A 115,343-nucleotide genomic window follows, 5' to 3' on the forward strand; every position below is an offset into this window, starting at 1 on the left:
AGGTGGTGCGGCGTCGCCTCGCAGGACGCAACATCCTTGTGGTCGCGCAGATACAGAATCTCTTCCTTGGTCGAGATGTGAAGCACATGGATGCGCTTGCCGGTCTCACGCGCGAGATTGACCAGGCGCTCGGTCGCCATCAGCGCCGCGGTCTCGTCGCGCCACACCGGATGCGAGCGCGGATCGCCCTCGATCCGCAGCGGCTTGCGGTCGTTCAGGCGATACTCGTCCTCGGCGTGGAATGCGGCGCGGCGCCGGATCACCTGGAAGATCCGCCGCAGGCTCTCGTCGTCCTCGACCAAGAGCGCACCGGTGGAGGAGCCGATGAACACCTTGACGCCGGCGCAGCCCGGGGCGCGCTCGAGCTCCGGCAGGTCCTGCACGTTCTCGCGGGTGCCGCCGATGAAGAACGCGAAATCGCAATGCATGCGATGGTGGCCGCGCTTGATCTTGTCGGTGAACGCCTCTTCGGTCACCGTCAGCGGGTTGGTGTTCGGCATCTCGAACACGGCGGTGACCCCGCCCATCACGGCGCTGCGCGAGCCGGTCTCGAGGTCTTCCTTCTGCGTCAGTCCGGGCTCGCGGAAATGCACCTGGGTGTCCATCACGCCGGGCAGGATGTGCAGCCCCTTGCAGTCGATCACCTCGCCGGCCGCGGCCTGGGCGAGCGAGCCGATCGCGGCGATGCGGCCATTCGTGACGCCGATATCGCGCACGCCCTCGCCGTCCTGATTGACCACGGTGCCGGATTTTAGAATGGTGTCGAAATGCTGATTCATCGGTCCTCGGCGCCCGCTTTCGGGTGTCGCGCGGGCCTTGTTCGGTGCACTGTAGCGCCTTAGCTTGGCTGGGGATATCCGCGCGCCGCGCGTTTCCCAAGGAACTTGGAAAAAGAGCCAATTTTGCGAATGAAAGCAGCGTTTCTTCCAGATCGGGGCGTGATCAAAGTCTCTGGCGAGGACGCCCGCAACTTCCTCAACGGCCTCATCACGACCGATGTCGAGCAGTTGGCCCCGGGACAGGCCCGGTTCGGCGCGTTGCTGACGCCGCAGGGCAAGATCATCGTCGACTTCCTGATCACCGAGATACCCACAGGCCATGGCGGCGGCTTCCTGATCGACGCGCCGCGCGCGCTCGCCAAGGGGCTTGCCGACAAGCTCGGCTTCTACAAGCTGCGCGCCAAGGTCGTGGTCGAGAACCTCTCCGACAGCCTCGGCGTGCTGGCAGCCTGGGATGGCGAGCCGGCGGCGATCCCCGATCTCGCTTTCGCCGATCCGCGCAACCCGGCGCTCGGCTGGCGTATCCTGATCCCGGAAGATCTGAAGCAGAAGCTCTCCGAGTTGATCGGCGCCGATCTCGTCGACAGCAGCGTCTATGAGGCACATCGCATCGCGACCGGCGTGCCGCGCGGCGGGCTCGACTTCATGTACGGCGACGCCTTCCCGCACGAGACCAACATGGACCGCCTCAACGGCGTCGATTTCGACAAGGGCTGCTATGTCGGCCAGGAGGTGGTGTCGCGCATGCAGCATCGCGGCACGGCGCGCACCCGCACAGTGAAGATCATTCTCGACGGCCCCTCCCCCGAGACTGGCGCGACGATCCAGGCTGGCGACAAGCAGGTCGGCACCATTGGCTCGACCGCCGGCGACAAAGGCCTCGCGCTGGTGCGCATCGACCGCGTCGCCGACGCGATCGACGCCGGCCTGCCGCTGACCGCAGGCGGACTTCAGCTTCACCTCGCCGAACCGGACGCTGTCCGCATCACACCCAAACAGACCGTTGCATGAGCCGTACCGCACAACTGCATCCCGACGGCAAGACGCGCTGCCCCTGGCCGGGCGAGGACGCGTTCTACGTCGCCTATCACGACAATGAATGGGGCGTGCCGGAATATGACGACCGCGCGCTCTATGAAAAGCTGATCCTCGACGGCTTCCAGGCCGGACTGTCCTGGATCACGATCCTGCGCAAGCGCGACAACTTCCGCAAAGCCTTCGACGATTTCCAGCCCGAAAAGATCGTGCGCTACACCGACAAGAAGGTGCATGCGCTGATGAACGACGCCGGCATCGTCCGCAACCGCGCCAAGATCGAGGGCACGATCGCGAGCGCGAAGGGCTATCTGGAGATCATGGAGAAGGGCCCCGGCTTCGCGAAATTCCTTTGGGACTTCGTCGACGGCAAGCCGAAGGTCAATCAGTTCAAGACCACCGCGAGCGTGCCGGCCTCGACGCCGGTCTCGATCAAGGTCTCCAAGGAGCTCGGCGCGCGCGGCTTCAAATTCGTCGGCCCCACCATCGTCTATGCCTTCATGCAGGCGACCGGCATGGTCAACGATCATCTCGTGACCTGCTTCTGCCACGAGGCCTGCAGCGGCAAGCTCCGCACACCGCGGCTCAAGAAGAAATGACTGCGCGTCGATCGACCGAGACCACCCGCGCCTGGCAGCGGATGTTGTCCGGACGCCGGCTGGATCTGCTCGACCCGTCGCCGCTCGATATCGAGATCGTCGACATCGCGCATGGACTGGCGCGGGTCGCGCGCTGGAATGGGCAGACCTCTGGTGCGCACATCTTCTCGGTGGCCCAGCACACGCTGCTGGTCGAGGCCGTGATGCGCCAGCAGACGCCGCGCGTCGATATCAGCCATCGTCTCGCCGCCCTGCTGCATGACGCACCCGAGTATGTCATCGGCGACATGATCTCGCCGTTCAAGGCGGTGCTGGCCGGTGAATACAAGGTGGTGGAGAAGCGGCTGCTGTCGGCGATCCATATCCGCTTCGGCCTTCCCCCGGTACTGGCGGACGAGATCACCCAGCAGATCAAGGCCGCCGACCGCGGCGCCGCCTATCTCGAGGCGACGCATCTGGCGGGATTTTCGCAAGCCGAGGCCAGGCGGCTGTTCGGCCGCGATCCGGAATTGCCGGAAGCCACCGAGCGCGACTATCTGACGCCATGGACCGCCGCGAGGGCTGAAAAGCAGTTCCTCGAACGCTTCAATGCATTGCACGTGCAGTAGCTTCGCGATGCGTGATACGGCTGGTTTTCTAGTTTGACGTTTCGCAACCAGACCAAGGCTTCGGCTCTGGCAGGGCGACGAGAAGGTGAACCATCTGCCGCCGATATTCGGAATCTTGGCTAGCGCGAACAAAAACCGCCCAGCCGGGGCATTCCATACACGTAACTTGCTCGCCGCTTTCGAGAGTCGCGTAGCTCTGCACTGTTTGCAGACAGAATTCGCAACGCCTTGGTTCTCTCTGACTCATCGCACCCGCCCATGTTCGGCCAAGATCGCCGCCCCAACTATAAGCGCAGAAAAGGCCAGCTCACCGACGCACCAATTCGGATACTAAGCGCGTCATCGGTTGCGCTGCAATACGAATCGCGCGCGCGACGCCACGTGCCTTTGCCGACCCGCAACCAGCCGTTATAATCGGGCGCACCGATAACCAAGGACCATCATGCTTCACGTTTGCTCGCTTGCCGCGCTCTCCGACACGGTTCGTGCCACCGGCGCCAGCCATGTGCTGACCGTGATGGCCAATGTCGACCAGGTGCAGCGGCCGCCCTCCGTGCTTCCGGCTAACCATCTGAAGGTGTCGATGGACGACATCGTCGAACAGATGGACGGGTTCGTTGCCCCCAACGAGACTCATATCGAGCGCGTGCTGACCTTCGTGCGCGGCTGGGATCGCCGCGCGCCGATGGTGGTGCATTGCTACGCCGGCATCAGCCGTTCGACCGCGAGCGCATTCGCCACCGTCTGCGCGCTCAATCCGCACCGCGACGAAATGTCCATTGCCCGGCAGATCCGCGAGGCCTCGCCGATCGCGGCGCCCAACCGGCTGATCGTCAGCCTCGCCGACAAGGCGCTGGGGCGCGAGGGCCGGATGCTGCGCGCGCTCGATGCGATGGGCCCCGGCAGCATGAGCGTCGAGGGCCGGCCCTTCCACATCGATCTGGACTAACGCGGCCTGCCACGCCCGAGCGCTTGAACTTCCAGTCCGCTCAACTGCACTACTAGGTTGCGACGGGCGGCCCGCTGGCCGATGGTCCGGCGCGTCCTGCCGGAGGCCCGATGTTCGATTCGCCGTTCGATTTCCTCACGCTCGTCATCGCCATTGTCGCGATCATTTTCGCGCGCAAGGCGCTGAGCCAGATTGCGGTGCTGCAGCGCCGGCTGGATGCGGTCGAGGCCGCGGGCGTGTCCGCCGCGCGGACGGCCGTGCCGCCACCGCTGGCGCCGCTCGAGGCGTTCGAACAGACGCTACCGGCGGCGCCTCCCATCGCGCCGCCGCCGCTGCCCGAAGCGGCCGCGAGCGAGCCGGATGCGCATGCAGAGACAGCCGCGGCAGGCGCCGCGCCACCGCCGCTGCCAGAACCACCCGCCCCGCCGCCCCCGGCGCCCGGCTTCGAGGAGACGCTCGGCACGCGCTGGGTGGTGTGGATCGGCGGCCTGACGCTTGCGCTCGGCGGCTTCTTCATGGTGCGCTATTCGATCGAGGCCGGGCTGCTCGGCCCCGGCGTGCGCACGCTGCTCGGCGGACTGTTTGCGCTGGCGCTGCTCGGCGCCGGCGAGTGGACGCGGCGCAAGGAAAGCATCTCCAGCATCGCGGCACTGCCGATCGCCAACATTCCGGCGATCCTCACCGCCGCCGGCACCGCGGTGGCGTTCGCCACCGTCTACGCCGCCTATGCGCTGTATGATTTCCTGGCGCCGGCAACCGCCTTCATCCTGCTTGGCATGGTCGCGCTCGGCACGCTCGCGGCCGCGCTGCTGCACGGACCTGCGCTGGCCGGGCTCGGCATCGTCGGCGCCTTCGTCACGCCGATCCTGGTTTCGTCCGACAAGCCGGACTTCTGGTCGCTCTACATTTATCTCGCCGTCGTCACGGCGGCCGCGTTCGGCCTCGCGCGCATCCGGCTGTGGCGCTGGCTCGCCGTCACGACGATCGCCTTCGCGCTGCTATGGACCTTCCCGTGCCTGCAATGCGGGCCGGAGATGATCGCGCCGCACGTCTTCCACGTCATCGCGGGCTTCGTGCTGGCGGCGCTGCTCGTGGTCTGCGGCTTCATGTTCGGCCCCGACGGCGACGGCGAGGAGATCGAGCCGATTTCATCCGGCTCGCTCGCGGCCTATCTGTTTGGCGCGATGCTGATCGTGCTCAACAGCGCCCACGCCGACAGCGCGATGATCGGCTTTGCGCTGCTGACGGCAGGCAGTCTTTTCGTGGCCTGGCGCGCGCCCGCCGCTGCCGGCGCGATCGCCGCCGCGTCGGTCTTCGTCTTCATCGTGTTCGGCGAGTGGGCCGTGCGCCGCAACGTCGACATGCTGGTGCTGCCGGGCGGCGCGATCCCGGGCATCGGCCCGTCCGCGACCGACGGCTCGGTCTCGCTGCATCTCGTCACCGCCGCGCTGTTCGCGGCCGCCTTTGGCATCGCCGGCTTCTTCGCACAACTGCGTTTTGCCACCACGAAGATCACGGTGACCTGGGCCGCGGCAGCCGTGTTCACGCCGGTCGCGCTGCTGGTCGCACTCTATGCACGTATCGCGCATCTCGATCGCTCGATCCCGTTTGCGATCCTCGCCGTGCCGCTCGCAGCCGCCTACGCCGCCGCGACCGAAGCGCTGAGCCGGCGCGGCGAGCGGCCGGAGCTGTCGCCCTCGATCGCATTGTCGGCGACCGGCGCCCTCGCCTCGCTGGCGCTGGCGCTGACCTTCGCACTCGACAAGGGCTGGCTCACCATCGCGCTGGCGCTGGTGTCGATGGGCACGGCATGGCTTTCGGTGCAGCGGCCGATCCCGTTCCTGCGCTGGCTCGCCGCGATCCTGGCCGGCATCGTTGTGCTGCGGATCGGCTATGAGCCGCGGATCGCGGGCGACGCCGTCGGCACCACGCCGATCTTCAACTGGCTGCTGTGGGGCTATGGCGTTCCCGCGCTGTCGTTCTGGGCGGGAAGTCATTTCCTGCGCCGCAACGGCGACGACGTCCCGCTGCGCATGGTCGAATCCGCTGCGATCCTGTTCACGGTGCTGCTCGCCTTCATGGAGATCCGACACGCGGTCAATAGCGGCGACGTCTATCGCGACAGCGCCGGACTGACCGAAGTCGCGTTGCAGGTCGGCGTGACGCTTGCGATGGCGATCGGGCTGGAGCGGCTGCGGCTGCGCAGCGGCAGCATCGTCCACAATGTCGGCGCGGTGCTGCTGACCGCGTTCGCCGGGCTTGCCAGCCTGTTCGGGCTGCTGGGACTGGACAACCCGATGCTGTGGTGGCAGGACGTCGGCGGCAGCTTCATCAATCTGCTGCTGCTCGGCTACGCATTGCCGGCCGTGCTGGCGCTACTGTTGTCCTATGCGGTGGCGGGGCATCGTCCCGCAAGCTACGCCAACACGATCGCCGCCGGCGCGCTGGTGCTTGCGCTCGCTTACGTCACGTTCGAAATCCGCAGGCTCTATCACGGACCGGTGCTGACGCGCGGCGAGACCACGGGTGCGGAGCAATACACCTATTCGATCGCCTGGCTGATGTTCGGCGTCGTGCTGCTCGGCATCGGCATCGTCGTCAACTCGCAGCGGGCGCGGCTTGCCTCCGCTGCGGTGATCGGGCTGACGATCCTGAAGGCGTTCCTGGTCGACATGTCGACGCTCACGGGTGTCTACCGGGCGCTGTCGTTCATGTGCCTTGGCATTGTGCTGGTCGCGATCGGCTGGCTGTATCAGCGGATCCTGTTCCGCAGGCGGGCCGCTCCGCCGGTCCCGCAGGCTGGGGCTTGAAGCTTGTTGTCCTGAACGGCGAAAAGCCTCAGTCGACGGATTCGGCAACCAGCCGAATCCTGAACACGGGCTTGCGGCTCTCGTCGAGCAGCTCCATGTGCCATTCGCTGTCTTGCTTCATGTTGCGCGAAATGCTGCCAAGGAAATTGCCGCAGACCTTGGTCATCTCGGCCCAGGCCACGTCACGGCTCTCAAACTCCGTCGCGTGGTCGGACGCACCAGCGTAATCGCCATCACTGATACGGAAAAAATACTGCGCCATATGACTACTCAAATCGGTGTCCTCGTCATCCCGCCTGTCGGCGAACGCTAAGGTATTGAGTAGCTATCAACGCGTGGCGACCGCCATCCGTATGACTACGGCTCGGCAGCTATTCCCGCTAGCGCGCAGATGAAACGTTAGTCAGTGGAGCGACGCAGTTCCGGCGCGCTCTCGACCTTGGCGGGCTCGGCCTTGACCGGCTCGAGCTTGGTCCTTTCGACCTGCGGCGTCTCAACGCGCGACACCTCGGTCGGCGAGGCATCCGCGGATCGGGTGCGCGGGTGCAGCGAACGCGGACGCGCCACCGCGCGTGCCATCAGCATCTGCTGGCCGCCCTGGTGACGGAAATCGCAATAGGCGAAGCCCATGCCGGAGACCGAGCCGCGGAAGGTGCGATCGTCCTGCTTGTCGAGATTGAAGCACGGTTCGAACGGAATGCCCTTCAGCGAGGCGCAAACGCTCTGACCACGGATTTGCAGCGTATTGCCGGGCAGGCGCACGTGGCGGATCGGTCCGGAGCCGGAGAACTGGATCGAGCCTGTCGCGCCCAGGTCGTCGAGGATGCGGCCGGCACCCCTTGTGCCGTCGAAACAGGTGAAGGCGAACACCTTGCCCGCGACGAATTTGCGGGCCTCATCGGCGTTCATGCTGCCTGCGAATGCCGGCACGACCATCGCTCCGGCCGTGACGGCCCCCAACACCAAACGCGCAAGCATGAGCTACTCCACTTACGAGCGCGGGCACCCGCTCCTTGTTGAGCATGATCCCCGCACCGACGCTTCTCGACGTCTGCGCGAGGACACCCGGCCCCCCGGGATCATGCTGCAAGTCTCTTTACCCGCTGCTTACCATACCAACCGTGGCAACATTGGAGCAGCTTGGTTGGTAAAGTCTGAACGTCCTCAGACTATTTTTACCACGATGCGGCCGCGGACCTGGCCATCGAGGATTTTCGCGCCATACCCCATGACTTCGTCCAAGGCGATTTCATGAGTGATATCAGCCAGTTTTGCCTTATCCAGATCGCTGGCAAGACGGCGCCAGGCGGTCCTGCGGAGCTCGATCGGGCACATCACGGAATCGATGCCGAGAAGGCACACACCCCGCAAAATGAAGGGCGCGACCGACGACGGAAGGTCCATGCCGGCCGCCAGGCCGCAGGCTGCGATGGCACCGCCATACCTGGTCATCGAAAGCAGATTGGCGAGCGTGGTCGACCCGACGCTGTCGACGCCGCCGGCCCAGCGCTCCTTCGCAAGCGCCTTGGGGGCACCCGACAGTTCGGCGCGGTCGATCACCTCTGTGGCACCGAGACCTTTGAGATAGTCGGCCTCCGACATCCGCCCGGTCGAGGCGATGACGTGATAGCCGAGCTTCGAGAGCACGGCGATCGCGACCGAGCCGACGCCGCCGGCGGCACCCGTCACCACCACCGGGCCGCTCTTCGGCGTGAGACCGTGCTTCTCGAGCGCCAGCACCGAGAGCATCGCGGTATAGCCGGCGGTGCCGACCGCCATCGCGTCACGGGCCGAAATCCCGTCCGGCAACCGCACCAGCCAGTCGCCCTTGACGCGGGCCTTTTCCGCATAGGCGCCGAGATGGGTCTCGCCCATGCCCCAGCCGTTGCAGACGACCTTGTCGCCCGCCTTCCAGTCGGGATGGCTGGATTGCTCGACCGTGCCCGCGAAATCGATGCCGGCGATCATTGGGAAACGGCGCACCACCGGCGCCTTGCCGGTCAGCGCCAGGCCGTCCTTGTAGTTCAGCGTCGACCATTCGACGCGGACGGTGACGTCGCCGTCCATCAATTCCGCGTCGTCGAATTGGGTCAGTGCGGCGGTGGTACCCTTGTCCGCCTTGTCGATCCTGATTGCCTTGAACGTTGCCACGATGAGCACTCCCCGTAATTCTGGTTTCGGGGAGTGTTTAACCCATCAGGCGGGCTGCGCAACCGGGCGTGCGACGGGCGCCTCGACGATCGGCAGGTTGATCAGCGCCGACAGCACGCCGAACAGCACCGACAGCCACCAGATCGGCGTGTAGGAACCATACTGCTCGAACACGACGCCGCCGAGCCAGACCCCGAGGAAGCCGCCCACCTGATGGCTGACGAAGGCGAAGCCGTAGAGGGTGGAGAACCAGCGGGTGCCGAACATCAGCGCGACCAGCGCCGAGGTCGGCGGCACGCTCGACAGCCACAGCAGCCCCGAGACCGCGCCGAAGGCAATGGCCGAGAACGGCGTCACGGGGAACGAAATGAAGGCGACGGTCGCCAGCGCGCGCGAGAAGTAGATCACCGAGAGCAAATAGCGCTTCGGAAAGAAGTTCTGCAGCCAGCCGACGCTGAGCGAGCCCACGATGTTGAACAGGCCGATCGCCGCAACCACCCAGCCGCCGGTGGTCGCCGGAATGCCGCGGTCGGCCAGATAGGCCGGCAGATGGATGGTGATGAAGGCGAGCTGGAAGCCGCAGGTGAAGAAACCGAGCACCAGCAGCACATAGGAGCGATGGCCGAAGGCTTCGGCGAGCGCGGTCTTGAACGACTGCTGGTCGGCGGCCGGCACCTTGCCGGCCTCGGCGGGCGGCGTCACAAGCGCGAGCGAGAGCGGCACGATCAACAGCATCAGCGCGCTGAACACGACGAGCGCGGTCTGCCAGCCGAAATTGTCGATCATCGCAACGCCGAACGGCGCGAACAGGAACTGGCCGAACGAACCGGCGGCGGTGCCGGCGCCGAGCGCGATGCCGCGCTTCTCCGGCGGCAACAGCTTGCTGAACGCCGCCAGCACCAGATTGAACGACGAGCCCGACAGGCCGAAGCCGATCAGCACGCCGGCGCTGATGTCGAGCGACAATGAGGTGGTCGAGTAACGCATCAGCAGCAGGCCGGCGGCGTACAGCAAGGCGCCGACGACCATGACGCGCAGCAGGCCGAAGCGATCGGCAATCGCGCCTGCGATCGGCTGGCCGAGACCCCACAACAGGTTCTGCAGCGCGATGGCAAGGCCGAACACGTCGCGGCCCCAGGCGAATTCACGGCCCATCGGCTGCACGAAAAAGCCGAGGCTGGAGCGCGGGCCGAAACTCAGCAGCGCGATCGCGCAGCCGCAGACGATGATGACGAGCGGCGTGCGCCAGGTGCCGGACGTCGGTCGAAGATCCCCGGTGGTAACCGCCATGTTGTCTTCCCCCGCAACTGCTGCGGGGGAACCGCCCCGCGAACATTACCGGGAGTTAATGCATCTGCATGAAAACCCCAAGAGGCGGCGGAGAAAAATATTCGCTCGCAAGGCAGCTCTGCAGAATCCGAGAGGATGACGAGCGTCATTCCGGGGCATGGCGACCCTGGAGTGGAAGGCTGGAGGCGCTACCGCTTGGCGCTGGCCTGCTCGGCCGAGCTCTGGGCGGCTTCGGCGAGTTGCGCCGATATCTTGGCGGTCTCGGCCGGGTTGCCCCAGCTCGGCGCATCGCTGCCATCGCCCCAGGCGCGCGGCCGATAGAAGGTGTGGACGCCGAACTTGTACGTCTTCTTCATTTCACTGACCCAGGACGGCCGCACCCAATAGGCGTGGTAGTGGGTCGAGCGATCGACTTCCGGCAGCCACAATTTGCCGTCGAGGATCGCCTTCGATATCTTCTTGGCGCGGTCCCACATGTCGGGCTCGCGGACGACGTCCGGGATGTTGTCGCAGGCGAAGGTGAACTGGCAGGCATAGTGGCGGTTCTTGTTCTGGTAGACCACGCCGCACACCGTCTCCGGATATTTGCCGGAGAAGGCGCGGTTCAGCACCACCTGGGCGACCGCGATCTGGCCCCGCACCGCTTCGCCGCGCGCTTCGAAATAGACCGCCTCGGCAAGGCACTTCTCCGACTTGGCGCGCGATTTCTCGTCGAACAGGCCGAGCCGTTCCGCCGGCGTCTTGGTGTGCTGGTCGTCGGCGTTGACCTCGCCTTTCGGCGCGATGCTCTCGCCCATCTCGCCGGCCTTGACCGGGCCGTCGGCATCGACCGGCAGTGACGCCATCACCTTCAGGTCGGGATCGGGCTGCGCTGCCGGCACAACGACCACCGGCGCCTCGCCGGGCTGCCAGCGCTCGAGATTCTCGGGCGTGCCGAGCGACGAGCCGAAGAACAGGCTGGCGGTCTTGAATGCAAACGGATCGCGCGCATGCGTTGCATCGACAGGCGGCGCAGCAGCAGGCTTCGCGGGCACAGGCTTCAGATCGTCGAGCGGACTGGCCTCGAGCGACATCGACACGTCGTATTGCTGCGGCGACGGCTTCACATATTGCGGCAGTGGCGGCGCACGCAGCGCCTCCTGCAATTCGGGATCGAGCGGCGCGTTGTCGACCGGCGCAGTCGCAGTCTTCATGCCCTTGACCGACGAATTCGATGTCGCGGGATCCTCGTTCGCCGGAGCCGTGTTGGCGGGCTGTGCAGGATCGACCTGGTCAGGCCGCCCGACGACGAGACGATCGCCCTTCAGGGTGCGATCGACCTTGGGAAAATCGGATGCCTGGTAGCGCGGCGGCGTTGCTGTGATCGGATTGCGTGTCACCGTGCCGGTGATGTCGGCGCTCGGACTGTCCAGCCGTGCGAGCAGGATTTGCGGATCCTGTGGCGCCGATGTTCCGATCGGACGGCCGAAACTGTAGGTCGCGACCTGGATGGAACCGACCGCGGAGGCGAAGACGCGCTTCTGCCAGCGCTCGGCAACGCCGGGCTGCCGGGCCAGAAGCGACGCAATATCCTGATATCCGAGCTCGGTCGGCATCAGTGCGAAGATGCCAAGACCGAGACCGAAGAGCGCAAGACGTGCGCCCTTCGGCTGGTTACGCGACACAAACATCGTACGCTCACGCAACGCTTACTGAGTGCAATCGAACGCGGTACATCCGCGCAATTCGACCTTTCTCGTTGCTAACTTGTTTAGGTTGCCGCGGAGTTAACCAGCGTTGCACGCGCGCTACACTCAAGCGATCGCACGTGCGACGCGCGTCGCATCACGCGTCTTGGTAAATGCGCGGCGCATGAAAGTCGTAAACATCCGGTCAACGAAGATGGTGAACAAAGTGTTGCAGGCGGTGATCGGCAACGCACCGTCATTGCGAGCGAAGCGAAGCAATCCATCTCACCGCACATGCGGGTCGATGGATTGCTTCGTCGCTATCGCTCCTTGCAATGACGGTGCTTACCAAGTGCCTCAACAAACAAAATTGGCCGGGACTTGGTCCCGGCCATTGCACTCTCTGGACTGTTTGATCGCTCACGCCTGGCTGGCGATCTCCTTGCCGAGCGCGGCCTGCGCTGCGGCGAGACGCGCGATCGGCACGCGATAGGGCGAGCACGAGACGTAATCGAGTCCGACCTCGTGGCAGAACGCGACCGAGGCGGGATCGCCGCCATGCTCGCCGCAGATGCCGACCTTGAGGTTCGGCCGTGTCTTGCGGCCCCGCGTCACGCCGATCCTGACCAGCTCGCCGACGCCGTCGCGATCGACCGAGATGAACGGATCGATCTCGAGAATGCCCTTGGCGACATAGGTGCCAAGGAAGCTCGCGGCGTCGTCGCGGCTGATGCCGTAGGTGGTCTGCGTCAGGTCGTTGGTGCCGAAGGAGAAGAACTCCGCGGTCTCCGCCACCTGGCCCGCCATCAGGCAGGCGCGCGGCAGCTCGATCATGGTGCCGACCTGGTAGGTCAGCTTGACGCCGGTTTCCTTCATCACCGCGTTGGCCATCGCGTCGATCCGCGCCTTGACCAGATCGAACTCGGCCTTGGTCGCGATCAACGGCACCATCACCTCGAGTCCAACAGGCTTGCCGGTGCGCTTGCCGGCTTCGACCGCCGCCTCGAAGATCGCGCGGGCCTGCATCTCGGCGATCTCGGGATAGGCGATCGCGAGACGGCAGCCGCGGAAGCCGAGCATCGGGTTGAACTCGGACAGTTCGCGGGCGCGGTCGGCGAGCTTGCGCGGATCGGTGTTCATGGCGCGCGCCACTTCCTCGATCTCGGCCTGGGTGTGCGGCAGGAACTCGTGCAGCGGCGGATCGAGCAAGCGGATCGTGACGGGCAGGCCCTTCATGATCTCGAACAGCTCGACGAAGTCGGCGCGCTGCATCGGCAGCAGCTTCGACAGCGCGGCGCGGCGCGACTGCTCGTCCTCGGAGAGGATCATCTCGCGCACGGTGCGGATGCGGGTCTCCTCGAAGAACATGTGCTCGGTGCGGCAGAGGCCGATGCCTTCGGCGCCGAACTTCACCGCGGTGCGCGCATCGTCGGGCGTGTCGCCGTTGACGCGGACGCCGAGCTTGCGGACCTCGTCGGCCCAGCCCATCAGCGTGCCGAACTCGCCGGACAGTTCCGGCTCGATCATCGGCATGCGGCCGGCCAGCACCTGCCCGACCGAGCCGTCGATGGTGATGACGTCGCCGGTTTTGAAGGTGCGCGAGCCGATGCTCATGGTGCCGCGGCCGTAGTCGACACGAATGGTGCCGCAGCCGGAGACGCAGGGCTTGCCCATGCCGCGCGCGACCACCGCAGCATGCGACGTCATGCCGCCGCGGGTGGTCAGGATGCCTTCCGCGGCGTGCATGCCGTGGATGTCTTCCGGACTGGTCTCGATGCGGACCAAAATCACCTTACGGCCGTCGGCCTGCAGCTTGGCCGCTTCGTCCGACGAGAACACGATCTCGCCCGAGGCAGCGCCAGGCGACGCCGGCAGGCCGGTCGCGATCACGTCGCGCTTGGCGGCGGGATCGATGGTCGGGTGCAGCAGCTGGTCCAGCGAGGCCGGATCGATCCGCGTCACCGCGTCCTTGCGCGAGATCAGGCCTTCATTGGCGAGTTCGACCGCGATGCGCAGCGCCGCCTTCGCGGTGCGCTTGCCGCCGCGGGTCTGCAGCATCCACAGTTTGCCCTGCTCGACCGTGAACTCCATGTCCTGCATGTCGCGGTAGTGCTTCTCGAGCAGCGTGTAGATCCGCGTCAGCTCCTTGAACGCGTGCGGCATCGCGGCTTCCATCGACAGCTTGTCGGAGCCGGATTCCTGGCGCGCCTCTTCGGTGATGTCCTGCGGGGTGCGGATGCCGGCGACGACGTCCTCGCCCTGCGCGTTGATCAGGAACTCGCCGTACAGCTTGCTCTCGCCGGTCGAGGGGTTGCGGGTGAAGGCGACGCCGGTCGCCGACGTCTCGCCCATATTGCCGAACACCATCGCCTGCACGTTGACCGCGGTACCCCAGGATTCCGGGATGTCGTGCAGCTTGCGGTAGGTCACCGCGCGCGCGTTCATCCAGGATGAGAACACGGCACCAATCGCGCCCCACAGCTGGTCGTGCGGATCCTGCGGGAAGTCGTGGCCGGTCTCCTTGGCGACCGCCTCCTTGTACTTGCCGACCAGCTCGACCCAGTCGTCGCCGGTGAGGTCGGTGTCGAGCGTGTAGCCCTGGCCGTCCTTGAAGGTGTCGAGGATGTCCTCGAAATGATGATGCTCGAAGCCGAGCACCACGTCCGAATACATCGTGATGAAGCGGCGATAGCTGTCATAGGCGAAGCGGCGGTCGCCAGAGAGCTCGGCAAGCGCTTCGACCGTGCGGTCGTTGAGGCCGAGATTGAGCACGGTGTCCATCATGCCCGGCATCGAGGCGCGTGCGCCCGAGCGGACCGAGACCAGCAGCGGGTTCTTGGCGTCACCGAAGGTCTTGCCGGTCAGCTTGCCGACATAGTCGAGCGCCTTCTCGACCTGTGCTTTCAACTCCTTCGGATAGGTCTTGTCGTGATCGTAGAAATAGGTGCAGACCGAGGTCGGGAGGGTGAAGCCGGGAGGCACCGGAAGGCCGAGATTGGCCATTTCCGCGAGGTTGGCGCCCTTGCCGCCGAGCAGATTGCGCAAGGTCGCCTGGCCCTCGGCCTTGCCGTCGCCGAACGTATAGACCCACTTGCCGGCCTTGATCGCTGGCGGAGCCGCCTTTTTCGCAGCGGTGACAGCCTTCGCGGGCGCCTTGCTGGCGGGCTTTGCAGCCGGCTTCGCAGTCGATTTGGCGGCGGGCTTCGGCGCCGGCTTCGGGGCGCTCTTCTTCAGCGCCTTGCGCGCCGGCGCGGCCTTCCGGGCCGGTGCCGAAGACTTTGATTTCGCTGCGGTTTTCTCGGCAGTTTTCTTGGACTTCGCGACGGCTTTGGCCATGTCAGACAACAATCCGAAAAGAGGGGTCGAAGATGCGCGCCTTACACCATTTTGGGGGGTTCCGCGCAAGCCGCGAAACCCCGCTTTCCCGCTACAGGTGCAGCCAGCGCAGCAGGCCCATCCCGACCAGCCCGACGAAGATCAGGTAGATCGCGACGATGTAGTTGAGCAGCCGCGGCATGATCAGGATCAGGATGCCTGCAATCAGAGCGACAATGTGCGGCAAATGCCCAGCGGTGATGACCATTGAAGTGTTTCTCCGGCGGTTTTTGGAGGAGCGAATCGAGCGGCAGTTTATCCGCTGCGGGGGTTTCCACATCAAGACGTCCGTCACGGCCTGAGAGTTCCCGCAACTCACGAAAATTGCTCCAAAATGCCGCGTATGTGGCAGCGGTTTTTCCGGAACATCACCACACCAGATGCATTGGCTCGCCGTGCGCATCGGCGAAGGTCGGCGCGCGCGTCAAAAGAATGGAGCGAGCCATGCGAAACAGAATACTTGCCGTTGCAGCGGTTGCTGCTGCGATCACGGTGCCGGCTGTTGCCGCACAGGCCCAGACCGTCGGCGTTGTCCGCGGTGGCCCGCCGGTTGCAGTCGAGGATGACGAAGGCATTGCGGTCGAGCAGCGCCCGGCATTCCGCGAATACATCGTGCGCGAGCGCGTGCCGAACTACGCCGTTCCGGATCGCGTCGTGGTCGGCACCGTGCTGCCGGATGCCGGCGTAACCTATTACGACGTGCCGCAACGGTTCGGCGCGACGCCCTATCGCTACACCGTCGTGAATGGCGAGACCGTTCTGGTCGAGCCGCGTTCGCGGCGGATCGTTCAGGTCGTCGAATAGCTCAACTCAGCACGATCGCCTGAACGAACAGTCCGGGCGCCGCGCAAGCGGATGTGCGCGCAGTTCGACCGGACCAGAAAGCCCCGCCCGGCCTCCCCTCCGGGCGGGGCTCTTCTGTTGTCACGTGATCAATTCTGATGTCGTCCCGATCTACGATTTCAGGATCGAGAGCAGCGTCGAGGTCGACTTGTAGCTCTTGATCGCGGCGTCCTGGAAATCCTGCGTCCAGTTGGCCGCCTGGCGTTCCTCCGCGCTCATCGAGGAATATTGCTTGAGGATGCCGAGGCTGAACTGACGGGGATCGCCGGCGGACTGGCTCTGCTTCAGCGCGTCGAGCACGGCAAGGCGGGTCCGCGTGTTGAGTTCCTGCTTGGCCGCGAAGATCTCCTCGCCCGAAAACTTCTTGTCCTGGTTCAGCGAGATCGCCGACAGCGAGCGATTGTCGAGCGAGGACAGGTCGGCGAGCTGCCCGGTCTTGCGGCGGGAATCGTACACCAGTTCCTTGCCGCTCTTCGCCGCCTCGCTCTTCTGCCGATCTAGGAAGGCGCGCGCATCGCTCGCCACGCTGCCGAAGTCACGTGGCTTGCCCGTCGTGGGCGACGTGGTCCCCGCCAGCGCCGCCGCGATCGGGTCGCCCGAAATTCCCGCCGGCGCCTTGTTCGGATCCTGTTGCGTCGCCTGATAGCCCTTCAGCACCGCGGCGCGCTGGTTGGCCCAGGTGGCGGTTGCCTTTTCCTCATCGCTGGCACCGTCGAGATAGTCGAGCGCCGACTTGTAGCTGACGCTGTAGTCGCCGGTCAGGCGGGTGGTCGCAAGCGACGGCGCCAAGGCCTTGTCGAAGCGCTGCTTCAGTTCGGTGGCGGCGACCGCCTGCTCGTCCGGCGTGAACTTGCCGCCATTGTTGGTCGAGATCGCAAACAGCGAGCGGCGATCAAGTGTCGAGAGATCGATCGTGGTCTTGCCGTCGACGATCGGCTTCTTCACCCCCGCCACCGTGTAGAGCCGGTCGAGCGTGACGCGCGCATCATTGGTGACGGTCGCAAAATCCGGCGGCGGCGCCTTGGCGAGCTGCGCGCGGGCGGCGTCCGACAGCGTGAGGTTGGTTGCAGCGCCAGATGTCGCGGGCGCCGACAGGTCGCCGGCGGTGCCGTCGCCCGACAATGTCGCCGCCAGCGAGGGCGTCGCGGCGGCCCGCGCATAGGCCGAGCCATATTGGGCGTAGGGATTGGGCGTGGTGCCGATCGAGGTCATCAGGGAGGTCCCTGCATTGGCGCGAGGGGCGATCTCTTAAGAAATCGTTGACTCGCCAGGACCCTCGCAGGGCGTGGTTAATAAATTGCAAATTGTTTCGAAATATTTCTGAGGACCCGATTAGGCGCGCTTCCGCGCCACAATACGGTGAATGACCTTGCCGGACGAGGCGCTGACGACTTCCGCATCAAGCAGCAATTCGGCTGCCGCAAGTTCAGCCCGCACCAGCGCGGTATCGAACGCTGCATAGAGCCGGCCATGCGCATCGCGCGCATCGTCGCCGGCGGTGACGCGCCAGCTCAGATAGAAGATGCCGCCGGGCTTCACGAGTTCGAACATGCGGCGCACCGACGGCACGATCAGCGCGTGATCGAGATGCATGATCACGGTCTCGCACAGCACATTGTCGAAGCTGTCGGCGGCGATGCCGGATAGCTCGGGCAATTCGGCGCGCACAAAGCGCAGCGCCGAATAGCGGGCACGGGCTTCCGTGAGCAGGCCCTCGGAAGCATCAAAGCCCTCGGCCGGGAAGCCATTGGCATTGAGCCACGCCACCTCGCGGCCGCTGCCGCAGCCGATATCGGCTGTTACACCGCCCTTGATGAAGAATTGCCCGACGATCTCTTGCAGATCAACCGGCGCCGGCTGGTCGTGCCAGTCCTGCGCAAACGCCGCCGCATCCTTGTCGTAAGCGGCGAGCGTTGCGCGGTCCATCGATCAGCCCTCGATTTTGGAGAAATCCGCCACCGCGCGCGTCGCGGCGCGGATCTCGTTGAGCAGCTTCAGGCGGTTTTCGCGCACCTTGGGGTCATCGTCGTTGACCTTGACCTTGTCGAAGAACGCATCGACCGCCGGACGCAGCTTCGCCATCGCGCTCATCGCACCGGCGAAGTCCTCCTTGGCGACGGCGGCGGAGGCCTCGGCCTTCACCTGATCGATCGCCGCAGCCAGCGTCTTCTCTTCGTCGAGCTTGTAGAGCGCAGCATCGGGCGCACCATCAAACGTACGCTTGTCCTTCTTCTCCTCGATGGCGAGGATGTTGCTGGCGCGCTTGGTTCCCGCGAGCAGGTTCTTGCCGTCGTCGCTGTCGAGGAATTTGCCGAGCGCCTCGACGCGGCGCACGACGAGCAAGAGATCGTCCTGGCCGCCGAGCGAGAACACGGCGTCGACGAGATCGTGACGCGCGCCCTGGTCACGGAGCTGGACCTTCAGACGATCGGCGAAGAAGGCGAGCAAGTCATTGACGATGGCAACGACCCTTCCTTCTACCTCTTTCAGAATGTCCGCGACTGGGCGCCCGTCGCCCCGCATGAAGTGTAGCGCAAGCGACGCTTCCAGATCCGACGTCAACGGAGCACGGATATTGTGCTCCAGCAGAATCCTGATCGCGCCCAATGCAGCACGGCGCAGCGCATAAGGATCCTTCGACCCAGTCGGCTTCTCGTCGATGACCCAAAAACCCACCAGCGTGTCAAGCTTGTCCGCCAGTGCGACCGCGATACTCACTGGATCAGCCGGCACGCGATCGGTCGGTCCCTGGGGCTTCCAGTGCTCTTCGCTTGCAGCCGCAACTGCCGCATCCTCGCCCTGCGCCAGCGCGTAGTACTTGCCCATCAGGCCCTGCAGTTCGGGGAATTCGCCGACGACCTCCGTCAACAAATCCGCCTTCGCCAGTCGCGCGGCGCGTTTCGTCTTCTCGACATCGGCGCCGACCAGCGGCGCGATCTCGGCGGCGAGCCGTTCGATCCGCTTGATCCGTTCAGCCTGGGTGCCGAGCTTCTCATGGAACACGATCTGCTCGAACTTCGGCAGCCGGTCTTCCAGCCTGGTCTTGAGATCGGTCTCGTAGAAGAACTTTGCGTCACTCAGCCGCGGGCGGATCACGCGCTCATTGCCGGCGACGATGGTCTTGCCGCCGTCGGGCGCCTCGATGTTGGCGGTCAGCACGAATTTGTTGGTCAGCTTCCCCGTCTTGGGGTCCTTGACCACAAAGCACTTCTGGTTGTTGCGGATGGTGGCGCGGATCACTTCATCCGGGATCGACAAGAATTCCTTCTCGAACGATCCCATCATCACGACCGGCCATTCGACGAGGCCGGAGACCTCGTCGAGCAGCACCTGGTCCTCGACCAGTTCGAGGCCCTGCGCGAAAGCCAGTTCCTTGGCGTCCTCGAGGATGATGTCCTTGCGTGCCTGCGGATCGAGGATCACCTTGGCGGCCTTCAGCTTGGCCTCGTAGTCCTCGAAGCGGCGCACGCTGATCGCACCCGGCGCCATGAAGCGGTGGCCATAGGTGGTCTGCCCGGCCTCGATGCCGTCGACCGAGAACTTGACGATATCGGGCTCCTCGGTCTCCAGACCGAAGGTCGCGGTGATGGCGTGCAGCGGGCGCACCCAGGTCAGCGAGCCTGACTTGGCCGAGCGCGCGCCCCAGCGCATCGATTTCGGCCAGGGGAAGGTGCGGATGATCACCGGGATCATTTCCGCGATCACGTCGATCGCAGCCCGACCGGGCTTTTCGATCAGCGCGATGTAAAAATCGCCCTTCGCATCTTTTTGGATCTTCGCTTCATCCAGCGACTTGAGACCAGTCGCTTTCAGAAAGCCCTGCACCGCCGCATCCGGGGCGCCCATCTTCGGGCCGCGACGTTCGGTCTTCAAATCGGGCTGGCGCGCGGGAATGCCGTGCACGGTCAGCGCCAGGCGGCGCGGGGTCGCGAACGCCTTGGCGCCTTCATAGACGAGGCCTTCGGCGACGAGCTTGTCGGTCACCATGCGGCGCAGATCGTCCGCCGCCTTGGCCTGCATGCGCGCGGGGATTTCTTCGGAGAACAGTTCGAGGAGGAGATCGGGCATCAGACCGCCCTGCCCGTTTCAGTGTGGATCCATGCCTCGCCGCAGGCCTTGGCCAGATCGCGCACCCGCCCGATATAGCTCTGCCGCTCCGTCACCGAGATGACGCCGCGGGCGTCGAGCAAATTGAACACGTGGCTCGCCTTGATGCACTGGTCGTAGGCCGGCAAGGCCATCAGATGTTCCTTGATGTTGCTGTTCTCGCGCCAGCCGGCGGCGAGGTATTTGCGGCAGGCGTCCTCGGCCATCCTGAACTGCTCGAACAGCATCGCGGTGTCGGCATATTCGAAATTGTGCCGCGAATATTCCTGCTCGGCCTGCAGGAAGACGTCGCCATAGGTGACCTTCTCGGCGCCCTCGCGGCCGTTGAAGTTGAGGTCGTAGACCCGGTCGACGCCCTGCACATACATCGCGAGCCGCTCGAGCCCGTAGGTGAGCTCGCCCGCGACCGGCGCGCATTCGACGCCGGCGACCTGCTGGAAGTAGGTGAACTGGCTGACTTCCATGCCGTCGCACCAGCATTCCCAGCCCAAGCCCCAGGCGCCGAGCGTCGGGCTCTCCCAGTCGTCCTCGACAAAGCGGATGTCATGGACGGCGGCGTCGATGCCGATCGCGGCCAGCGACTTCAGGTACAGGTCCTGAAGGTTCGGCGGCGACGGCTTCATGATCACCTGGAACTGGTAGTAGTGCTGCATCCGGTTGGGATTTTCGCCGTAGCGGCCGTCCTTCGGCCGCCGCGAGGGCTGCACATAGGCTGCGTTCCAGGGCTTTGGCCCCAGCGCGCGCAGCGTGGTCGCGGGATGGAAGGTGCCGGCGCCCATTTCCATGTCGTAGGGCTGCAGGATGACGCAACCCTGCTCGGCCCAGAATCGCTGGAGAGCCAGGATGAAGCCCTGGAACGAACGTTCCGGGCGCATGTGGTCAGGCAGGGCGTCCATCGTCAGTACAGGTCTCGCGAGGGGGTTTGAAGCGCGCGGGACCGTATCGGCGGCGGCCAATGGAATCAAGGCGATGGGGGATGTTTCTGCCACCTCGCCGCGCTTGCGGGGAGAGGTCGAAATCCGCGCAACGCGCGGATTTCGGGTGAGGGGGACTCTCCGCACACTCTCGTCGTTCGAGTTCGGGGAAACAGCCCCTCACCCCAGCCCTCTCCCCGCAAGCGCGGGGCGAGGGAGATCCAAGCCCTAGCCCGGACGATAGGCCCCGGTCACGGGGTCGCGGCGCAGGGTCTTGATTTCGCTCGCACGCGTGGTCTCGGCCACGCGGGACAATCGCGCCTCTTCCAGTTCCTGGTTGATCCGAACGGCCGTCTTGTATGCCCAGCGGACCACGGCCAGGCCACCCAGGACGCCTGCGAATGCAATCAGCGGCGGCATCGGTCGATCCTTGTCGTTCACGTCAGTCAGGCCCCCAATGGAAGGTATTCTCGCGCAAGGCGGCCTGCGCCGCAATCGCGCTTTTGGGGCAAAATGGCGCGCTCAAATCCCCGTGTTCAGAGCCCGAATCTGGCCCAAATCGCCCTGGTTTCGACCGCCGAGATCAGGTCGTCCGGCAAGCTTGCCAGCCCATCCAGCGCCGCCATCGAGCCCGCTCCGGGCGCCCGCCGGCCGAGCAGGCCGGACAGCATGCCGCTTGCGGGCGCGATCACCGGCGTCAGCACCTTCTCGCCATAGCGGGCCCGCAGCGTCGCGCGCAGGTCGCCGATGCCATCGGCAAGCCCGAGCCCGATCGCGGTCTCGCCGGCCCAGTATTCGCCGGTGAACAACTCGTCGTCAGGCCCCTTCAGGCGGCTGCCGCGGCTCTGCTTCACCAGCGCGATGAAGATCGCATGGATCTCGCGCTGGATCGACTTCAGCCGGGCGACGTCGTCGGGGTTTTCAGGAAGGAACGGATCGAGCATCGCCTTGTGGCTGCCGGCCGTATAGAGCCGCCGCTCGACCCCGATCTTCTTGATCAATCCCTCGAGGCCGAAGCTGCCGCCGACCACGCCGATCGAACCCAGGATCGAGGACGGATCGCAATAGATCTCGTCGCCGGCGCAGGCGATCATGTAGCCGCCGGAGGCCGCGACGTCCTCGACGAACACCAGCACCGGCAGCTTCTTCTCGGCGGCCAGTTGCCGGATGCGCAGATAGATCTGCCGCGACTGCACCGGCGAGCCGCCCGGCGAATTGATCACCAGCGCCACCGCCTTGGCATTCCGAGTGCCAAAGGCGCGCTCCAGCATCTTGGCGACGCCGGCGAGCGTCATGCCGGGCCGCAGCGGCGTCACCGCGCCGATCACGCCCGACAGCCGCACCACCGGCACGACAGCCATGCCGCGCCTGAATCGCGCCGGGAGCATTCCCTGCGCGCGATCGAGCCATCCCGAACGTCCTCCAGAATGCCCTTGGCGATCACTAATTTGTTCACTCATGCCGTTACCTCGAATTAACCACTTTTTATCACGCCAGTGTCATTGGATTTCGTGGAACGCGTTTTGCATTTTGTCATTGGGGTTGCAACGCGCGGGCGGAGAGGGAGCCATGAAGATCTACCTGCTGATTTTGCTGATCGGTACACTTCTGACCGCGATCCACTTCACATCCAGGCCTGAACGCCAGTCGGAAACGGCCCCGCAGTGATTTAGTGCCAGTACGACGCGGGCAGCATCCCTGCCCGTTAGCGCCGCGCCAGCGGCAATTCCCCTTTCCCAGCCAAGATCTCCTGCACCCATTTATTGGGCACACCTGACTCTTCATTGAGCAACAGCGCGGCATGCAGCCGCGTCGGCGCCCGGCCGCCCTTGGTGGCCCGCACCAGGATTCGGATCGCCGGCGAGGTCACCTCGCCATGAACCGGCAGGATCTCGAGGCTGCCAAAGCCGCGGTCGAGCGCAGCCAGCACCTCGGCAATCCCGTCGGCCCGCCAGATCAGCGCAAGCTGCCCGTTCGACCTGAGGATCCGCCGCGCCACGTGAACCCAGCTGGCGAGCGTGGTCGCGGTCGCGACATGGGCGCGCTGCCGCACACCGTCCGGCGAGGCGCGGTGCCTTGAGGGATCGTTGAACGGCGGGTTCATCAGCACGACGTCGGCGCTGTCGGACGTGAGTCCCAAATCATCGAAGGCGGAGGCGCCGGCCTCGACATCGAGCACGATCACCTCGGCCGTGATCGCGTTGGCGCTGGCGTTATTCCGGGCAAGCTCGGCCAATGCAGGGTCGATTTCGAGCAGAACCAGGTCGATCCCCCTCACCCGCCGCGCCACCGCGAGCCCAGCGGCGCCGACGCCGGAGCCGAGATCGACGACGCGATCGCCTGATCGCGCCGGCGTTGCCGCGGCCAGCAGGATCGCGTCGTGGCCGGCGCGATGGCCGCTGCGGAACTGCCGCAGCCGCAATTGCCCGCCGAGGAATCCGTCTTCGGTGATCTCGGCGGCCGGAGACTCGTTTTTTGACGCGTTTTCTTCACGCGAACCGGGGCCCACTTCGCTTGAAAACGCTCTACTCATCGGCCCGCAATTCGTGGCCCAGGCCGGCATCGGTCAGGAGCTGGCGGGCCTCGTGGTTGTCGTCCTCGTGCACCAGGATCCGCCGCGGCAGCACGCCGAGCGAGCCCTCGATGATGCTCATGTTCTGGTCCAGCACCAGATGATGGATGTTAGCGCTGTCGAGCAGCGCGCCGACGGCGGAGACCAGCACCACGTCATTGGTCCGTACCAATTCCCGCAAAATCCACTCTCCTCTCCGCCCGGCTGTGCGGCCAAAGCGTCACATGTCAACAACTTCGTGGCCTTGCCGCTGCACCGCGCAGTTTCTATTGTTATAGCTGAGGATAGTGCGAATTCGGCAAAATTGGAGACCAGCGTGGCGGTTATTGTACCCTTCGAAAGCCCGTCCAATGCTTCGATCGACGAGCTGGTGGGACTTGTCGCCGCTGACATGGAGCGCGTCAACGCGACCATCCTCTCGCGGACCGGCTCCGAGGTCACCATGATCCCCGAGGTCGCCAATCATTTGATCTCCTCCGGCGGCAAGCGGTTGCGCCCGATGCTGACCCTGGCGATGGCCCAGCTCGCCGACTACACAGGCGACGGCCATATCAAGCTCGCCGCCGCGGTCGAGTTCATGCACACCGCCACCCTGCTGCACGACGACGTGGTCGACGAGAGCGAGCTGCGCCGCGGCAAATTGTCCGCGCGGATGCTGTGGGGCAACGAGGCCAGCGTGCTGGTCGGCGACTTCCTGCTCGGCCAGGCGTTCCGGATGATGGTCGAGGTCGGCTCGCTGCGCGCGCTCGACATTCTCTCCGCGGCCGCCGCCACCATCGCCGAGGGCGAGGTGATGCAGCTCGCCGCCGCCAAGAACACCGCGACCACCGAGGACGAGTATCTCGCCGTGATCCGCGGCAAGACCGCGGAGCTGTTCGCCGCGGCCTGCGAGGTCGGTCCCGTGATCGCCAACCGCCCGAAGGCTGAGCAGACCGCCTGCCGCTCGGTCGGCATGAATCTCGGCATCGCGTTCCAGCTCGTCGACGACGTGCTCGACTATGGCGGCAAATCCGCAAAACTCGGCAAGAATGTCGGCGACGATTTCCGCGAGGGCAAGATCACGCTCCCGGTGGTGCTCGCCTTCCGCCGCGGCAACGACACCGAGCGCCAGTTCTGGATCCGCGCACTGGAGCGCGGCGAGATCGGAGCGGCCGATCTCGATCACGCGATCGGGCTGATGACCAAGCACCGCGCGCTGGAAGATACCATCAGCCGCGCCCAGCACTACGGCGCGATGGCGGTCGACGCGCTAGCGCTGTTCCCGCCCTCGCCGATGAAGACGGCGCTGGAACAGGTCGTGGCGTTCTGCCTCGCAAGATCGCATTGAGTAGCGCCTCACCCACAACCGTCGTCCCTGCGAAAGCAGGGACCCATAACCACTGGGCTGCGTTGTTGAAGCGCGCCGTGGCCCCAGCTTTGCAAACTAATTGGCATTCGTGGTTATGGGTCCCGGGTCGCGCTTCGCTTGCCCGGGACGACATCGCGTGTGTGGCGCGCTGCCCGCCGCAAACGTCGTCGTCCTGGCGAAGGCCAGGACCCATAGCCACCGAATTTGATTGTGAAGAAGATCGTAGCCCCAGCGTCGCGCAACAATTGCCATTTGGTGTAATGGGTCCTGGCTTTCGCCAGGACGACGCTGAGGATGGTTCTCGATTCAACCTGTCAAACAGCATGCTCGGTGTCATCACCCGCGCATGCGGGTGATCCAATATTCCAGAGACGCCAATGCTTGAGCCGAGGGGCCGCGGCGTACTGGATCGCCCGGTCGAGCCGGGCGATGACAGCTGAGGATGAGGACGCAGCTTCGCATTCTCGCGACATGATTTGCCCGGCTCGAAGCCCAGCGCCTCCGCGACCTTCAGCTACAACTCCTGCACGCAGTCGAGCACGGCGTTGAACACCGCTCCGGGAATACGCACCCGCTCATCGCGATCAAGCGCCTTGAGCTCATCGACGTGAGCATCGGGCTCACGACTGACGATTGCCAGCCGGTCGAAGAAGGCGAGATCGAGTTCGCTGTCCTGCATGCGCATGGCGCCCCAAACGTCCCACGGCAACATCTCGCGATTGTTCAGCGCGCAGATGTCACGGACAAGATTGCCCGCAATGAACCAAAGTCCGTGCATGTCGAGGATGCCGAAGGCGCAGGGACCACGGCTGCCACCGCGGCAGAGCGACCAGGCATCGCCGGCGACCAGGAACTGGTCTCGCGGCACATCCGCCGCATCGAACCTGATCCCGAACAGCTCACGCTGGCGATCGTCGATCTGGGAATCGAACAATACCCAGCATTTCCGTTCTTCGTTCCAGTACTCGGTCACCCAATGGTCGAGGTATTTTCCTGCTTCGAAATAGGCGCCGAACCCGCAACGGGCACGCGCCGGAATGCCCTGCGTGCGCAACATCGCCACATGAAGCAGCGTGAAGTGCCTGCAAACGCCGACCTGCCGCTCGTTGACCGCACGCGCCACCGCAAGCGGCCGCGCGTCGCGCGTTACGATTTCATCCAGCATCGTCTCGACGGCGCGGACCTGCGCTTGCGCTTGCCGGTCGCCGCCGAGCGCAACTCCATAGGCCGGGGCGATGTGCTGATGGATCAGCAGACCCTGCACGGTCGCCGCAAGCGCGCCGGCGCCCCGCGGCAAGCCCTCGAACAGAGCGGCGTGACGCCCCGGATCGCTCATGGCAACCGGTGTTTCGTATCTGTCGACGTTCATCTGAAAGGTCTCCCGCACGTCTCGCCTCCCGCGCAACCACCACACCGGCCGCTACTCCTCCACCGGCACCCAGATCTCGAGCCCGCCGTTGCCGCTGTTCTTGTCGAACTTCTCGTCGTAGCGCTCGAAGTTCGGCGCATCCGCGACCTTCATGCCGGATTGCGGCAGCCAGCGATTCCAGATCGTGTTGACGGTGCGGCGAATGGTCGAGATGTGGTCGGCGTGGGTGAACACCACGTATTTCTGCGCCGGGATCCGGACGCGCGCGAACTCGCGCGGCAAGTCGGAGAAATCGGCGACCTCGACGCCTGCGATGTAGTCGAAATTGCCGGCATCGTCGCCGTTGCAGCAGACACCATAGGCAACGTCACCGACCTGGCGGGGAATGTGCGCGCATTGCTGGTGGAAGCCATGCCACTGGTTCGGAATGCCGGCCGTGCTGTCATTGGCGTGGTTGTAGCGCTCGCCGACGCCGGCAACGAGAAAGGCCTTGCCGGTCGCGATACGCGGCGGATCGATGTGATCGAGAGCGGTCGAGATCATGGTGATCGGCTCCTGAAGCTTGAGCTTGGTCAGGCACGTCGTCGCGCGCACCGTCTCCGGCGTAACGCCGAAATGGTCGCGAAACGCGCGGGTGAATGCCTCGTGGGAGCCGTAATCCGCATCCAGCGCGAGCGTGAGAATGTCGGGTGCACCGGCCGCGAGCTCGCGCGCGGCCTCGCTCAACCGCCGCGCCCGCACATAGCGCATCACCGAAAACCCGGTCGCCTCCGCGAACGCCCGCACCAGATGGAAGCGCGAGACCCCGGCGACAACAGCGATATCATCGAGCGTCAGCGACGTGCGCAGGTGGCTTTCGATGTACCAGAGCGCCTTCTGGGCTGGATTCATGGACGACGGCCTTCCTGCAAAGCTCGGGCATCATGCGCGGCTGCCGCGCGCGGCATTTGACAGTCCTTGCTGCGCGGCGGCGAAACCGTGGTTCCGCTCTGCGAAATTTAACCGCAAAGCCGTCGCTGGCAACACCGCTGCAATCGTGCATACTCGCAGTTGCATCGATCCGACGGCTCACCAAGCTGCCCGAAAATCAAGACTGCACGAGCCGCGGCCAGCATGTCAGGGAGGACAATGATGCACCACCACCGCCTGAGCTATGTCAACTGCGTCAAGTCTGCGGCGCTTGCGGGGCTTTTGACGATCGCCGTCGCCAGCTCAGCCAACGCCCAGAAGAAATACGATCCGGGTGCGACCGACGCCGAGATCAAGGTCGGCAACATCATGCCCTATTCGGGCCCGGCATCCGCCTACGCCACGATCGGCAAAACGGAAGCGGCCTATTTCAACAAGGTCAACAGCGAGGGCGGCATCAATGGCCGCAAAGTCAACTTCGTCTCCTACGACGACGGTTACAGCCCGCCGAAGATGGTCGAGCAGGCCCGCAAGCTGGTCGAGAGCGACGAGGTGCTCCTGATCTTCAATCCGCTGGGCACGCCGGGCAACACCGCGATCCAGAAATACATGAACGCCAAGAAGGTGCCGCAGCTGTTCGTCTCCACCGGCGCCGCCAAGTGGAACGATCCGAAGAATTTTCCGTGGACCATGGGCTGGCAGCCGAGCTACCAGGTCGAGGCGCGCATCTATGCCAAATACATCCTGCAGAAATATCCCGGCAAGACCATCGGCGTGCTCTACCAGAACGACGATTTCGGCAAGGATTATCTGATCGGCCTGCATGACGGGCTCGGCGATGCGGCCAAGAAACTGATCGTCGTCGAATCCTCCTACGAGACCACGTCGCCGACGGTGGATTCGCAGATCGTGCAGATCAAGGGCGCCAACCCCGACATCTTCGTCAACATCGCGACGCCGAAATTCGCGGCGCAGGCGATCAAGAAGGCCGCCGAGCTCGATTGGCATCCGGTCCAGTTCCTGACCAACGTCTCCGTCTCGATCGGCGGCGTGATGAAGCCGGCCGGCTATGAGGCGAGCCAGGACATCCTGTCGACCCAGTATCTGAAGGATCCCGCGGATCACGAGTGGAAGAACGATCCGGCCATGAACGAGTGGCGCGCTTTCATGACCAAGTGGTATCCCGAGGGCGACCAGAACGACGCCTCGACCGTGTTCGGCTACGGCGTCGCCAAGGGGCTCGAGCAGGTGCTGCGGCAATGCGGCGACAACCTCACCCGCGAGAACCTGATGAAGCAGGCGGCGAGCCTCAACTTCGAGATCGGCATCTATCTGCCCGGCACCAAGATCAAGACCGGACCGGACGACTATGCACCGATCGAGCAGTTGCAGATGATGCGCTTCAAGGGCGAGAGCTGGGAGCGGTTCGGCCCCGTCATGAGCGGCGAGAAGAGTTCGTAGCAGCCTTCTCCACAGTTTCGGAGTTCGTGATGCCCGGCGCCACGCCGGGCATCCACGTCTTCGACACGATTCACGAGCAAGACTTGTCACGAGCAACACTTGCCACAAACAAGACTTGCCACAAGCAAGAGCTGCGATGGCTGGAACCGAGGCGAGCCGAAGCAACACCGTTCAGGCTGCCGCGTCCGGCCCTCACGAGCTCCAGGGACATCCAGCGACATCCTGCGATCGGAAGGACAACAACAATGAAAATCACCGACGTCCGCGCCCACCATATCCGCATTCCCTATGACGCTGGCCCTGCGAGCTTCCGCCAGGGCGCGTCCGCGATCTCGGCGCTCGACATGGTGCTGGTCGAGGTTTCGACCGATGCCGGCCTGACCGGCTGGGGCGATGCTTTCGCCTATGTCTGCCCAAAGACGAGTTGCATGGCGGTGGCCGAGATGATCGCGCCGCAGGCCCGCGGCCTCGAGGTGCCCGACGCGGCCAGCATTCCGGCCGCGATGGAGCAGATCCAGCGCAATTTGCATCTGTTCGGCCGCTACGGCATCACGATGTTTGCGATCTCGGCGCTCGACATCGCGCTGTGGGATCTCGCCGGCAAGGTGAAGGGCGTGCCGCTGCATCAATTGATCGGCGGTGCCAAGCGCAGCACGATTCCGGCCTATGCGAGCCTGATGCGGATCGGCAATCCGACGCACATCGCCGCCGAATGCAAGAAGGCGATCAAGCTCGGTTACGCCGCGATCAAGTTGCACGAAACCACTGTCCCTGCGGTTGCTGCGGCGCGCGAAGCGATCGGCCCCGGCGTACCGCTGATGGTCGACATGAATTGCCCACTGGATGGACCGGCGGCGGTCCAGTTCGCCCGCGACTGCAAGCAGGCGGCGCCGATGTTCCTGGAGGAGCCGGTCTGGCCGCCGGAGGATTTTGCGACGCTGGCGGAGGTGCGGAGAGAAGGCCGGCTCGATATCGCCGCCGGCGAGAATGCCTGCACCGTGCATCAGTTCCGCCAGATGATGACCGCGGGCGCGGTCAGCCACGCGCAGCCGTCGGTGATCAAGGTCGGCGGCGTCACCGAATTTTTGCGCGTGGCCGTGCTCGCCGACGAGTTCGGCGTCCAGGTGATTCCGCATTCGCCCTATTTCGGACCGGGCTTCCTCGCCACGCTGCATCTGATGGCGATCCGCGACGAAGGCCTGATCGAAGTGTTCTTCATGAAGCGCCCCGCCTGCTTGTGGGGCGACCGCATCGACGTCGACGCCAGCGGCCATGTCGCCGTGCCGCAGGGCCCCGGGCTCGGCTACGAGCCGGATCGCGATGTGATGGAGACGTATCGGGTGGCGTGAGGGCGCGGCGCGCTTCCCGTCATTGCGAGCGAAGCGAAGCAATCCATCGATCCACACACGAGGAGATGGATTGCTTCGTCGCTTCGCTCCTCGCAATGACGATTTGCTACTTCGTCCCGTCCTTCGCCACAGGCGGCGCATCCTTCGCCGGCGGCGCGTCGGCTTTCTTCTTCAGGTCTTCGGTCAGCTTGACCTGCGCCGCCTGCAAATCAGTGACGAGCTTCTGCAAGCCCGCAATTGTGCTCTTCAGGCTTTCGACCTGCCGGTTGGCGGCGTCGAGCTTCTGCTGGTGATCCGATGTGAGCTTGCCGATCGTCTTCTGCAGGAAATCGACATTGCTCTGCAGGCAGCTGGTCCGCCGCTCCATCGTTTTCTCGACGGTGCATATCTCAATGCCGGGAACGTCCTGCGCATGCGCGGTTCCGACGAAGCCGAGTGCAAGCGGCACGAGCAAGGCAAGAACGAAGCGCGCGATCATCGGCATCCCCAATCACATGCGTCATTCACAGTTTTGTGCTCGCGACGCAGAAAGCCAGGCAGACATACCACACTGAAACCGCATTCGAGCGGTGTGCTTGACCCATTACCGGGACTACTCGTGGGGACGGGGGCCTTCGGAACTAGTTTGGTTCGACCCCTTTTGGCTCGACCTTGGGCAGTGGAGACAGATCGTATGGCTACGCGCGAAAAACGGCTGGCGCAATTCGACGGCAATGGCGAACCTTCGCCGGAACAACGCGTGGAAGTGCTTTGTGAGGATCACAGCGGGACGTATCAGCTGCCGTTCGCCTGCCGATTCATCGACGGCCAGTGGCGTAATGACACAACCGGCGGCGCGCTGGAGGTCAACGTCATCGCCTGGCGCATGCCGCGCGTGAAGCAGGCGGGCATGGCCTGAGCGGCGCATTGACGCGCGCTGTTTCAAAACGCGACGCGCACGCGAGGCGTTTTAAGATTTGGAACGCGGATGGAACGAACCGCGTCCGAATCACTGATCGAGCGACGTACTCCGTTGTTCACGGCTAGATGTGGTCATCAGCCCGAGGCGGCGCACCACATACAGAAGCATGACGATCGGCCGCAGCCAGCGGCCGACGACAAAGGTTAATTCCTCCGCGGACGACATTTGCGGTCCCTCCTCGCGATCATTTCCACGGCGTCACCGGCGGCACCGTCTCGGTTGCCGGCGGCACATCCACGGTCTTGAAATCGGCGGGGCTGACGATCTCGAGGTATTCCATGTCCTTCGAGTAATCGAACAGATAGTGGGTGATGCCGGGCCGCTGATGGATCACGTCGCCGGCCTCGACCAGCGTCTCCTTGTCCTCGTACATGAAGCGCGCCCAGCCCTTGGTCATGATGACGATCTGAAAATCGCACAGATGCTTGTGCCAGCCGGTGCCCTCTTCCGGCGGCAGGTCGGGATTGGCCTTGACCAGATGGCAGATCACCTGCCCGCCGGTGGCATCGGCGATGCCGAGATCGCGATACAGGAAGAAGTCGCGCAGACCTCCGCCCTTGAACTCGGTGTCACCGGGTTTGACGTGGGAGAATTTGCTGACGGCGGCGTGCTGGTTCATTTCAAGCCTCCACGGTTCTCGTGTTCGCGAGATCGCGGCGCCGGCTCAGCGTCCAAATTTTCGGCAGCGTCGCATCGTCGCGGTCACAGCTCGCTTGTTGCTATGCGAAATCCTTGCCAGCCCGGTTGTGCTGCGGCGATCCGTCTCGCCACGCACCGCCGTCGCAGCGGAAGCACTTGGAGCAAAGCCTGAATTTGCGTTCGGTGCGGGCTGCGCCCGATCGCCGCGCGGCGCCGATGCCCGATGCCGACGGCACGTCCATTGAGCAAGGCCTGCCCGGAGCTTGAGCCGCCGGCGCCGGCAGGCCCGGCGCGCGCTGCCTAATATTCGACCTCGAGCTCCTCGACGTCGGCCGGCTCGGCCTTCGCCGCCTCGATCCATTCCTGCATCTCGGGCATCGCCATGATGGTGCCGGCATACGCCGCGAGAACGGGGTCGAGCTTGACGTCATAGGTCATGAAGCGGGTCACGACGGGGGCATACATCGCGTCCGCCATGGTGCGGCGTTCGCCGAACAGGAAAGGTCCGCCTGATAGGCCGAGGCAATCGCGCCAGATGGTGCAGACACGGTCGATGTCGGCCTGCGCGCGCGACCAGATCTTGAAGCCGGGAAAATGCCCCTTGAGATTGACCGGCAGGGACGACCGCAGCGTGGTGAAGCCGGAATGGATTTCGCCCGAGATCGAGCGGCAATGCGCGCGCTGGACCCGGTCATCCGGCAGCAGCCCGGCATGCGGCATGACCTCGTTGAGATACTCGCCGATCGCCAGCGTATCCCAGACGGTCGCGCCCTCGTGGCGCAGGCAGGGCACCAGGATCGATGACGACAGCAGCAGCAGTTCGGCGCGCGCCGAGGCGTCATCGGGCGCAGTGACCACCTCCTCGAATTCCAGCCCGGCGAATTTCACCAGCAGCCAGCCGCGCAGCGACCAGGACGAATAGTTCTTGCTGCTGATGGTGAGTGTCGCTTTCGCCATATCGGATCCTCACGCCTGAACGCGTCCTTAGCCCCCCGGTGACCGCGCGCCGGTCCAACCGCCGCGCCCCGAAGCCGTTCATTTTTGCAGCAAGCCACGTGCCAATTTGCCGGGCAGCCCGCCCCCTCTCTGGCGTCGATATTGCATATCCAGCCGGGCCAGGGGCGGATGCGTATGATGTCAATGATGTACCAAGCCTATCAGAACCACATGGACCTCACGGCGCCATGGCGGACCGGGGCTGCAGCGGCGCTGAAATACCTCAATCTGGTGCCGCAGGGCGCCGCCGACCGGGTGTACGGCCGGCTCGCGGCGGCGCTGGAGCTGATCTCGCGCTCCACCCTGACCTACGCCCGTCCCGACTACGCCATCGGCAGCGTGTCCGCCGGCAACCGGGAATACCAGGTGACCGAGGAGGTCGCCTACGCGACGCCGTTCGGCTCGCTGCTGCATTTCCGGAAGGTGGACGGCCCGGAGCAGCCGCGGCTCTTGCTGGTGGCGCCGATGTCCGGCCATTTTGCCACGCTGCTGCGCGGCACCGTGAAGACGTTGCTGCAGGACCACGACGTCTACATCACCGATTGGCACAATCCGCGCGACATCCCGCGCCAGGAGGGCCGCTTCGGGCTCGAGGACTACACCGACCATCTGATCGACTTCCTCGGCCAGCTCGGCCCGCGCGCGCATATGGTGGCGATCTGCCAGCCTTCGGTGTCGGCGCTGGCGGCTGCCGCGGTGATGTCCGAAGACAATCATCCGGCGCGGCCGGCATCGCTGACCCTGATGGCCGGACCGATCGACACAAGGATCCTGCCGACCAAGGTGAACGAATTCGCCAAGAGCAAGCCGATCAAATGGTTCGAGGACAATCTGATCAACTACGTGCCGATGCAGTGCAAGGGCGCGCTGCGTCAGGTCTATCCCGGCTTCGTGCAGCTGACGGCGTTCGTCTCGATGAACCTCGAGCGCCACATCAAGCAGCACATCGATCTCGCCGACCATCTCGCCAAAGGCGAGACCGCCAAGGCCGAGGTGATCAAGACCTTCTACGACGAGTATTTCGCGGTGATGGATCTGCCGGCGGAATTCTATATCGAGACGGTGCGCGACGTGTTCCAGGAACATCTGCTGCCGCAGGGCATGCTGATGCATCGCGGCCGCCCGGTGAACCCGGCGGCGATCCGGCGCATGGGTCTGATGACGGTGGAAGGCGAGAAGGACGACATCTGCTCGATCGGGCAGACGCTTGCCGCCCAGGACCTCTGCACCGGCGTGCGCACCTATCGCAAGGTGCACCACATGCAGGCCGGCGTCGGCCACTACGGCGTGTTCTCCGGCAAGCGCTGGAACAACGAGATCTACCCGCTGCTGCGCGATTTCGTGCATGTGAATTCGTGACGGCGCGACGACACTCTCCCCGTCATTGCGAGGAGCAACGCGACGAAGCAATCCATGCCTCCGCACAAGCGGCACGATGGATTGCTTCGCTTCGCTCGCAATGACGAGCGGCGGCTAGTCACGCATCCCCTCCAGCAGTAATCTCCCCCGCCACGACGACCTGTTTCCCAAGAATCGTCCAGGGAGAAACTCCATGCGCGCCACCTTCCGCACCCTCACGCTCGCCGTCATCGGCGCCCTCGCCCTCACGTCAGCTGCATCCGCCGCCGAAGTCCACGTCATGATCTCGGGCGGGCTGACCGCGGCCTACAAGGCGCTGGTGCCGGAGTTCGAGCGCAAGACCGGGCACAAGGTGGTGACCGCCTTCGGGCCGTCGATGGGCACCACGACCAACGCCATTCCGGTGCGGCTGGAGCGCGGCGAGCCGGCCGACGTGCTGATCATGGTCGGCTATGCGCTGGGGGACCTGGTCAAGCAGGGCAAGGTGGTGGCCGACAGCCGCGTCGACCTCGTGAAGTCGCCGATCGGCATTGCGGTCAAGGCAGGCGCACCGAGGCCGGACATCAGCTCGGCCGATTCAGTCAAGCAGGCACTGCTGGCGGCGAAATCGGTCGCCTATTCCGACAGCGCCAGCGGCGTCTATGTCTCGACCGAGATGTTCCAGAAACTCGGCATCGCCGATCAGATGAAGGACAAGGCGCGGATGATCCCGGCAACCCCGGTCGGCGAGATCGTCGCCAAGGGCGAGGCCGAGATCGGCTTGCAGCAGATCTCCGAGCTGAAGCCGGTCGCCGGCATCGACATCATAGGTCCCTTGCCGGAGCCGTTGCAGAAGATCACGGTGTTCTCCGCCGGCATCGCGACCGCTTCGAAGGAGCCCGACGAAGGCAAGGCGCTGATCAGCTTCCTCGCCTCACCGGATGCGCGCGACGCGCTGGTCAAGAGCGGGCTGGACCCGATTGCCGCTGGCGCGACGCATTAGCGAGGCGTTGAACCGCAGGTGCTGGCCTATCCCCGTCATCCCGCGCCCTCCCCGTCATCCTGAGGTGCGAGCCTTGCGGCGCACTTGCGCCGCTGGGCGAGCCTCGAAGGATGCACGGCCACCAGCGGGGCCGATTCATCCTTCGAGGCTCGCTCCGCGAGCGCCTCAGGATGACGGGGTTGGTGGCGAAGTTGAATCCCTACCGCAAATGATGCGCGCCGTAGGCGAGCAGCACCACCACGACAAGCGCCAGCGCCAGCGTGGTCGACTTCCAGAACAGCACCGGGTTGCGCTCGATCAGCGGCGTCGATGACGTCGTCAGATATCTTGCGTTGGGATTGCGCAAGTCGAACAGGAACTCCGAGAAGGTGTCGTAGCGTTTGAGCGGATTGGCGTGCAAGGCGCGTTCCAGCGCGCCGTCGACCCAGGCCGGAATCTCGCGGCCGCCATGCGCGGCCGGACGATAGACCAGCCGGTTGAAGTCAGACCGCGAGCGGGCGCGCGCGATCTGCGCGCCGTAGGGCAAGCGGCCCGTCAGCATCTGATAGGTCACGACGCCGAGCGAGAACAGGTCGGAACGCGCGGTGCCGCCCTCGCCCAGGAAATACTCCGGCGCGGTGTATTGCTGGGTGCCCAGAATGTCCTCGACATCAGCCGGCGCCGCATCGGCAACTCCCGAGATCCGCGTCGAGCCGAAATCGATGATCTTCACCGTTCCGGTCCTGTCGATCATGATGTTGTCGGGCCTGACGTCCTGATGCAGCATCTCCTTGCGGTGGAACGCGCGCAGCCCTTTTGCGATTTGCTCGGTGATGTCGCGCACCGTCTCCAGTGCGGGAACCGGATTGTCGATCATCCACTGCGTCAGGGTCTGGCCGTCGATGTACTCCATCGCAACATAGAGGAAGTTGCGCTTGCGCTGCGGCAGAAACGGCTTCAGCACGTGCGGGCTATCGATCCGCCGGGCGACCCACTCCTCCAGCATGAAGCGTTTCAGATAGGCGCCATCGTCGCGCAGGTCGATCGAGGGGATCTTGATCGTGACCGTTGTGCCGCTCTCCTCGTCGACCGCGAGATAGATGTGGCTTCGGTGCGAAGCATGCAGCTCGCGGACGATGCGGTAGCCGTCGAACAGCATCCTTGCATCGAGCAGCGGCGGCAGCGGCAGCTCGGTCGGCTGGCCGAATACCTCGCTGGCGTCGCCGTCCGGCAATTCGTCGATCCGGATGATCTGCGCGGTGAGATTGTCCGGGCTGCCGTTCTCATAAGCCTGCTCGACGATCGATTTCGCGGCAGCATCGAGATCGGCCGCGCCCTCCCTGATCGTCTTCGCCAGCTGCCGCGCGGGAACGTGCTCGTAGATACCGTCGGTCACCAGCAGGAAGGTGTCGCCCCGCTCCAGCCGGAGATTCTGGTAGTCGATCTCGAGCTGCGGGTTCACGCCGAGCGCGCGGCCGAGATAGCTCTGCTGCGACGACAGCACGACGCGGTGGTCGTTGGTCAGTTGCTCGAGGCTGTTGCCCGCGACGCGGTAGATCCTGGAGTCACCGACATGGAACAGATGCGCCGTGGTCGATCGGATGACCAGGGCGCTGAGTGTGCAGACGTAACCCTTGTCCTTGTCGTAGGGGTTCTGGCTGCGCCTGGTCTGGGCGTGGAGCCAGGAATTGGTCGCCTCCAGCACCCGCTGCGCCGAGGTCTTCACCGACCAGGATTCCGAGGTGCAATAATAATCAGTCAGGAAGCTCTTGACCGCGGACTCCGCGGCGATGCGGCTGACGCTGCTCGAGGAGATGCCGTCGGCAAGCACCACGGCGATGCCCTTCAAGCCGAGCAGCGGCTCGTCGGGGATCAGCACGCCGTGGAAATCCTGATTGGTGTCCTTGCGGCCCTGATCAGAGAATTGCCCGACCGATATTGTCAGCGCGCGCAGCATCGACCGTCCCAATGCGAATGGGGCCCTCCGTGACAGGAGAGCCCCATAAGCCGGCCAGGATCAAGCCGCGAGGCGCTGGCGCTTTGGCGCCGTCTTCACATGCGTCGTGTAGAGCGTGAGCCCGGTGAAGGCGAGACCACCGGCGAGGTTGCCCAGCACGGTCGGGATTTCGTTCCAGATCAGGTAGTCCATGATCGAGAACTTGGCATGGAGCATCAGTCCCGACGGGAACAGGAACATGTTCACGACCGAATGCTCGAACACCATGTAGAAGAACACCAGGATCGGCATCCACATCGCGATGACCTTACCGGGCACGGTCGTGGAGATCATGGCGCCGACGACGCCGGTGGAAACCATCCAGTTGCAGAGCATGCCGCGGATGAAGAGAGTGGCCATGCCCGCCGCGCCATGCGCTGCATAACCCAGCGTTCGTGCCTCGCCGACGTTTCCGATGGTCATGCCGACCTTGTCGGGCTCCTGCGTGAAGCCGAACGTCGTCACGAACGCCATCATGAACGCCACCGTGAGCGCGCCGGCAAAATTGCCGACGAAGACGAGGCCCCAGTTGCGCAGCACGCCGCCGAGCGTGACGCCGGGGCGCTTGTCGAGCAGCGCGAGCGGCGAGAGAACGAACACGCCCGTCAGCAGGTCGAAGCCCAGCAGATAGAGCATCACGAAGCCGACCGGAAACAGCAATGCGCCGACGAGCGGCTGACCCGTGTTGACGTTGATCGTCACGGCAAACCAGGCTGCGAGCGCGAGGATGGCGCCGGCCATGTAGGCGCGGATCACGGTGTCGCGTGTCGACATGAAGATCTTGGATTCGCCGGCGTCCACCATCTTGGTGACGAATTCGGACGGTGCGAGATAAGCCATTTCGTAAAGTCCCCTTGCGCAATTCGGCCGCGCCGGCTGCCTGCCGGAAGCGACGCGGGTTGATTGAATTGCTCGTCCGTCCGGGGAGTGAGTTTGGGGGGTGCAACGATTGCTCGCGGCGCCCCGGCGGGGCGCCTTGATCCCCTCACCTCGGCCTGCATTGGCTTCGGCAATCCGGAGGACGGCAGTCGTCATTGACTGGTGCTACTAAAAGCAATGGATGTGCCAACCGGGGGCCATGGCCGCGACCCAAAAATTACTGTTGGTACAATGAGTTAGATGATCCGCGGAACGGCAGACCGGCGCGATGGCGCCGAATTGTGCAGCGTGCACAGATGTCACCCAGAGGATGTGCGCCTCTCCATCCCCGTCATCCTGAGGTGCGAGCGGAGCGAGCCTCGAAGGATCGACGGCCACCAGCCGGGCCGTGCATCCTTCGAGACGCGCTACGCGCTCCTCAGGGTGACGGGGAGAAGTCAGGGTGACGGGGATAGAGTCGGTACGCGCCGCTACTTCACCTCGGTGCGGACCGGGGAGCCCTTCAGCCCGTTATTGTCATAGGCCTTGCGCAGCGTGCCGTTGGCGATCGCATCGGTCATGAACCTGGTGGCGAACGCCGCGGCCAGCGGATGGTTGAGCGGCACCGCAACCGCGGTGACGGTCTGCTTGAAGGTCTCGTCCAGCACGCGGGTGCCCGGAATCTTTTTGGTCATCGCATTGAGCTGATCGCGCGACAACGCGAACGCGTCGATCTCGCCGCTCTTCAGCAGATTGAATATCTCGTCATAGGTCTGATAGCCCGTGACCTTGGCGTGCTTGAGATGCGCGATCGCGCCGCGCATCGTGGTGGTGGCGTTGACGGCAGCGACCTTGACGCCGTCCTGGTCCAGCGCCGCAAAATTTGCGATCGCCGAACCCGGCTTGACGATATAGGTGGCGTCGGCAACCTCGTAGATCGGCCCGAACGTCATCCTGGTCTCACGCTCGGGATCCTTGGGCAGGAACGTGATGTCCCAGCTGTTGCTCGACGCCGCATCAGTGATCTGGCCGGAATTCTGATGCACGACATACTCGACGGGAACGCCGAGCTGCACCGCCATCTCCTTGCCGAGATCGACGGGAACGCCGGCATAGCCGTTCTCGGTCCGGGTCGACCAGAACGCGCCGCCCGCCGAGCTGATCGCAATCGCGACCCGGAGCTTTCCGGTCGGCGCGATCTGGTCCTTCAAGGCGTCGGCATTGGCGGATGTGGCCATGACAATCACTCCCAGAACGAGGCCAGCCAAACGCAGCAGTCGCGACAGCATCGGACGCCCTCCACGCCGGGTCCAGCGCTCGGCGGCGCGCAACAAACCGCACGAGGCCGCCTTGCGCAAGCGGCGGTCGCGCAAGGGAGCTATCCGTATCGGCCTATTTGACCCGGATGGTGATTTTTTCGGAGACGACCGGCGGGTTGAATGGATAGTGCTTGGCGTCGCCCAGCACCAGCTGCAAGGTATGCTTGCCGGGCGCTAGATCGAGCTGGGTCTCGGTCTGGCCCGCACCGAAGTGCTGGTGAGACTTGTCCGACGGGATCGGCTCGTTCGGATTCAACGGCTCATCCACATCGATCAGAAGATGGTGATGGCCACTGTTCGGATATTCGTCGCCGGCATGGGTGACGCCCATGTTGCGCAGCCCGAAGCGGCACCAGAACGGGCTTTTGAGCCTGGTTCCGTCGTGCGGCCAGATGAAATACAGCTTGGTGTCTTTCCCCGCCGGTTTGTTTTGCGCGGTGGCCGGACTGGCGAGCAATGTCAGTGCCGCAGCGAGCACGATCAAGCCTGCACTTTTCATAACCCCTCCAAATCCGGCGATTGCAGACGATCTCTCAGGGAGACAGTGCGACCCGGAAACCGTGGGTCGGGTAGCGAACGTTGGTGTCGTAATTGTCGCGATTGGCTGGACGAACATAGCGTGCGTCATTCTTCCAGGAGCCGGAACGAATGACATGGGACCCGCAGTCGCCGCCGGACCACACCGCACCGTCGGCCGGAGCGCCCTGGTAGTTCCTGTGCCAGCAATCCTCGACCCACTGATCGACACTGCCGCCCATGTCGTAAAGACCGAACGGATTCGGCTTGAGGCTGCCGACCCTGACCGGCTGTTCGGCGGCAGCGTCGCCGCCGCAATCCTTGCAACCGGCGTTGCCCGATTGCATCTGGTCGCCCCACCAGTATCTCGATTGCGTCCCGCCCCGCGCCGCATATTCCCATTCGGCCTCGCTCGGAAGCCGGTAAGCCTTCTTCGTCCCCTCGGCGAGCCACGCCACATACTGTTTCGCGTCGCTCCAGCTCACGTTGGTGACGGGAACGTCGTCTTTGCCACTGGCTGTGAAGCCACACGCCTTGGCCGCCGCGCAGGCATTCCATTCCCGCACGGTGACCGGATATTTGCCCATCGCGAACGGCTTGACCGTCACCTTTCGGATCGGACGCTCTGAAGGGTCGTCATTGCTTCCCATCGAGAAGCTGCCGCCTTGCAGCGAGACCATTTCGGGCTCCGGCACGGTCACCGCAGGACTCGGCGAGGGTGCGGCTTGCGGTGTCGCTTGCTGTGCCGGCGCGGCACCTGGGATCGGACTTGAAGCCTGGCCTGGAGGCTGAGCGGGAGACGCGGTTGCTGCCGGCGGCTGAACGGCAGGCGATGCCGTCGGCGCGGAAGGCGATGCCGTCGGCGCGGAAGGCGCCCGCGCCACGTCGGTCAACTTGCCGCGCGGCTGCGCGAGCATGTACCAGAGCGCACCCCCGGCGATGATTGCGATCGCCAGTCCGAGCAGCGTGAGCAGGATGGACTCACGGCGCCGGCGCGTTCTTTGGTATGCGGCGGCGTCCGGCAGCACGCGATAGACCCGGACCGGATCAGTGATGTTCTTGACCTTCTTGTCGCCGAGCGATTCGTATCCGCAGACCATCTTGTGCTTGATCTGCTCGTAGATGCCGCCGGAGATGAAGACTTCACCGGGCGCTGCAATCCCTTCAAGGCGCGAGGCCACATTGACGCCGTCGCCAAAAATATCGTCAGCCTCGATGATGACGTCGCCGAGATTGACGCCGATCCGGTACTCGATCCAGCGATCTCGCGCGATCGCCGCGTTGCGGCCGATCATGTTTTGCTGAATCACGATGCTGCAACGGACGGCCTCGACCGGACTGTCGAACATCGCGATGAAGCCGTCGCCGGTGGTCTTGACCAGCTTGCCGTGGTGCTCGGCAATGGTGGGCTCGACCAGATCGCGCTCGATCCGCTTGACGCGGTTGTGGGTGCCCTCTTCGTCGAGCTGCATCAGGCGGCTGTAGCCGGCGATATCGCCCGCGACGATCGCGGCAAGGCGGCGCGGCATCGCGTCGCCGGGCGGTGGCTTGCCCGGCTTGCCGGATTTGAAGTCGCGAATTTCGCCCATGGCCTCGGCTGCTCCACGAACCACAAATGGCAGTGATCGGCGCAACCGGCGCCTTGGGCCCGAAGGCCCGTGTGGAGCGTACCACACCGCCGGGTCTGGACAAAGTTTATGGATACAATTGTGCGATGCGCGAAAAAGCGCCATCCGCTGGGGGCGGATGGGCGCGGTGGCCTATTTCAAGCCGAAATGGCGCGGCAAACCGTCAGGACGTCACCCCGCCTGCGTGGCGGGCGTCCGGATCTCGCGCGGCAGAATGATCGCAGCCGCAATCGCCAGCAGGCACAGTGCCGCGAAAGCGCGCAGCATCATCGAGAAGCCGCCCTGGTCGTACAGCCAGGCCACCAGGCCGACGGAGGCGCCCGCGGCGGTGAAGCCGACGAAGTAGCGCACCGCATAGGCGCGCGAGCGCCATTCCTCGGTCGTGTACTTGCCGACCATGGCATCGTTCACCGTGACCTGGCCGAACGCCCCCATCACGATCCCGATCGAGACCACGATCAGCGGCAGGTTGGACAGGCTCGCCGCCAGATAGAGGAACGGCGCCAGCATGAACGACAGCGGCAGCGCCACCGTCTTCAGCGAATGCCTATCGAGCAGCTTGCCGATCGTGTACTGCGTCATCGCGCCGAACACATAGACCCCGGCCGCGATCACGCCGAGCAGCGCCGGGCTTCTGGTCAGATCGGCGAGCCGCTCGGCGAACAGCTTCGGCAGCGCCACCGTGACCGCGTTGAAGGTGGTCGAGATCGCGATCACCACGATCAGCAGCGACAGCACCACGCGCCACATGTCCTCCTTGGCGACCCGCACCTGGGCTGCGGCCTGCCGGGAGCCCTTGCGGTCCTCATGCACCACCGTCATCGCGAAGGCGATGCCGACCAGTACGGTGACCGTGCCGGGCACGATGAAGGCCCAGCGCCAGCCGAGATACTGGCCGATCACGCCGGTGACCAGCGCCGAGGAGGCGACGCCGAGATTGCCCCAGACGCCGTTGATCCCCATCTGGGCGCCGAGCTTCTCGGCATAGGACACGATCATCGCGGTACCGACCGGATGGTAGATCGAGGCGAAGATGCCGATCGCAAGCAGCGCGGCGCCGAGCTGCAGCGGCGTCTGCACGAAGCCGACCGAGATCATCGACAGGCCGATGCCGACGAAGAAGATCACCATCATGTGGCGCCGGCTCCAGCGATCGCCGAGCCAGCCCGTGATCAGCGAACCGGCACCGAAGGCGATGAAGCCCGGCGTCGCATAGGGCAGCAGTTCCGAATAGGCCATGCCGAGCGCCGGGCCCATGATGATGACGGCGGCCGCGAAAATCAGCATCGCGTAGTGATCGATGAAATGGCCGGCGTTGACGAAGCTGATCACCCGGCTTGGACTGTTGGTGGGGCTGCTCATGGGCAGATCTTTCACTGGCACGTCTCTCACGCGATTCTTCAATTGCTCGAAAATAGGTTATAGGTCCTTGTTCTGACGGGATGTCGCCAATGACTATCGCTGAGCCGCCAATAAGAGCCCTCCACAAGGACCGGCGCGTCACCGGCGACGGGGTGCACATGGTCGCGCGCAGCTACCAAAAGGGCGTCCGCCTCGACCCGCACATGCACCGCGAGGCGCAACTGGTCTATGCCGCCAGCGGCACCATGCAGGTGACGACGCCGAAGGGCCGCTGGCTGGTGCCGCCGGACCGCGCGGTGTGGGTCCCTGCTCTGCTCCCGCACGCGATCGACGTGCTCGCCGATATCGAGATGCGCACGCTGTATTTCGACCGGGCCTGGCTCGCCCGCGAAGCGCGCAGCGACAGCCTCGGCCATGAATTCGTGGTGCGGGTGTCGCCGCTGGTGCACCAGGCGATCCTTGCGCTGTTCGACGCCGCATGCGGACGCGAGCGCACCGACCTCCTGATCAGGCTCGTGATGCTGGAACTGCACCAGGCCGAGGATTCCGCAACCTTCATCCCGCTGCCGCAGGAGCCGCGCTGCCGCCGCGCCGCCGACATCGTGCTGGCCGATCCGACCAAGGACCATGAGATCGATGCGCTGGCGCGCACGGTCGGCACCTCGGCGCGGACGCTGTCGCGATTGTTCTCGGCGGAGACGCAACTGTCCTTCAAGAGCTGGTGCCAGCGCGCCCGCATCGCCGCCGCGATCGAACGCCTGTCGACCAGCGCGAATATTTCGGTCAAGCAGGTCGCCTCCGACCTCGGCTATGCCAGCGTGCCGGCATTTTCCCATGCGTTCCGTCAGGTCACCGGCAAGACACCGACCGCGTTCGCCGAGAAAACGTGAACGGGGTTTGTCACCACCCGTAGCGATGACGAATTATACCGTTGTCGCGTTGCGACATATTTCCGTACGATCCTAGCGCTTGATTGCAGTCCTCCCGACCTTAAATCCCGTGTAAGGTCTGGCTTCACTGAATACGACCCGCTGGATACGACCCGCACATGGCCAACGCCTTCTTCTCCGACCTGCTCTCGACGATTTCCGAACGCGGCCGCGTCCTGCTCGGCCGCGCCAGCCCGGCCGACGACAAGCAGGATGCGTCCGAACTTCTGGAATTGTGCGAGGCGCTGCTGTCCGGCCGGGGCGAGGCCTCCGGCACCGCGATGGCGCGCGAAGTGCTCGACCGCTACCACCACCTCGATGCCGCCGGCCGCCTGTCGTTCTTCCAGACGCTGGCCCGCGATTTCGGCCCCGATCACGCCAGACTGGCGCAGGCGATCGAGAGCTGGCGCGCCAAGGCGGATGACAAGGCCAATGGCGGCGACGCCAGCGACCTGCATTTCGCCTCCGAGCCGCGCCGCCAGGAATTGATTCGCCGGCTCAACCGCGCGCCGGGCGGCACCGGCGAGCTGGTGTCGATCCGCTCGGATCTGCTTTCATTGATGAAGGGCAACAAGGACCTCGCAGCGCTCGACCGCGACGTGGTGCATCTGCTCTCGTCCTGGTTCAACAGGGGATTCCTCGTGCTGCGCAGGATAGACTGGTCGTCGCCGGCCAATATTCTGGAGAAGATCATCCGCTATGAGGCCGTGCACGAGATCCGCGACTGGGACGATCTGCGCCGCCGCATCGATCCCATTGATCGCCGCTGCTACGCCTTCTTCCACCCGGCGCTGGCCGACGAGCCGTTGATCTTCGTCGAGGTCGCGCTGACCGAAGCCATTCCGGGCGCGATCGCGCCGCTGCTTGCGGAAGAGCGCGAGCCGGTGCCGGTCGAGCGCGCCCGCACCGCGGTGTTCTATTCGATCTCGAACACCCAGCGCGGTTTGGGCGGCATCTCCTTCGGCAGCTTCCTGATCAAGCAGGTGGTCGAGGAATTGCGCCGCGAATTGCCCAGGCTCGACAATTTCGTGACGCTGTCGCCGGTGCCGGGCTTCATGCAATGGGTGAAGCAGGCCGATGACGTGCCGCTCACCGATGAGGACCGTCAGCTGCTGGAAAGCCTCGGCAAGCCCGACTGGTTCGAGAACGCCGAGCTCGCCACGCAGTTGCGCGCCGTGCTGGAGCCGCTCGCCGCCTATTACTTCCTGAAGGCACGGACGCCGAAGGGACGGCAGATCGATTCGGTCGCGCGCTTCCATCTCGGCAACGGCGCACGGCTGGAGCGGATCAACTGGCTCGGCGACCTCTCGCCCAAGGGCCTGCGCGAATCCGCCGGCGTCATGGTCAACTACCTCTACCGCCTCGACGACATCGAGAAGAACCACGAGGCCTACGCCAACAATGGCGAGGTGATCGCCTCGAGCGCGGTGAAGAAGCTCTTGAAGGGCGAAGGCCGGCGGCTGCTCGACATGCGGCTGTCGTAGTTATCCGTCATTGCGAGCGAAGCGAAGCAATCCACCCATCGACGTACGCGATGGATGGATTGCTTCGTCGCGGAGCCTGTCATCGGGCGCGCGTTCGCGCGACCCGTTGGCTCCTCGCAATGACGGCGTCTTGGAACTTCGCCATCGGCGAAGCGGTGAGGACGCCGTCACGCGGTTGCGGACCGCGGACGCAGCCCCGCCGGCAGATGCGCCTCGAGCCAGGCGGCGATCGCACGCTCGTTGCGATGGTAGAGCAGGCCTGCGGCGATCACGGCAATTCCGATCAGCGACAGCGAGAACGGAAACCACAGCGAGTCCTTGAAGACGACGTCGGCGAGATGTCCGAGATAAATGCAGATGCCGAACGCGCCGAACACCGCATAGGCGCGCCGCATCAGGATCACGGCAACCGCGACGAGACCGACGTTGAGCAGGCAATAAACCGCCTTCGAGAGTTCGGTTGACCCTTCGGACGCGGTAATGCCGCCCCAGAACGCCATCAGGCCGAACAGATGCAGCCAGAACGCAAAGTCACCATTGCGGCTGCGATAGTCGACGATCCAGGCCACCGCGAGGACGGCCAATCCGAACCACACCGACACGCGGCGCCGCGTCTCGAAGTCGGCATAATTCGTGCCGCTGAACCATGGCGCCAGATCCATCGACATGAACCACAGCGCGAACGCGATGATCGCGACGATGAAGGCGAAGCGGAAGTAGCGCAGCGCGACGATTCCGGCGGCAACGGTTGCGACCTCCATGAAGATCCAGCTGCCCTTCACCCAGACGTAGAAATCCTGCACGGTTCCGGGCTTGCCGAACTTGCCCCACCAGCCGAGCTCGTCCTGGATGCCGTAGACCGCAAGCGGCGCCATCGAGACCGCGATCGCAATCAGCAGGCCGCCGGGAACCCGCAGATCCCTGCCGTACCAGAGGTGGTGACCAGCCACCGCGAAAGCGGTGGCGTAGGCGATCGCGCAGGCCGTCAGCGCCCGGCCGCCCATCTGGGTGAACGCCAGGGTCGAGAACAGGCCCATGGCGCCGATCACGATCAGCGCGCCGGCGTACCAGAGCACATGGGCGGCATCGAACCTGGCCGCCGGGCTTGCGTCATCAGCCGCGCCCTGCCCGTCATGGCTCGCCAGGAAGGCGAGTAACCGGTCCAGATCAGCGGCGCTGATCACCCCGGCATCGGCGGCGTCCCGGAGATTTTTCGCTGAATATGGCATGCGGCTGTCCTCACGATTCCGCGCCTCCCCCCAGTGACCCGGAAAGGGGCGTCTCTCCAGCATGAGTATACCGGAACGTGAGCAACGTTCAATATTTTATTGAGCGACGCTCATTTTTGTTTGCAAGCGGACTCGCGCCGACCAGCCTGGCCGGATGGGCACCGGCTACGCCGCCAGCGCCTTCATTTCCGCATAGAGGTCGGACTTGCCCTCGAAGCCGATGCCGGGAAGGTCGGGCATGACGATGTGGCCGCCCTCGACGCGCACGCCGTCCGGGAACCCGCCATAGGGCTGGAACAGGTCGGGATAGCTTTCATTGCCGCCAAGGCCGAGGCCGGCCGCGATGTTGAGCGACATCTGGTGGCCACCATGCGGGATGCAGCGGCTCGGCGACCAGCCGTAGGTCTTCAGCACCGCGAGCGTCCGCTGATACTCGCAGAGCCCGTAGGACAGCGCGCAGTCGAATTGCAGCCAGTCGCGGTCCGGCCGCATGCCGCCGTAGCGGATCAGGTTCCGCGCATCCTGGTGGCTGAACAGGTTCTCGCCGGTCGCCATCGGGCCCGGATAGAACTCGGCGAGCGCGGCCTGCAAAGCATAATCGAGTGGATCGCCGGCCTCCTCGTACCAGAACAGCGGATACTCCCGCAGCATCTTGGCATAGGCGATCGCGGTCTCCAGATCGAAGCGGCCGTTGGCGTCGACCGCGAGCTGCGCGTCGCGGCCGATTTCCTTCAGCACCGCCTCGATGCGCTCGCGATCCTCAGCGAGCGGCGCGCCGCCGATCTTCATCTTCACGACGTTGTAGCCGCGGTCGAGATAGCCGCGCATCTCCTTGCGCAACGCGCCGAGGTCCTTGCCCGGATAGTAATAGCCGCCGGCAGCATAGACGAACACGCGCGGATTGGCTGATAGCCCGTGACGCTCGGCAAGCAGCCGGAACAGCGGCTTGCCGGCGATCTTCGCCACCGCGTCCCACACCGCCATGTCGATGGTGCCGACCGCGACCGAACGCTCGCCATGGCCGCCCGGCTTCTCGTTCGACATCAGCGTCGACCAGACCTTGTCCGGATCAAGGTTGTCGCCGGAGCTATCGAGCAGCGATTTCGGATCGGCCTCGAGCAGCCGCGGCGCAAAGCGCTCGCGGATCAGCCCGCCCTGCCCGTAACGGCCGTTGGAATTGAAGCCGTAGCCGACCACCTGCCTGCCGTCGCGCACCACATCGGTGACCACGGCGACCAGGCTCGTGGTCATCTTGGTGAAGTCGATATAGGCGTTGCGGATCGGCGAGGAGATCGGTTTTGTCACCTCGCGGACGTCGACGATGCGGACGGACATGGGAATCGCTTTCGCAGTTTGTTAGGCACGTCATTCCGGGGCGATGCAAAGCATCGAACCTCAGATGCGCAATTGCGCATCGGGGAATCTCGAGATTCCGGGTTCACGCTTCGCGTGCCCCGCAATGACAAGCTCTACTTCTTATCCCGGAAATACGGCTCGACCGGCCCGTGCACCTTGATGGTCAGCGGATTGCCGTAGCGGTCCTTGGCATTGCCGGCGGTGACCCGCACCCAGCCTTCGCTGATGCAGTACTCCTCGACATTGGTCTTCTCGGTACCCTTGAACCGGATGCCGACATCACGCGAAAGAATCTCCGCGTTGTAGTAAGGGCTGTTCGGATCGACCGAGAGGCGGTCGGGAAATTGGTCGTTGGTGTCGTCGCTCATAGCAGCGCCTCGATTTCCTTCTTCAATCCTTCGGGCCGGGCGGTCGGCGCATGGCGCGCCACGACCTTGCCGGAGCGATCGACCAGGAACTTGGTGAAGTTCCATTTGATCGCCGGCCCGAGCAGGCCCGACTTCTCACGTTTCAGATGCTCGTACAATGGATGCGCAGCTGAGCCATTGACGTCGATCTTGGCGAACATCGGAAACGTCACGGCGTAGTTGGTCTCGCAGAACGCGGCGATCTGTTTGGCATCGCCCGGCTCCTGCGCGCCGAACTGGTTGCAGGGAAAGCCGAGCACGGCAAAGCCGCGTGCTGACAGGCCGGCGTGCAGCTCCTGCAGGCCCTTGTATTGCGGCGTGAACCCGCAGGCGCTCGCCGTGTTCACGATCAGCAGCACCTGCCCCTCGAACCGCTGCAGCGGCACCTCGTCGCCTGTGAGCGACGTGGCGGTGAAATCGTAGACGGTTGCCATTTTAAATCACCGGATCGATTGGCGACGACGGCGCGCCGCCGGCTTCCACCGCTTCACCCGCGGCAAGACAGAGATCCTCGCGGTAGCGGCCAGCGACCAGTTGCACACCAACCGGAATCCGCCCGACGAGGCCGGTGGAGACGACGAGCCCGGGAAGCCCCATGAAGGGGATCGCAATCTGCGGCAGCTGCGCGTGCCACACCCGCGCGAACGACGCCTCGTCCTTGCGGTCGAGATGATCGGGGAACGGCAGCTCGCCGGAGACCGGCATCAGCAGCACCGGATATTTGTCGAGGAAGGCAAACCATTCGCGGGTCAAGGTCGCGCGGCGGGTCAGCGCCTGCGACAGGTCGAACGGATGCACTTTTGAGCGGACGCCGCGCAGGCAGGCCAGCGCGCCGGGATCGCCCTCGCGTTCTGCGAACGCGAGCTGCGCCTCGTAACCGTCGCCGAGCCAGAGCCGGGTCTGGATCTCGGCTGCCTCGCGCAACGACGGTGTGTCGGCGATCTCCTCGACAATCCAGCCGGCGTCGCGCAAGCGCTTGCCGGCGTCCGCCACCGCGGCGACCACTTCCGGCACCGGGTTGAGGCCATCGGGATTGAGGCACATCGCAACGCGCTTCTCGCGCGGCGGTCCATCGAGCGGCACCGGCGCGTACCAGGGATCGCGATAGTCCGGCGCCGACATCGCGGCGAGCGAGATGCGCAGATCGTTGACGGTGCGCGCCAGCGGGCCCGACACCGCGCTGATCTGCGGGCCGATCGGACGTTCCGGCACTGCCGCATTGAAGGCGGGGATGCGGCCCATGCTCGGCCGCAGGCCGTGCACGCCGCAGGCATAGGCCGGATAGCGGACCGAGCCCGCGATATCGGTGCCATGCGCAATGTGGCCGATGCCGGCGGCGACCGCGGAGCCCGCGCCGCCCGACGAGCCGCCCGGCGTGATGCCGGGATCGCGCGGGTTCTTGGTGTCGCCGTGAATGAGATTGGTGGTGAACCAGCGATAGGAGACCGCCGGACAATTGGTGCGCCCGAGCAGCACCGCGCCAGCCTTGCGCAGATTGGCGACCACGGGATTATCGACCTTGGCGATCAGGTCGCGCTGCGCCTTCAGCCCGTTGGTGGTGGCGTAGCCCTCCTGGTCGACATTGACCTTGATGGTAACAGGCACGCCGGCAAGCGGCCCGACCGCCTCACCGCGCGCAATTGCCGCATCGATCTTGGCGGCCTGCGCCAGCACGTCGTCCGGCCGGTGATCGACCACCGCGTTGATCTTGGGGTTGACCGCGTCGAGCCGGGCGAGCCCGGCCTCGGCCGCTTCTTTCGCTGACACCTTCTTGGATTTGATGAGGGAGGCGAGTTCAGCCGCCGACAGACGCCAAATATCCTGCATGAGACACTCCGTATGACGCAGGCGTTTTAGCGCCGCACGCAAGCCAAGGCCAGCGGCCCGCCGCCTGATGTTTCAGCGGACATGCGCGATGTAATAGGCAAGGTCGCCGATCTGCTCCTTGGTGACCGTCTGCATCACGTCCGCCATGGTGGCGTCGTAGCCGTGGCGGCTGTTGTCCTTGTATTCGGCCAGCGTCTTGGCGAGGTAGTCCTCGCGCTGGTTGGCGATCCGGGGGACATTGTCCTTGCCCGAAAAATCGGTGTTGTGGCAGCTGTTGCAGCGGTTCTGCTGCGCCAGCGCCTGCCCGCGCGCCATCCGCGCCGGATCGCCGGCATCAGCGGGCGGCACAGGCTTCGGCAAGGTGGCGATGAAATCCGAGAAGATGCGCAGATCGTCGTCGGTCATCGACTTCGCCATCTCGTTCATCGGGTCGAATATCCTGAGCTTCTCGCGGAACATGAAGAGCTGGATCAGCGCATAGGGCGCCTGCTGGCCGCCGAGCGAAGGCGTGTTCTCGGTTTCCGACGTGCCATGCTCGCCATGGCAGGCAAAGCACGCGACGGTGCGCTCCTGGATGGTCTCGGCGTTTGCGGAGAAGCTGAGAGCGGCCAGCGCCAGGACTGCGATGATTGTTTTGTGCATTGGCCTCTCCTGGCATGTAGCGTCATTGCGAGGAGCGAAGGGACGAAGCAATCCATATCGCCGCAAGGGGCAGACTGGATTGCTTCGCTTCGCTCGCAATGACGGTGACTGAGCTACATCAGCTTACTGGTTGGCGACCTTCGGCTTGCCGTAGCTGATGCGATAGACCGCGCCGTTCCAGTCGTCGGAGACGAGCAGCGAGCCGTCCTTCAGCAGCATCACGTCGACCGGACGGCCGACATACTTGTTGTCCTCGAGGAAGCCGGTCATGAACGGCTCGACCGACTTCACGGTGCCGTCCTTGTTCAGCTTGACGACGACGACGTCACCGCCCTGCTTCTGCGACTTGTTCCAGGAGCCGTGACGCGCGACGAAGATCGCGTTCTTGTAGGCCTTCGGGAACTGGCTTCCGGTGTAGAAGCGCATGCCGAGCGAGGCGGTATGCGGACCCATCAGGCCGACCGGCGCGGTGTAGTCCTTGCAGTTCTTGCCCCAGCCGAGCTCCTGGTCGATGATGTTGCCCTGGTAGCAGTAAGGCGCGCCGAAATCCTCGCCCGCCTTGGTGACGCGGTTGAGCTCGTCTTCCGGCACGGTCTCCGACAGCCAGTCGCGGCCGTTGTCGGTGAAGTACATCTGCTTGGTCTCGGGATTCCAGTCGAAGCCGACCGAGTTGCGCACGCCGAGCGCGTAGACCTCGGCGCCGGAGCCGTCGAGATTCATGCGGCGGATCTGGCCATGGTCGGCGTCGTGCAGCACGTTGTTGCCGGGCTGGCCGACCGGGACATAGAGCTTGTTGTCGGGACCGACGGCGATGAACTTCCAGCCATGCGCCTCGTCCTTCGGCAGCTTGTCGTAGATGACGGTCGGCTTCGGCGGGTTGTCCAGATTGTCCTCGATCTTGTCGATCTTGGAGACCTTCGAGAGCTCGGCGATGTAGAGCGTGCCATCCTTGAAGGCGACGCCGTTCGGACGGTAGAGGCCGGAGGCGATCACCTTGACCGAGCGTTTGCCGTCCTTGTTGACGATCGCATAGACCTTGTCAACAAGCCGGCTGCCGACGAACACGGTGCCCTTGTCGCCGAGCGCCAACGAACGCGCATTGGCCATGCCGGCGGCATAGACCTCGACATTGAAGCCGGCCGGCACCTTGAGCTTGGCGAGCGGCAGCTTGTCGGGCGCGGACGGCAGCGGCGGCGGCGCCACCGGCGCGAGCTTGGCGGCGGCTTCATTGTCCGGACGCCCGATCATGGGCGAGCCCGGCGGCAGCGGCTGGGCGGCCGGCGCGGCATCTGCGGCGGGCGCGGCCGCCGGCTGTTGCGCCGCAGCGGAGAGCGTGAACGCCCCCAGCATGGCCCCCGCGAGCAGCAGGCTGCGCGGTGCGAACGAGTGTTTTTTCATGATGGTCTCCCCTGGGTGGAAGCCGTTGTTGACTGCGCCATTAACGTCGACCGGCGCTATTCGGCTTTCCGTTCATAGTCTTGCGAATTTGTCCGGACAATTGCAATCGGAAACATGCTGACATCGGCCAACGCATGGTTGTGGCCACGCGATCGTGTCGGTGTGCCTCGGTGTCGGTGTCTCTCAGTGCCTTGTCATCGAATGATCAGGGCGATCGAGAATGGCCTCCGTGAACGGAAACTCCAGCACGATCTCGCCCTCGTCGTCGGTCACCTCGATCACCGCGCTGAGCAGCGCGCCGTCGGCACCCTCGGTCTTGAGCAGTTCGCGAATCATCGCCCGCGCCATCTCCCATGCACGATCCGGATCCCGCAGGATTTCACCATCGGGATCGGAGATCAGCTCGTCGCCGATACGGGTGTTGAAGAAATAGCGTGGCATCGGCAGAACTCGGCTCGGTTAGTCGCTTCCCGTCACGGGGAAGCACAGAATCGTCATCAGGACCTTCGGAGGATCGAATGGCCCCTGTCTCATAGTCCAAGATCACCATTCACCGTGTGGCGAACAACAGGAAAAAGGTCTGATCCCACCGGGTTTTGACGGGAAATGCGCGCACAAATTTGTGAGCGGGTCGGATTTGCTTCCCGCAGTGCAGCATGCGCTTCCGCAGGGCCGCTTGCGAAAAATTTAAGTGGCGAACTTTTCGAACCGCAGTAGTTTAACCTCCAGGGCGGAAAGTTCGTCCGGTTGCAACAAGGAGAGCCTAATGGCCTGGAAAGCACCGAAGATCGTCGAAGTGTCGGTCGGCATGGAAATCAACATGTATATGTGCGCCACCCGCAAGTAAGCGGCAGCGCCCTATACACGTTTAGCGTTTTAGCGCAGGTGGACATCCGGGCGTAACGCGCTCCCGAGCATGGGGGTGTGTTCCAAGCCGGGGTCCACCTCGTAACGTTTCTGGGTCCAGGTTGTTGGGCCGAGTTGATGGGTCCGAGTTAACGTCTCCAGGGGACGGATCATGCTTCGTGTCGTCGTCCTGGGTGCCGCGGCGGGTGGCGGCGTTCCGCAGTGGAACTGCGGCTGTGCCGTCTGCAGGACGGCGCGAAGCGACCATCCCGAATTGCAGAGCACGCAGGCCTCGATTGCCGTCAGCGGCGATGGCGCGCACTGGTTCCTGGTCAACGCTTCCCCGGATCTGCGTCAGCAGCTGATCGCGACGCCGCAGCTACATCCGAAGCACGGCGCCCTGCGCCACAGCCCGATCGCGGGCGTCATCCTCACCAATAGCGAGATTGATGCCGTCGCCGGGCTGTTGTCGATGCGCGAAGGCTCGCCGTTCGCGATCTACGCCCATGAGCGGGTGCTGGCGATCCTGCGCGCGAACAGCATCTTCAACGTGCTGAGCGAAAAGAACGTCGCCCGCCGGCCGATCGCGGTCGACCAGGCCTTCGAGCCGGCCCTGCCCGACGGATCGCCGTCCGGGCTCGAGGTGCTGCCGTTCGAGGTTCCCGGCAAGGGCGCCTGGTATCTCGAGGGCAAGGCGCATCCGGCGGGTGCCGACGGCGTCGGCGATACGCTGGGCCTGCGTATTGCGGACAAGCGCAGCGGCAAATACTTCTACTTCCTGGCCGCCTGCGCCCGGGTGACCGACGACCTGAAGTCACGGCTCAAGGGCGCGCCGCTGGTGTTCTTCGACGGCACGGTGTGGCGCGACGACGAGCTGATCGCGGCGGGCCTTGGCAACAAGACCGGCCAGGGCATGGGACATATCGCGATGTCGGGCGATCAGGGTGCGATCGCGAGCCTCGCCGGGCTCGACATCGGACGAAAAGTGTTTTTGCATATCAACAACTCCAACCCGGCGCTGCTTGGGACCTCGGCCGAACGCAAGACGGCCGAACAGGCGGGTTGGCAGATTCCCGCCGACGGAACGGAGATCGTGCTGTGAATGTCGTGCCTAGCTCTGGAATGACCGCGCTCTCGATCGGCAAGGGCATCACGCTCGATAGCGCCGAGGCGATGGAATCTGTGCTGCGCACGATCGGCGCAACGCGCTATCACAGCCTGCACCCGTTCCACCGTCTGCTGCACGGCGGCAAGCTCAACAAGGGCCAGGTCCAGGCCTGGGCACTGAACCGTTACTACTACCAGAGCACGATCCCGCTGAAGGACGCGATGGTGATGACACGCTTCCGCGACCGCATGACGCGGGTCGAGTGGCGACACCGCATCGAGGACCATGACGGCGATCTCGGCAATGAAGGCGGCATCGAGCGCTGGCTGAAGCTGACCGAAGGCCTCGGCCTCGACACCGCCTATGTCGAGTCCACCGAAGGCATCCTGCCGGCGACGCGCTTTGCCGTGGAAGCCTATGTGCATTTCTGCCGCGACCGCACGCCGCTGGAGGCGATCGCCTCCTCGCTCACCGAATTGTTCGCGCCGAACCTGCACGAGGAGCGCATCTCGGGGATGCTGAAGCATTACGACTTCGTCAATCCCGACATCATGAGTTATTTCAGCCGCCGCCTGACCCAGGCGCCGCGCGACGCCGGCTTCGCGCTCGACTACGTCAAGCAGCATGCCAGGACGCCCGCCGAGCGCGAGGCGGTCTGCAATGCGCTGATCTTCAAGACCAACGTGCTGTGGGTGCAGCTCGACGCGCTTTATCACGCCTATGTCGAGGGCCATATTCCGCCCGGCGCCTTCGTGCCGAAGACGAGCTAGAGCATGATCCGGAAAAGTGGGAACCGGTTTTCCGAAAGATCATGCTCAAATAAAGAGACGTAACATGGCCAGCCGCAACATCAGCGTCAGCGAGACCAGCCGGCCGAAACTGCCGCGCCATACCAAGCTGAAATTCGACGAGACGCGGCAGGTCTGGGTGATCCTGGCGCCGGAGCGCGTGCTGGCGCCCGATGAAATCGCGGTCGAGGTGCTGCAGCTCTGCGACGGCGTGCGCAGTGTCGCCCAGATGGTGGACCAGCTCGCGGAAAAATACGCCGCGCCGCGCGAGGCGATCGCGACCGACGTGATCGCGATGTTGCAGGATCTGGCCGACAAGGGCTTTCTCACCGAAGCGCGCGAGAGCACAGCATGAGTGATACGCTCGCCGGTAACAAGACAACGACAGCAGGCCCGACCGACGGGCTCGCGGTGCTCGAGCAAACGCGCTCGGCGGCCGAGACCTACGGCATCCCGCTCGCGGTGCTGCTCGAGATCACCCACCGCTGTCCGTTGCAATGCCCGTATTGCTCGAATCCGGTCGAGCTCGACCGTGGCTCGACCGAGCTCACCACCGAGGAATGGAAGAAGGTGCTGAGCGAGCTTGCCGAGCTCGGTGTGCTGCAGATCCATTTCTCCGGCGGCGAGCCGACCGCGCGCAAGGACATCGTCGAGCTGGTGCGGCACGCGACCGATGTCGGGCTGTATTCCAACCTGATCACCTCGGCGGTGCTGCTGACCAGGGACAAGCTGTCGGCGCTGGCCGATGCCGGCCTCAGCCATGTGCAGATCAGCTTCCAGGGCAATGAACCCATGGTTGCCGATCGCGTTGCGGGCCTCAAGGACGCGCACCGCAAGAAGCTCGAAGTCGCGAAATGGACGCGCGAGCTTGACATGCCGCTCACGGTGAATGCGGTGATGCACCGGCAGAACCTGCATCAGCTCTCCGACATCATCCAGATGGCGGTCGACCTCGACGCCGACCGGCTCGAAGTCGCCAACGTGCAGTATTACGGCTGGGCGCTGAAGAACCGCGCCGCGCTGATGCCGACGATCGCGCAGATCGAGGAGACCAGCCGGATCGTCGAGGAAGCGCAAGTGCGCCTGAAGGGCACGCTCGCGATCGACTACGTGGTGCCGGACTACTACGCGCTGCGGCCGAAGAAATGCATGGGCGGCTGGGGCCGCCAGTTCTTCAACATCTCGCCGGCCGGCAAGGTGCTGCCGTGCCATGCCGCCGAGAGCATCACGGGGCTCGAATTCGAGTCGGTGCGCTCGAACCATTCGATCGCCTGGATCTGGCAGAACTCGGAGGCCTTCAACCGCTATCGCGGCACGGGCTGGATGCCGGAGCCCTGCAAGAGCTGCGAGTTCCGCGAGATCGACTACGGCGGCTGTCGCTGCCAGGCGTTTGCGCTGACCGGCGATGCCGGCAACACCGACCCGGCCTGCGCGCTGTCGCCGCGGCATGAGGAGATTTTCAAGCAGGCCGAGCGGGAATCCGCCGGCACGCAGAACCGCTTCCTCTACCGCAACTTCGCCGGCGGCACGCTGGAGACGGACGAACCCCAGGACAAACCTCATGGCGCCTGATGCCGATGCCGGCAAGGCTGCCAGGCGCGCCGATCCGTTTGCTCCGCTGACGTCGGAATGGCTCGATGTGGGCGACGGCCACGACCTCCATGTCGAGAGCGTCGGACGCGAAGGCGGCATCCCCGCGGTCTATCTGCATGGTGGCCCGGGCAGCGGCTGCCAGCCGGATCATCGCCGGCTGTTCGATCCCGAGCGCTTTCACGCCGTGCTGTTCGACCAGCGCGGCTGCGGCCGCAGCCGGCCGAAGGGCAGCCGCGACCACAACACGACGCAGCATTTGATCGCCGACATGGAGAAGATCCGCGAACGCTTCGGCTTCGCGCGCTGGATGGTGGTCGGCGGCTCCTGGGGCGCGACGCTGGCGCTGGCCTATGCGCAGGCGCATCCCGAGCGGGTCAGCGGGCTCGCACTGCGCGCGACGTTTCTCGGCACCAGCGAAGAGCTGGAAGACGTTTTCCAGCGCGCTTTGCCGCGCTTCTATCCCGGCCTCTCCGAGGACTTCCTCAACTTCCTGCCCGAGAACGAGCGTGCGGCGCCGCTTGCGGCCTATTACCGCCGCATCCTCGATCCTGATATGGCCGTGCATGCGCCGGCCGCACGCGCCTGGCACGACACCGAACGCACGCTGTCGGAGCACACGCCGAAGCAGACGCGGCTCGACCTGACGAAGACAGCAGGCGCCCTGCCCTCGACGCCGTTCATGGAGGCCCATTACTTCGCCAACAATTGCTTCATGCGGCCCAACCAGCTGATTGATGAGGCCGGCAAGCTCGCCGGCATTCCCGGCATCCTGGTGCAGGGCCGCTACGATCTGCTGTGCCCGCCCGCGACCTCGCACGCGCTCGCCGCGCGCTGGCCGGGCAGCGAGGTCCGCATCATCGATGGCGCCGGCCACATCCTCTACGATCCCGGCATCCGCAACGCGGTGATGAAGGCGATCGCGGATCTCGCGGCAAAACAATGATCAGGGCGCGTACTCATAAACTGGAGCGCCCGCAAGGCGGGCTAATCGGACTGTGAAGACGACAGGAGTTCAACCTGTCCGTCCGGGGTCTTTTGGATTTGTCGTACAAGGTCGTTTGCCGCTTCGTCTGTCCAATCAGGATTAAAGATGTGAAGATGCCCGCCGAATAATCGGTATGGCCTTCCTCGTGCCGGCGACGCATCGCAGCCGCGCGCTCTCGATCGAATGGCGGCGCTCAATCCTCCGATGAGCTCGGCTTGATGCTACCGACGACCATGTCGCGCAGGGCCTTTCGCAGCACGGCGACATTTTTCGCCCCGTTCAGCTGCTCGAACTCCCGCTGGGCACGCTGCCAAAGCGGAGCGGCCTTGTCGTGAAGACGGCGGCCGGCATCAGTCAGCTCGATGAGGCGGCTTCGTCCATCGGTGGGCGAGGACCGGATCCGAACGAGGCCGTCACGTTCCAGGAAGCCGACCATCTTGCCCATGGCGGTCCGTTCGATGTCGAGCTGCTCGGCGAGCGCGTTGACGGCGGCGCTGCCGAGTTCGTTCAGCGCCGCCAGGGTGAGGAACTGCGTGATGCGCAGGCCAAACGGTTCGAGGTGAGCGTCATAGAAGCGCGAGATCTGCCGGTTGGCCTTCCTCATGGCGGCGCAGTTGCATTGATCGACTCCCAGAGGCTTGTTCACGGCAACACTCCTTGTTGTTCTCGTTTCCATCGCGGCCCGCGCCGCGAATACAGGCGCGGCGCGGGCGCAGCCGATGCTCTCAAAACCCTTGCGGCGGGGTGATGTAGCCGGGCTCCTCGGCCGCAAGCGTGCTCTTCAGCACCGCCGTTCCTTTGTCGGCCATCACCTCGCTCTTGCCGGCGGCGAGGGCGTCGTAGGTCTGGCGCACCACGTCCTCGGGGCTCGCCTTCGGCACGTCAATGCCGTTGGTCAGGTCGGTGTCCACGAACCCGACATGCAGGCCGAGAACCTGAACGCCGCGTTCGCGCAGATGAAAGCGAAGCTGGTTGGTGTAGCTCCAGGCCGCCGCCTTTGACGCGGCATAGGGCGTCAAGATCGGCCGCGGCAGCCACACGATGTCTGAGAGCACGTTGACGATGGCGGCGTTCGGCTTCGTCGACAGGATCGGTTCGAAGGCCTGCGTGACGCGCACGACGCCATAATAGTTGGTATCGAACATGCGGGCGGATTGCGCCACGACGTCGGTCGACAGCGGCCCGTCGATCAGAGCAGCAACTCCGGCGTTGTTGATCAGTACCGTCGTATCGGCCGCCAACTTGGCGGCAGCCGAGATTGAGGTCGGATCGGTGACGTCGATCTTGACCGGGATGATGCCGGGCTCGTTGAAGCCGTCTGTCTTGCGCATGCCCGCATAGACTTTCGCGGCACCGCGGCGACGTGCCTCACGTGCAAAGGCTAGGCCCAGGCCGCGATTGGCTCCAGTGATGAAGACGGTTGCGTTCTTGATATCCATGACAGTCTACCTTTCCAATTTCGTCAAAGGCTGTTCGCGCTGCTAGCCTCTTTGGTTTAGATAACGAGAGTTTCCGGCAGTTGCTTCGACAGCCGCTCGCGCAGGCCGGCGGCAAGGGACAGCACTGCGCCAAGCGGACTCATCCGCACACTGACGCGCGGTACCGATCCGTCGGGATTGTGCTCGACGATCACGGCTGCGCTCAGCTTCTCTCCGCTGGTAAGCGTGGCTTCGTATTCGAGAACAAGCCGCGAGCCGACATCCTGCACGAAGGTCGGTGTTTGCGACACGGAGAAGGTGCCGACGGCATCGACGACGCGTCGGATGGCGTCGCGTCCCGTGACGGGACCGCGCAGGACGGAGCTGAGCAGCTGCGCGTCAGCAGTCAGATCGTCCAGAAACGGATGGCGCTCGGTTTGGGGATGGGACATTTCTCAAACTCATGCTGGCTTTGGTCATGTTCAGGCGAACACGGCGCGGTTCTGCGCGATAAACTGCTGGATCGAGAGCGGTGGTGTTCCCGTGATCTTCTCGACGGCATCGTTGGTGCCCGAGAAAATGCCGTCGCGATAATTCTTGGCGACTTCGACCAAGTGCTGTACCAGGAACGGAGGGAACTTGTAGAGCTTCTCCATCTTGTCCTTGAACACCTCGATCGAGGTCGGCGCGTAGTCGATCCTGGCGGCGAGCACTTCGCTCATCTCGGCGGCGATTTCGGTGTGGTTCATCTCCACAGGTCCGTGCAGCGGATAGATCTTGCCCTCATGGCCTTGCGGCTTGGCTAGGAGGTGGGCAATGACGCGCCCCTGATCGTCGCTGGCGATCGGCGCGTGGCGGCCGTTCTCAAACGGAAATTCGATCTTCTTTTTCGCCCAGATTTCTTTTCCGAAATGCGGGTAAACCAGCCAATCGGCAAAAAACGTCGGGCGAAGATGCGTTGTCGCAACGCCTGACCAGTCGAACACTCGTTCTGAAACCCAATGATCCTGCGCCGCGTGGCTCGCCGATTCCCGGCGCGCCGAAATCTGCGACATGTTGACGATCGCGCTGACGCCGGCCTCTCTCGCTGCCTGGGCAAAATAGGCGGCCGCGCTGATGATTCCCGGTGCGATCGGATGGAGGAAATAGGCGGACTGGATGCCCTCCATGGCCGCGCGAATAGCGTCGATGTCCGTGAAATCGCCGACGGAGATATCAACGCCGCGCTGCCTCAGCGCTGCCGCACGCTCGCCATCCGAGCGCACGTAGGCGCGCACCTTCTTGCCCATTTTGAGCAATTCGTCGACGGCCGCACCCCCGGTCCGCCCAGTCGCACCGCTGACCAGAATAGTTGCTTCGCTCATGACGACGCTCCTTTGTCCATTTGAGAGCATATGCTCTTACATAGGCTAAGATAGGTGCATATACTCCTAAGTCAAGTCGCTTGTTTCGGCAGCGGGCGTGGGGCCGTTCACATCGCCGTGTCGTTCACAGGCTCAATGACGGCCCTGCCGGGAGAGCCGTCAGATGTCGGAATTCGTCCGGGCATGACGCGCCGGGCGGCCTCTATGCGCGCGACAGGCGACTTTGCGCTATCTCGACCGAGTACTGCCGCAACCCGTCAAGTTGCCATGCTGAACACACCGGCAACCGACCGCTACTTTGCATGGGGTTGTTTTCGATATTTTGGCAGTGCTCTTCAAACCAAATTCAGGTCCTTCGGCTTGATGCCGGTGAAGATGCGCTCGAGGCTGGCCTGCTGCAGGCCGTAGACATGCTGGATCAGGCCGGCGAAGAACGCCTTGTAGTCGGTCAGAACCGGAAAATCGCGGTTCTGGAACAGCGTCGCCTGTGCGACCTGGACCTGCTCGCCGGCCATGCGGCCGCCATTGATGCCGCCGCCCATCACCCAGTAGACGCTGCCATGGCCGTGATCGGTGCCGCGGTCGCCGTTCTCGCGGAAGGTGCGGCCGAACTCGGAGATCACGACCACGACGGTGTCGCGCCACATCGCCGGGCCGATCTCTTCCGAGAAGCCGGCGAGGCCCCTGCCCAGTTCGCCGAGACGGTCGGCGAGATAGCCGGTCGCCGCGCCCTGGTTGACGTGGGTGTCCCAGCCGCCGACGTCGACGAAGCCGAGGTTGAACTGCTCGCGCATCAGGCGGCCGATCCGCCGCGCCGACAGCTCGAAGCCGCGCGGCGACACGGCGCCGCGGTTGGCCGCCATCATCTCCTCGGAGACCGATTTGTAGACGTCGTCGCGGACCCGAAAGCCTTCCGAAACCGAATTGGCAAGATCGCCCTTCGCATACATCTCCCTGATCAGCCGCGCCTGGCGGTCGTCGACACCCGGCTTGCTGACGCTGGCGATGCCGATGTTCGGGATCTGGTTCTGGCCACGGAAGATCAGCGGCAATTGGTCGGTGAAGGAGATCGGCTTCACCCGCGTCAGCTCGGTCGCGAGCCGACTCATGAAGCCGGATCGGTAGTCGCGGCTGCCGCCGACCGCCTGCCCGAGCTCGATCGTGTCCTGGGTCTCGAAATGGCTGCGCGAGAGATCGTCGCTGGTGCCGGCAAACGGGACGAACGCGATCTCGCGCTTGGCCCACAGCGGATAGATCGAGTCGCGCAGCGCCGGATGCAATCCCCATCCAGCGTCGAGCGCCAGCGCCGCATTCGGATTGCCGGCATCGGGCCGGGCGACCGCAAGCGTCGGGCGCGAAGCGTAGTAGAATTCGCTGCCGACGGGCACCACCACATTGGCGGCGTCGTAGGCGCCGCGCAGGAACACCACGAGCAGGCGCGCGTCGGTCGCGGGCGCGGCCCAGACCCGGCCGGCAAGGGTGAGCGAAGCGGAAGCGGCGAAGGCCTTGATCAGTTCGCGGCGGTTCATTGCCGAACCTCCCTTTCAGTGCATGAACTCGGGTGACGACAGAAACAGCGTATTCCAGTCCTGCGGCGAGACGGCCTGGTCGAGCGCGGCGAGCGTGGTCGGGCTCAGCGTCTGCCTGATGTTGCTGAAGTAGAGCCCGTTCATCACCAGCGGGAACGCCGGCTGGTCGACGGCGTTGGGCTCGTTCGGCTTGAACAGGCCGGCCGATCCCGAGCCGATCGCGCGCGCGATCTCGAAACGCAGCATCATCTGCCCGGGACCGTTCCAGGCCGCCGACAGCATCGAATAGCCGTCGGGCGTCTCGTGATTGAACAGGCCCTCGGACAGGCGGTTGAGCCAGCCCTGGATCGGCAGCGTGTTGAGGACGACCTTGCTGTCGTAGGCGAGCCGCACCGACGACATCACATAGAGCATCGGGTCCTTGAACTTGGCGCCGCCCTTCAGGCTCGCGGCAAACTCCGGCGCATGAACCAGCGTCGACATCACGGCGGCGATATCGCCGTCGGTCTTCTGGAAGGTCTGCGCCATCTGCTGCACCAGCGCGGCCGGCGGATTGTCCGATACAAAATAGGTCGCGAGCTGCTTTGCGACGTGCGTGGCGGTCGCGGGATGACGGCACAGGATGTCGAGGGCCTCATCGACCTCGGCAAGACCGCGGCCCTTGATCTGATGGCCGAGGAAGGTCTTGTCGCCGAAATCGTGGCGCGCCGGATTGAACTCGAAGGCGCCCTCGCGGACCAGCTGGGATTGCTGCTCGGGCTTCAGCTTCGGGTCCTCCGACTTGAAGTCGATGCCGACGCCGGTGAGGATCCGCGCCAGCGCCTCGACATCGGCCTGGGTATAGCCGGCGCCGACGCCCATGGTGTGCAGCTCCATGATCTCGCGTGCGTAGTTCTCGTTGAGGTGGCCGGCCGCGTTATCGGCATTGTCGAGATAGCGCAGCATCACGGGATGATGCAGCGTCGCCGACAGCAGGTTGCGGAACTTGCCGAGCGCATTGGCGCGGATCGCGCGATCCTCGTAGTCGCCGACCAGCACGCGGATGTTGGCCTTGTACTGGTGGACATTGAAGTGGTTGAACCAGAACCAGGTCATGCGTTCACGCAATTGATCCGGCGCGTAGAGCGCGTGCAGGATGGTGCGGGCCGCGGCCTGCCTGGCGCGGTCGTTCATGGCCTGCTGATAGACCTGTTGTGCCGCCTTGCGCTGCTCCGGATCGGCGACCTGGTTGGCGGATTTGCCCTGCTGGTCGAACGAGGCCGCAATATCGAACGGGAAGCGATGCACGTCCGGCATCGCCTCGATCTGCTTTTGGACGGCGGCCGGCAATGCGGTGTTGGCCGGATGCAGTTGCTCCTGCAGCCAGCGTTCGGTGCCGATCTCGCGCAGATGCGCCGCGCTCGAGGCGCTGACGCCCCAGGTCAGGCGGTCGAGCAGCGCGATGTCCTGCGCTGCGAGTTCGGCCGCCCGCGCCGGCTGGTGGAACGCCACCAGCCCCGCGATAGTACCGATCATCAGTTTCGCGGCTGTCCGCGATCCGAGTGTGGCCGTGATGCTCATGAAGGCTGACCTGCCCGGCTCATGGTGTCATGCTCTCAGTGTTTGCATTTGCCGGGAGGGCATGCCGGCGCTGCGGCGGGCCTTGGCGGCGGTGCCGGCCGCGGCGGCGGCGGCGCTGCGCGTTGCGCCTGCACAGCCGGCCGTGGTGGTGGCGGCGGCGCGGCGCGCGGAGCCGGCGCCGGATGCGGCGCAACGGCTGCGGCGCGGGGTGGCGGGGGAGCCGCGCGGGGCGGAGCAGCGACACGCGCCGGCGCAGGCCGGGAGACCGGTGCCGGCGACACCGCGGCATGCGCAGGTGCCGAACGCGCCGCCGGCGTCTGCCGTACCGGCGGCGTGCGGTTCGCCGGCGATGGCGCCGTCGCGGGCTTCACGTTCGCGGTCGGCGCGGTCGCGGCATGCGACAGCGGTTGCTGCCTCCCGGGCTTGCCGGCTGTCGCGGGCGAGGCCGGCGCATTGGTCGCGGGGGCAACGCCGGGCTTGGTCGGTGGAGCCGGTTGTGCGTTGGCAGGCGCCATGGCTGTCGCCGGCTTGCCTGGCGTCACCGCGTTCGGCTTTGCACCAGTCTGCGCGGCACCAGGCTGCGCGGCGCCAGGTTGCACGGTGCCCGGCTGCACGGCGCCATGCTGCTGCGTGGCGTTGGGCGGCGCGGTCGCCGACTGCGGCAGCGGCGGTCCATTCTTCGCGCCCGGCAAAGTATGCGCACCCGGCGCACCCGGTGCGCCCGGCGCACCCATCGCGTTCGGCGCGGCGGCTGCGTTCGGCGCAGCGCCCGGCGCTCCCATGGCCGCACCTTGTGCCGGGGTCACGCCTTGCGGACCGCCCGGCTGTGCCAGATTGGCGCGCTGCACCGCCGCGGCCGGCAGTTGCGGCGCCGCCGTGACCGGTGCGCCGCCCATTGCCGCCGTCACCCCGGCCGCATGGAGCTGCGCCGGCGTCGGGTTGGGATTGTTGATCACCGTGTTGATGACCGTCGTGTTGTGAATGTTGTTGAACACGATGTTGTTCTGCGGCGGCACGACGTAGGCCGGTGCGGCGACATAGGCCGGCATCGCTACGAAGAACGGCGTCGGCAGCACGAACAGGCCGATCGGCGGCGGCGGGGGCGGCAGCACGACGAAGTCGGGCGGCGGCGGCGGCAGGAAGAATACCGGCGGCGGCGGGGGCGGCGCGAAGTCGAACACCGGATCGCTATAGTAGAGCACCGGGCGGTCGACATAGACGACCTCGTCGGGCGGCGGCGGCGGCACGTCATAGTCGAGCGCCGTGAACTGCGGCGGCGGCTCCAGCGCGGCCGACAGATAAGCGAGCCGGCGCCGGGCGTCATAGGCATGCGGCCCGCGCGGATAACGCCGCAGATACGACCAATACGCATCGGGCGTGTCGGCATTGTAGGTGCGCCGCCAGGTGATGGCCTCGCGCCGCGCCGCCACGATCGCGCGCACGCGCCTGGCCAGCGGATCGGTCGGATAGGCCTGCAGATAATCCTCGTAGCCTTGCAGCGTGTCGCGCTCCAGCGCGGCGGCATAGGCGTCGTGCGCCGGGAAATCGCGGATCGGCCTGGTGCGCAGTCCGGCATCGACCTGCTGCGGCGGTGCGTCCGGCTTGCGCTCGAAGAACATGAACGGCGCGTCGACCTTCTGGGCATTCCACGGGATCTCGGCACCCTTGGTCATCTCGTTGACGCGCAGGCGAACGCGGTCGAACACCTCGGGCAAGGTCAGGCCGCCGGCGCGAATCATTTCCGCCAGCGCTTGCGCGTAGGGCCCGTAAGGCGGCGCACCGTCAGGGGCGACGGTGCCGGGCGCCGAATTGAAGGCGATCAAGAGCTTCGGATCGGGGTCGACCAGCGCAAGGCCGCCGGCCAGCGGCTGGCCGTCCTTGGCGAAGGGATTGCTGCGCGCCGCATCGAGCACTATCACGCCGGCCTTGATCGGCAATGCCGAGAGTTGATGGCTGTAATCGGAGATGCGGATCGCCTCGACCGGGATGTCGGTGTCGCGGGCAATCTTGGCGTCGACCGGCACGAAGTAGTTCTCGCCGGTCAGCTGCACGCCGTAGCCGGCAAGGTAGACGAAGGCCACGGCATTGGGCCCCGCGTCCTGTACCTTCTGGATGAAATCGCGGAACGACTTGCGCAGCGTCTCGCTATCGAGATCGCGCGCTCCGACCACGTCGAAGCCGGCGGCCTGCAATGTCTGCGCGATCAGGCCGGCATCGTTTGCTGCGGTCTGCAACGCACCGGCCTGATAGGCGCCATTGCCGACCACGAGCGCGAGACGTTTCTCCTGATCCTGCGCATGGACGGGAAGCGACGAGAGCGACACCAGACCGACGATCAATGCCCACAGAATGCGCGTCATAGTGGTCGTCCCTTTTCTTCTCGAGAGTTGGCGTTACGGATGGAAAGGCTACTTCCGTGAATGCGCGCTGAACAGGATTGCGGCAATTGTGGCAATCCTTGGTCTGCACGGTCGCGGGCACCCCGGAATCGGCTTCCCGGGCGCACGCTATCAGGCGATATTACGCAGATAAAACAGGCAAAAAAGGAGCACTCGATGCCAATCGCCGGACAAGGCATGCTGCTGACCTCGATGGATATCGACAGCTTACACGAAGCTGAATTCAACCGCTGGTACGATCGCGAGCATCTCGAAGAACGGGTCGCGATCGACGGATTCCTGGAGGCCCGCCGCTACGTCGCCCATGACGGCAAGCCGAAATATCTCAGCCTCTACTCGACCGCGACCTTCGAGGTGCTCGAAAGCCCCGCCTACCGCAAGGCACTCGCCAACCAGACCGACTGGTCGAAGGCCAACATCGCGCGCTTCCAGAACATGATCCGTGGTGTTGCGCGCATCACGATCAGCCGCGGCGTCGGCCGAGGCGCAGCCCTCGGCATCATCCGCCTGCGCCCGCCGGCCGAGGGGGCGGACAGACTCCGCGCTGCATTGCGGGAGCAACTCGATCCAGCCGCGCGCGACGGCATCATTTCGATGCATCTGCTCGAGAACGACCCCGTGCTGTCGAAGCCGCTGACGCCGGACGCCGCGAAAGCCGATCCCGGTGCCGGCGACTGGTTCGTGCTGATCGACGCCACCGATGTCGGCGCGGTCCCCGCAGCCGCGGCAGGCATCACCGGCAACGCAGCCTTGAAGCCGCTGGTGGTCACCAGCGGCGTCTACCGGCTGTTGTGGGATGTCGAGAAGAGCGATCTTCCGCGCGGTTGACGCAAACGCGCACCGCTTGCGTGGAGATCATGCTCAAACACGAACGGTATGCGGTGCAGACCATGCTGCACCGCCACATAACGCAAACGAGATTAACGCTACACGCGCATCAGCCGCGCGAAAGCTGATGATCGGACAATTTAGCCTTTGCGTTCTCTGGAACGGCTCTAATAAGATAAGCCTATGATCCAATTCAAAAACCAGAACAACGCCACGTGAGCGTTCGTCGTCAACGATAAGGCCGCGCGGGCAGGCATTTTTCGCGCGGGTCAAAGGTAGGAATGAAACCGACTGATATCTCGGCGCCGGATTACTTTCATAAAGTAGTCGATTGCCAATGGGCTTGTCCCGCACACACCCCCGTTCCCGAGTACATCCGGTTGATTGCTGAGGGGCGTTACAGCGACGCCTACATGATCAATTGGCAGTCCAATGTGTTCCCCGGGATTCTCGGACGTACCTGTGACCGTCCATGCGAGCCGGCGTGCCGCCGCGGGCGGGTCGAGGACACTCCGGTCGCGATCTGCCGCCTGAAGCGCGTCGCCGCCGACTTCAAGGACGACATCAAGCACCGGCTGCCGAAGCCGGGGCCAAAGAACGGCAAGCGCATCGCGCTGGTCGGCGGCGGCCCCGCCTCACTGACCGTGGCGCGCGATCTCGTCCCGCTCGGTTATCACTGCACCGTGTTCGACGGCGATCCCAAGGCCGGCGGCATGATGCGCAGCCAGATTCCAAAATTCCGCCTGCCCGACAACGTGATCGACGAGGAGACCGATTACATCCTCAACCTCGGCGTCGAGTTCAAGGGCGGCCAGCGCGTCGACAGCCTGAAGCAGCTGCTCTCCGAGAATTACGACGCGATCTTCGTCGGCTCCGGCGCGCCGCGCGGCCGCGAGCTCGACATTCCCGGCCGCAAGGAGGCCGCTGCCAACATCCATATCGGCATCGAGTGGCTGGCCAACGTGTCGTTCGGCCATGTCGAAAAGATCGGCCGCCGCGTCATCGTGCTCGGCGGCGGCAACACCGCGATGGATTGCTGCCGCACCGCGCGCCGCCTCGGCGGCGAGAGCGTCAAGGTGATCGTCCGCTCCGGCTTCGAGGAAATGAAGGCCTCGCCGTGGGAGAAGGAAGACGCGCTGCACGAGGACATCCCGATCCTCAACTTCATGGTGCCGGTGGCATTCAAGCATGTGGCCGGCAAGCTGATTGGCGTTACCTTCCAGAAGGTGAAGGCCGAATACGACGCCAAGGGCCGGCGTAATCTGGTGCCCTCGGGCGAGCCGGACGAGACCGTGTCCTGCGACGATGTGCTGGTTGCGGTCGGCCAGGAGAATGCGTTCCCCTGGATCGAAGCCGATTGCGGCATCGAATTCGACAAGTGGCACATGCCGAAGGTCGACCCAAAGACGTTCGTCTCGACCAATCCGAAGGTGTTCTTCGGCGGCGACGCGGCGTTCGGGCCGAAGAACATCATCTGGGCGGTGGCGCACGGCCATGATGCCGCGCTGTCGATCCACCGGATGCTATCAGGCGAGGACATCACCGAGCGCCCGCTGCCCGAGGTGCAGATCTCCTCGCAGAAGATGGGCATCCACGAGTGGAGCTACGACAACGACATCTCCGCCGACAAGCGCTTCAAGGTGCCGCATCGCGACAAGGTGATCGCGCTGAAGGACATCCGCGCCGAAGTCGAGCTCGGTTACGACCTCAAGCTCGCGCTCGGCGAAGCGCAGCGCTGCCTGAATTGCGACGTGCAGACGGTTTTCTCCGCGCCGCTCTGCATCGAATGCGACGCCTGCGTCGATATCTGTCCGATGGACTGCATCACCTTCACCGAGAACGGTGAGGAGGATGACGTGCGGCAGCGGCTGAAAGCCCCCTCGCCGCATCACGACCAGGCGCTCTACGTCTCCGGCGACCTGAAGACCGGCCGCGTCATGGTGAAAGACGAAGACGTCTGCCTGCATTGCGGACTGTGTGCCGAGCGCTGCCCGACCGGCGCCTGGGACATGCAGAAGTACCTCATCGATATGGTTCAAGCGGGATCAACATGTCAGTCCAAAGCCCGATCAGCAGCGTAAACGACTTCGTCGTCCGCTTCGCCAACGTCAACGGTTCGGGCTCGGCCTCCGCCAACGAACTGTTCGCGCGCTCGATCCTTCGCCACGGCGTGCCGGTGTCGCCGCGCAACATCTTCCCGTCCAACATCCAGGGCCTGCCGACCTGGTACGAAGTGCGCGTCACCGAGGACGGCCATCTCGGCGCCCGCGGCGGCGTCGACATGATGGTGGCGATGAACCCGCAGACCTGGGACAAGGACGTCGCCTCGATCGAACCCGGCGGCTACCTGTTCTACGATTCGACCAAGCCGATGCCGACGTCGAAATTCCGCGAGGACATCACGGTTATCGGCGTGCCGCTGACCGCGATCACCAATTCGACTTATACCGACCCGCGGCAGCGCCAGCTGTTCAAGAACATCATCTATCTCGGCGCACTCTGCGCGCTGCTCGATCTCGACCCCAAGCTGGTCGAGCAGCTGATCGGCGAGCAGTACAAGGGCAAGGAGAAGCTGCTCTCCTCCAACGTCCACGCGCTGCATCTCGGCCGCGACTGGGCGCTGCAGAACCTGAAATGCCCGATCGGGCTCCGGGTGAAGAAGTCCGACAAGGTCGGCGACCGCATCTTCGTGGAAGGCAACAGCGCCGCCGCGCTCGGCGCCGTCTATGGCGGCGCCACCGTGTGCGCCTGGTATCCGATCACGCCGTCATCGTCGGTGGCGGAAGCCTTCACCAGCCACTGCAAGAAGTATCGTCACGATCCGGAGACCGGCAAGGCGAAATACGCCATCGTGCAGGGCGAGGACGAATTGGCCTCGATCGGCATCGTGATCGGCGCGTCCTGGAACGGCGCGCGGGCCTTCACCGCGACCTCGGGTCCGGGCATCTCGCTGATGACCGAGTTCATCGGCCTGTCCTACTTCGCCGAGATCCCGGCCGTGATCATGAACATCCAGCGCGCCGGTCCCTCGACCGGCATGCCGACCCGCACCCAGCAATGCGACGTGATCGCCTGCGCCTATGCCTCGCACGGCGACACCAAGCACGTGCTGCTGTTCCCGGAAGATCCGGCGGAGGCGTTCGAGTTCGCCGCCGCCGCCTTTGATCTCGCCGAGCGGCTGCAGACCACGATCTTCCTGATGCTCGATCTCGACATCGGCATGAACCACCGGCTGTGCCGCCCGCTGAAGTGGGACGATGCCAAGCAATACGACCGCGGCAAGGTGATGACGGCGGAGATGCTCGAGGAAGGCCGCGACTTCGGCCGCTATCTCGACGTCGACGGCGACGGAATCCCGTATCGCACCTATCCCGGTACGCATCCGACCAAGGGCTCCTACTTCACCCGCGGCACCTCGCGTGACCGCTACGCGCGCTATTCCGAGGAAGGCGCCGTCTACGCCGATAACATGCAGCGCCTGGTGCGCAAGTTCGAGACCGCGCAGGACATGGTGCCGCGGCCGCTGCAGGCCAATGCGGCGAAGCCGACCAAGTATGGCGTGCTCTATTTCGGCTCGACCTCGCCCGCGATGGACGAGGCGATCGGAATCCTGGAGGCGCGCGGCCATCAGCTCGACCGCATGCGCATCCGCGCCTTCCCGTTCCACTCCAGCGTCGCGAGTTTCATCGCCGATCACGACTTCGTCTACGTGGTCGAGCAGAACCGCGACGCGCAGCTCCGTCAGCTGATCGTCAACGAGAACGGCATCGACCCGGTGCGGCTGGTGCCGATCCTGCACTATGACGGCACGCCGATCACCGCTCGCTTCATCGCCAACTCGATCGGCGACCACCAGGATCATCTCAAGGTGACCCCTCTCCGCAAGGCCGTGACATGATCGATCATCTGATCTCTCCGGCGTCATGCCCGGGCTTGTCCCGGGCATCCACGACTTTCTTTCTCCTGGCCAAGACGTGGATGGCCGGGACAAGCCCGGCCATGACGTGGCGGGGAGCGCAGGTGTCGTCATGACCTACATTGCAAAGCCGAAGTTTCATCATCCCGGCCTGAAGAAGAACGAGCTGGGCTATACCCATCGCGACTACGAGGGGAAGATCTCGACCCTGTGCGCCGGCTGCGGCCACGATTCGATCACCGCCTCGATCATCGAAGCCTGCTACGAGCTCTCGATCGAGCCGCACCGGGTGGCGAAGATTTCCGGCATCGGCTGCTCGTCGAAGACGCCGGACTATTTCCTCGGCAATTCGCACGGCTTCAACTCGGTGCACGGCCGCATGCCGTCGGTGCTGACCGGCGCCAACCTCGCCAACCGCGACCTGATCTATCTCGGCGTCTCCGGCGACGGCGATTCGGCCTCGATCGGCTTCGGCCAGTTCGCGCATTCGATCCGGCGCGCCGTCAACATGACCTATATCGTCGAGAACAACGGCGTGTACGGCCTGACCAAGGGCCAGTTCTCGGCCACCGCCGACCGCGGCTCGAAGTCCAAGAAGGGCGTCATCAACACCGACAATGCGATCGACCTGGTCGCGATCGCGCTGCAGTTAGGGGCCACCTTCGTGGCGCGCAGCTTCTCCGGCGACAAGACGCAATTGGTTCCCTTGATTGCCGCTGCGATCCGCCACAAGGGCGCGTCCTTCATCGACGTGATCAGCCCCTGCATCGCCTTCAACAACCACGCCGGCTCGACCAAGAGCTTCGACTATGTCCGTGAGCACAACGACGCGGTGAACCGCCTCGACGTGCTGGTCGGCCGCGAACCGATCAGCGTCGACTACGCGCCCGGCACCGTGCAGGTGGTCGAGCAGCATGACGGCTCGCGGCTCGCGCTGCGCAAGCTCGACGCCGACTACGATCCGCACGATCGACTCGGAGCACAGACCTTCCTGCAGAAGCATGCGGCCAAGGGCCAGATCGTCACCGGGCTCCTTTACGTCGATCCGGATGCCGATGATCTGCACACCCATCTCGACACCGTCGAGACGCCGCTCAACACGCTGGACGAACAGGCGCTGTGCCCCGGCTCAGCCGTGCTGGACAAGATCAACGCCAGCCTGCGCTGAGCACACATTCTCACCGTCACGATGACGTGGCAAGGATGTGCGACAAACTCGGTATCGTCCCTGCCTAGTGCGCAATTGCGCACTAGGCAGGGACGACAGCGGAGTTGGTGACGGCTACTTGTCGTTCAAGACGTCGCCGAACAGCGCCCACGACTTGCCGTCGAACCGCGCCATCTGGATCTGGCGGACCGGCGTCACATTGTCGGGCTCGGTCTGCACCTTGATGCCCGGCAGCAGCATCGGCAGTTCGAGCGGCTTCAGATTGGTCGCCTGCTTGATGATGTTGTCGCGGCTATAGTCGCCGTTGCAGTTCTTCAGCACCGCCGTCATGACCTGCGCGACGGTGTAGCCCTGCACGTTGAAGAGGTCGCCCGGGCTCGCATTCGGCTGATATTTCTTCATCCAGGCCGAGAACTCCTGCTGCGCCGGATCGTCGGCCCAGCGCGGATCGGTCGGGTCCTTCAGATAGAGCCCGGTCACGACACCGATGACGTTCTCGAGCCCGGCCGGCTCGAGCACTGCGGAGACCGAGTTGGAGACGGTCGGCAGGATGGTGAGCGGCTTCCAGCCCATGCTCGCCGCCTTGCGCAGCGCTTGCGCGGCGAATTTCGGCGTCGCTTCGGCGAAGAACACGTCAGCACCGGACTCGCGCATCGTCACCATCTGGGAATCGATGGTCGGATCGGTCGTGAGGTAGGTGGTCTCCGCAACGATCTGGCCGACATGCTCGCCAAGCCCGTCCTTGAAGCCCCTGAGATAGTCCTTGCCGGCGTCTTCGTTCGGCGTGATAACCGCGATCTTCGCGTCCGGCTTGGTCTTCAGGATGTACTTTGCATAGAGCCGGCCTTCGAGCTCGTAGGTTGGATTGAAACCGACCGTCCACGGGAACTGCTTCGGATCGTTCCAGCGTGTCGCGCCTGAGGACACGAACAGCTGAGGCACGTGCTTGATGTTCAGATATTTCTGCACCGAGATGTTGGGCGCGGTGCCGACCGCGCTGAAGATCGCGAGCACCTCGTCCTGCTCGACCAGCTTGCGGGTCTGCTCGACCGTCTTCGACGGCGAATAAGCGTCGTCGAGACTCTCGAAATCGATCTTGCGGCCGTTGATGCCGCCCTGATCGTTGAGCATCTGGAAATACGCAGCTTCGGCGCGTGCGATCGTGCCGTAGGCAGACGCCGGGCCGCTATAGGGCGCGGTGTTTCCTATTCTGATCGCGGAATCGGCTGCAACGGACGGCGAGATCGACGAGGCTGTGAGCGCGGTGAAGGCGAGAAAGCCCGCCAGGCGGGAGCGAGTTGACAAGAGCGTATCCTTTTCTTGGTTTTCTTGACGCGGCGCACATTATCAATCGCGCCCGCGCAGGCAATCGCCAAGAAGACTGCAATGAGGTTTCCGCATGCCGGCAATCACGTTCGCGCGTGGAACATGGTGCGCGTTCAATATCGGAATGTTGCCGGGACGTTCATGATGCGAGCCTTCGGTGGACACGAGGGTTCACCAAGCAAGACTCGCGTTCCGCGCGGCGGTCACCGCGCGCTGATCGCTGCGTGAGCGCACGCCTCAGGCAGCGACCGCAGCCGCGCGCGGGCTGACGACGTACTCCTTCAGCACCTTGTCGGCGCCGTCGAGTTCGGTGAGTGCCACGTCGTAGGTCCACAGGTCGGCGAGATGCTGCAGCACGCGCCGCGTGTCGGTCTCGTTGAGCTGCGCGCCCTTCACGGTGGTGTGACGCAGCATCAGGCGACGATCGCCGTCGAGATCGACATCCACGACCTCGATATTGGCGTCGACGAAGCCGACATCGTATTGCCGCGCCAGCTCGCGGCGCACCCGCCGGTAGCCGCGCTCGTCATGGATCGCATCGACCTTGATGCCCTGGCTTTCGGCGGGGTCGTCGTGCAGATGGAACATGCGGAAGCGCCGGATCAGCGCCGGGCTGAGGAACTGGTTGATGAAGCTCTCGTCGCGGTAGTTGCTCCAGATCTCGCGCAGCACGCCCTCGACGTCGCCCTTGCCGGCGATGTCGGGGAACCAGGCGCGGTCCTCGTCCTCCGGATTCTTCACGATCCGCTCGATGTCCTGCATCATGGCAAAGCCGAGCGCGTATGGATTGAAGCCGGAATAGCGGCGATCGTCGAACTCGGGCTGAAACACCACATTGGTGTGCGACTGCAGGAATTCGAGGAAATTGCCGTCGGTGATCCGGCCCTGCTGATGCAGCCGGTTCATGATGCGGTAATGGACGTAGGTCGCGGTGCCCTCGTTCATCACCTTGGTCTGGCCCTGCGGGTAGAAGTACTGCGCGATGTGACGCACGATGCGAATGAGCTCGCGCTGCCAGCCTTGCAGGCGCGGCGCGGTCTTCTCGAGGAAGTAGAGGATGTTCTCCTGCGGCAGACCGAGCAGGGCGTGGCGTCGCTCGGCGCTGAGTGTAGCCTTGCTCTTGGCCTTGGTGTTCGGCACCGTCCGCCACAGATCGTTGAACACGGCTTCCTCGTGCTGCCGGCGCTCGCCGGCGCGCTTCTCCTCGGCACGCAGGTCGAGCGTCTTCTTTCCGGGATAGCGGTCGACGCCATGCGACATCAGCGCATGGGCGGCATCGAGCGTCCGCTCCACCGTCTCGCGGCCATGACGATCCTCGCAGACCGCGATGTAGCCCTTGGCGAATTCGAGATAATCGAGGATGCCTTCGGCGTCAGTCCACTGCTTGAACAGATAGTTGTTCTTGAAGAAGTGATTGTGCCCGAACGCCGCGTGCGCGATCACCAGCGTCTGCATCGTCGCCGTATTCTCCTCCATCAAGTAGGAGATGCACGGCGAGGAATTGATCACGATCTCATAGGCGAGGCCCATCAGACCCTTGCGATAGGACGCTTCCTGGAAGGCGAACTGCTTGCCGAACGACCAGTGCTTGTAGAACAGCGGCATCCCGACCGACGAATAGGCGTCGAGCATCTGCTCGGCGGTGATCACCTCGATCTGGTTGGGATACACGTCGAGCCCGAGTTCCTTGCGCGCGACCTCCTCGCAGGCGTCGTGAATTCGCTGCAGCGTCGGGAAATCCCAGTCGGCACCATCGAACAGCAGTTCGCCGGAAGACCCCATTAAACTATACCCTTTCCTGACTGGTGCGGCGCTTGAACAGGTCCTGGAACACCGGGAAGATCTCGCCGCGCTCGCTCACCTTGCGCATCGACAGTGGCTGGCCCTCGTTGCGCAGCCGCTCATAGAGCGTCCAGAGCGAGGAGTCCGGCATGTCGAAGGTGTAGTTGGCGGCCTCACCGACCTCGAGATAGGCGAAGAACTGGCAGACCGGCAGGATCTTGTCGGTCAGGAGATGCCCGGTCACCCCGCTGTCGGAGGTCATGTTGTCGCCGTCCGAGGCCTGCGCGGCGTAGATGTTCCAGTCGGCGGGACGGAAGCGGGTTCGAACGATGTCGTGCATCGCAACCAGCGCGCTCGACACCAGCGTGCCGCCGGACGCCGGTCCATGGAAGAACGTATCCTCGTCCACCTCCTCGGCGCGGTCGGTGTGCCGGATGAACACGATCTCGACATGCTTGTAGCGCCGCTTCAGGAAGACGTAGAGCAGCATGTAGAACCGCTTCGCCAGATCCTTCATGTGCTCGGACATCGAGCCCGAGACGTCCATCAGGCAGAACATCACGGCCTGCGCCACCGGCTTCGGCACCGTCTCGAAGCGGCGATAGCGGATGTCGATCGGATCGATGAACGGGATCCGCTTGACCTTGGCCTTCAGCGCTTCGAGCAGCGCCAGCAGTTCGCGACGCCGCGTCTCGTCGTCGCATTCCGCAAGCTCGGCCTCGAGCGCCTCGACCTCGTCCTTGCGCGGCCGGCGCAGCGCCACGCGTCGCGCCAGCGCCCGGCTCACCGTGCGGCTGATCGAGATGTTGGCGGGCGAGCCGGAGGTCGCATAGCCTGCGCGCCGGATGCCCTCGCTCTCGGTTTCCGCGAGCTTGCGCTTGGCGAGATCAGGCAATTCGAGGTCGTCAAGGAAGAGGTCGACGAACTCCTCGCGGCTGAGCACGAAGCGGAAGGCGTCCTCGCTGTCGCCCTCACCCGCGCCCGAGCCCTTGGCGCCGCTCTGGTTCGGGCGCTGCAGCCAGTCGCCCTCGACGAACTTCTTGTTGCCGGGCAGCACCATGTCACGCGTGCCGCCCTCGCGCCGGAACCGCGGCTCATCCATGCCGTCCAGCGGGATGGTCACCTCGCCGCCCTCCAGGACATCCTTGATGTCCCGGTCCTGCGACGACTTCTTGACGGCACCCTGCACCAGCGCCTTGGCGCGCCGCAGGAAGCGCTGACGGTTCTCCAGGCTCTTGCTACCCGGGTTCAGCCGCCGATCGACGATATGCATGACCACGTTGCATCTGCCTCACGCCGGATGCGATCATGACAGTCGCATCGCATTTTTATTGGACGGGACGGAACGAGACGGAAAGCCGCTGCCGGCTCTCCGGATCGTGCACTAGCCGGCCTGCTTCACCCGCATGTACCACTCGACGAGCCGGCGGACCTGGCGCTCGGTGTAACCGCGCTCCACCATCCGCTCGACGAACTCGCCGTGCTTCTTCTCGGTCTCGCCGTCCTTCTTGGAGCCGAACGAGATGACCGGAAGCAGATCCTCGACCTGCGAGAATATCCGCTTTTCGATCACGTCGCGAACCTTTTCGTAGGAGGTCCAGCTCGGGTTCTTGCCGTTGTTGTGCGCCCGCGAGCGCAGCGAGAACTTGACGACCTCGTTGCGGAAATCCTTCGGGTTGGCGATGCCGGCCGGCTTCTCGATCTTGGTCAGCTCTTGATTCAAAAGCTCACGGTTCATCAGCTGGCCGGTGTCGGGATCCTTGAAGTCCTGATCCTCGATCCAGGCGTCGGCATAGTCGACATAGCGGTCGAACAGGTTCTGGCCGTAGTCGGAGTAGGATTCCAGATAGGCCTTCTGGATCTCGTTGCCGATGAACTCGGCATAGCGCGGTGCGAGGTCGGCCTTGATGAATTCGAGATAGCGCTTCTCGACCTCGTCAGGCAGCTGCTCGCGGCGGATCGCCATCTCCAGCACATACATCAGATGCACCGCATCGGCGCCGACCTCGGTGGTGTCGTGATTGAAGGTCGAGGCCAGCACCTTGAAGGCAAAGCGGGTGGAGACGCCGTCCATGCCCTCGTCGACGCCGGCAGCGTCCTTGTATTCCTGCACGCTGCGCGCCTTCGGATCGGATTCCTTCAGGCTCTCGCCGTCATAGACCCGCATCTTGCCGAACAGCGTCGAGTTCTCGTGCTTGCGCAGCCGCGACATCACCGAGAAGCGGGCCAGCGTTTCCAGCGTGGCCGGCGCGCACGGCGCGGCGGCAAGCTCGGAGGTCTGGATCAGCTTCTCGTAGATCTTCTGCTCCTCGGTGACCCGCAGGCAGTACGGGACCTTGATGACGCAGATGCGGTCGATGAAGGCCTCGTTGTTCTTGTTGGTCTTGAAGCTCTGCCACTCGGCTTCGTTCGAGTGGGCGAGGATGATGCCGGTGAACGGGATCGCACCGATGTTCTCGGTGCCGATGTAGTTGCCCTCCTGGGTCGCCGTCAGCAGCGGGTGCAGCATCTTGATCGGCGCCTTGAACATCTCGACGAACTCGAGCACGCCCTGGTTGGCGCGGTTGAGGCCGCCGGAATAGCTGTAGGCGTCCGGGTCGTTCTGGGCGTAGGTCTCGAGCTTGCGGATGTCGACCTTGCCGACCAGCGAGGAGATGTCCTGGTTGTTCTCGTCACCGGGCTCGGTCTTGGCGACCGCGATCTGGCGCAGCCGGGAGGGCTGGATGCGCGCGACGCGGAATTGCGAGATGTCGCCGCCGAAGGCCTCGAGCCGCTTGTAGGCCCAGGGCGACATCAACCCGCTCAGCCGGCGGCGCGGAATGCCGTACTTCTCCTCGATCATCGGCCCGAGCTGCTCGGGGTCGAACAACCCGAGCGGGCTCTCGAACACCGGCGACAGCTCGTCACCCGCCTTCAGCACGTAAATCGGATGAATTTCCATCAGCGCCTTGATGCGCTCAGCGAGCGACGACTTGCCGCCACCGACCGGTCCGAGCAGATAGAGGATTTGCTTGCGCTCTTCGAGGCCCTGTGCGGCGTGGCGGAAGAAGCCGACCAGGCGTTCGATCGTGTCCTCCATGCCGAAGAAGCCGGCGAAGGCCGGATACGATCTGATCGTACGGTTCAAAAAGATACGGCCAAGGCGTGGGTCCTTGGCCGTGTCGATCATCTGGGGCTCACCGATTGCCGCTAATAACCGCTCGGCCGCATTGGCGTATCGCATCGGATCACTTCGACACGACTCCAAATACTCGGCCATCGACATGTCGGTCTGGCTTCGCGCTTCAAACGACCTTGCGAAGGCGTTGAACAAAGAATCGTTGTACATGATCCCTCTCTCCACGATATGTATCGCCGCACGACTGACACGAGTCGCAACCAGAGCGTCCTAGGATCGAATCAGCGTCGGCACGCTGGGTCCATTGGACACTCGACCGACTCATTTCGGCAATGCACGGCGCGTGCAGCCTCTGCCTTATCAACAGGCAGGAAGCTTAATGGTTCATCAATATCCCCTTGTTTTTGGTGTCTGTAACCCCCTCGCCACATCCGTGGTTTACCGGGGCCCAGGCCTTCGAAGCGGACATCCGAGCGGGGCAACTTCCCCGTCCGGCGATGAACGTTGGGCTCCCTGAAAAGGTGTGGCTGTCCTGCCTTGGCGTCAAGATGTGTACGTCACAGACTCGCATGAACAAACTGTCAGACGAGGTTGAACGTGCCTCCTTGTCGCCGCGACTAAGGCAACGAGCCCGCGCAGTTCCACGCGGCACCATTGCCGCGCTGTAAAGATGACACCTTGGAGGCGCGGGCTATTCCCGAGGCGGTCATGAAGCAGGCACTCCTTGTTGTCGCACTTGCCGCCGCAGCCTGCGCCGGCGCGGCGTTAACCGTCGAGGCGCAGGAAGGCGTCGACAAAGCCAGGGCGGCCGCCTTCGACAACAGGATGTTCGCGGGCCCGCCCGGCGCGAAAGCCCATGCCTGCTTCGTGCGGCGATACGATGCAAATCATCTGACGCAGCATCCGAAGCAGAAGGTCAGCGCGATCAAGCTGCTCGTCGCCGCCGAGGATGCGCCGGAGGACAAGACCACCAACTACTCGTTCCGGCTCGGCGTCGCTTACCGCCACCGCCCCGGCAATTTCGACTCCAGCGGCTACTGCAACCATGCGGTCGCGACCGAATCCGGACACGAGATACGCTTCGAATGCCTTGGCCGCATCGTGGTGTGGAATCGCAACAAGCCCGACGACGACGCCGGCGAAGCGCTGCTCGCCGGCGCCGACGACAAGATCTTTCGCGTCGATCGCGCGGACTTGGGCGAATGCGCCGAACTTGTGACCGACCGCAAGGAACTCGCTGCACTCCGGCACAAGTGATAGGCTTTGCGCCGGTCGACAATCATTGCGCGAGGGACGCCATGCACCGACGCAGCATCCTGTGGGGCACCCTCTCGGCGATCGGCGCTGCCTTTACAGCGCCACGGGCGAACGCCGCCACTGAGACCCCACCACCGGGAAAGCTGAAGGTGGTCTATCACCTCGACGACCTCGGCAAGGTCAATTTCGTGATCGGCAACATCCAGAACCATCTCGACGGCGTCGGCCCCGGCAATGTGACGATCGCACTCGTGGTGCACGGCCAGGCGCTGAAGGCGTTTCGTTCGGCGGCGGCCAACCCCGACCTGACGAGGCATGTCCGGCAGCTCACGACGGACGGAATTGAACTCGTCGCCTGCGGCAACACCATGAAATCGCAGAACATCACCCTCGCCGACCTGCTCCCGGGCTTCGTCGCCGCCGAGCGCGGCGGTGTGGTCCGCCTCGCCGAGCTGCAATCCCAGGGCTACCTCTACCTGCGGCCCTGACGCGCGGCCGCGCGCCCGCAACGCGTCATAAAAATGTGCCGAGATCAGGGTCTGCTCGCACCGGCGTCCGAGGGGATCGAACTGTTGTGAATGGCGTTATCCCTTGGGAATGCTGATATTCCGCCCGGGCCCCCAGTCATGTTGACAATCCGCCTCCGCCCCCGAAAGCTGCCCGGGAACCCAAAAATCGACCCTCGATCGAACGAGAACAGGCACCCATGAACCCCGTCAAAGCACTCGAAAATCACCGCCAGGCCGTCTGGCTGGACTTCCTTGCCCGCGGCTTCGTCGCCAAGGGCGACCTGAAGCGGCTGATCGAGACCGACGGCGTCAAAGGCGTGACGTCCAACCCCTCGATCTTCGAGAAGGCGATCGGCAGCTCGGACGAGTATGACGGGGCGATCGGCAAGGCCCTCAAGAAGGGCGACCGCTCGGTCGCCGACCTGTTCGAACACCTCGCGGTCGAGGACATCCAGCACGCCGCCGACGTGCTGCGCCCGGTCTACGACCAGAGCCATGGCGGCGACGGCTTCGTCAGCCTCGAAGTGTCGCCCTATCTGGCGATGGACACCAAGGGCACGATCGCGGAGGCCGAGCGGCTCTGGAAGGACGTCCACCGCAAGAACCTGATGGTCAAGGTGCCGGCGACGCCGGAGGGCCTGCCGGCGGTCGAGTACCTGATCGGCGAAGGCATCAGCATCAACATCACGCTGCTGTTCTCGCAGAAGGTCTATCGCCAGGTCGCGGAAGCCTATCTCAAGGGCCTGGAGAAGTACGTCGCCAAGGGCGGCGATCCCTCCCATGTGGCAAGCGTCGCCAGCTTCTTCGTCAGCCGCATCGACTCTGCCGTCGACAAGCAGCTCGACGAGAAGATCGCACGCGCCAACGACCCGTCCGAGAAGGAGCGGCTCGCGGCCTTGAAGGGCAAGGTCGCGATCGCCAATGCAAAGCTCGCCTACCAGGACTACAAGCGCCTGTTCTCCGGCCCGCGCTGGGACAAGCTCACGGCCAAGGGCGCCAAGCCGCAGCGGCTGCTGTGGGCTTCGACCGGCACCAAGAACAAGGACTACAGCGACGTGCTCTATGTCGAGGAGCTGATCGGCCCCGACACCGTCAACACCGTGCCGCCGGCAACCCTCGATGCCTTCCGCGACCACGGCAAGGTCCGCGACAGCCTCGAGGAGAATGTCGAGGACGCCCGCCACGTGCTGGACGAGCTGGAGAAGTCCGGCATCTCGCTCGATGCGATCACCGAGGAGCTGGTCAAGGACGGCGTCAAGCTGTTCGCCGACGCGGCCGACAAGCTGTACGGCGCGGTCGCCCACAAGCGCGCGACCTCGCTCGGCGGCGGCATCGACCATCAGAAGCTGGCGCTCGGCGCCGGTATCGAGAAGGCGGTCGAGAAAAGCACCGAGGAATGGCGCGTATCGGCCAAGATCCGAAGGCTCTGGCACAAGGACAAGTCGGTCTGGACCGGCGATGACGAGGACAAATGGCTGGGCTGGCTGACCAGCGCTGCAACCGCCGACGTCGCCGACTATGAGGATTTCGCCAAGCGCGTGAAGGGCCAGAACTTCACCGACGCCGTCGTGCTCGGCATGGGCGGATCGAGCCTCGGGCCGGAGGTGCTGGCCCAGACCTTCCCGCACAAGTCCGGCTTCCCGCGGCTGCACGTGCTCGATTCCACTGATCCGGCCCAGGTGCGCGCGATGGAGGAGTATGTCGACATCGCAAAGACGCTGTTCATCGTCTCCTCCAAATCCGGCGGCACCACCGAGCCGAACGTGATGAAGGACTATTTCTTCGACCGGGTGGCCAAGGCGATCGGCAAGGACAAGGCCGGCCATCGTTTCATCGCGGTGACCGATCCCGGTTCGTCGCTGCAGAAGGTCGCGATCAAGCAGGGCTTTGCCCGCATCTTCTACGGCGACCCTGCAATCGGCGGCCGCTATTCCGTGCTGTCGCCGTTCGGCCTGGTGCCGGCGGCGGCCGCGGGCATCGACGTCCGCAGCCTGCTCGGCCATACGCTAGCCATGGTGCGCTCGTGCGGCGCCGACGTGCCGCCGCAGGAAAACCCGGGCGTCCAGCTCGGGCTGGCGATGGGCATCGCCGGGCTCGAAGGCCGCGACAAGGTGACGATCTTCGCCTCGCCCGAGGTCGCCGATTTCGGCGCCTGGGCCGAGCAGCTGATCGCGGAATCGACCGGCAAGGACGGCAAGGGCCTGATCCCGATCGAGGGCGAGACCATCGGCGACGCCGCGGTCTACGGCAACGACCGCTTCTTCCTCGACCTGCGCACCGAGGGCGAGCACGACGCCGCGCATGAGGCCAAGCTCGCCGCGCTCGAGGCCGCCGGCCATCCCGTGGTCCGGATCGTGATGAAGTCGATCGACCATATCGGCCAGGAGTTCTTCCGCTTCGAGATCGCGACCGCGGTGGCAGGCTCCATCCTCGGCATCAACCCGTTCAACCAGCCCGACGTCGAGGCTGCCAAGATCAAGACGCGCGAGCTGACGGCGGCGTTCGAGAAGACCGGATCGCTGCCGGCCGAGCGGCCGGTGGTGTCGGCGGATGGCGTCGAGCTCTACACCGACGCGCAGAACGCCGAGGAGCTCCGCAAGGCCGGCGCCAATGGCGACCTCGATTCCTGGATCAAGGCCCACCTCTCGCGCTCCGGCCGCAGCGACTATGTCGCCCTGCTCGCCTATATCGAGCGCGATGGCGACACCATCGACGCCATGCAGGCGATGCGGCTGAAGGTGCGCGATGCGAAACACCTTGCGACCTGCGCCGAATTCGGCCCGCGCTTCCTCCATTCGACCGGACAGGCCTACAAGGGCGGGCCCGACAGCGGCGTGTTCCTGCAGGTCACGACCGACGACAGCAAGGACCTGGCCGTGCCCGGCCAGAAGGCGAGCTTCGGCGTGATCAAGGCGGCGCAGGCGCGCGGCGATTTCGACGTGCTCACCGAGCGCGGCAGGCGGGCACTGCGCGTGCATCTCAAGGGCGACCTCACCTCCGGGCTTGCGGCACTCGATGCCGCGATCTCGGCCGCACTGAACTGACGGAGGCGAGCAATGCAACTCGGCATGATCGGCCTCGGGCGGATGGGCGGCAACATCGTCCGCCGCCTGATGACCCAGGGTCACACCACCGTGGTCTACGACAAGGATCCGAAGGCGGTCGCGGCGCTGGTCGCCGACAATGCCACCGGCTCCTCGTCGCTGGAGGATTTCGTCCTCAAGCTGGAAGCGCCACGCACCGCCTGGGTGATGCTGCCGGCCGGCAAGATCACCGAAGCCACCATCGAGGCGCTGTCGAAGCTGATGCAACCCGGCGACGTCATCATCGACGGCGGCAACACCTTCTGGCAGGACGACGTCCGCCGCGGCAAGGCGCTCAGGGAGCGTGGGCTGCATTATGTCGATGTCGGCACCAGCGGCGGCATCTGGGGCATCGAGCGCGGCTACTGCATGATGATCGGCGGCGACAAACCCGTCGTCGACCGGCTCGACCCGATCTTCAAGACGCTGGCGCCCGGCATCGGCGACATCCCGCGCACCTCCGGCCGCGACGGTCGCGATCCGCGCATCGAACAGGGCTACATCCACGCCGGTCCGATCGGCGCGGGGCATTTCGTCAAGATGATCCACAACGGCATCGAATACGGCCTGATGCAGGCCTATGCCGAAGGCTTCGACATCCTGAAGAACGCCAACATCGAGGCGCTGCCGCCCGACCATCGCTTCGATCTCGACATCGCCGACATCGCCGAAGTCTGGCGGCGCGGCAGCGTGATCCCATCCTGGCTGCTCGACCTCACCGCCTCGGCGCTGGCGCAGAACCACACGCTCGACAATTATTCCGGCTTCGTCGAGGATTCCGGCGAAGGCCGCTGGACCGTCAATGCCGCGGTCGACGAGGCGGTGCCGGCCGAGGTGCTGACGGCGGCGCTCTACACCCGCTTCCGTTCGCGCAAGGATCACACCTTCGCCGAGAAGATCCTCTCGGCGATGCGCGCAGGGTTTGGCGGCCACAAGGAGCCGCCGAAGAAGGCTTAAAACGAACCGCGGAAGGTCACGTGCAGAAGAAACCCGATCCTTGCTCCTTCATCATCTTCGGCGCCACCGGTGACCTGACACACCGGCTGGTCGTCCCGGCGCTCTACAATCTCGCCGCCGGCAATCTCCTGCCGGAAAAGTTCTGCGTCGTCGGCATCGTCCGCAAGGGCATGTCGAGCGAGCAGCTGACCGACAGCCTGCTGCAGGGGCTGCGCAAGTTCGCGACCCGTCCAGTGGACGAGGCGATCGCGAAGCGGCTGTTCGAATGCGTCACCTCGATCGAGGCCGATCCGAGAGATCCCGCTTCGTTCGATGCCATGAACGAACGGCTCGACAAGCTCGAGACGGCGCGCGGCACCGGCGGCAACCGGCTGTTCTATCTCGCGACCCCCCCGAACGCCTTCCTGCCGATCAGCGAGCAACTCGAACGCACCGGCATGCTGGAGGAGAACGGCGCCTGGCGGCGGCTGATCATCGAAAAGCCGTTCGGCACCGATCTGGCGTCGGCCAGGGCGCTGAATGCCGCGCTGCTGAAGCTGATGGATGAGCATCAGATCTACCGGATCGACCATTACCTCGGCAAGGAAACCGTCCAGAACATCCTGGTGCTGCGCTTTGCCAACGGCATGTTCGAACCGATCTGGAATCGCAACCATATCGACCACGTCCAGATCACCGTCGACGAGAAGCTCGGCGTCGGCCATCGCGGCAGTTTCTACGACGCCACCGGCGCGCTGCGCGACATGGTGCCGAACCATCTATTCCAGCTGCTGTCGCTGGTGACGATGGAGCCGCCGGCGCGCTTCGACGCCCATGCGGTGCGCTCGGAGAAGGCCGAGGTGCTGAGCGCGATCCAGATCCAGAGCGAGCAGGAGGCGCTGTCCAACTCGGTGCGCGGCCAGTATCGCGGCGGCCGGGTCGGCGACACCGAGATCGAGGACTATCTCAAGACACCGGACGTCAGGCCGGACAGCTCGACCGAGACCTATGCCGCGCTGAAGCTGACGATCGACAATTGGCGCTGGGCCGGCGTGCCATTCTACCTGCGCACCGGCAAGGCGCTGACCAGCAAACGCACCGAGATCGCGATCAAGTTCAAGCAGGCGCCGTTCGCGATGTTCCGCGACACCGCGGTCGACCGCCTGTCGCAGAACTACCTGGTCATCTCGACCGAGCCGACCGAAGGCATCGAGCTGCAGTTCAACACCAAGGTGCCTGGCCCGGCCATCAACATCGACGGCGTCGAGATGAAGTTCCGCTACAAGGACTACTTCAAGGCCGAACCATCGACCGGCTACGAGACGCTGATCTACGACTGCATGATCGGCGACAATCTGCTGTTCCAACGCGCCGACAGCGTCGAGGCCGGATGGCAGGCGGTGCAGCCCTTCCTCGACGCCTGGAAGACTGCCGGCGGGCGCGGTCTGCAACCCTACAAGGCCGGTAGCGAAGGTCCGGAGGCCGCCAACGCGCTATTGACGCGCGACGGCCGCAGCTGGCGGAAGCTCGGCTGACCATGACCACGAGCGGCGAGCGCAAGATCATCACGGTCGCCGATCCGGCCGCACTGGCGAAGACCGCCGCCGAACGGATGATCGCCAGGATCGACCAGAACAGCGGCCGGATCGCAGTGTGCCTCACCGGCGGCTCCAGCCCCAAGGCGCTCTACCAGCTGCTGGCGACACCGGACTATCGCCGGCGGATTCCGTGGGATCGCATCGACTGGTTCATCGGCGATGAGCGCCTGGTGCCGCGCAAGGACCCACTGCACAATATGAGCATGGCGCGCCAGGCCTTCCTCGACCGCTGCGCCCCGGCCGCGAATGTCCATCCGATCGCAACCGACACCGCCGATCTCAGGGATCCCGACGTCAGTGCGGCGCTGTACGAGAACGAGCTGATGGCCTTCTACGGCGCCGAACAGCTCGATCCGAAGCGGCCGCTGTTCGACCTCGTGCTGATGGGCATCGGGCCCGATGGCCACACCGCCTCGCTGTTTCCCGGCTTCCCCGCGGTCGAGGAAACCCAGCGCTGGGTGGTCGGGGTGCCCAAGGCCAATGTCGAGCCGTTCGTGCCGCGGGTCTCCTTGACCCTGCCTGCCCTCGCCTCCTGCCGCGAGATGCTGTTCGAGGTCGCGGGCGAAAACAAGCGCGCGATCTTGACGCGCCTGTTCGCAGGCGAGAACCTGCCGGCAAACCGCGCGCGATCGCTGGGCGAAACCGTCTGGCTGATCGATCAGGCCGCGCTGCCGGGGGACTTGCGTAAATGATTTTCTTGGGTGACCTTCTTGGGTGACGGGCAAAACCCCTGCGCACTGGTCGTGATGGGCGTCTCCGGCTCGGGCAAGAGCACCATCGCCGACCGCTTGGCGATCAGGATCGGCTGGCGCTTCGAGGACGGCGACAGCTTTCATCCGCCGAGCAATGTCGCGAAGATGCATTCCGGCCAGCCGCTCACCGACGAGGATCGCTGGCCCTGGCTGCGCGCCATCGCCAATGAGATCGACCGCACCTGCGGCGTCCGCGAACGGGCCGTCATCGCCTGCTCCGCGCTGAAGCGCGCCTATCGCGACGTCCTGGTGCATGGCCGCGACGACATCCGCATCGTCTTCCTCGACGGCACAGAGGAGCTGATCGCGACACGGCTGGCCGCGCGCAAGGACCATTTCATGCCGCCGGGCCTCCTCGCCAGCCAGTTCAAGACGCTGGAGCCGCCGACGCCCGACGAACGCCCGATCACGGTTGCGATCGACCGTTCGGTCGACACCATCGTCGAAGACATCGTCAGTCAACTGAAGTTGGACCGCCCATGACCCGCATCGCCCTTGTCGTATCCGATGTCGACGGCACGCTGCTCACCAAGGACAAGACCCTGACCGACGGCGCCCTGACCGCGGCGCGCAGACTGCACGAGGCCGGCATCGGCTTCACCATCGTCTCCAGCCGGCCGACGATCGGGATGGGTTTCCTGGTCGCGCCGCTCGCGATCACGCTGCCGATCGGCGCCTTCAACGGCTCTTCGATCGTCGATCCGCAACTGAAGCCGATCGAGCAGCATTTGATCCCGGCCGCCGTCGCCAAACGCAGCATCGACCTGCTCCGCGAGCGCGGCATCGATATCTGGCTGTTCACCAACGACCGCTGGCTGACCCGCAATCCCGACGGCGAGTACAACGCGCACGAAAAGCGCGCGATCAAGCATGATCCGACCGTCGTCGGCGATTTCACGCCCTATCTCGACCAGGCCTGCAAGATCGTCGGCGCGAGCTCGGATGCGCCTCTGCTGCAGCGCTGCGAGGTGGAGATGCAGCAGATGGTCGGCAATGATGCGACCGCGGTCCGCTCGCAGACCTACTATCTCGACGTCACCCCGCCCGGCCACGACAAGGGCACCTTCGTCGAGGACATCGCGAGACGCCTCGGCATATCGCTCGAAAATGTCGCCACGATCGGCGACATGCAGAACGATCTGCCGATGTTCGCGAAAAGCGGCGTCTCGTTCGCGATGGGCAATGCCAGCGATGACGTAAAGGCGCGCGCCACGCATGTCACCGAAACCAACGAGCACGACGGTTTCGCGCGCGCGATGGAAACGGTGCTGACGATGGGCCGCTAAGGCGGCTTTCTAGAAAGATCGCGCGCAAAGCAAAGGCTACGATCAGGTCGACCGCTGCACCGCCGGCTTCTCGGCGTCGGCCTTGGCGGCGCTGAGATTGTGCGCCGTGTTGATCAGCGCGATATGAGTCAGTGCCTGCGGAAAGTTGCCGGTCTGCCGGCCGGCGCCCGAGTCGAACTCCTCCGCCAGCAGCCCGAGATCGTTGGCGACCGCGACGACGCGGTCGAACATGGTTTGCGCCTTGTCGAGATCTCCCGCCAGCACATGGGCGTCGGCGAGCCAGAGGCTGCAGGCCAGGAACGCGCCCTCGATCGGCTGGATTTCGTCAGACACCTCGCGCGGATCGTGCCGCAGCACGAATCCGTCGCGGATCATGTGCCGCTCGACCGCAGCGATCGTGCCGCGAATGCGCGGATCGGACGGCGGCAGGAAGCCTACCGACGGCAGCAGCAGCAGGCTGGCGTCGAGCAGCTTTGACCCGTAGCTCTCGACGAAGCTGTTGAGATCGGGATCGAAGCCCTGCCGGCAGACGTCGCGATGGATGGCCTCGCGCAGCACCCGCCATTTGACCAGTGGCCCCTTGAAGCCGAACCGCTCCGCGCTCTTGATGGCGCGGTCGAAGGCGACCCAGCACATCACCTTGGAGAACACGTAGTGTCTGGGCGTGCCGCGGCGCTCCCAGATGCCGTGATCCGGCTGGTCCCAGACATCGGCGAGATGACTGACGACGGTGCATTCGAGCGACCAGCTCTCATCATCGAGCTTCAGCTTGGCCATGCGGGACTGGTGGAAGGCGTCGATCAACTCGCCGTAGACGTCGAGTTGCAGCTGCGCATGTGCGGCATTGCCGACGCGGACCGGTTGCGCCCCCTCATAGCCGGGCAGCCAGCCGGCTTCCCATTCCAGGAGGCGCCGCTGCCCCAGGATGCCGTACATGATCTGCATGTCGGCAGGAGCACCGGCCGCGGCCCGCAGCAGCCAGTTGTGCCAGGCGGCCGCTTCCTCGGTGTAGCCCGAATTCATCAGTGCCAGCAGCGTGAAGGTGGCGTCGCGCAGCCAGCAGAACCGGTAATCCCAGTTGCGCGCGCCGCCGAGCTTTTCCGGCAACGACGTGGTCGGGGCCGCGACGATGCCGCCGGTCGGCCTGAAGGTCAGTGCCTTCAGCGTGATCAGCGAGCGCATCACGAGGCTGCGCTGATAGCTGCCGTCATAGGTCGAACGGCTGCACCATTCCTTCCAATAGTCCTCGGTATCCTTCAGCGCGGCCTCGGGATCGATCGGCTCCGGCACCGGCTGATACGACGCTCCGTAGGTCAGGACAAAGGGCACGGTGTCGCCCTCGCCGATCTCGAAATCGGCGATCGTGGTCAGGTCCTTGCCCGATGTCTTCACTGGCGTGCGCAGCAGGGTCATGTCCTGTCCGCTGATCGCCAGCAGCCCCTCGCCGTCCGGGTTCTTCTTCACCCAGGGAACATCGACGCCGAAGCCGAAGCGGATCACCAGCTCCATGTGCATCTTGACGCGGCCGCTGATGCCGCGAACCAGGCGGACCACGTCGGAGGCATTGCCGCGCGGCGGCATGAAGTCGATCAGCGCGACCACGCCGTCCTCGGTCTCGAACCGAGTCTCCAGGATTAGCGTATCGTCCCAATAGCGGCGGGAGATCCGCTTGATCTCGCCAGCGGGCGCCAGCAGCCAGCGGCCATTCCGCGACGTGCCGAGCAGCGCCGCGAAGCAGGCGTCGGAATCGAACGCCGGCCAGCACAGCCAGTCGATCGAGCCGTCGCGACCGACCAGCGCTGCGGTTTCGCAATCGCCGATCAGCCCATAGTCTTCGATTCGAGAGGCCACCGCCGTGCTCCGCGTTGTCAGGCGTGCGACCGCTCGCGGGTTGCACGCTTGAGCGCGTCGATGTCGATCGCCGACGCGAGATGCTCGATCGAGACCGGCAGCCGCCGTTTCCAGTTCGGATGCTCGTAGACGGTGCCGGGGATGTTCGGCTGCTCGACAATGCCAAGCAAATCCTCCATCGAGACCGCCATCATCCGCGACCGCGTCCGTGCCATGAAGTTCACCACCGAATAGAAATCATTGTGGTGGATATCGTGCCGGTGCAGCACGTCGTCGAGATGGCCGAGCGCATCCCAGCGCCCCTGGTCGGTCTCACCGGGATCGATCCCGAGCGCGCGCTTGGTCTTGAGGTCGCTGAACGAGCGCCAGCCGGCATAGGTCGAGAGATCGTGGGTGTTGAACGTCACCAGCGCATTCGGCAGATAGTAGTCGGCGTTGCGGAACACGCCCTGGTCGTCGGTCTCGAACATCATCACGAGATACGACCAGATGCCCCAGCCGTTCATCTGCTCGCGAAAGCCCGGAGGCACGGTGCCGAGGTCCTCGCCGATCACGACGCAGCGGCTCGCAACGCTCTCCTGCGCGGTCGCCGCCAGCAGCGCCTCGAACGGCATCAGCACATAGGCGCCATTGGCCGGGCCGAAGCCGCGCGGCACCAGATAGAGCCGCTTCAGCCCGAAGGCGTGGTCGAGCCTGATCGCGCCGGCATGGTGCATCGAGGCGCGCAGCATCTGCCTGAACGGCTCGAACGAACGCTGCTCGAGGCCCGCGGCGTTGAAGCCGGCAAGCCCCCAGTCCTGACCCGCGGTGTTGAGCGGGTCCGGCGGCGCGCCGACGCCGAGATGACGCGAGATCGCGGTCTGCTCATTCCACGCGTCGAAGCCATCCGACTGCACGCCGACGGCGACGTCGAGATAGAGCCCGACCCGCATGCCGAGCTTGTGTGCGAGCGCCTGGCAGGCGCCGAGCTGCCGGTCCGCGGTCCATTGCACGAATTCCACGAATTCGACCTCAGTGGCGGTGTCGCGCGCCCGGCGCAATTTCGCGCACGCCGTATCGTTGGGCTGCCGCCATTCGTCCGGCCATTCCCACCACGGCGTGTTGAATTTGTGCCGCATCACCTCGAAGCAGGCGAAGCGCGACAGCAGCACGCCCTGCTCCTTGCGATAGGCCTCGAAATCCTGCCAGCGGCCGAGGCCGGGATTGGCCTTGAAGGCCGCGAAGGCCGCGCGCAGCGCGGGCCATTTCAGCGCCGCGACACCGACATAATCGACCATGTCACGGCTGCGGAGCTGCGCCAGCGCAGCTTGCGTTTCGGCATCGGCGCGGAATTCGGGAATCTTCGCGACGTCCACATAGAGCGCGTTAAGGAACAGCCGGCTGTTCGGCGAGTATGGGCTGCAATCGCCAGGCCGATCGTCGAACAGCGCATGCAGCGGATTGAGCCCGATGCCGTCGGCGCCGAGCCGATGGGCGAATTCGAGCAGACCCTGCAGATCGGTGAAGTCGCCGATGCCCCAGTTGCGCGCCGACCGCACGCCATAGAGCTGGACCGCGATCACCCAGCAGCGGTCGAACGCGCCGCCGAATGCGCCGTCCGGCGCCACCAGAAGCGGCAGCTCCTCGCTGCCCGATGCGTCCTTGAGCTGCAACCGGTGCACGCCCTCGGGCAGGCCCGACGGCCACATCACACTCCGCTCATGTGCCTCGCCTTGCGCGAGCACCGCAGTGCCGTTGGTGAGCTTCCATTGCACCGGAAGCCGGGCCGTCTCGGAGAGCTGCGTCTGTCCGCCATGGCCGCCTCTGACGACCACGGGATCGGCGATCATCCGACGCGGCGTCTGGGGCGGCAGCGCCGCGAGGATCGCCGTCAGCGCCTCGGGGGTTGTCACACGGCGGTGACCGCTACCATCGATATACTCGGTCTGGATTCCCAGGGTCTGGGCTTTGGCGTAAAGGTCCATTCGGCACGCTGCTTGCTCGCAACGGTATTGGGATCGTTGCTAAATTGTACAGATACGGGAAAGGGATAGTTGATGTTCAACGCTCTACCCTATCCGGCGTTCCCACCGGGAACCATTGCCCGGCGAGCGGCTTTCTATATGGGTCTGGCGTGCCTCCTTCCCGGCGCCGGGACTTCATTTGCCTATTCAATGGCGGCATCACCGTGAACAAAACCGCCCGGCCTGTCGAGAGTGCCCACAGCACTTTTCATATTACCGATGTCTATCCGTCGGTTGATGGCGGCCGCTTTGCGGTCAAGCGCATCGCGGGCGAAGCTGTCGAGGTGTGGGCCGACATCTATCGTGACGGACATGATGTGATCGCAGCGGCATTGGTGTGGCGGCATGAGGGCGACGGCGAATGGCAACACGCGCCGATGACGCCGCACAGCGACGACCGCTGGGGCGGCGCCTTCGTGCCCGACCGGCCCGGCCGCTACAGCTTCGCGATCGAGGCCTGGACCGACGAATTCGCCAGCTGGCGGCATCGCTTCGAGCAGAAGCAGCGCGACGGCGGCGACCACACGCTGGATGCGGTCGAAGGCGCGGGCATGCTGACCCGGGCGCAGGCCGGTGGCCCGGCCGCGGCCGCAATCATCATCAGGCAGTGCGAAATCTTCCTGCAAACCGGCGAGCCCGGCGCGCTGCTCGCACCCGAATTGCGTGAGGCGATGGCCGCCAGCCAGTTTCGCCGCGACCTGGTGCGATCGCAGCTCTATCCCCTCACCGCGGACCGGCCGCAGGCGCGCAGCGGCGCCTGGTACCAGATGTTTCCGCGCAGCCAGGGCAAGACACCCGGCGTGCACGCGACCTTCAACGAATGCATCGCGCGGCTGCCCGATATCGCGGCGATGGGCTTCGACGTCGTGCTGCTGGCGCCGATCCACCCGATCGGGCGGACCCATCGCAAGGGCCGCAACAATGCCGCCATCGCGCAGCCAGGCGATCCCGGCAGCCCTTATGCGATCGGTGCGGCCGAGGGTGGCCACGATGCCGTGCATCCGGAGCTCGGCACGCTCGACGACTTCCGCGCTTTCGTGGCGGCATGCCAGGCCCATGGCCTCGAGGTGGCGCTCGATTTCGCCGTGCAATGCTCGCCCGATCATCCCTGGCTGACGGTGCATCCGGAGTGGTTCAAGCGGCGTCCGGACGGATCGATGCGCACGGCCGAACATCCGCCGCAGCGCTGGGACGATGTCGTCAATCCGGATTTCGGATCCAAGGACGCAGCCGCGCTATGGCGCGCGCTGCGCGATGTCGTGCTGTTCTGGGTCGAACAGGGCGTGAATATCTTCCGGGTCGACAATCCGCACACCAAGCCGCTGGCATTCTGGGAATGGCTGATCCGCGAGGTGCAGGACAGCGATCCGGACGTGCTGTTCCTTTCGGAGGCGTTCGCGCGGCCGAAACTGATGAAGGGTCTCGCCAAGCTCGGCTTCACGCAGTCCTACACTTACTTCACCTGGCGCACGCAGCGTTCCGAGCTCGAACAGTATCTCGGCGAGTTGATATCCTATCCCGATCGCGACTTCTTTCGGCCGAATTTATTCGTCAACACACCTGACATCCTGCCCTTCCACCTGCAAAGCGGCGAATCCTGGATGTTCAAGTCGCGTCTCGCGCTGGCCGCGACGCTTTCAAGCAACTACGGCATCACCAGCGGCTTCGAATTGCTCGAGCACACGCCGGTGCCCGGCCGCGAGGAGTATCTCAACTCCGAGAAATACGAAGTCAGGGTTCGCGACTGGGATCAGGCCGGGAACATCAAGCCCTATGTCGCGGCCCTCAACCAAATCAGGCGCGGCAATCCAGCCCTGCAACAATTCGCCAATCTGCGCTTTGTCAATGTCGATGACGGCGGCGTGATCGGCTTCGTCAAGGCGGCGGCCGATCAGGGCAATGTGATCGCGGCCGCGATTGCGTTATCGTCCGAGCCCCGCGACGTCTGGCTTCCGCTCGGCGACGTCACGGTCGGCCTTGGCGATGCCCGGCGCCCCGTCACGGCCGTGGAAGACCTCGTCACCGGCGAGCGTCATGCGCTCGAATGGGAAGGCATCCGCCTGCGTCTGGATCCTGCGCGCGATCCCGCGTTGCTGTTGCGCTGTGTCGCCTGAAGGAGCCGTCATGAACGTATTCTCCTCCGTCAATAGCCAGGAGAAGGTCGCGACCGAGACCGCGGACCAGCTGTGGTACAAGGACGCCATCATCTACCAGCTGCACGTCAAGGCGTTCGCCGACAGCAACAATGATGGCATCGGCGACTTCGCAGGCCTGACGGATAAACTCGGCTATCTGCAGGAGCTCGGCGTCACCGCGCTGTGGCTGTTGCCGTTCTATCCCTCGCCCGGCCGCGACGACGGCTACGACATCGGCGACTATGGCGACATCAATCCCGACTTCGGTACGATGAAGGACTTCAAGCGCTTCATCCAGGAGGCCAAGAAGCGCGGCTTGCGCGTCATCACCGAACTCGTCATCAATCACACCTCGGACCAGCACGCCTGGTTCAAGCGCGCGCGCCGCAGCCCGCCGAATTCGAGCGCGCGCAGCTGGTATGTCTGGAGCGACACCGACCAGAAATACCTCGATACGCGGATCATCTTCACCGACACGGAAAAGTCGAACTGGACCTGGGATCCGGAAGCCGGCCAGTTCTACTGGCACCGCTTCTTCTCGCACCAGCCGGACTTGAACTTCGACAATCCCCGCGTGGTGCGTGCCATCGTGCAGGTGATGAAGCGCTGGCTCGACACCGGCGTCGACGGCTTCCGGCTCGACGCCATTCCCTATCTTTGCGAGCGCGACGGCACCAACAACGAGAACCTGCCGGAGACGCATGCCATCATCAAGCGGCTGCGCCAGGAGCTCGACGCCTATGCCAAGGGCAAGATCCTGCTGGCCGAGGCCAATCAATGGCCGGAGGACGTGCAGGAATATTTCGGCCATGGCGACGAATGCCACATGGCCTATCACTTCCCGCTGATGCCGCGCATCTACATGGCGATCGCCCAGGAAGACCGCTTTCCGATCACCGACATCCTCAGGCAGACGCCCGACATTCCGGCAGCCGCCCAGTGGGCGCTGTTCCTGCGCAATCACGACGAGCTGACCCTGGAGATGGTCACCGACGTCGAGCGCGACTATCTGTGGTCGACCTACGCCAACGATCCGCGCGCCCGCATCAATGTCGGCATCCGCCGCCGCCTTGCGCCGCTGATGGACAATGACCGGCGCAAGATCGAGCTGATGAACTCGCTCTTGCTGTCGTTCCCGGGCACGCCGATCATCTATTACGGCGACGAGATCGGCATGGGCGACAACATCTATCTCGGCGACCGCAACGGCGTGCGGACGCCGATGCAGTGGTCGCCGGACCGCAACGGCGGCTTCTCGCGCGCCGACCCGGCGCGGCTCTACGCGCCGATGATCATGGATCCGGTCTACGGCTATGAGGCCGTCAATGTCGAGGCGCAGTCGCGCAGCCTCTCGTCGCTGCTGTCGGCGACCAAACGGCTGATCGCGGTGCGCAAGTCGACGCTCGCCTTCGGGCGCGGCACCATGACCTTCATCCGCCCGGAGAACCGCTCGGTGCTCGCCTATGTCCGGCAGTATCAGGGCGAGGCGATCCTGTGCGTCGCGAATCTGTCGCGCTCGGCGCAGGCGACTGAGCTCGATCTTTCCGCCTTCAAGGACCGCATTCCGCTCGAGATGCTCGGACGCACGCGCTTCCCGGCGATCGGCGAGCTGCCCTACATGATCACGCTGGCGCCTTACGGCTTCTACTGGTTCCAGCTGCAGGAGCGCGACAAGTCCGAGCCGGTGAAGCCGCGGGCGGTGCCGGAGTTCGAGACACTGGTCGTGCCGCTCGGTTCGACCTGGACGTCGCTGGCGCGGGAGCGCGGCGTGTTCGAGCATGACGTGCTGCCCGGCCATCTCGCCCGCTCGCGCTGGTACCCGGAGCATTCCCCGAAGGCGATCCAGCCGACGCTGGTGTCCGCGGTCCCGTTCTGCGACATCGGCGATAACCGGCCCTGGCTGATCTTCTTCGAAACCACGGAGCGCGGCGCCACCAGCCGCTACGTGCTGCCGATGCAGATCGAATGGGTGCGCTTCGACCGCGAGCGCTACAACCCGCGCGCCTTTGCCGCGATCCGTCAGGGCGCGCGCGAGGGCACGCTGCTCGATGTCTCAACCGACCAGATCTTCACCGGCCTGTTCCTGCGCAATCTCAGGGAGAATCTCACCGTCGACGAGGGCGAGCAGGGCCTGAAGCTCGAATTCCGGCCGACCAGCCGCTTCTCCGACCGCCCGGTGCGTCAGCCGGAGCGGATCCGTGTCTTCGAGAACGATCAGCCGCATTCGACCGCGCTGGTCGACAATGAGTATGTCACCAAGATCTACCGGAAGCTCGAGGTCGGCATCAATCCGGAGATCGAGATGGGCCGCTTCCTCACCGAAGTAGTCAATTTCCCCAACACACCCGCATTGCTCGGCACATCGGAACTGGTGGAGGGTGACAATCGCAGCGCGATCGCGGTGCTGCACGCCATGGTGGTCAACCAGGGCGACCTCTGGACCGTGGCCGCTGCCCACCTCGATCGCCTCGTCGAGCGGCAGCGCCTGTTGGCGGCGAGCGAAAATCCCGATGAGAACGGTGATCATGCGACTTATCTGCGCCACCTGTCGCACAGCGGAAAGCGCCTCGCCGAGCTGCACATCGCGCTCGCCAGCAACCGCGACCTGCCGGATTTCGCGCCCGAACCGACCAGGCCCGAAGACCTGCAGCGCTGGAGCGACGAGATCATGGCCCGCGCCGAACGCGTGTTCGACACGCTGAAGCAGCGGCGCGGCTCCCTGAAAGAGGCCGACCGGCTGCTGGCCGATCAGTTGCAAGCCCAGCACGACATGCTGCCGGAGCGGCTGAAGGCGCTGCTGCCGCGCGAGACCGACGGGTTCAGCATCCGCCATCATGGCGATTTGCATCTCGGCCAGTTGCTGGTCGTCAAGGACGACGTCTTCATCATCGATTTCGACGGCGGACCGGGCCGCACCATCGCAGAGCGGCGGCGCAGAGCGCCGCCGGCGCGCGACGTCGCCGGCCTGATCCGCTCGATCGATTATGCGGCGACCGTCGCGCTGGAACGGGCCCTCAAGGTCGCCCCCGACGAGAGCGGCAGGCTGAGCCTCGCTTTGGCCGAATGGCGCGACCAGGCCGCGGATGCCCTGCTCGCGGCCTATCGCGAGACCACGGCCGGCCAGCGGCTGTGGCCCGCCGACGCCAGGGCGGCCGATCGCCTGCTCAACTTTTTCCTGCTTGAGAAAGCCTTCTACGAGATCGAGTATGAGCTGGCCAATCGGCCGGATTGGCTCCGCGTCCCACTGACTGGCCTGTTGAGACTCCTGGCCCAACAGCCGCATGAGGTTGCATGAATAAATTGCCCGCCGAGGCCTATGCCATCATCGAGGGCCGCCATTCAGATCCCTTCCACTACCTCGGACTTCACGCCGAGGGGGATCGCAATGTCGTGCGCGCCTTCCTGCCTGATGCCTCCAATGTCGAGGCGATCGGCGAGCATGGCGAGGCGGCGCCGCTGGCCAAAATCCATGACGCCGGCCTGTTCGCGGGTCCCTTGCCGAACGGCTCGACGCGCTACCAGCTCCGCGCCCGCTTCGGCGACAACGTCGTCGAACTGGAGGATGCCTACCGCTTTCCGCCGATCCTGAGCGATTTCGACCTCTATCTGCTCGGCGAGGGGACGCATCTGCGCGTCTACGACACGCTCGGCGCCCATCCGATGACGCTCGACGGCGTCGACGGCATCGGCTTCGTGGTGCTGGCGCCCAATGCGCGGCGGGTCAGCGTCGTCGGCGACTTCAATTTCTGGGACGGACGGCGGCATCCGATGCGGGTGCGCGGCCCGGGCTATTGGGAGCTGTTCATCCCACGCGCGCGCGTCGGCGATCACTACAAGTTCGAGATCATCGGGCGCAACGGCCAGCATTTGCCGCTGAAGTCCGATCCGCTGGCGTTCGCCGCCGAGGTGCGTCCGAAGACCGCCTCGATCGTGATCGACGAGCGCAAGATCCCGCATCCGCGCCCGGCGCCCGATCGCGTCAACGCCCTGAGCTCGCCGATGTCGATCTACGAGGTTCATCTCGGATCGTGGCGGCGCAAGGGCCGCAATGAGTGGCTGACCTATCGCGAGATGGCGGAGCAGCTTCCCGCCTATGCCAGCGATATGGGCTTTACCCATATCGAATTCCTGCCCATCACCGAGCATCCGTTCGACGGCTCCTGGGGCTATCAGCCGACCGGGATGTTCGCCCCGACCAGCCGTTTCGGCTCGCCCGATGATTTCGCCGCGCTGATCGACGCCTGCCACGGCGCCGGCCTCGCCGTGCTGCTCGACTGGGTTCCCGGGCATTTTCCCGACGATCCGCACGGTCTCGGCAATTTCGACGGCACCGCACTCTACGAGCACGCCAATCCGTTGCAGGGCCGTCACCTCGATTGGGGCACGCTGATCTACAATTACGGGCGCACCGAGGTCACCAACTTCCTGGTGTCGAACGCGCTGTTCTGGCTCGATCGCTACGGCATCGACGGGCTGCGCGTCGATGCCGTCGCCTCGATGCTCTATCTCGACTACAGCCGTCCCGCCGGCGGCTGGATTCCGAACAAATATGGCGGCCGGGAGAACATCGAGGCGATCGATTTCCTGCGCCGCTTCAACACCGAACTCTACGCACACTTCCCACAGGCGATGACGGCGGCGGAGGAATCCACCGCGTGGCCGCAGGTGTCGCGGCCGGTCGAATATGGCGGGCTCGGCTTCGGCTACAAGTGGAACATGGGCTGGATGCACGACACGCTGAAGTATATCAGCAAGGATCCCATCCACCGCAAATTCCATCACGGCGACATCCTGTTCGGCCTGCACTACGCCTTCTCGGAGAACTTCATCCTGCCGCTGTCCCACGACGAGGTCGTGCACGGCAAGCGCTCGATCCTCGGCCGCATGCCCGGCGACGACTGGCAGCGCTTCGCCAATCTGCGCGCCTATTACAGCTTCATGTTCGGGCATCCCGGCAAGAAGCTGATGTTCATGGGCTGCGAGTTCGGCCAGGAGCGCGAATGGAATCACGACCACTCGATCGATTGGCATTTGCTGCAACAGCCGAGGCATAGCGGCATCCAGAACCTGGTCCGCGACCTCAACCGGCTCTATCGCGCGCTGCCGGCGCTGCACGAGCTCGACTGCGACCAGGCCGGCTTCGAATGGGTCATCACCGACGACGCCAGCAACAATGTGTTCGGCTGGATCCGCAAGGGCAATGATGCGCGCGCCCGCTGCCTCGTGGTCCTGAACTTCTCGCCCAACGTCTACCGCAACTATCGCGTCCGGGTGCCGTTTGCGGGCAAGTGGCACGAGGTGTTCAACTCGGATTCCTCCCATTACGGCGGCACCAATGTCGGCAATATCGGCGAGGTCCGTGCCTCGGAGGGCGCCATGCCCGAGCTGAGCCTGACCATTCCGCCGCTGGCAGCGATCTTTCTCGTACCGGAAAGCTGATCCATGCGACTGACCGGGGGTACGTCCGCACGGCTCGGTGCAAGCTGGGACGGCAGAGGCACCAATTTTGCGCTGTTCTCGGCGAATGCGGAGAAGGTGGAGCTGTGCCTGTTCGACGGCCAGGGCCGCCGCGAGCTCGAGCGGATCGAGATGCCGGAGCGCACCGAGGATGTCTGGCACTGCTACCTCAACGACGTCTCGCCGGGCCAGCTTTACGGCTATCGCGTCTACGGGCCCTACGCACCGGAGCGCGGCCACCGCTTCAATGCCAACAAGCTGCTGCTCGATCCCTACGCCAAGCGACTTGCCGGCCGGCTGGTGTGGAGCGATGCGCATTTCGCCTATCGCACCGGCAGCGCGCGCGAGGATCTCTCCTTCGACCGGCGCGACAATGCCCGCGGCATGCCGAAGGCCGTGGTGGTCGACGAGACCTTCAACTGGGGCCGCCGCGAGATCCGGCCGCACATTCCCTGGCAAGACACCATCATCTACGAGGCCCACGTCAAGGGCCTGACCCAGAAGCGCGAGGACGTGCCGCCGAACCTGCGCGGCACCTATGGCGGCCTGTCGTCGCCGGCGATGATCGACCACCTCAAGCGGCTCGGCGTCACCACCATCGAGCTGTTGCCGATCCACGGCCTGATCGACGACCGTGTCCTGGTCGAGAAGAAGCTGTCGAATTACTGGGGCTACAACACCATCGCCTTCTTCGCGCCGGAGGTGCGCTACGCCCAGGACAATGCGCTGGACTCGTTCCGCACCACGGTGGCGCGGCTGCACGATGCCGGCATCGAGGTGCTGCTCGACGTCGTCTACAACCACACCGCCGAGGGCAACCATATGGGCCCGACGCTGAGCTTCCGCGGCATCGACAATGCCTCCTACTACTGGCTGAATCGCGAGAATCCGCGCTTCTATGACGACTTCACCGGCTGCGGCAGCTCGGTCAACCTCACCCATCCGCGCGTGCTGCAGATGGTGATGGACTCGCTGCGCTACTGGGTCGAAGTCTGCCATGTCGACGGCTTCCGCTTCGACCTCGCCACGACCCTGGCGCGCGGACCCAACGGGTTCGATCGCAACCATCCCTTCCTCACGGCGATCCGCCAGGACCCGGTGCTGGCGACCGTGAAGATGATCGCCGAGCCCTGGGATCTCGGTCTCGGCGGCTACCAGGTCGGCGCGTTTCCGTCGCAATGGTCGGAGTGGAACGACCGCTATCGCAGCGCGATGCGGCGCTACTGGAGCGGCGAAGGCAGCCTGATCGGCGACATATCCGGCCGTATGACCGCGTCCTCGGACCTGTTTCACCACGACAACCGCGCGACCCGCGCCAGCGTCAACCACATCACGGTGCATGACGGCTTCACGCTCGCCGATCTCTTCAGCTACAACGAGAAGCACAACGAGGCCAATGGCGAGGACAATCGCGACGGCTCCAACGACAACCACAGCAACAATTGCGGCCATGAAGGCCCGACCGATGATCCTGCCATCATCGCGCTGCGCCGCCAGCTCAGGAAGAACGCGCTGGCCTGCCTGCTGCTCGCACAGGGCACGCCGCTGATCCTTGCCGGCGACGAGGTCGCCAACACCCAAGCCGGCAACAACAACGCCTATTGCCAGGACAATGAGACCGGCTGGATCGGCTGGGAGAATCTCGGCACGGACGACGACGCCATCGCCTTCATCGGTCACCTCACCGCGCTCCGCCAGCGCTTCGGCCAGATCCGCTGCCAGAGCTGGCTCGACGGCCGCCGCGCCGACGGCAGCTATGGTGTGATCTGGCTGACGCCATCAGCGGAGGAAATGAAGGAGTCCGACTGGAAATTCCCGGAAAGCCGGTTCCTCGCCTACGTGCTGGGGCCGATGGAACAAGGCCAGGCGCCGATCTTTATCGTGCTCAATGCCGCGCCGCAGGAGATCGTGTTCAGGATGCCGCGGATGGCGGAATACAGGAGCTGGCAGCAGATCTTGAACACGACCAAGGCAGAACAAACGGCCGAGCTATTTGCAGCCGGCGCCGACACCACGGCACCGCCTCGTTCGGTGCTGGCATTCGCAGGCTCCGCATGAGCAGTGCGCGGCACTTCGGGCCCGAACTGACCGCTGATGGCGCGCACTTCCGGCTCTGGGCGCCGGCAGCCAAGCGCGTCGACCTCCTGCTCGACAAGCCGCACGCGCTCACGCGCGATGTCGCCGGCTGGTACGTCGCCGAGATCGCAGGCGCGCGCGCCGGCACGCGTTACAAATTCCGCATCGATGACGACGTCGACGTGCCCGACCCGGCCTCCGCGTTCCAGCCGGACGACGTGTTCGGCCCGAGCGAGGTGATCGATCACTCGGCCTTCAAATGGCGCGCGACCGGGTGGCGCGGCCGTCCCTGGCATGAGGCCGTCATTCTCGAGGCTCATGTCGGCACCTTCACGCCGGAGGGGACCTACCGCGCCATGATCGACAAGCTCGATCATCTGGTGGCAACCGGCATCACCGCGCTCGAACTGATGCCGCTGGCGGATTTCGCAGGCGAGCGCAACTGGGGCTATGACGGCGTGCTCTGGAATGCGCCCGACAGCGCCTACGGCCGTCCCGAGGACCTCAAGACCCTGATCGACGAAGCGCATCTGCGCGGGCTGATGGTGATGCTCGACGTGGTCTACAACCATTTCGGCCCCGAGGGGAATTACCTCGGCCGCTATGCGCCCACCTTCTTCAGCGACGCACATACGCCATGGGGCAGCGCGATCGATTATCGCGTGCCCGAGGTGCGCACGTTTGCGATCGGCAGCGTGGTGAGTTGGCTGCGCGACTATCGGTTCGACGGGCTGCGCTTCGACGCGGTCAACACCATCGTCGAAGCCGGCGAAATCTCCATCCTGCATGACTTCAGCAAGGCCGCAGGCCAACTCGCCACGGAAACCGGCCGGCACATCAACCTCGTGCTCGAGAACGGCGACAACATCGCAAGCCTGCTCGATGCCGCCGAGGACCCGCCGCACGGCAAATTCCGCGGCCAGTGGAACGACGATTATCATCACGCCTGGCATGTGCTGCTGACCGGAGAAACCCAAGGCTACTACGGCGACTACCGCGCGCCGAAGCAGGACCTCGCGCGCGCGCTGTCGTCCGGCTACATCTATCAGGGCGAAGTCTCCGAGTTCTGGGGCGGCAAGGTCCGCGGCGAGCCGAGCGGTGCGCTGTCGCCGACCTGCTTCATCAACTTTCTGCAGAACCACGACCAGATCGGCAACCGGCCGCTGGGCGATCGGCTCGAGAGCATCGCAAAGCCGGAGGCGATCGAGGCGGCGCTGGCGATCACATTGATCGCGCCGACCACGCCGATGCTGTTCATGGGCGAGGAATGGGGCGCAACGACGCCCTTCCCGTTCTTCTGCGACTTCAAGGGCGACCTCGCCAACGCCGTCCGCGCCGGCCGGCGCAAGGAATTCGCCTGGGCCTACGCCAAATATGGCGACGACATACCCGACCCACTTGCCGAGGCGACGGTGCGATCGGCCGTGCTCGACTGGGCGACGCTTGGCCACGATCCCGCCCGCGCGCGACTGACGCTGGTGCGCGACCTGCTCGCCCTGCGCCGGCGCGAGATCACGCCGCGGCTCATCGGGGCACGCTTCGGCGGCGACCGCGTCACGGGCGATCTCTTGACCGCGCATTGGCGGATGGGTGACGGCCGCACGTTGTGGCTCACGGCCAATTTGTCGGATCGGGATATCACCGGCGTAGCGGAACCGAAGGGAACTGCGATCTGGGGCGCCGCGTTGTCGAGCGACCTCCCTGGCTGGGCGGTGCGCTGGCACATCGGATAGCACAATGCCTCCGGCGATCCCGATCGCAACCTACCGACTGCAACTCACTGCCGATTTCGACTTCGATGCCGCCGCCGCGGTGGCGCCGTATCTGAAGGCGCTCGGCATCAGCCATGTCTATGCCTCGCCCTTCATGAAGGCGCGCAAGGGATCGACCCATGGCTATGACGTCGTCGACCACACCAAATTCAATCCGGAACTTGGCGGCGAAGAAGGCTTTGCGCGGCTCAGCGATGCGCTGAAGCGCCATGACCTCGGCCTGATCCTGGATTTCGTGCCGAACCATGTCGGCGTGCACTTTGCCGATAATCCGTGGTGGCTCGACGTGCTGGAATGGGGACCGGTATCGCCCCACGCGATCTCCTTCGACATCGACTGGGACCTCCTGCCCTATCGCGCGCGCGGCGGCGTGCTGCTGCCGATCCTCGGCACATCCTATGGCCAGGCGCTGGAGCGCGGCGAGATCGAGCTGCGCTACGACGCGAGCGAAGGCAGTTTCTCCGCCTGGTATTTCGAGCACCGCCTGCCGATCGCGCCGGAGCGCTATGGTGAGGTGCTGCGGACCACCGTCCGCGAGGCCGGCGCCGAAGATAGTCCGGCCGGGCGCGCGATGCTCGAGCTCGCCGCCAGGTATCGCGGGCTGCGTCACCCCAACCGCAAGGAAGCGCCGGCCCTGAAGGCGGCGATCAAGGCGATCGAGGGCAGTGCCGAAATCATCGCGCGCGGGCTCGATGCCTATCGCACCAGTGAGGACCGGCCGGCCCAGACACTGGCGCTGCATCACCTTCTGGAGCGTCAGCACTACAAGCTCGGCCACTGGCGGCTCGCCTCCAGCGACATCAACTATCGCCGCTTCTTCGACATCAACACCCTGGCCGGCCTCAGGGTCGAGGACGCCGCCACCTTCGAGGCGAGCCACAGTCTCGTGAAGCGGCTGATTGCGGAAGACCGGCTGCAAGGCCTGCGACTCGACCATATCGACGGCCTGCGCGACCCCGCCCAATACTTCCAGCGCCTGCACCGCCTGATCCGCTCCGCGCAGGGCGCCAAGGCCAAGCCGATCTACATGGTGGTCGAGAAGATCCTCGGCGAGGACGAAAGGCTAACGAAATTCAGCGGCGTCCATGGCACCACCGGCTATGAATGGATGAACACGATCAGCCAGGCGCTGGTCGATGGCGGTGGCCTCGATCCACTCAACGAGATCTGGCGCCAGGTCAGCAACCAGTCACCGAATGTGACGCCGGTGTTGCGCGCGGCCAAGCGCCGCGTGCTCGAGACCTTGCTGACCAGCGAATTCACCGTGCTGGCGCGGCTGCTCGCGCGCATTGCCAGCGGACACTATTCGACCCGCGACTTCTCCGCCGACAGCCTGCGGCAGGCGCTCGAGCTCTATGTGCTGCACTTCCCGGTCTATCGCACCTATCTTACCGTCTCCGGCCCGACCGCGCATGACCGCGCGCTGATCAGCGCGACCATCGAGCGCGCCCGCGCCGACTGGTTCGCCGCCGACGAAGGCATCTTCGACTTCCTGCGCGATGCCCTGACCATGGACCTCCTGAAGCCCGGCCGGCCGCCGCACGGTGCGCCACGAATCCGGCGCTTCGCGCTGAAGGTGCAGCAATTCACCGGGCCGATGATGGCGAAATCGCTGGAGGACACCACCTTCTATCGCTACCACCGCCTGCTCGCGCTCAACGAGGTCGGCGGCGATCCGGCGGCGAGCGCGATTACGCCCGAGACCTTCCACGCCATGATGCAGGCCCGCGCCCGCGAATGGCCGCACGGCATGACGGCGACCGCGACCCACGACACCAAGCGCGGCGAGGATGCCCGCGCCCGGATCATGGCGCTTGCGGAGATCCCCGGCGAATGGACCAGCGCGGTAGCGCGCTGGAAGGTGCTCAACGCGCCGCATCTGGTGCTCGACGGCGAGATGCGCGCCCCGTCGGCAACGTTCGAATACATGCTGTATCAGGCCCTGCTCGGCGCCTGGGACCCGGACGACGCATCGCTGGTCGGGCGCATCCAGGCCTATGCCCTGAAGGCCGCGCGCGAGGGCAAGCAGGAGACCAGCTGGCTCAATCCGCACGAAGCCTACGAGGCGGGTGTGAAGACCTTCATCGCGCGGATCCTCGATCGCAAGGCCTCGCCTGAATTCCTCGATGCGCTGGAGACACTGGCAGAGCGCACCGCGCTGATCGGCGCGCTGAACTCGCTGAGCCAGATCACGCTGAAGGCGACGATGCCGGGGGTGCCGGATTTCTACCAGGGCACCGAAAGCTGGGATCTTTCGCTTGTCGATCCGGACAACCGCCGTCCGGTCGATTTTACCGCACGCGCGGGCATGCTCGCGGCGCTGGAGACGCCGGACTGGGACGCGCTGGCGCAGGACTGGCGCGACGGCCGCCTGAAGTTCGCCTGGACGCGGCAACTGCTGCGGCTGCGCAACGAGCTGCCCGAGGTATTCAGCAGCGGCGACTACCAGCCGCTCGCGGTCCGCGGCCCGCATCGCGATCATGTCATCGCCTTCGCGCGGCGCCACGGTCGCGAGGCGGTCATCGTCGCGGCGGCGAAATCATTTGCCCCGTTCACACAGGGCGGGCGCAGCTGGCCACGCCCCGAAGCATTTGAGGGCGAGATCGACCTGACTGGATACGCGCTCCCGGGCGGCGACAGCAGGATTCAGCTCTCGGCGCTGTTCGCGAGGCTGCCGGTCGCGGTGCTGAAGGCGAGAGCCGTAGCTGGTCCCAAGCAAGCTTCAAGGCGTCCGCGCGCGCACGGCTAGCGCCGCGCGTCAGCGCTTGGTCAGCAGCAACTGCCCGCTCTTCTGAATGGCCGCCTGCGCGACCTCGGCAAAGCGTTGCAGCAGCCACGGCAGCGTCACCTCCAGGCGGACATGGGTATCCTCGACATCGAGATGTCCGGCCGCGACCTGTCCCAGCGCGCGGACGCGGAAGCTCATGCGGTTATTCTCCCAGCGCTCTTCGTCGACGCTCATCACAGGCACGTTCGCCGCTGCGCGCGACAGGCCCGTCTTCAGCCGTCGCATGGCCTCGTCGCGGCCGAGGCTGTGGGGAATCGAGACGATCAGCGGAGCCGACATCGCGGTGCACTCCTCCATGGATTCCCCTGATGTAATTGTGTTCCAGCGCAAACGGAAGGACCACACAGGTTTATAGCACCGCCGAATCCGGAACCTTCGTAGTTCCCACGTGTTTCCTTTCCCGAAGGGCAGAGATTAATGGGCCCACGGGCTGAGGAGAGACTCAATGTCACTTGGAACGATCATTCTGATTATTCTGGTCATCGCGCTGCTTGGCGGCTTCAGCGGCATCGGCGGCGGACCGTTCTACGGCACAGGCTATTATGGCGGCGGCGGTCTCGGCCTCGTGATCGTGATTCTGCTGATCCTGCTTCTGCTCGGACGCCTGTAGCCTGCGCGGATGTTGCGCACGATCCGCATCAACAACTGTCATCACCCGCGAAAGCGGGTGATCCAGTATTCCAGAGACGGTGGCGATTGAACCGATGAGCCGCGGCGCACTGGATACCCCGCTTTCGCGGGGTATGACGACTAAGCCAGCGGCACAAGCTTGCCTAAACGTTTGCTACTCGGCCGCGAGCTTCTTCATCGCCGCCTTGATCGACGAGGCCGCATCCTTATAGCCGTCCCACGCCTTGCTCTTGGCGAGCAGCGCCGGCACCGACCGCACCGTATATTTCTTCGGATCGAGGTCGCCGCGCACCTGAGCCCAGGTCAGCGGCATCGACACCGTCGCGCCCGGACGCGCCCGCGGCGACAGCACCGCAACCGCGGTCGAGAGCCGGTCGTTGCGCAGATAATCGAGGAAGATCTTTCCGGTGCGCTTGGCCTTCGACATGTTGATTAGATAGCGCTCGGGGTCATCCTGCGCCATCCACTGGCAGATGCCTTGCGCGAACGCCTTGGCTTCCTTCCAGGTCACCTTGTCCCTGGCGCCCGTGAGCAGCGGCGCCACGACGTGAAGGCCCTTGCCGCCGGTGGTCTTGCAGAAGCTCTCGAGACCGACCGCGGTGAGCCGCTGGCGCATGTCCTTGGCGGCGTCGACCACGTCGGAGAATGCGACGTCGGGCGCGGGATCGAGATCGAACACCAGGCGGCCCGGTGTGTCATAGGCATCGGGCGCGCAATTCCAGGGATGCAGCTCGAGGCCGCCGAGTTGCGCGACCGCCGCGAGGCCTTCGACCTGGTCGATCTGCAGATAGGGTTTGCGGTCGCCGGAGACCTTGGCGAGCTTGAGGAGCTTCGACGTGCCGGCCATCGCGTGGCGCTGGAAGAAGGTCTCGCCCTTGATGCCGTCAGGCGCGCGCACGATCGAGCATGGCCGGCCCTTGAGGTAGCCGATCATCCATGCGCCGACCGCCTCGAAATAGCTGGCGAGGTCGAGCTTGGTCACCGGCGCGCCGTCGCCGGCATCGGGCCACAAGGCCTTGTCCGGGTGCGAGATGGCGACGCCCATGACCTCGCCGGATTTTGCTTTCGCCATCGGCTTCACCACTCTGGTTACGACCGGCCGCTCGGCCTCGACCTCATGCGCCGGCTTGTCCTGGCGCAGGCCCTTGAACGCCGCCTGGCGGATATTGCCGGCGTCGGTCCAGCCGGCGAACTCGATCTCGGCGACGAGCTCCGGCTTCAGCCAGTGCACATCGCGGGTCTTCTTCGGCGCATCCTTGCCGCCGAACGGGCTGGTGTCGGATGCCGCCGCCTTCAGCGCCGGCATGATGCGCCGGACCGTGTCCTGGCCGAAGCCGGTGCCGACGATGCCGACAAACTCCAGATGGTCGCCGCGATAGACGCCCGCCATCAGCGAGCGGAATTTGCCGTTGGTGGTCTTCCAGCCGCCGATCACCACCTCATGGCCGGCGCGGATTTTCGCCTTGGTCCAGTCGTCGGAGCGGCCGGAGCGATAGGCACCGTCGAGCCGCTTGGAGACGATGCCTTCCAGCCCGAGCTTGCGCGCGGAATCCAGCACGGCGTCGCCACGCTCCTCGAAATGCTCGACATAGCGGATCAACTTGCCTTTGCGCGCGGCGAACAGCGCCTGCAGCCGCGCCTTGCGCTCGGTGAGCGGCAGCGGGCGCAGATCCTCGTTGCCGGCGAACAGCAGGTCGAACGCGTAGAAGATCAAGCGATCCGTCTTGCCGTCGGACAGCGCGGCCTGCAGCGTCGAGAAATGCGGAATGCCGTTCTCGTCGGGCGCGACGATCTCGCCGTCGATCAGGGCATCCGGCAACTTGCCGGCCTCCTTTACGATCGCGCCGAACTTGTCGGTCCAGTCGAGCCCCTTGCGGGTCTTCACCAAGGCCTCGCCGTCCTCGACGCGAAGCTGCACGCGATAGCCGTCGAACTTGATCTCGTGGCACCAGCCGGCGCCATTGGGCGGGTTCTCGACCGCGGCGCAGAGCTGCGGTGAAACGAAGTCCGGCATCTCCGCCACTTGCTTCGGTTGCGCCTTCGGCCTCGCCTTCAATTGCGCTTTCAATTTTTCTTGGGGCGCCGGCGCCTTGGTCCTGGCGCGCGCATCCGCGGCCATGCCGTGATTGGACTGCCAGACCGCATCCGCTTTGGCCTTGCCGTTGCCCTTCGCCAGCATGAACGGCTTCGGCGCCCGGCCCTTGCCAGCCGCGATCTCTGCCATCGAGCGGCCGGAGGCGACCGAGCGGTCCTCGTCGAGCACCGCTTCGCCATTGGTATCCACGGCGTATTCGTCGCGGTGCTTGATCAACAGCCAGTTGGTGCGCTTGCCGCCAAGGCGGTCGTTCTTCATCCGCACCAGCACCCAGCTGCCGTGCAGCTTGTCGCCGTGCAGGGTGAATTTCAGGTCGCCCTTCTTGAAGCCGCGCTCGGGATCGTCGGATTCCCAGGTGCCGCGATCCCAGAGCTGCACCGTGCCGCCGCCATACTGGTCTTCCGGAATGGTGCCTTCGAAGTCGCCATAGTCGAGCGGATGATCCTCGACCTCGACCGCGAGCCGCTTGTCATGCGGATCGAGCGAGGGTCCACGCGTCACCGCCCAGGACTTAAAGACGCCGTCGAACTCCAGCCTGAAATCATAATGCAGCCGCGTCGCATCATGCTTCTGGATCACAAAGCGCCGCTGTTTGCCGGGCGCCACCTTGACGTCGCCCGACGGCTCATTGGTCTTCTCGAAGTCGCGCTTCTTGCGATAGGTGGTGAGATTTCTCAGCGACACGTCCAGGCCTCGGCGCAAACCACGGCCGCCGCAACCGTGCGGCCATCAGGAACCAAAACCTACGGTATCCGTTCAAGTTCCAAACTCAAGCTGTTTGGAGACGATCATGGCCGCCCCCCGCGCCTACTGGAAAGGCACACTTAAACTCTCGCTGGTGTCGTGCCCCGTGGCGCTTTACCCGGCCTCGACCACGGTCGAGAAGACCCGCTTCCACATGATCAACCGGGAGACCGGCAACCGGCTGAAGCAGCAGATGGTCGATACCGAGACCGGCGACGTCGTCGAGGGCGACCAGAAGGGCCGCGGCTACGAGGTCACCAAGGGCAAATATGTCGAGATCGAGAAGGACGAGCTCGAGGCGGTCCAGATCGAAGGCAACCACACCATCGACATCGACAGTTTTGTGCCCGAGGACGAGATCGACAAGCGCTATCTCGACCAGCCCTATTACATCAGGCCGGACGGCAAGGCCGGCGTCGACGCGTTCGCGGTGATCCGCGACGCCATGAGGGACCAGGACCGCGTCGCGCTGGCACGGATCGTGCTGACCAACCGCGAGCACGTGATCGCGATCGAACCGCTCGACAAGGGCATGCTCGGCACCACCCTGCGCTATCCTTACGAGGTGCGCGATGCCGGCGACTATTTCGACGACATCAAGAGCCCGAAGGTGACCAAGGACATGGTCGAGCTCGCCGGCCACATCCTCAACAGCAAGGCAGCGCATTTTGATCCGTCGAAATTCAAGGACGAATATGAGACCGCGCTGAAGGCGCTGGTCCGCCGCAAGGCCGCCGGCAAGCCGATCAAGGCGGCCGTGCGCGAGGAGAAGCCGAGCAACGTAGTAAACCTGATGGATGCGCTGACGCAGAGCCTGAAGGACCGAAAAGGTGGCGCACGGCGGTCGGGCCCCGCCGCACGGCGCCCGGCCTCGCACCGCCGTACCGCAAAGAAGGCGCACCGGTCGAGCGCGCGGTCGCGCAAGGCGGGTTGAATCGATGCGCTGGTCATGCCCGGGCTCGACCCGGGCATCCATCTACTTGGCCAGAAAGACGTGGATGGCCGGGTCAAGCCCGGCCATGACGAACGGAGGCAGTTTAGCCCTACTTCTTCTTTGAGCTCTTTCGCTTCTTGGCTGTCTTGCGCTTCTTCGCAGTCTTCTTCTTCGGTACCTTCCGCCCCTTGGCGCGGGCCTCTGACAGACCGATCGCGATCGCCTGCTTGCGGCTCTTCACCTTTTTCTTGGAGCGGCCGCTGCGCAGCGTGCCGGCCTTGCGCTTCTTCATCACACGCTCGACATCGCTTGATGCCTTCCGCGAGTATTTTCTTGCCATGGCTTCTCTCCCAATAAGGGAAACCAAGCCTCGATGGAGACGAAAGTTCCGACGGTGTCGTCGCCCGGCTCGATGTGCGGACCGGGGACATGGGTAACACCGTTCGGAGACATGGGTAACACATCGACGGCATGGAATGGCTTGGGAGGCCGACATGCCGTGGCGCGAGGTGTCACTCATGGACCAGAGGAAAGAGTTCGTTCGATTGTTCCAGCAGCCGGATGTGAACCGGCGGGAGCTGTGCCGTCGTTTCCAGATCAGTCCGAAGACGGCTTACAAGTGGCTGGCAAGGGCGACCGCCGCAGAGGCTACGGAGAAGGATTGGGCCCGGGATCGGCCCCGGCGACCGCATGCCTCTCCGGCGCGAAGTTCGACGGCGATCGAAACGGCCGTCTTGGAGGTTCGAGATGCGCATCCCGCATGGGGGGCTCGCAAGATCCGCCATCGCCTTCAGGACCGGAAGAAAAGCCTCCCCTCGGCCTCGACGATCCACGCGATTCTGGCTCGGCATGAGCGCGTTCCACCGCCTGCCCAGCCGGCGCAATACATCCGCTTCGAGCATCCGGCTCCCAACGACGTCTGGCAGATGGACTTCAAGGGTCGCTTCCCCTTGGGCGACCGGCAGATGTGCCATCCGCTCACCATGGTCGATGATCATTCCCGTTACGCCCTGTGCTTGCAGGCCTGCACCAACGAGCAGAGTGAGACGGTCCAGCAGCATCTCGAGCAGACCTTTCGCCGCTACGGCTTGCCAAATGCGTTCCTGGTCGACAACGGCGTGCCCTGGGGCACCTGCTCCGAGGTCCGATGGACCAAACTCCGGGTCTGGCTGCTCAAGCTTGGCGTCGACGTCATCTATGCCCGTCCCTATCATCCTCAGACCAAGGGCAAGAACGAGCGCTTCCATCGCACGCTGAAGACCGAAGTCCTGTCCATGACAACGTTCAGAACCACGCGCGATCTGCAAAAGGCATTCGACCGCTGGCGGCACGTCTACAACACCGAGCGACCGCACCAATCACTGGACTACGATGTGCCCGCGAAACGGTATCGGCCAAGCCTTCGTTCGTTGCCGAACAAGTTGCCTGAGCCCGAATACGAGGAAGGGGCAATCGTGCGGAGGGCCAGCCAGCTCAAGGCCAATCTCCGCTTCGGCAAGCGGCGCTGGCGCGTTCCCGAAGCCTTCCGAGGCGAACTCCTGGCCATCAGGCCACTCGCCACGGACGGAACCTTCGGTGTCTACTTCGGAGCCAACCAGATCGCATCCATCGACCTACGGACCGATTCAAAATGAACCCGTTACCCATGTCTCCGAACGGTGTTACCCATGTCCCCGGTCCGCACACTCGACCGGGCGACCCAGTATCCCAGAGACCGTAGCGATTGAGCAGAGAGGCCGCGGTGTACTGGATGCCCCGCTTGAAGCGGGGCATGACAACGCCTAATCCGCAGCGCGCAGCCGATAGCCGATGCCGGTCTCGGTCAGCACGAATTGCGGACGCTCGGGGTCGGCCTCGATCTTTTGGCGGAGCTGGCGCACATAGACGCGCAGATATTGCGCGTCGGTCAATTCGTCCCACAATTCCTTCAAGAGGAAGCGATGCGTCAGCACCTTGCCGGCGTGCTGCACCAGCACCCGCAAGAGATCGTATTCCTTCGGTGACAGCTTGATCTCTCTGTCGCCGACCTTGACGATCCGGCGCACCAGGTCGACCGAGAGATCACCGGAGCGGAACACCGGCCGCTCGCCCTGCACCTGCAGCTGGTGGCGCAGCGCCGCGCGCAGCCGCGCCAGCAATTCGTCCATGCCAAACGGCTTGGTCAGGTAATCGTCGGCGCCGAGATCGAGCGCCTGCACCTTGCCGGCCTCGTCGCCGCGGCTCGACAGCACCACGATCGGCACGCTCTCGTTGCGGCCGCGGATCATGCGCAGCAAGTCGTGGCCCTGGATGTCGGGCAATCCGAGATCGAGGATGATCAGTGCCGGCCCCTCGCCCAGCATCTCCAGCGCGATTCTGCCGTTGGAGGCCTCGAGGATGTCGTAGCCCTGCGTGCTCAGTCCCATCCGTAAGAGCTTGCGGATCGGCGGCTCGTCGTCGATGACCAGGACTTTGATCGGCGTCGCGTTCATGCAGCAGTGTCCAGCGCGTTGGTGTCGGCCGGGATCGGCAGGCGGATGGTGATGACGGCGCCGCTCCGGTCGGAGCGGTTGGCCGCCGCGATCGTGCCGCGCATCGCCTCGACGAAACCGCGCGAGATCGCAAGGCCGAGGCCGGTGCCGGGGCGGACATGGTCGCCCTTCTCGGCGCGATAGAACTTGTCGAACACGCTATCAAGCTCGGCGGCCGGAATGCCGTTGCCTTCATCGAGGATCTGCAGCGCGATGGTGTCGCGGTCGCGCGCGCCGCGGATCGAGATCGTGGTGTCCGAGGGAGCGTATTTGGCGGCGTTGTCGAGCAGGTTGAACAGCACCTGCTCGAACAGCACGGCGTCGAGCTCCAGCATCGGCAAGTCGGCGGCGAGCTCGAGCGACACCCGGTGATGCACCAGGATCTTGGCGGCACGGCGCAGCGCGCTGCCGACGATCTCGCCGACATCGTGCCGCGCCGTGTTGGGCACGATCGCGCCGGATTCCAGCTTGGTCATGTCGAGCAGATTGGCGATGAAGCGATTGAGCCGCTCCGACTCGTCGATCACGGTCGCAAGCAGATCATGCTTCTGGGCATCGCTCAGGCTGGCGCCGAGATCGCGCAGCGCCGAGGCCGAGCCGAGCACCGAGGCCAGCGGCGTCTTGAGATCGTGCGAGATCGAGGTCAGGAGCGCGCCGCGCAGCCGGTCGGACTCGACCGTGCGCTTGACGCGATCCATGTCCTCGACCAGCAGCACGCGCTCGATCGCGAGCGCCCCCTGGTCGACCAGCGCGTCGAGCAGTCGGCGCTGGTCTGGTGTCAACAGCGGCCCGGTGCGGTCGTCGTCGATGCCGATCACGCCGATCGGGCCGCGGCCGGTGCGCATCGGCAGGAACAATCGTTTGCCGCCCGGCAGCGTGTCCGAGCCGCGGCCGGCCGGGCGATCGTTGCCCCACGCCCAGTTGGCGGCGGCGAGATCGGCCTGATCGAGCTGGTCTTCCGGCGGATAGCCGCTCTTGACGGTCAGCATGCCGCCCTCCGGCAGCAACAGCACCACGCGCACCTTGAGCATCAGCGCGATCTGGTAGGCGGTCGCCCACAGCACGTCGTCCAGCGTCGCAGTGCCGGCGAGCTTGCGACTGAAGGCATAGAGCGACTCGGTGGTGCGGACGCGGCCGATCGCGGTGTCGGCCTGGACGCGCACCCGCGCCGCGACGTTGGAGACCAAGAGCGCGATCAGCATGAAGAAGAAGAACGCCGCGACGTTGGTCGGGTCGGTGATGGTGAAGGTGTAGACCGGCGGCAGGAAGAAGAAATTGTAGCATAGCGAGGCGGCGACGCTGGCCAGCAGCGACGGCCACAGGCCGTAGCGCGCCGCCGCACCGACCACCGCGGTGATGAAGACGAGGTCGACATTCTCGATGCCGAAGAACGGCTGGATCAGCTTGGCCGCGCCGAGCCCGATGGCCGTCAGCAGCAGCGCCATTAGATAGGGCCGCGGGTTGAACGGCTCCTGGCGCTGCGCGGTCTGCACCGCCGCCTTGCCGACCGGCAGTTCGTCGCCGGCGATCACGTTGACGCTGATATTGCCGGCGCGGCGCACCAGATCGTGCACCACCGAGCCGTGGGTCAGCTCGAACCAGCGCGAGCGGCTCGACTTGCCGATGATGATCTGGGTGACGTTGTTGGCCTGGGCGAAATTGATGACGTCGTCGGCGATGCGGCGGCCGACGCCGGGCAGGGTCAGCGCCTCGCCGCCGAGCGACTCAGCAAGCCGCATGGTGTCGGCAAGCCGGTCGCGCTGCTCGTCGCTCAGTTGCAGGCTGCGCCGCGTCTCGATACTGACGGCGGTCCATTGCGCATGCAGCCGGTCGGCCAGGCGCTTGGTGTAGCGTACGAGGCCGGCCGCGCGCGGGTCCTCGCTGAGGCAAACCAGGATGCGCTCGCCCGCCGCCCAGGGCCCCTGGATGGCATTGGCCTGCATGTGGGTGAGCAGCTGCTCGTCGACCCGCTCGGCGGTACGGCGCAGCGCCAGCTCGCGCAGCGCGGTCAGATTGCCAGGCGAGAAATAGTGCTCCAGCGCGCGTTCGGCCTGCTTGGGCACATAGACCTTGCCCTCCTTGAGCCGCTGGATCAGGTCGTCGGGCGTGAGGTCGATCAGCTCGATCGCATCGGCGCGATCGACCACCGAGTCGGGCACGGTCTCGCGCACCCGCACATGGGTGATCTGCGCGACGACGTCGTTGAGGCTCTCGATGTGCTGGATGTTGATCGCGGTGTAGACGTCGATGCCGTGCGACAGCAGCTCCTCGACATCGAGATAGCGCTTGGGATGCCGGCTGCCCGGCGCATTGGTGTGGGCGAGCTCGTCGACCAGTGCGAGCTGCGGCCGCCGCGCGATCAGGGCGTCGAGGTCCATCTCCTCGAGCGTCTGGTCGCGATAGGCCAGCCGCTTCCGCGGTATCACCTCGAGACCCCTGAGCAGCGCCTCGGTCTCCACCCGCCCGTGGGTTTCGACGACGCCGACCACGACGTCGACGCCCGCCTTGAGGCGGGCGTGGGCGCTCTGCAACATCTCGTAGGTCTTGCCGACGCCGGGAGCTGCGCCGATGAAGATCTTCAGCCGCCCCGATCGATCGGTCTCCCGGCGCGCCGCCTCCAGCAGCGCATCCGGCGAGGGTCGTTTATGGGGGTCACGCTGATTGGCCATACCGCAATATAGTCATCCTGCGAGAGCGGGCCTACTCCCCTATTTTGCCTTTGCCGCGTCGAGCGCCAGGTTGAGCGCAAGAACGTTAACGCGGGGCTCACCGACAATGCCGGCGAAACGGCCCTGCGTGTTCTGCGTCACCAGCTCGCGCACCGCGTCCTCCGACATGCTGCGCGCCTTCGCCACCCGCGGCACCTGGAACAGCGCGGCGTCCGGCGAGATGTCGGGATCGAGGCCGCTGGCCGAGGTGGTGACGAGATCGACCGGCACGCTGGCGGTCGGATTCTCCGCCTTCAGCTTCTCGACATCCTCCTTGACCCGGTCGTTCAGCGCCTTGCTGGTCGGGCCGAGGTTGGAGCCACCGGAATTGGCCGCGTTGTAGGGCGCCGGCACGGTCTTCGTCGAATCGTTCGGATCGGGCGCGACGGTCGCCGACGGCCGGCCGTGGAAGTATTTATCCTCCTTGAACTCCTGCCCGATCAGGGCGGAGCCGATCACCTTGCCGTCCTTCTCGATCAGGCTGCCTTG

General features: G+C 64.8%; 96 protein-coding genes (2 of these 96 running past the window's edge). 41 read left to right on the forward strand and 55 right to left on the reverse strand.

Going from position 1 to position 115,343, the window contains the following annotated elements:
• Positions 1-779, reverse strand: the 5' portion of a protein-coding gene (locus AAFG13_RS15035; protein ID WP_342712476.1) for a dihydroorotase. The gene continues 556 nt to the left of window position 1, outside the view; only the first 779 of its 1,335 coding nucleotides appear in the window; the start codon lies at positions 777-779; its stop codon lies beyond the left edge, outside the window.
• Positions 780-908: 129 nt separating this feature from the next.
• Between AAFG13_RS15035 and AAFG13_RS15040 the strand changes: the two genes are divergently transcribed.
• From AAFG13_RS15040 to AAFG13_RS15060, 5 genes are all read left to right on the forward strand, one after another.
• On the forward strand, positions 909-1,790 hold the full coding sequence (locus AAFG13_RS15040; protein ID WP_342712477.1) for a folate-binding protein YgfZ: 882 nt from the start codon (positions 909-911) through the stop codon (positions 1,788-1,790).
• Positions 1,787-2,413 carry a DNA-3-methyladenine glycosylase I gene (locus AAFG13_RS15045; protein ID WP_223975318.1) on the forward strand — a complete coding sequence of 209 codons (627 nt, stop codon included), beginning with the start codon at positions 1,787-1,789 and terminating at the stop codon, positions 2,411-2,413. Before AAFG13_RS15040 ends, AAFG13_RS15045 begins: the two co-directional genes overlap by 4 nt.
• Positions 2,410-3,021, forward strand: a complete 612-nt coding sequence (locus AAFG13_RS15050) for an HD family hydrolase (RefSeq protein ID WP_342712478.1) — start codon at positions 2,410-2,412, stop codon at positions 3,019-3,021. Before AAFG13_RS15045 ends, AAFG13_RS15050 begins: the two co-directional genes overlap by 4 nt.
• 442 nt (positions 3,022-3,463) lie before the next feature.
• Positions 3,464-3,970 (forward strand): protein-tyrosine phosphatase family protein, encoded by a 507-nt coding sequence (locus AAFG13_RS15055; protein ID WP_342712479.1) that lies wholly within the window; start codon positions 3,464-3,466, stop codon positions 3,968-3,970.
• 110 nt (positions 3,971-4,080) lie between these two features.
• A complete protein-coding gene (locus AAFG13_RS15060) occupies positions 4,081-6,780 on the forward strand; it encodes a DUF2339 domain-containing protein (RefSeq protein ID WP_342712480.1) in 2,700 nt (899 codons plus the stop codon).
• A gap of 28 nt (positions 6,781-6,808) precedes the next feature.
• Here AAFG13_RS15060 and AAFG13_RS15065 read toward each other — a convergent pair whose 3' ends face one another.
• From AAFG13_RS15065 to AAFG13_RS15095, 7 genes are all read right to left on the reverse strand, one after another.
• Complete coding sequence (locus AAFG13_RS15065; protein ID WP_050403167.1) at positions 6,809-7,042, reverse strand: hypothetical protein; 234 nt, start codon at positions 7,040-7,042, stop codon at positions 6,809-6,811.
• Positions 7,043-7,179: 137 nt separating this feature from the next.
• Positions 7,180-7,758: a hypothetical protein gene (locus AAFG13_RS15070; RefSeq protein ID WP_342712481.1), complete on the reverse strand. Its 579-nt coding sequence runs from the start codon at positions 7,756-7,758 to the stop codon at positions 7,180-7,182.
• Positions 7,759-7,944: 186 nt separating this feature from the next.
• On the reverse strand, positions 7,945-8,931 hold the full coding sequence (locus AAFG13_RS15075; RefSeq protein ID WP_342712482.1) for an MDR family oxidoreductase: 987 nt from the start codon (positions 8,929-8,931) through the stop codon (positions 7,945-7,947).
• A gap of 45 nt (positions 8,932-8,976) precedes the next feature.
• Positions 8,977-10,221 carry an MFS transporter gene (locus tag AAFG13_RS15080; protein ID WP_212310631.1) on the reverse strand — a complete coding sequence of 415 codons (1,245 nt, stop codon included), beginning with the start codon at positions 10,219-10,221 and terminating at the stop codon, positions 8,977-8,979.
• 188 nt (positions 10,222-10,409) lie between these two features.
• Entirely contained in the window at positions 10,410-11,891 is a 1,482-nt protein-coding gene (locus tag AAFG13_RS15085) for a cell wall hydrolase (protein WP_342712483.1), read from the reverse strand.
• A gap of 417 nt (positions 11,892-12,308) precedes the next feature.
• Complete coding sequence (gene ppdK / locus AAFG13_RS15090) at positions 12,309-15,224, reverse strand: pyruvate, phosphate dikinase (RefSeq protein ID WP_342712484.1); 2,916 nt, start codon at positions 15,222-15,224, stop codon at positions 12,309-12,311.
• A gap of 91 nt (positions 15,225-15,315) precedes the next feature.
• Positions 15,316-15,471 (reverse strand): DUF3096 domain-containing protein, encoded by a 156-nt coding sequence (locus AAFG13_RS15095; RefSeq protein ID WP_084518327.1) that lies wholly within the window; start codon positions 15,469-15,471, stop codon positions 15,316-15,318.
• A gap of 236 nt (positions 15,472-15,707) precedes the next feature.
• On the opposite strand from AAFG13_RS15095, the gene AAFG13_RS15100 reads away from it, so the two are divergent.
• Complete coding sequence (locus tag AAFG13_RS15100; protein ID WP_173638089.1) at positions 15,708-16,067, forward strand: DUF1236 domain-containing protein; 360 nt, start codon at positions 15,708-15,710, stop codon at positions 16,065-16,067.
• Between the two features lie 150 nt (positions 16,068-16,217).
• On the opposite strand, the gene AAFG13_RS15105 is transcribed toward AAFG13_RS15100, so the two are convergent.
• The 8 genes from AAFG13_RS15105 to AAFG13_RS15140 form a co-directional block, all read right to left on the reverse strand.
• Positions 16,218-17,318 carry a hypothetical protein gene (locus AAFG13_RS15105; protein WP_212310635.1) on the reverse strand — a complete coding sequence of 367 codons (1,101 nt, stop codon included), beginning with the start codon at positions 17,316-17,318 and terminating at the stop codon, positions 16,218-16,220.
• A 120-nt stretch (positions 17,319-17,438) separates the two neighbouring features.
• Positions 17,439-18,032, reverse strand: coding sequence for a class I SAM-dependent methyltransferase (locus tag AAFG13_RS15110; RefSeq protein WP_342712485.1), 594 nt, complete (start codon positions 18,030-18,032; stop codon positions 17,439-17,441).
• Positions 18,033-18,035: 3 nt separating this feature from the next.
• Positions 18,036-20,174 (reverse strand): glycine--tRNA ligase subunit beta, encoded by a 2,139-nt coding sequence (gene glyS, locus AAFG13_RS15115; RefSeq protein ID WP_342712486.1) that lies wholly within the window; start codon positions 20,172-20,174, stop codon positions 18,036-18,038.
• A complete protein-coding gene (locus AAFG13_RS15120; protein ID WP_342712487.1) occupies positions 20,174-21,109 on the reverse strand; it encodes a glycine--tRNA ligase subunit alpha in 936 nt (311 codons plus the stop codon). The genes glyS and AAFG13_RS15120 overlap by 1 nt, the downstream gene beginning before the upstream one ends.
• 246 nt (positions 21,110-21,355) lie before the next feature.
• A complete protein-coding gene (locus AAFG13_RS15125) occupies positions 21,356-21,547 on the reverse strand; it encodes a hypothetical protein (RefSeq protein ID WP_050403245.1) in 192 nt (63 codons plus the stop codon).
• Between the two features lie 116 nt (positions 21,548-21,663).
• On the reverse strand, positions 21,664-22,587 hold the full coding sequence (locus tag AAFG13_RS15130) for a S49 family peptidase (RefSeq protein WP_212310639.1): 924 nt from the start codon (positions 22,585-22,587) through the stop codon (positions 21,664-21,666).
• Positions 22,588-22,832: 245 nt separating this feature from the next.
• The gene (locus AAFG13_RS15135; RefSeq protein ID WP_342712488.1) at positions 22,833-23,660 is read right to left on the reverse strand and encodes a methyltransferase; all 828 of its coding nucleotides are present in this window, start codon (positions 23,658-23,660) and stop codon (positions 22,833-22,835) included.
• Positions 23,653-23,880, reverse strand: a complete 228-nt coding sequence (locus AAFG13_RS15140) for a DUF2007 domain-containing protein (RefSeq protein ID WP_173638095.1) — start codon at positions 23,878-23,880, stop codon at positions 23,653-23,655. Before AAFG13_RS15140 ends, AAFG13_RS15135 begins: the two co-directional genes overlap by 8 nt.
• A gap of 135 nt (positions 23,881-24,015) precedes the next feature.
• On the opposite strand from AAFG13_RS15140, the gene AAFG13_RS15145 reads away from it, so the two are divergent.
• Positions 24,016-25,026, forward strand: coding sequence for a polyprenyl synthetase family protein (locus AAFG13_RS15145; protein WP_342712489.1), 1,011 nt, complete (start codon positions 24,016-24,018; stop codon positions 25,024-25,026).
• A 535-nt stretch (positions 25,027-25,561) separates the two neighbouring features.
• On the opposite strand, the gene AAFG13_RS15150 is transcribed toward AAFG13_RS15145, so the two are convergent.
• Entirely contained in the window at positions 25,562-26,416 is an 855-nt protein-coding gene (locus AAFG13_RS15150; protein ID WP_342712490.1) for a transglutaminase-like domain-containing protein, read from the reverse strand.
• 51 nt (positions 26,417-26,467) lie between these two features.
• Positions 26,468-27,307, reverse strand: coding sequence for an AraC family transcriptional regulator (locus AAFG13_RS15155; protein ID WP_342712491.1), 840 nt, complete (start codon positions 27,305-27,307; stop codon positions 26,468-26,470).
• A 237-nt stretch (positions 27,308-27,544) separates the two neighbouring features.
• Between AAFG13_RS15155 and AAFG13_RS15160 the strand changes: the two genes are divergently transcribed.
• Together AAFG13_RS15160 and AAFG13_RS15165 are read left to right on the forward strand one after the other, a co-directional pair.
• Positions 27,545-28,786, forward strand: coding sequence for an ABC transporter substrate-binding protein (locus AAFG13_RS15160; RefSeq protein ID WP_342712492.1), 1,242 nt, complete (start codon positions 27,545-27,547; stop codon positions 28,784-28,786).
• Positions 28,787-29,031: 245 nt separating this feature from the next.
• On the forward strand, positions 29,032-30,135 hold the full coding sequence (locus AAFG13_RS15165; protein ID WP_342712493.1) for a mandelate racemase/muconate lactonizing enzyme family protein: 1,104 nt from the start codon (positions 29,032-29,034) through the stop codon (positions 30,133-30,135).
• A gap of 106 nt (positions 30,136-30,241) precedes the next feature.
• Here the strand turns inward: AAFG13_RS15165 and AAFG13_RS15170 are convergent, their stop codons facing one another.
• Positions 30,242-30,613 carry a hypothetical protein gene (locus tag AAFG13_RS15170; RefSeq protein WP_212310645.1) on the reverse strand — a complete coding sequence of 124 codons (372 nt, stop codon included), beginning with the start codon at positions 30,611-30,613 and terminating at the stop codon, positions 30,242-30,244.
• Between the two features lie 195 nt (positions 30,614-30,808).
• Between AAFG13_RS15170 and AAFG13_RS15175 the strand changes: the two genes are divergently transcribed.
• Positions 30,809-31,033 (forward strand): hypothetical protein, encoded by a 225-nt coding sequence (locus AAFG13_RS15175; protein ID WP_029079022.1) that lies wholly within the window; start codon positions 30,809-30,811, stop codon positions 31,031-31,033.
• Positions 31,034-31,123: 90 nt separating this feature from the next.
• Here AAFG13_RS15175 and AAFG13_RS15180 read toward each other — a convergent pair whose 3' ends face one another.
• The 3 genes from AAFG13_RS15180 to AAFG13_RS15190 form a co-directional block, all read right to left on the reverse strand.
• The gene (locus tag AAFG13_RS15180) at positions 31,124-31,261 is read right to left on the reverse strand and encodes a hypothetical protein (RefSeq protein ID WP_342712494.1); all 138 of its coding nucleotides are present in this window, start codon (positions 31,259-31,261) and stop codon (positions 31,124-31,126) included.
• Positions 31,262-31,280: 19 nt separating this feature from the next.
• The gene (locus AAFG13_RS15185) at positions 31,281-31,715 is read right to left on the reverse strand and encodes a cupin domain-containing protein (RefSeq protein WP_212310646.1); all 435 of its coding nucleotides are present in this window, start codon (positions 31,713-31,715) and stop codon (positions 31,281-31,283) included.
• Between the two features lie 320 nt (positions 31,716-32,035).
• Positions 32,036-32,692: a glutathione S-transferase gene (locus AAFG13_RS15190; RefSeq protein WP_342712495.1), complete on the reverse strand. Its 657-nt coding sequence runs from the start codon at positions 32,690-32,692 to the stop codon at positions 32,036-32,038.
• 174 nt (positions 32,693-32,866) lie between these two features.
• Here AAFG13_RS15190 and phaZ point away from each other — a divergent pair, with 174 nt between their 5' ends.
• Positions 32,867-34,090 carry a polyhydroxyalkanoate depolymerase gene (gene phaZ, locus AAFG13_RS15195; RefSeq protein WP_212310802.1) on the forward strand — a complete coding sequence of 408 codons (1,224 nt, stop codon included), beginning with the start codon at positions 32,867-32,869 and terminating at the stop codon, positions 34,088-34,090.
• A gap of 193 nt (positions 34,091-34,283) precedes the next feature.
• Positions 34,284-35,072 (forward strand): substrate-binding domain-containing protein, encoded by a 789-nt coding sequence (locus AAFG13_RS15200; RefSeq protein WP_212310648.1) that lies wholly within the window; start codon positions 34,284-34,286, stop codon positions 35,070-35,072.
• 199 nt (positions 35,073-35,271) lie between these two features.
• Here the strand turns inward: AAFG13_RS15200 and AAFG13_RS15205 are convergent, their stop codons facing one another.
• The 6 genes from AAFG13_RS15205 to AAFG13_RS15230 all read right to left on the reverse strand — a co-directional run bounded on the left by AAFG13_RS15205 (position 35,272) and on the right by AAFG13_RS15230 (position 42,730).
• Entirely contained in the window at positions 35,272-37,008 is a 1,737-nt protein-coding gene (locus AAFG13_RS15205) for a bifunctional protein-serine/threonine kinase/phosphatase (protein WP_342712496.1), read from the reverse strand.
• Positions 37,009-37,068: 60 nt separating this feature from the next.
• Positions 37,069-37,887 (reverse strand): formate/nitrite transporter family protein, encoded by an 819-nt coding sequence (locus tag AAFG13_RS15210; RefSeq protein WP_212310650.1) that lies wholly within the window; start codon positions 37,885-37,887, stop codon positions 37,069-37,071.
• Between the two features lie 509 nt (positions 37,888-38,396).
• Positions 38,397-39,143: a transporter substrate-binding domain-containing protein gene (locus AAFG13_RS15215; RefSeq protein ID WP_342712497.1), complete on the reverse strand. Its 747-nt coding sequence runs from the start codon at positions 39,141-39,143 to the stop codon at positions 38,397-38,399.
• A gap of 154 nt (positions 39,144-39,297) precedes the next feature.
• Complete coding sequence (locus tag AAFG13_RS15220; protein ID WP_212310652.1) at positions 39,298-39,723, reverse strand: DUF4399 domain-containing protein; 426 nt, start codon at positions 39,721-39,723, stop codon at positions 39,298-39,300.
• 34 nt (positions 39,724-39,757) lie between these two features.
• Positions 39,758-41,329: an SUMF1/EgtB/PvdO family nonheme iron enzyme gene (locus tag AAFG13_RS15225; RefSeq protein WP_342712498.1), complete on the reverse strand. Its 1,572-nt coding sequence runs from the start codon at positions 41,327-41,329 to the stop codon at positions 39,758-39,760.
• A 210-nt stretch (positions 41,330-41,539) separates the two neighbouring features.
• Positions 41,540-42,730 carry an MFS transporter gene (locus AAFG13_RS15230; protein ID WP_176529719.1) on the reverse strand — a complete coding sequence of 397 codons (1,191 nt, stop codon included), beginning with the start codon at positions 42,728-42,730 and terminating at the stop codon, positions 41,540-41,542.
• Positions 42,731-42,819: 89 nt separating this feature from the next.
• Here AAFG13_RS15230 and AAFG13_RS15235 point away from each other — a divergent pair, with 89 nt between their 5' ends.
• Both AAFG13_RS15235 and AAFG13_RS15240 read left to right on the forward strand, forming a co-directional pair.
• Positions 42,820-43,620, forward strand: coding sequence for a helix-turn-helix transcriptional regulator (locus AAFG13_RS15235; RefSeq protein ID WP_342712499.1), 801 nt, complete (start codon positions 42,820-42,822; stop codon positions 43,618-43,620).
• A 158-nt stretch (positions 43,621-43,778) separates the two neighbouring features.
• Positions 43,779-45,143 (forward strand): malonyl-CoA decarboxylase, encoded by a 1,365-nt coding sequence (locus AAFG13_RS15240; RefSeq protein WP_212310655.1) that lies wholly within the window; start codon positions 43,779-43,781, stop codon positions 45,141-45,143.
• A 167-nt stretch (positions 45,144-45,310) separates the two neighbouring features.
• On the opposite strand, the gene AAFG13_RS15245 is transcribed toward AAFG13_RS15240, so the two are convergent.
• The 8 genes from AAFG13_RS15245 to AAFG13_RS15280 form a co-directional block, all read right to left on the reverse strand.
• Positions 45,311-46,372: a hypothetical protein gene (locus AAFG13_RS15245; protein ID WP_342712500.1), complete on the reverse strand. Its 1,062-nt coding sequence runs from the start codon at positions 46,370-46,372 to the stop codon at positions 45,311-45,313.
• A gap of 165 nt (positions 46,373-46,537) precedes the next feature.
• Positions 46,538-47,707: a mandelate racemase/muconate lactonizing enzyme family protein gene (locus AAFG13_RS15250; RefSeq protein ID WP_342712501.1), complete on the reverse strand. Its 1,170-nt coding sequence runs from the start codon at positions 47,705-47,707 to the stop codon at positions 46,538-46,540.
• Positions 47,708-47,841: 134 nt separating this feature from the next.
• A complete protein-coding gene (locus AAFG13_RS15255) occupies positions 47,842-48,096 on the reverse strand; it encodes a DUF3297 family protein (protein WP_212310658.1) in 255 nt (84 codons plus the stop codon).
• Positions 48,093-48,569 (reverse strand): glutathione peroxidase, encoded by a 477-nt coding sequence (locus tag AAFG13_RS15260; RefSeq protein ID WP_342712502.1) that lies wholly within the window; start codon positions 48,567-48,569, stop codon positions 48,093-48,095. Before AAFG13_RS15260 ends, AAFG13_RS15255 begins: the two co-directional genes overlap by 4 nt.
• 1 nt (position 48,570) lies before the next feature.
• Positions 48,571-49,962: an amidase family protein gene (locus tag AAFG13_RS15265; protein WP_342712503.1), complete on the reverse strand. Its 1,392-nt coding sequence runs from the start codon at positions 49,960-49,962 to the stop codon at positions 48,571-48,573.
• Positions 49,963-50,034: 72 nt separating this feature from the next.
• Entirely contained in the window at positions 50,035-50,604 is a 570-nt protein-coding gene (locus tag AAFG13_RS15270) for a c-type cytochrome (protein ID WP_342712504.1), read from the reverse strand.
• Positions 50,605-50,727: 123 nt separating this feature from the next.
• Positions 50,728-52,002 (reverse strand): PQQ-dependent sugar dehydrogenase, encoded by a 1,275-nt coding sequence (locus tag AAFG13_RS15275; protein WP_342712505.1) that lies wholly within the window; start codon positions 52,000-52,002, stop codon positions 50,728-50,730.
• A gap of 183 nt (positions 52,003-52,185) precedes the next feature.
• Positions 52,186-52,443 (reverse strand): hypothetical protein, encoded by a 258-nt coding sequence (locus AAFG13_RS15280; RefSeq protein ID WP_021080047.1) that lies wholly within the window; start codon positions 52,441-52,443, stop codon positions 52,186-52,188.
• A gap of 325 nt (positions 52,444-52,768) precedes the next feature.
• Here AAFG13_RS15280 and pqqA point away from each other — a divergent pair, with 325 nt between their 5' ends.
• The 6 genes from pqqA to pip all read left to right on the forward strand — a co-directional run bounded on the left by pqqA (position 52,769) and on the right by pip (position 57,280).
• On the forward strand, positions 52,769-52,849 hold the full coding sequence (pqqA, locus tag AAFG13_RS15285) for a pyrroloquinoline quinone precursor peptide PqqA (RefSeq protein ID WP_035635412.1): 81 nt from the start codon (positions 52,769-52,771) through the stop codon (positions 52,847-52,849).
• 171 nt (positions 52,850-53,020) lie between these two features.
• Complete coding sequence (gene pqqB / locus AAFG13_RS15290) at positions 53,021-53,950, forward strand: pyrroloquinoline quinone biosynthesis protein PqqB (protein ID WP_342712506.1); 930 nt, start codon at positions 53,021-53,023, stop codon at positions 53,948-53,950.
• A gap of 20 nt (positions 53,951-53,970) precedes the next feature.
• A complete protein-coding gene (gene pqqC, locus AAFG13_RS15295) occupies positions 53,971-54,726 on the forward strand; it encodes a pyrroloquinoline-quinone synthase PqqC (RefSeq protein ID WP_342713339.1) in 756 nt (251 codons plus the stop codon).
• 64 nt (positions 54,727-54,790) lie between these two features.
• Positions 54,791-55,099 carry a pyrroloquinoline quinone biosynthesis peptide chaperone PqqD gene (gene pqqD / locus AAFG13_RS15300; RefSeq protein WP_212310664.1) on the forward strand — a complete coding sequence of 103 codons (309 nt, stop codon included), beginning with the start codon at positions 54,791-54,793 and terminating at the stop codon, positions 55,097-55,099.
• Positions 55,096-56,316, forward strand: coding sequence for a pyrroloquinoline quinone biosynthesis protein PqqE (gene pqqE / locus AAFG13_RS15305; RefSeq protein WP_212310665.1), 1,221 nt, complete (start codon positions 55,096-55,098; stop codon positions 56,314-56,316). The genes pqqD and pqqE overlap by 4 nt, the downstream gene beginning before the upstream one ends.
• Positions 56,306-57,280 (forward strand): prolyl aminopeptidase, encoded by a 975-nt coding sequence (pip, locus tag AAFG13_RS15310; protein ID WP_212310666.1) that lies wholly within the window; start codon positions 56,306-56,308, stop codon positions 57,278-57,280. The genes pqqE and pip overlap by 11 nt, the downstream gene beginning before the upstream one ends.
• Positions 57,281-57,515: 235 nt before the next feature.
• Here pip and AAFG13_RS15315 read toward each other — a convergent pair whose 3' ends face one another.
• From AAFG13_RS15315 to AAFG13_RS15345, 7 genes are all read right to left on the reverse strand, one after another.
• The gene (locus AAFG13_RS15315) at positions 57,516-57,998 is read right to left on the reverse strand and encodes a MarR family transcriptional regulator (RefSeq protein WP_212310667.1); all 483 of its coding nucleotides are present in this window, start codon (positions 57,996-57,998) and stop codon (positions 57,516-57,518) included.
• A 49-nt stretch (positions 57,999-58,047) separates the two neighbouring features.
• Positions 58,048-58,761 carry an SDR family oxidoreductase gene (locus AAFG13_RS15320; RefSeq protein WP_212310668.1) on the reverse strand — a complete coding sequence of 238 codons (714 nt, stop codon included), beginning with the start codon at positions 58,759-58,761 and terminating at the stop codon, positions 58,048-58,050.
• Positions 58,762-58,817: 56 nt separating this feature from the next.
• Positions 58,818-59,192 carry a hypothetical protein gene (locus AAFG13_RS15325; RefSeq protein WP_342712507.1) on the reverse strand — a complete coding sequence of 125 codons (375 nt, stop codon included), beginning with the start codon at positions 59,190-59,192 and terminating at the stop codon, positions 58,818-58,820.
• Between the two features lie 30 nt (positions 59,193-59,222).
• Entirely contained in the window at positions 59,223-60,104 is an 882-nt protein-coding gene (locus AAFG13_RS15330; RefSeq protein WP_342712508.1) for an NmrA family NAD(P)-binding protein, read from the reverse strand.
• A gap of 335 nt (positions 60,105-60,439) precedes the next feature.
• Positions 60,440-61,633 carry a DUF1501 domain-containing protein gene (locus tag AAFG13_RS15335; protein ID WP_342712509.1) on the reverse strand — a complete coding sequence of 398 codons (1,194 nt, stop codon included), beginning with the start codon at positions 61,631-61,633 and terminating at the stop codon, positions 60,440-60,442.
• A 15-nt stretch (positions 61,634-61,648) separates the two neighbouring features.
• Entirely contained in the window at positions 61,649-63,193 is a 1,545-nt protein-coding gene (locus tag AAFG13_RS15340; protein ID WP_342712510.1) for a DUF1800 domain-containing protein, read from the reverse strand.
• A 35-nt stretch (positions 63,194-63,228) separates the two neighbouring features.
• Positions 63,229-65,553, reverse strand: coding sequence for a caspase family protein (locus AAFG13_RS15345; RefSeq protein WP_342712511.1), 2,325 nt, complete (start codon positions 65,551-65,553; stop codon positions 63,229-63,231).
• Positions 65,554-65,748: 195 nt separating this feature from the next.
• Here AAFG13_RS15345 and AAFG13_RS15350 point away from each other — a divergent pair, with 195 nt between their 5' ends.
• From AAFG13_RS15350 to AAFG13_RS15365, 4 genes are all read left to right on the forward strand, one after another.
• The gene (locus AAFG13_RS15350) at positions 65,749-66,420 is read left to right on the forward strand and encodes a hypothetical protein (RefSeq protein WP_342712512.1); all 672 of its coding nucleotides are present in this window, start codon (positions 65,749-65,751) and stop codon (positions 66,418-66,420) included.
• A gap of 281 nt (positions 66,421-66,701) precedes the next feature.
• On the forward strand, positions 66,702-68,501 hold the full coding sequence (locus AAFG13_RS15355; RefSeq protein ID WP_342712513.1) for an FAD-dependent oxidoreductase: 1,800 nt from the start codon (positions 66,702-66,704) through the stop codon (positions 68,499-68,501).
• Positions 68,471-70,318 carry a 2-oxoacid:acceptor oxidoreductase subunit alpha gene (locus AAFG13_RS15360; protein WP_212310675.1) on the forward strand — a complete coding sequence of 616 codons (1,848 nt, stop codon included), beginning with the start codon at positions 68,471-68,473 and terminating at the stop codon, positions 70,316-70,318. Before AAFG13_RS15355 ends, AAFG13_RS15360 begins: the two co-directional genes overlap by 31 nt.
• 130 nt (positions 70,319-70,448) lie before the next feature.
• Positions 70,449-71,504: a 2-oxoacid:ferredoxin oxidoreductase subunit beta gene (locus AAFG13_RS15365; protein ID WP_342712514.1), complete on the forward strand. Its 1,056-nt coding sequence runs from the start codon at positions 70,449-70,451 to the stop codon at positions 71,502-71,504.
• A 114-nt stretch (positions 71,505-71,618) separates the two neighbouring features.
• Here AAFG13_RS15365 and AAFG13_RS15370 read toward each other — a convergent pair whose 3' ends face one another.
• The 4 genes from AAFG13_RS15370 to AAFG13_RS15385 form a co-directional block, all read right to left on the reverse strand.
• The gene (locus AAFG13_RS15370) at positions 71,619-72,809 is read right to left on the reverse strand and encodes an ABC transporter substrate-binding protein (protein ID WP_342712515.1); all 1,191 of its coding nucleotides are present in this window, start codon (positions 72,807-72,809) and stop codon (positions 71,619-71,621) included.
• A 258-nt stretch (positions 72,810-73,067) separates the two neighbouring features.
• Positions 73,068-74,612, reverse strand: coding sequence for a SpoVR family protein (locus AAFG13_RS15375; RefSeq protein ID WP_212310678.1), 1,545 nt, complete (start codon positions 74,610-74,612; stop codon positions 73,068-73,070).
• 4 nt (positions 74,613-74,616) lie between these two features.
• Positions 74,617-75,885, reverse strand: coding sequence for a YeaH/YhbH family protein (locus tag AAFG13_RS15380; RefSeq protein WP_212310804.1), 1,269 nt, complete (start codon positions 75,883-75,885; stop codon positions 74,617-74,619).
• A 111-nt stretch (positions 75,886-75,996) separates the two neighbouring features.
• Positions 75,997-77,940, reverse strand: coding sequence for a PrkA family serine protein kinase (locus tag AAFG13_RS15385; protein WP_212310679.1), 1,944 nt, complete (start codon positions 77,938-77,940; stop codon positions 75,997-75,999).
• Positions 77,941-78,438: 498 nt separating this feature from the next.
• Between AAFG13_RS15385 and AAFG13_RS15390 the strand changes: the two genes are divergently transcribed.
• The 8 genes from AAFG13_RS15390 to AAFG13_RS15425 all read left to right on the forward strand — a co-directional run bounded on the left by AAFG13_RS15390 (position 78,439) and on the right by AAFG13_RS15425 (position 87,151).
• Positions 78,439-78,987, forward strand: a complete 549-nt coding sequence (locus AAFG13_RS15390) for a hypothetical protein (RefSeq protein WP_342712516.1) — start codon at positions 78,439-78,441, stop codon at positions 78,985-78,987.
• A 41-nt stretch (positions 78,988-79,028) separates the two neighbouring features.
• On the forward strand, positions 79,029-79,475 hold the full coding sequence (locus AAFG13_RS15395; RefSeq protein WP_342712517.1) for a DsrE family protein: 447 nt from the start codon (positions 79,029-79,031) through the stop codon (positions 79,473-79,475).
• Positions 79,476-79,693: 218 nt separating this feature from the next.
• Positions 79,694-82,540, forward strand: a complete 2,847-nt coding sequence (locus AAFG13_RS15400; protein WP_342712518.1) for a bifunctional transaldolase/phosoglucose isomerase — start codon at positions 79,694-79,696, stop codon at positions 82,538-82,540.
• Between the two features lie 12 nt (positions 82,541-82,552).
• Positions 82,553-83,536: a phosphogluconate dehydrogenase (NAD(+)-dependent, decarboxylating) gene (gene gnd, locus AAFG13_RS15405; RefSeq protein ID WP_212310683.1), complete on the forward strand. Its 984-nt coding sequence runs from the start codon at positions 82,553-82,555 to the stop codon at positions 83,534-83,536.
• Between the two features lie 20 nt (positions 83,537-83,556).
• The gene (gene zwf, locus AAFG13_RS15410) at positions 83,557-85,050 is read left to right on the forward strand and encodes a glucose-6-phosphate dehydrogenase (RefSeq protein WP_342712519.1); all 1,494 of its coding nucleotides are present in this window, start codon (positions 83,557-83,559) and stop codon (positions 85,048-85,050) included.
• 2 nt (positions 85,051-85,052) lie between these two features.
• Positions 85,053-85,805, forward strand: a complete 753-nt coding sequence (gene pgl / locus AAFG13_RS15415) for a 6-phosphogluconolactonase (RefSeq protein WP_342712520.1) — start codon at positions 85,053-85,055, stop codon at positions 85,803-85,805.
• 18 nt (positions 85,806-85,823) lie between these two features.
• Positions 85,824-86,348, forward strand: coding sequence for a gluconokinase (locus tag AAFG13_RS15420; protein WP_342712521.1), 525 nt, complete (start codon positions 85,824-85,826; stop codon positions 86,346-86,348).
• Complete coding sequence (locus AAFG13_RS15425; protein WP_342712522.1) at positions 86,345-87,151, forward strand: Cof-type HAD-IIB family hydrolase; 807 nt, start codon at positions 86,345-86,347, stop codon at positions 87,149-87,151. Before AAFG13_RS15420 ends, AAFG13_RS15425 begins: the two co-directional genes overlap by 4 nt.
• A gap of 42 nt (positions 87,152-87,193) precedes the next feature.
• Here the strand turns inward: AAFG13_RS15425 and AAFG13_RS15430 are convergent, their stop codons facing one another.
• Both AAFG13_RS15430 and malQ read right to left on the reverse strand, forming a co-directional pair.
• Positions 87,194-89,002, reverse strand: coding sequence for a glycoside hydrolase family 15 protein (locus AAFG13_RS15430; RefSeq protein ID WP_212310687.1), 1,809 nt, complete (start codon positions 89,000-89,002; stop codon positions 87,194-87,196).
• Between the two features lie 17 nt (positions 89,003-89,019).
• Entirely contained in the window at positions 89,020-90,966 is a 1,947-nt protein-coding gene (gene malQ, locus AAFG13_RS15435; protein ID WP_342712523.1) for a 4-alpha-glucanotransferase, read from the reverse strand.
• A gap of 203 nt (positions 90,967-91,169) precedes the next feature.
• Here malQ and AAFG13_RS15440 point away from each other — a divergent pair, with 203 nt between their 5' ends.
• The 6 genes from AAFG13_RS15440 to treY are packed head-to-tail and all read left to right on the forward strand — an operon-like array spanning position 91,170 to position 105,194.
• Positions 91,170-93,119 (forward strand): alpha-1,4-glucan--maltose-1-phosphate maltosyltransferase, encoded by a 1,950-nt coding sequence (locus AAFG13_RS15440; protein ID WP_342712524.1) that lies wholly within the window; start codon positions 91,170-91,172, stop codon positions 93,117-93,119.
• A 10-nt stretch (positions 93,120-93,129) separates the two neighbouring features.
• Positions 93,130-96,435 carry a maltose alpha-D-glucosyltransferase gene (treS, locus tag AAFG13_RS15445; RefSeq protein ID WP_212310690.1) on the forward strand — a complete coding sequence of 1,102 codons (3,306 nt, stop codon included), beginning with the start codon at positions 93,130-93,132 and terminating at the stop codon, positions 96,433-96,435.
• A complete protein-coding gene (glgB, locus tag AAFG13_RS15450; RefSeq protein ID WP_342712525.1) occupies positions 96,432-98,579 on the forward strand; it encodes a 1,4-alpha-glucan branching protein GlgB in 2,148 nt (715 codons plus the stop codon). The genes treS and glgB overlap by 4 nt, the downstream gene beginning before the upstream one ends.
• Before the next feature lie 3 nt (positions 98,580-98,582).
• Positions 98,583-100,655, forward strand: coding sequence for a glycogen debranching protein GlgX (glgX, locus tag AAFG13_RS15455; protein WP_212310692.1), 2,073 nt, complete (start codon positions 98,583-98,585; stop codon positions 100,653-100,655).
• Positions 100,652-102,406 carry a malto-oligosyltrehalose trehalohydrolase gene (treZ, locus tag AAFG13_RS15460; protein ID WP_342712526.1) on the forward strand — a complete coding sequence of 585 codons (1,755 nt, stop codon included), beginning with the start codon at positions 100,652-100,654 and terminating at the stop codon, positions 102,404-102,406. Before glgX ends, treZ begins: the two co-directional genes overlap by 4 nt.
• 4 nt (positions 102,407-102,410) lie before the next feature.
• The gene (gene treY, locus AAFG13_RS15465) at positions 102,411-105,194 is read left to right on the forward strand and encodes a malto-oligosyltrehalose synthase (protein WP_342712527.1); all 2,784 of its coding nucleotides are present in this window, start codon (positions 102,411-102,413) and stop codon (positions 105,192-105,194) included.
• 9 nt (positions 105,195-105,203) lie between these two features.
• On the opposite strand, the gene AAFG13_RS15470 is transcribed toward treY, so the two are convergent.
• The gene (locus AAFG13_RS15470; RefSeq protein ID WP_092125961.1) at positions 105,204-105,512 is read right to left on the reverse strand and encodes a polyhydroxyalkanoic acid system family protein; all 309 of its coding nucleotides are present in this window, start codon (positions 105,510-105,512) and stop codon (positions 105,204-105,206) included.
• Positions 105,513-105,678: 166 nt separating this feature from the next.
• On the opposite strand from AAFG13_RS15470, the gene AAFG13_RS15475 reads away from it, so the two are divergent.
• Positions 105,679-105,843 (forward strand): DUF3309 family protein, encoded by a 165-nt coding sequence (locus AAFG13_RS15475; protein ID WP_076865768.1) that lies wholly within the window; start codon positions 105,679-105,681, stop codon positions 105,841-105,843.
• Positions 105,844-106,017: 174 nt separating this feature from the next.
• On the opposite strand, the gene ligD is transcribed toward AAFG13_RS15475, so the two are convergent.
• The gene (gene ligD / locus AAFG13_RS15480) at positions 106,018-108,642 is read right to left on the reverse strand and encodes a DNA ligase D (protein WP_342712528.1); all 2,625 of its coding nucleotides are present in this window, start codon (positions 108,640-108,642) and stop codon (positions 106,018-106,020) included.
• A gap of 106 nt (positions 108,643-108,748) precedes the next feature.
• On the opposite strand from ligD, the gene AAFG13_RS15485 reads away from it, so the two are divergent.
• Positions 108,749-109,636 (forward strand): Ku protein, encoded by an 888-nt coding sequence (locus AAFG13_RS15485; RefSeq protein ID WP_342712529.1) that lies wholly within the window; start codon positions 108,749-108,751, stop codon positions 109,634-109,636.
• Positions 109,637-109,745: 109 nt separating this feature from the next.
• Here AAFG13_RS15485 and AAFG13_RS15490 read toward each other — a convergent pair whose 3' ends face one another.
• The gene (locus AAFG13_RS15490; protein ID WP_212310697.1) at positions 109,746-109,976 is read right to left on the reverse strand and encodes a DUF6496 domain-containing protein; all 231 of its coding nucleotides are present in this window, start codon (positions 109,974-109,976) and stop codon (positions 109,746-109,748) included.
• 154 nt (positions 109,977-110,130) lie between these two features.
• On the opposite strand from AAFG13_RS15490, the gene AAFG13_RS15495 reads away from it, so the two are divergent.
• On the forward strand, positions 110,131-111,270 hold the full coding sequence (locus AAFG13_RS15495; protein ID WP_342712530.1) for an IS481 family transposase: 1,140 nt from the start codon (positions 110,131-110,133) through the stop codon (positions 111,268-111,270).
• 147 nt (positions 111,271-111,417) lie between these two features.
• Here AAFG13_RS15495 and AAFG13_RS15500 read toward each other — a convergent pair whose 3' ends face one another.
• The 3 genes in view from AAFG13_RS15500 to AAFG13_RS15510 are tightly spaced (at most 39 nt apart) and all read right to left on the reverse strand, a layout consistent with a single transcriptional unit that may run on beyond the window.
• Positions 111,418-112,107, reverse strand: coding sequence for a response regulator transcription factor (locus tag AAFG13_RS15500; RefSeq protein WP_212310698.1), 690 nt, complete (start codon positions 112,105-112,107; stop codon positions 111,418-111,420).
• Positions 112,104-114,815, reverse strand: a complete 2,712-nt coding sequence (locus tag AAFG13_RS15505; protein ID WP_342712531.1) for a sensor histidine kinase KdpD — start codon at positions 114,813-114,815, stop codon at positions 112,104-112,106. Before AAFG13_RS15505 ends, AAFG13_RS15500 begins: the two co-directional genes overlap by 4 nt.
• A 39-nt stretch (positions 114,816-114,854) precedes the next feature.
• A protein-coding gene (locus AAFG13_RS15510) for a K(+)-transporting ATPase subunit C (RefSeq protein WP_342712532.1) crosses the window boundary here: on the reverse strand, positions 114,855-115,343 show its 3' portion. 117 nt of this gene lie beyond the right edge of the window; 489 of the gene's 606 nt are visible here — the last part of the coding sequence; its start codon lies beyond the right edge, outside the window; it ends in the stop codon at positions 114,855-114,857.

Origin of the sequence: Bradyrhizobium sp. B124 (genome assembly GCF_038967635.1) — a bacterium.
In the GTDB taxonomy this organism is placed as follows: Bacteria; Pseudomonadota; Alphaproteobacteria; order Rhizobiales; family Xanthobacteraceae; genus Bradyrhizobium.

Coding starts and splice junctions, on each gene's coding strand:
- AAFG13_RS15040 (WP_342712477.1), top strand. CDS start 909: ATGAAAGCAGCGTTTCTTCCAGATCGGGGCGTGATCAAAGTCTCTGGC.
- AAFG13_RS15045 (WP_223975318.1), top strand. CDS start 1,787: ATGAGCCGTACCGCACAACTGCATCCCGACGGCAAGACGCGCTGCCCC.
- AAFG13_RS15050 (WP_342712478.1), top strand. CDS start 2,410: ATGACTGCGCGTCGATCGACCGAGACCACCCGCGCCTGGCAGCGGATG.
- AAFG13_RS15055 (WP_342712479.1), top strand. CDS start 3,464: ATGCTTCACGTTTGCTCGCTTGCCGCGCTCTCCGACACGGTTCGTGCC.
- AAFG13_RS15060 (WP_342712480.1), top strand. CDS start 4,081: ATGTTCGATTCGCCGTTCGATTTCCTCACGCTCGTCATCGCCATTGTC.
- AAFG13_RS15065 (WP_050403167.1), bottom strand. CDS start 7,042: ATGGCGCAGTATTTTTTCCGTATCAGTGATGGCGATTACGCTGGTGCG.
- AAFG13_RS15070 (WP_342712481.1), bottom strand. CDS start 7,758: ATGCTTGCGCGTTTGGTGTTGGGGGCCGTCACGGCCGGAGCGATGGTC.
- AAFG13_RS15080 (WP_212310631.1), bottom strand. CDS start 10,221: ATGGCGGTTACCACCGGGGATCTTCGACCGACGTCCGGCACCTGGCGC.
- AAFG13_RS15085 (WP_342712483.1), bottom strand. CDS start 11,891: ATGTTTGTGTCGCGTAACCAGCCGAAGGGCGCACGTCTTGCGCTCTTC.
- ppdK (WP_342712484.1), bottom strand. CDS start 15,224: ATGGCCAAAGCCGTCGCGAAGTCCAAGAAAACTGCCGAGAAAACCGCA.
- AAFG13_RS15095 (WP_084518327.1), bottom strand. CDS start 15,471: ATGGTCATCACCGCTGGGCATTTGCCGCACATTGTCGCTCTGATTGCA.
- AAFG13_RS15100 (WP_173638089.1), top strand. CDS start 15,708: ATGCGAAACAGAATACTTGCCGTTGCAGCGGTTGCTGCTGCGATCACG.
- AAFG13_RS15105 (WP_212310635.1), bottom strand. CDS start 17,318: ATGACCTCGATCGGCACCACGCCCAATCCCTACGCCCAATATGGCTCG.
- AAFG13_RS15110 (WP_342712485.1), bottom strand. CDS start 18,032: ATGGACCGCGCAACGCTCGCCGCTTACGACAAGGATGCGGCGGCGTTT.
- glyS (WP_342712486.1), bottom strand. CDS start 20,174: ATGCCCGATCTCCTCCTCGAACTGTTCTCCGAAGAAATCCCCGCGCGC.
- AAFG13_RS15120 (WP_342712487.1), bottom strand. CDS start 21,109: ATGGACGCCCTGCCTGACCACATGCGCCCGGAACGTTCGTTCCAGGGC.
- AAFG13_RS15125 (WP_050403245.1), bottom strand. CDS start 21,547: ATGCCGCCGCTGATTGCATTCGCAGGCGTCCTGGGTGGCCTGGCCGTG.
- AAFG13_RS15130 (WP_212310639.1), bottom strand. CDS start 22,587: ATGAGTGAACAAATTAGTGATCGCCAAGGGCATTCTGGAGGACGTTCG.
- AAFG13_RS15135 (WP_342712488.1), bottom strand. CDS start 23,660: ATGAGTAGAGCGTTTTCAAGCGAAGTGGGCCCCGGTTCGCGTGAAGAA.
- AAFG13_RS15150 (WP_342712490.1), bottom strand. CDS start 26,416: ATGAACGTCGACAGATACGAAACACCGGTTGCCATGAGCGATCCGGGG.
- AAFG13_RS15155 (WP_342712491.1), bottom strand. CDS start 27,307: ATGAATCCAGCCCAGAAGGCGCTCTGGTACATCGAAAGCCACCTGCGC.
- AAFG13_RS15160 (WP_342712492.1), top strand. CDS start 27,545: ATGATGCACCACCACCGCCTGAGCTATGTCAACTGCGTCAAGTCTGCG.
- AAFG13_RS15165 (WP_342712493.1), top strand. CDS start 29,032: ATGAAAATCACCGACGTCCGCGCCCACCATATCCGCATTCCCTATGAC.
- AAFG13_RS15170 (WP_212310645.1), bottom strand. CDS start 30,613: ATGATCGCGCGCTTCGTTCTTGCCTTGCTCGTGCCGCTTGCACTCGGC.
- AAFG13_RS15175 (WP_029079022.1), top strand. CDS start 30,809: ATGGCTACGCGCGAAAAACGGCTGGCGCAATTCGACGGCAATGGCGAA.
- AAFG13_RS15180 (WP_342712494.1), bottom strand. CDS start 31,261: ATGTCGTCCGCGGAGGAATTAACCTTTGTCGTCGGCCGCTGGCTGCGG.
- AAFG13_RS15185 (WP_212310646.1), bottom strand. CDS start 31,715: ATGAACCAGCACGCCGCCGTCAGCAAATTCTCCCACGTCAAACCCGGT.
- AAFG13_RS15190 (WP_342712495.1), bottom strand. CDS start 32,692: ATGGCGAAAGCGACACTCACCATCAGCAGCAAGAACTATTCGTCCTGG.
- phaZ (WP_212310802.1), top strand. CDS start 32,867: ATGATGTCAATGATGTACCAAGCCTATCAGAACCACATGGACCTCACG.
- AAFG13_RS15200 (WP_212310648.1), top strand. CDS start 34,284: ATGCGCGCCACCTTCCGCACCCTCACGCTCGCCGTCATCGGCGCCCTC.
- AAFG13_RS15205 (WP_342712496.1), bottom strand. CDS start 37,008: ATGCTGCGCGCGCTGACAATATCGGTCGGGCAATTCTCTGATCAGGGC.
- AAFG13_RS15210 (WP_212310650.1), bottom strand. CDS start 37,887: ATGGCTTATCTCGCACCGTCCGAATTCGTCACCAAGATGGTGGACGCC.
- AAFG13_RS15215 (WP_342712497.1), bottom strand. CDS start 39,143: ATGGCCACATCCGCCAATGCCGACGCCTTGAAGGACCAGATCGCGCCG.
- AAFG13_RS15220 (WP_212310652.1), bottom strand. CDS start 39,723: ATGAAAAGTGCAGGCTTGATCGTGCTCGCTGCGGCACTGACATTGCTC.
- AAFG13_RS15225 (WP_342712498.1), bottom strand. CDS start 41,329: ATGGGCGAAATTCGCGACTTCAAATCCGGCAAGCCGGGCAAGCCACCG.
- AAFG13_RS15230 (WP_176529719.1), bottom strand. CDS start 42,730: ATGAGCAGCCCCACCAACAGTCCAAGCCGGGTGATCAGCTTCGTCAAC.
- AAFG13_RS15235 (WP_342712499.1), top strand. CDS start 42,820: ATGACTATCGCTGAGCCGCCAATAAGAGCCCTCCACAAGGACCGGCGC.
- AAFG13_RS15240 (WP_212310655.1), top strand. CDS start 43,779: ATGGCCAACGCCTTCTTCTCCGACCTGCTCTCGACGATTTCCGAACGC.
- AAFG13_RS15245 (WP_342712500.1), bottom strand. CDS start 46,372: ATGCCATATTCAGCGAAAAATCTCCGGGACGCCGCCGATGCCGGGGTG.
- AAFG13_RS15250 (WP_342712501.1), bottom strand. CDS start 47,707: ATGTCCGTCCGCATCGTCGACGTCCGCGAGGTGACAAAACCGATCTCC.
- AAFG13_RS15255 (WP_212310658.1), bottom strand. CDS start 48,096: ATGAGCGACGACACCAACGACCAATTTCCCGACCGCCTCTCGGTCGAT.
- AAFG13_RS15260 (WP_342712502.1), bottom strand. CDS start 48,569: ATGGCAACCGTCTACGATTTCACCGCCACGTCGCTCACAGGCGACGAG.
- AAFG13_RS15265 (WP_342712503.1), bottom strand. CDS start 49,962: ATGCAGGATATTTGGCGTCTGTCGGCGGCTGAACTCGCCTCCCTCATC.
- AAFG13_RS15270 (WP_342712504.1), bottom strand. CDS start 50,604: ATGCACAAAACAATCATCGCAGTCCTGGCGCTGGCCGCTCTCAGCTTC.
- AAFG13_RS15275 (WP_342712505.1), bottom strand. CDS start 52,002: ATGAAAAAACACTCGTTCGCACCGCGCAGCCTGCTGCTCGCGGGGGCC.
- AAFG13_RS15280 (WP_021080047.1), bottom strand. CDS start 52,443: ATGCCACGCTATTTCTTCAACACCCGTATCGGCGACGAGCTGATCTCC.
- pqqA (WP_035635412.1), top strand. CDS start 52,769: ATGGCCTGGAAAGCACCGAAGATCGTCGAAGTGTCGGTCGGCATGGAA.
- pqqB (WP_342712506.1), top strand. CDS start 53,021: ATGCTTCGTGTCGTCGTCCTGGGTGCCGCGGCGGGTGGCGGCGTTCCG.
- pqqC (WP_342713339.1), top strand. CDS start 53,971: ATGACCGCGCTCTCGATCGGCAAGGGCATCACGCTCGATAGCGCCGAG.
- pqqD (WP_212310664.1), top strand. CDS start 54,791: ATGGCCAGCCGCAACATCAGCGTCAGCGAGACCAGCCGGCCGAAACTG.
- pqqE (WP_212310665.1), top strand. CDS start 55,096: ATGAGTGATACGCTCGCCGGTAACAAGACAACGACAGCAGGCCCGACC.
- pip (WP_212310666.1), top strand. CDS start 56,306: ATGGCGCCTGATGCCGATGCCGGCAAGGCTGCCAGGCGCGCCGATCCG.
- AAFG13_RS15315 (WP_212310667.1), bottom strand. CDS start 57,998: ATGGAAACGAGAACAACAAGGAGTGTTGCCGTGAACAAGCCTCTGGGA.
- AAFG13_RS15320 (WP_212310668.1), bottom strand. CDS start 58,761: ATGGATATCAAGAACGCAACCGTCTTCATCACTGGAGCCAATCGCGGC.
- AAFG13_RS15325 (WP_342712507.1), bottom strand. CDS start 59,192: ATGTCCCATCCCCAAACCGAGCGCCATCCGTTTCTGGACGATCTGACT.
- AAFG13_RS15330 (WP_342712508.1), bottom strand. CDS start 60,104: ATGAGCGAAGCAACTATTCTGGTCAGCGGTGCGACTGGGCGGACCGGG.
- AAFG13_RS15335 (WP_342712509.1), bottom strand. CDS start 61,633: ATGAACCGCCGCGAACTGATCAAGGCCTTCGCCGCTTCCGCTTCGCTC.
- AAFG13_RS15340 (WP_342712510.1), bottom strand. CDS start 63,193: ATGAGCATCACGGCCACACTCGGATCGCGGACAGCCGCGAAACTGATG.
- AAFG13_RS15345 (WP_342712511.1), bottom strand. CDS start 65,553: ATGACGCGCATTCTGTGGGCATTGATCGTCGGTCTGGTGTCGCTCTCG.
- AAFG13_RS15350 (WP_342712512.1), top strand. CDS start 65,749: ATGCCAATCGCCGGACAAGGCATGCTGCTGACCTCGATGGATATCGAC.
- AAFG13_RS15355 (WP_342712513.1), top strand. CDS start 66,702: ATGAAACCGACTGATATCTCGGCGCCGGATTACTTTCATAAAGTAGTC.
- AAFG13_RS15360 (WP_212310675.1), top strand. CDS start 68,471: ATGTCAGTCCAAAGCCCGATCAGCAGCGTAAACGACTTCGTCGTCCGC.
- AAFG13_RS15365 (WP_342712514.1), top strand. CDS start 70,449: ATGACCTACATTGCAAAGCCGAAGTTTCATCATCCCGGCCTGAAGAAG.
- AAFG13_RS15375 (WP_212310678.1), bottom strand. CDS start 74,612: ATGGGGTCTTCCGGCGAACTGCTGTTCGATGGTGCCGACTGGGATTTC.
- AAFG13_RS15380 (WP_212310804.1), bottom strand. CDS start 75,885: ATGCATATCGTCGATCGGCGGCTGAACCCGGGTAGCAAGAGCCTGGAG.
- AAFG13_RS15385 (WP_212310679.1), bottom strand. CDS start 77,940: ATGTACAACGATTCTTTGTTCAACGCCTTCGCAAGGTCGTTTGAAGCG.
- AAFG13_RS15390 (WP_342712516.1), top strand. CDS start 78,439: ATGAAGCAGGCACTCCTTGTTGTCGCACTTGCCGCCGCAGCCTGCGCC.
- AAFG13_RS15395 (WP_342712517.1), top strand. CDS start 79,029: ATGCACCGACGCAGCATCCTGTGGGGCACCCTCTCGGCGATCGGCGCT.
- AAFG13_RS15400 (WP_342712518.1), top strand. CDS start 79,694: ATGAACCCCGTCAAAGCACTCGAAAATCACCGCCAGGCCGTCTGGCTG.
- gnd (WP_212310683.1), top strand. CDS start 82,553: ATGCAACTCGGCATGATCGGCCTCGGGCGGATGGGCGGCAACATCGTC.
- pgl (WP_342712520.1), top strand. CDS start 85,053: ATGACCACGAGCGGCGAGCGCAAGATCATCACGGTCGCCGATCCGGCC.
- AAFG13_RS15425 (WP_342712522.1), top strand. CDS start 86,345: ATGACCCGCATCGCCCTTGTCGTATCCGATGTCGACGGCACGCTGCTC.
- malQ (WP_342712523.1), bottom strand. CDS start 90,966: ATGGACCTTTACGCCAAAGCCCAGACCCTGGGAATCCAGACCGAGTAT.
- treS (WP_212310690.1), top strand. CDS start 93,130: ATGAACGTATTCTCCTCCGTCAATAGCCAGGAGAAGGTCGCGACCGAG.
- glgB (WP_342712525.1), top strand. CDS start 96,432: ATGAATAAATTGCCCGCCGAGGCCTATGCCATCATCGAGGGCCGCCAT.
- glgX (WP_212310692.1), top strand. CDS start 98,583: ATGCGACTGACCGGGGGTACGTCCGCACGGCTCGGTGCAAGCTGGGAC.
- treZ (WP_342712526.1), top strand. CDS start 100,652: ATGAGCAGTGCGCGGCACTTCGGGCCCGAACTGACCGCTGATGGCGCG.
- treY (WP_342712527.1), top strand. CDS start 102,411: ATGCCTCCGGCGATCCCGATCGCAACCTACCGACTGCAACTCACTGCC.
- AAFG13_RS15470 (WP_092125961.1), bottom strand. CDS start 105,512: ATGTCGGCTCCGCTGATCGTCTCGATTCCCCACAGCCTCGGCCGCGAC.
- AAFG13_RS15475 (WP_076865768.1), top strand. CDS start 105,679: ATGTCACTTGGAACGATCATTCTGATTATTCTGGTCATCGCGCTGCTT.
- AAFG13_RS15485 (WP_342712529.1), top strand. CDS start 108,749: ATGGCCGCCCCCCGCGCCTACTGGAAAGGCACACTTAAACTCTCGCTG.
- AAFG13_RS15490 (WP_212310697.1), bottom strand. CDS start 109,976: ATGGCAAGAAAATACTCGCGGAAGGCATCAAGCGATGTCGAGCGTGTG.
- AAFG13_RS15495 (WP_342712530.1), top strand. CDS start 110,131: ATGCCGTGGCGCGAGGTGTCACTCATGGACCAGAGGAAAGAGTTCGTT.
- AAFG13_RS15500 (WP_212310698.1), bottom strand. CDS start 112,107: ATGAACGCGACGCCGATCAAAGTCCTGGTCATCGACGACGAGCCGCCG.
- AAFG13_RS15505 (WP_342712531.1), bottom strand. CDS start 114,815: ATGGCCAATCAGCGTGACCCCCATAAACGACCCTCGCCGGATGCGCTG.